The organism is Flavobacterium frigoris PS1, from assembly GCF_000252125.1.
In the GTDB taxonomy this organism is placed as follows: Bacteria; Bacteroidota; Bacteroidia; order Flavobacteriales; family Flavobacteriaceae; genus Flavobacterium; species Flavobacterium frigoris_A.
Genome location: NZ_AHKF01000022.1, coordinates 1 through 115,343, shown reverse-complemented (window position 1 = coordinate 115,343; position 115,343 = coordinate 1). Strand labels below are relative to the sequence as shown.

The 115,343-nt window shown below is 34.2% G+C and carries 99 protein-coding genes, 1 pseudogene and 1 riboswitch (1 of these 101 running past the window's edge); of the genes and pseudogenes, 45 read left to right on the top strand and 55 right to left on the bottom strand.

Translation table 11 applies throughout. From position 1 onward, the window contains the following. On the top strand, positions 1 to 104 hold the 3' end of the coding sequence (locus HJ01_RS14445) for an NAD(P)H-dependent oxidoreductase (protein WP_040474003.1). Its footprint begins 490 nt before the window's first position; only the last 104 of its 594 coding nucleotides appear in the window; its start codon lies beyond the left edge, outside the window; the stop codon is at positions 102 to 104. Positions 105 to 106: 2 nt separating this feature from the next. Further along, positions 107 to 397 (top strand): putative quinol monooxygenase, encoded by a 291-nt coding sequence (locus tag HJ01_RS14440; RefSeq protein WP_007139213.1) that lies wholly within the window; start codon positions 107 to 109, stop codon positions 395 to 397. A gap of 58 nt (positions 398 to 455) precedes the next feature. Here the strand turns inward: HJ01_RS14440 and HJ01_RS14435 are convergent, their stop codons facing one another. Beyond that, positions 456 to 2,000, bottom strand: coding sequence for a hypothetical protein (locus HJ01_RS14435; protein ID WP_007139212.1), 1,545 nt, complete (start codon positions 1,998 to 2,000; stop codon positions 456 to 458). Between the two features lie 154 nt (positions 2,001 to 2,154). Between HJ01_RS14435 and HJ01_RS14430 the strand changes: the two genes are divergently transcribed. The 15 genes from HJ01_RS14430 to HJ01_RS14360 all read left to right on the top strand — a co-directional run bounded on the left by HJ01_RS14430 (position 2,155) and on the right by HJ01_RS14360 (position 19,480). After that, positions 2,155 to 3,330: a 2-isopropylmalate synthase gene (locus HJ01_RS14430; RefSeq protein WP_007139211.1), complete on the top strand. Its 1,176-nt coding sequence runs from the start codon at positions 2,155 to 2,157 to the stop codon at positions 3,328 to 3,330. Positions 3,331 to 3,350: 20 nt separating this feature from the next. Further along, positions 3,351 to 4,469 carry a 3-isopropylmalate dehydrogenase gene (gene leuB / locus HJ01_RS14425; protein ID WP_007139210.1) on the top strand — a complete coding sequence of 373 codons (1,119 nt, stop codon included), beginning with the start codon at positions 3,351 to 3,353 and terminating at the stop codon, positions 4,467 to 4,469. Positions 4,470 to 4,526: 57 nt separating this feature from the next. Then, positions 4,527 to 6,200, top strand: a complete 1,674-nt coding sequence (gene ilvD, locus HJ01_RS14420; protein ID WP_007139209.1) for a dihydroxy-acid dehydratase — start codon at positions 4,527 to 4,529, stop codon at positions 6,198 to 6,200. A gap of 80 nt (positions 6,201 to 6,280) precedes the next feature. Continuing rightward, entirely contained in the window at positions 6,281 to 7,975 is a 1,695-nt protein-coding gene (ilvB, locus tag HJ01_RS14415) for a biosynthetic-type acetolactate synthase large subunit (protein ID WP_007139208.1), read from the top strand. Positions 7,976 to 7,980: 5 nt separating this feature from the next. Next, entirely contained in the window at positions 7,981 to 8,514 is a 534-nt protein-coding gene (gene ilvN, locus HJ01_RS14410; RefSeq protein WP_007139207.1) for an acetolactate synthase small subunit, read from the top strand. A 4-nt stretch (positions 8,515 to 8,518) separates the two neighbouring features. Next, positions 8,519 to 9,988: a ketol-acid reductoisomerase gene (ilvC, locus tag HJ01_RS14405; RefSeq protein WP_007139206.1), complete on the top strand. Its 1,470-nt coding sequence runs from the start codon at positions 8,519 to 8,521 to the stop codon at positions 9,986 to 9,988. Positions 9,989 to 10,487: 499 nt separating this feature from the next. Continuing rightward, entirely contained in the window at positions 10,488 to 12,395 is a 1,908-nt protein-coding gene (gene acs, locus HJ01_RS14400) for an acetate--CoA ligase (RefSeq protein ID WP_007139205.1), read from the top strand. A gap of 245 nt (positions 12,396 to 12,640) precedes the next feature. After that, the gene (locus tag HJ01_RS14395) at positions 12,641 to 13,915 is read left to right on the top strand and encodes a mechanosensitive ion channel family protein (RefSeq protein WP_007139204.1); all 1,275 of its coding nucleotides are present in this window, start codon (positions 12,641 to 12,643) and stop codon (positions 13,913 to 13,915) included. Between the two features lie 125 nt (positions 13,916 to 14,040). After that, positions 14,041 to 15,165: an NAD(P)/FAD-dependent oxidoreductase gene (locus HJ01_RS14390; protein ID WP_007139203.1), complete on the top strand. Its 1,125-nt coding sequence runs from the start codon at positions 14,041 to 14,043 to the stop codon at positions 15,163 to 15,165. Positions 15,166 to 15,171: 6 nt separating this feature from the next. Then, complete coding sequence (locus HJ01_RS14385; protein WP_007139202.1) at positions 15,172 to 15,885, top strand: methyltransferase domain-containing protein; 714 nt, start codon at positions 15,172 to 15,174, stop codon at positions 15,883 to 15,885. Beyond that, positions 15,882 to 16,934, top strand: a complete 1,053-nt coding sequence (locus tag HJ01_RS14380; RefSeq protein ID WP_040474018.1) for a type III polyketide synthase — start codon at positions 15,882 to 15,884, stop codon at positions 16,932 to 16,934. Before HJ01_RS14385 ends, HJ01_RS14380 begins: the two co-directional genes overlap by 4 nt. Positions 16,935 to 16,959: 25 nt before the next feature. Then, the gene (locus HJ01_RS14375; RefSeq protein ID WP_007139200.1) at positions 16,960 to 17,391 is read left to right on the top strand and encodes a 3-hydroxyacyl-ACP dehydratase FabZ family protein; all 432 of its coding nucleotides are present in this window, start codon (positions 16,960 to 16,962) and stop codon (positions 17,389 to 17,391) included. 54 nt (positions 17,392 to 17,445) lie between these two features. Then, positions 17,446 to 18,720: a beta-ketoacyl-[acyl-carrier-protein] synthase family protein gene (locus HJ01_RS14370; RefSeq protein ID WP_007139199.1), complete on the top strand. Its 1,275-nt coding sequence runs from the start codon at positions 17,446 to 17,448 to the stop codon at positions 18,718 to 18,720. Between the two features lie 20 nt (positions 18,721 to 18,740). Next, positions 18,741 to 18,995 carry an acyl carrier protein gene (locus HJ01_RS14365; RefSeq protein ID WP_007139198.1) on the top strand — a complete coding sequence of 85 codons (255 nt, stop codon included), beginning with the start codon at positions 18,741 to 18,743 and terminating at the stop codon, positions 18,993 to 18,995. Then, positions 18,992 to 19,480, top strand: a complete 489-nt coding sequence (locus HJ01_RS14360; RefSeq protein WP_007139197.1) for a 4'-phosphopantetheinyl transferase superfamily protein — start codon at positions 18,992 to 18,994, stop codon at positions 19,478 to 19,480. Before HJ01_RS14365 ends, HJ01_RS14360 begins: the two co-directional genes overlap by 4 nt. Before the next feature lie 7 nt (positions 19,481 to 19,487). Here the strand turns inward: HJ01_RS14360 and HJ01_RS14355 are convergent, their stop codons facing one another. Both HJ01_RS14355 and HJ01_RS14350 read right to left on the bottom strand, forming a co-directional pair. Then, complete coding sequence (locus tag HJ01_RS14355) at positions 19,488 to 20,084, bottom strand: PolC-type DNA polymerase III (RefSeq protein ID WP_007139196.1); 597 nt, start codon at positions 20,082 to 20,084, stop codon at positions 19,488 to 19,490. Positions 20,085 to 20,086: 2 nt separating this feature from the next. Further along, positions 20,087 to 22,003 (bottom strand): DUF294 nucleotidyltransferase-like domain-containing protein, encoded by a 1,917-nt coding sequence (locus HJ01_RS14350; protein ID WP_007139195.1) that lies wholly within the window; start codon positions 22,001 to 22,003, stop codon positions 20,087 to 20,089. A gap of 339 nt (positions 22,004 to 22,342) precedes the next feature. Between HJ01_RS14350 and HJ01_RS14345 the strand changes: the two genes are divergently transcribed. Further along, a complete protein-coding gene (locus tag HJ01_RS14345; RefSeq protein WP_007139194.1) occupies positions 22,343 to 22,705 on the top strand; it encodes a DUF2237 family protein in 363 nt (120 codons plus the stop codon). On the opposite strand, the gene HJ01_RS14340 is transcribed toward HJ01_RS14345, so the two are convergent. From HJ01_RS14340 to HJ01_RS14330, 3 genes are all read right to left on the bottom strand, one after another. Further along, positions 22,698 to 23,930 carry an FAD-dependent oxidoreductase gene (locus tag HJ01_RS14340; protein WP_007139193.1) on the bottom strand — a complete coding sequence of 411 codons (1,233 nt, stop codon included), beginning with the start codon at positions 23,928 to 23,930 and terminating at the stop codon, positions 22,698 to 22,700. The two genes, HJ01_RS14345 and HJ01_RS14340, sit on opposite strands and share 8 nt — an antisense overlap. A 303-nt stretch (positions 23,931 to 24,233) precedes the next feature. Then, positions 24,234 to 25,601: an NAD-dependent succinate-semialdehyde dehydrogenase gene (locus HJ01_RS14335; protein ID WP_007139192.1), complete on the bottom strand. Its 1,368-nt coding sequence runs from the start codon at positions 25,599 to 25,601 to the stop codon at positions 24,234 to 24,236. Positions 25,602 to 25,629: 28 nt separating this feature from the next. Beyond that, positions 25,630 to 25,914, bottom strand: a complete 285-nt coding sequence (locus HJ01_RS14330) for a hypothetical protein (RefSeq protein ID WP_040474002.1) — start codon at positions 25,912 to 25,914, stop codon at positions 25,630 to 25,632. Between the two features lie 308 nt (positions 25,915 to 26,222). Between HJ01_RS14330 and HJ01_RS14325 the strand changes: the two genes are divergently transcribed. Both HJ01_RS14325 and HJ01_RS14320 read left to right on the top strand, forming a co-directional pair. Beyond that, positions 26,223 to 27,053: an alpha/beta hydrolase family protein gene (locus HJ01_RS14325; RefSeq protein ID WP_007139190.1), complete on the top strand. Its 831-nt coding sequence runs from the start codon at positions 26,223 to 26,225 to the stop codon at positions 27,051 to 27,053. A gap of 424 nt (positions 27,054 to 27,477) precedes the next feature. Then, complete coding sequence (locus tag HJ01_RS14320; protein ID WP_007139189.1) at positions 27,478 to 27,924, top strand: peptidylprolyl isomerase; 447 nt, start codon at positions 27,478 to 27,480, stop codon at positions 27,922 to 27,924. A gap of 345 nt (positions 27,925 to 28,269) precedes the next feature. On the opposite strand, the gene HJ01_RS14315 is transcribed toward HJ01_RS14320, so the two are convergent. From HJ01_RS14315 to HJ01_RS14280, 8 genes are all read right to left on the bottom strand, one after another. Then, positions 28,270 to 28,455, bottom strand: coding sequence for a hypothetical protein (locus HJ01_RS14315; protein WP_007139188.1), 186 nt, complete (start codon positions 28,453 to 28,455; stop codon positions 28,270 to 28,272). A gap of 255 nt (positions 28,456 to 28,710) precedes the next feature. Then, on the bottom strand, positions 28,711 to 31,662 hold the full coding sequence (locus HJ01_RS17205; protein WP_050855240.1) for an ATP-binding protein: 2,952 nt from the start codon (positions 31,660 to 31,662) through the stop codon (positions 28,711 to 28,713). A 52-nt stretch (positions 31,663 to 31,714) separates the two neighbouring features. After that, positions 31,715 to 33,283: a chemotaxis protein CheB gene (locus HJ01_RS14305; RefSeq protein ID WP_007139186.1), complete on the bottom strand. Its 1,569-nt coding sequence runs from the start codon at positions 33,281 to 33,283 to the stop codon at positions 31,715 to 31,717. Positions 33,284 to 33,525: 242 nt separating this feature from the next. Then, the gene (locus tag HJ01_RS14300) at positions 33,526 to 35,262 is read right to left on the bottom strand and encodes a ubiquinone-dependent pyruvate dehydrogenase (protein ID WP_007139185.1); all 1,737 of its coding nucleotides are present in this window, start codon (positions 35,260 to 35,262) and stop codon (positions 33,526 to 33,528) included. Positions 35,263 to 35,892: 630 nt separating this feature from the next. Further along, positions 35,893 to 37,221 (bottom strand): L-fucose:H+ symporter permease, encoded by a 1,329-nt coding sequence (gene fucP, locus HJ01_RS14295; protein ID WP_007139184.1) that lies wholly within the window; start codon positions 37,219 to 37,221, stop codon positions 35,893 to 35,895. A gap of 25 nt (positions 37,222 to 37,246) precedes the next feature. Next, entirely contained in the window at positions 37,247 to 38,179 is a 933-nt protein-coding gene (locus HJ01_RS14290; protein WP_007139183.1) for a carbohydrate kinase family protein, read from the bottom strand. Between the two features lie 22 nt (positions 38,180 to 38,201). Further along, positions 38,202 to 39,062 carry a sugar phosphate isomerase/epimerase family protein gene (locus HJ01_RS14285; RefSeq protein WP_007139182.1) on the bottom strand — a complete coding sequence of 287 codons (861 nt, stop codon included), beginning with the start codon at positions 39,060 to 39,062 and terminating at the stop codon, positions 38,202 to 38,204. Positions 39,063 to 39,096: 34 nt separating this feature from the next. Then, positions 39,097 to 40,476, bottom strand: a complete 1,380-nt coding sequence (locus HJ01_RS14280; protein ID WP_007139181.1) for a carbohydrate porin — start codon at positions 40,474 to 40,476, stop codon at positions 39,097 to 39,099. Between the two features lie 388 nt (positions 40,477 to 40,864). Here HJ01_RS14280 and HJ01_RS14275 point away from each other — a divergent pair, with 388 nt between their 5' ends. Further along, positions 40,865 to 41,602, top strand: a complete 738-nt coding sequence (locus HJ01_RS14275; RefSeq protein WP_007139180.1) for an NUDIX hydrolase — start codon at positions 40,865 to 40,867, stop codon at positions 41,600 to 41,602. 212 nt (positions 41,603 to 41,814) lie between these two features. On the opposite strand, the gene HJ01_RS14270 is transcribed toward HJ01_RS14275, so the two are convergent. Both HJ01_RS14270 and HJ01_RS18075 read right to left on the bottom strand, forming a co-directional pair. After that, positions 41,815 to 42,705 (bottom strand): SDR family oxidoreductase, encoded by an 891-nt coding sequence (locus HJ01_RS14270; protein ID WP_007139179.1) that lies wholly within the window; start codon positions 42,703 to 42,705, stop codon positions 41,815 to 41,817. Between the two features lie 376 nt (positions 42,706 to 43,081). Further along, positions 43,082 to 43,900: pseudogene (locus tag HJ01_RS18075) on the bottom strand (helix-turn-helix domain-containing protein). A gap of 192 nt (positions 43,901 to 44,092) precedes the next feature. On the opposite strand from HJ01_RS18075, the gene HJ01_RS14260 reads away from it, so the two are divergent. Further along, complete coding sequence (locus tag HJ01_RS14260) at positions 44,093 to 45,286, top strand: multidrug effflux MFS transporter (RefSeq protein WP_007139176.1); 1,194 nt, start codon at positions 44,093 to 44,095, stop codon at positions 45,284 to 45,286. A 60-nt stretch (positions 45,287 to 45,346) separates the two neighbouring features. Here HJ01_RS14260 and HJ01_RS14255 read toward each other — a convergent pair whose 3' ends face one another. From HJ01_RS14255 to HJ01_RS14235, 5 genes are all read right to left on the bottom strand, one after another. Further along, entirely contained in the window at positions 45,347 to 46,603 is a 1,257-nt protein-coding gene (locus HJ01_RS14255) for an NAD(P)/FAD-dependent oxidoreductase (protein ID WP_007139175.1), read from the bottom strand. A 671-nt stretch (positions 46,604 to 47,274) separates the two neighbouring features. Further along, positions 47,275 to 47,889 carry a hypothetical protein gene (locus HJ01_RS14250; protein WP_007139174.1) on the bottom strand — a complete coding sequence of 205 codons (615 nt, stop codon included), beginning with the start codon at positions 47,887 to 47,889 and terminating at the stop codon, positions 47,275 to 47,277. Positions 47,890 to 48,328: 439 nt separating this feature from the next. Further along, on the bottom strand, positions 48,329 to 49,666 hold the full coding sequence (locus HJ01_RS14245; RefSeq protein ID WP_007139172.1) for a DEAD/DEAH box helicase: 1,338 nt from the start codon (positions 49,664 to 49,666) through the stop codon (positions 48,329 to 48,331). 138 nt (positions 49,667 to 49,804) lie between these two features. Further along, a complete protein-coding gene (locus HJ01_RS14240; protein ID WP_007139171.1) occupies positions 49,805 to 51,349 on the bottom strand; it encodes a DEAD/DEAH box helicase in 1,545 nt (514 codons plus the stop codon). Positions 51,350 to 51,454: 105 nt separating this feature from the next. Continuing rightward, on the bottom strand, positions 51,455 to 51,982 hold the full coding sequence (locus HJ01_RS14235) for a DUF6155 family protein (RefSeq protein WP_040474013.1): 528 nt from the start codon (positions 51,980 to 51,982) through the stop codon (positions 51,455 to 51,457). Positions 51,983 to 52,078: 96 nt separating this feature from the next. Here HJ01_RS14235 and HJ01_RS14230 point away from each other — a divergent pair, with 96 nt between their 5' ends. The 4 genes from HJ01_RS14230 (at position 52,079) to HJ01_RS17905 (ending at position 54,440) form a co-directional block, all read left to right on the top strand. Beyond that, positions 52,079 to 52,363: a DUF3817 domain-containing protein gene (locus HJ01_RS14230; RefSeq protein WP_007139169.1), complete on the top strand. Its 285-nt coding sequence runs from the start codon at positions 52,079 to 52,081 to the stop codon at positions 52,361 to 52,363. Continuing rightward, positions 52,356 to 53,612, top strand: a complete 1,257-nt coding sequence (locus tag HJ01_RS14225; protein WP_007139168.1) for a mechanosensitive ion channel family protein — start codon at positions 52,356 to 52,358, stop codon at positions 53,610 to 53,612. The genes HJ01_RS14230 and HJ01_RS14225 overlap by 8 nt, the downstream gene beginning before the upstream one ends. Positions 53,613 to 53,626: 14 nt before the next feature. Continuing rightward, positions 53,627 to 54,196: a GNAT family N-acetyltransferase gene (locus HJ01_RS14220; RefSeq protein ID WP_007139167.1), complete on the top strand. Its 570-nt coding sequence runs from the start codon at positions 53,627 to 53,629 to the stop codon at positions 54,194 to 54,196. A gap of 70 nt (positions 54,197 to 54,266) precedes the next feature. Beyond that, entirely contained in the window at positions 54,267 to 54,440 is a 174-nt protein-coding gene (locus HJ01_RS17905; protein ID WP_007139166.1) for an ACT domain-containing protein, read from the top strand. A 155-nt stretch (positions 54,441 to 54,595) separates the two neighbouring features. On the opposite strand, the gene HJ01_RS14210 is transcribed toward HJ01_RS17905, so the two are convergent. Further along, complete coding sequence (locus tag HJ01_RS14210) at positions 54,596 to 54,982, bottom strand: acyl-CoA thioesterase (protein ID WP_007139165.1); 387 nt, start codon at positions 54,980 to 54,982, stop codon at positions 54,596 to 54,598. A gap of 67 nt (positions 54,983 to 55,049) precedes the next feature. Between HJ01_RS14210 and HJ01_RS14205 the strand changes: the two genes are divergently transcribed. The 16 genes from HJ01_RS14205 (at position 55,050) to HJ01_RS14130 (ending at position 71,398) form a co-directional block, all read left to right on the top strand. Next, positions 55,050 to 55,454: a hypothetical protein gene (locus HJ01_RS14205; RefSeq protein ID WP_007139164.1), complete on the top strand. Its 405-nt coding sequence runs from the start codon at positions 55,050 to 55,052 to the stop codon at positions 55,452 to 55,454. Between the two features lie 132 nt (positions 55,455 to 55,586). After that, positions 55,587 to 56,300, top strand: a complete 714-nt coding sequence (locus tag HJ01_RS14200; RefSeq protein WP_007139163.1) for an esterase family protein — start codon at positions 55,587 to 55,589, stop codon at positions 56,298 to 56,300. 58 nt (positions 56,301 to 56,358) lie between these two features. Then, positions 56,359 to 57,306, top strand: coding sequence for a RimK family alpha-L-glutamate ligase (locus HJ01_RS14195; protein WP_007139162.1), 948 nt, complete (start codon positions 56,359 to 56,361; stop codon positions 57,304 to 57,306). 131 nt (positions 57,307 to 57,437) lie between these two features. After that, entirely contained in the window at positions 57,438 to 58,544 is a 1,107-nt protein-coding gene (locus HJ01_RS14190; RefSeq protein ID WP_007139161.1) for a carboxylate-amine ligase, read from the top strand. 44 nt (positions 58,545 to 58,588) lie between these two features. Next, complete coding sequence (locus HJ01_RS14185) at positions 58,589 to 59,419, top strand: type 1 glutamine amidotransferase (protein WP_007139160.1); 831 nt, start codon at positions 58,589 to 58,591, stop codon at positions 59,417 to 59,419. A 15-nt stretch (positions 59,420 to 59,434) separates the two neighbouring features. After that, complete coding sequence (locus tag HJ01_RS14180) at positions 59,435 to 60,625, top strand: hypothetical protein (RefSeq protein WP_007139159.1); 1,191 nt, start codon at positions 59,435 to 59,437, stop codon at positions 60,623 to 60,625. 484 nt (positions 60,626 to 61,109) lie between these two features. Next, positions 61,110 to 61,670 (top strand): gluconate 2-dehydrogenase subunit 3 family protein, encoded by a 561-nt coding sequence (locus HJ01_RS14175; RefSeq protein ID WP_007139158.1) that lies wholly within the window; start codon positions 61,110 to 61,112, stop codon positions 61,668 to 61,670. 52 nt (positions 61,671 to 61,722) lie between these two features. After that, the gene (locus HJ01_RS14170; protein WP_007139157.1) at positions 61,723 to 63,426 is read left to right on the top strand and encodes a GMC oxidoreductase; all 1,704 of its coding nucleotides are present in this window, start codon (positions 61,723 to 61,725) and stop codon (positions 63,424 to 63,426) included. Positions 63,427 to 63,439: 13 nt separating this feature from the next. Beyond that, positions 63,440 to 64,594 (top strand): Gfo/Idh/MocA family protein, encoded by a 1,155-nt coding sequence (locus tag HJ01_RS14165; RefSeq protein ID WP_238531095.1) that lies wholly within the window; start codon positions 63,440 to 63,442, stop codon positions 64,592 to 64,594. A 10-nt stretch (positions 64,595 to 64,604) separates the two neighbouring features. Next, positions 64,605 to 65,657: a sugar phosphate isomerase/epimerase family protein gene (locus HJ01_RS14160; RefSeq protein ID WP_007139155.1), complete on the top strand. Its 1,053-nt coding sequence runs from the start codon at positions 64,605 to 64,607 to the stop codon at positions 65,655 to 65,657. A 19-nt stretch (positions 65,658 to 65,676) separates the two neighbouring features. Next, positions 65,677 to 66,051 (top strand): c-type cytochrome, encoded by a 375-nt coding sequence (locus HJ01_RS14155; RefSeq protein ID WP_007139154.1) that lies wholly within the window; start codon positions 65,677 to 65,679, stop codon positions 66,049 to 66,051. Between the two features lie 83 nt (positions 66,052 to 66,134). Then, positions 66,135 to 67,595, top strand: a complete 1,461-nt coding sequence (locus tag HJ01_RS14150) for a Gfo/Idh/MocA family protein (RefSeq protein ID WP_007139153.1) — start codon at positions 66,135 to 66,137, stop codon at positions 67,593 to 67,595. 31 nt (positions 67,596 to 67,626) lie between these two features. Continuing rightward, positions 67,627 to 68,310, top strand: a complete 684-nt coding sequence (locus tag HJ01_RS14145; RefSeq protein WP_007139152.1) for a DUF1080 domain-containing protein — start codon at positions 67,627 to 67,629, stop codon at positions 68,308 to 68,310. A gap of 51 nt (positions 68,311 to 68,361) precedes the next feature. After that, positions 68,362 to 69,597 carry a nucleoside permease gene (locus HJ01_RS14140; RefSeq protein WP_040474001.1) on the top strand — a complete coding sequence of 412 codons (1,236 nt, stop codon included), beginning with the start codon at positions 68,362 to 68,364 and terminating at the stop codon, positions 69,595 to 69,597. A gap of 10 nt (positions 69,598 to 69,607) precedes the next feature. Beyond that, positions 69,608 to 70,501 (top strand): hydroxypyruvate isomerase family protein, encoded by an 894-nt coding sequence (locus tag HJ01_RS14135; RefSeq protein ID WP_007139150.1) that lies wholly within the window; start codon positions 69,608 to 69,610, stop codon positions 70,499 to 70,501. A 21-nt stretch (positions 70,502 to 70,522) separates the two neighbouring features. Then, positions 70,523 to 71,398, top strand: coding sequence for a sugar phosphate isomerase/epimerase family protein (locus HJ01_RS14130; RefSeq protein WP_007139149.1), 876 nt, complete (start codon positions 70,523 to 70,525; stop codon positions 71,396 to 71,398). A gap of 55 nt (positions 71,399 to 71,453) precedes the next feature. Here the strand turns inward: HJ01_RS14130 and HJ01_RS14125 are convergent, their stop codons facing one another. The 26 genes from HJ01_RS14125 to HJ01_RS14000 form a co-directional block, all read right to left on the bottom strand. After that, positions 71,454 to 72,149 carry a DUF4240 domain-containing protein gene (locus HJ01_RS14125; protein WP_081478719.1) on the bottom strand — a complete coding sequence of 232 codons (696 nt, stop codon included), beginning with the start codon at positions 72,147 to 72,149 and terminating at the stop codon, positions 71,454 to 71,456. Between the two features lie 58 nt (positions 72,150 to 72,207). Further along, positions 72,208 to 73,863 carry a M1 family metallopeptidase gene (locus HJ01_RS14120; protein WP_007139147.1) on the bottom strand — a complete coding sequence of 552 codons (1,656 nt, stop codon included), beginning with the start codon at positions 73,861 to 73,863 and terminating at the stop codon, positions 72,208 to 72,210. A 50-nt stretch (positions 73,864 to 73,913) separates the two neighbouring features. Continuing rightward, entirely contained in the window at positions 73,914 to 75,128 is a 1,215-nt protein-coding gene (locus HJ01_RS14115) for an acetyl-CoA carboxylase biotin carboxylase subunit family protein (RefSeq protein ID WP_007139146.1), read from the bottom strand. Positions 75,129 to 75,132: 4 nt separating this feature from the next. After that, positions 75,133 to 76,563 (bottom strand): leucyl aminopeptidase family protein, encoded by a 1,431-nt coding sequence (locus HJ01_RS14110; RefSeq protein ID WP_007139145.1) that lies wholly within the window; start codon positions 76,561 to 76,563, stop codon positions 75,133 to 75,135. Beyond that, the gene (locus HJ01_RS14105; protein ID WP_007139144.1) at positions 76,564 to 77,700 is read right to left on the bottom strand and encodes an alpha/beta hydrolase; all 1,137 of its coding nucleotides are present in this window, start codon (positions 77,698 to 77,700) and stop codon (positions 76,564 to 76,566) included. Between the two features lie 135 nt (positions 77,701 to 77,835). Beyond that, positions 77,836 to 78,435 carry a bifunctional phosphoribosyl-AMP cyclohydrolase/phosphoribosyl-ATP diphosphatase HisIE gene (hisIE, locus tag HJ01_RS14100; RefSeq protein WP_007139143.1) on the bottom strand — a complete coding sequence of 200 codons (600 nt, stop codon included), beginning with the start codon at positions 78,433 to 78,435 and terminating at the stop codon, positions 77,836 to 77,838. Positions 78,436 to 78,506: 71 nt separating this feature from the next. Then, the gene (hisF, locus tag HJ01_RS14095; RefSeq protein ID WP_007139142.1) at positions 78,507 to 79,262 is read right to left on the bottom strand and encodes an imidazole glycerol phosphate synthase subunit HisF; all 756 of its coding nucleotides are present in this window, start codon (positions 79,260 to 79,262) and stop codon (positions 78,507 to 78,509) included. 78 nt (positions 79,263 to 79,340) lie between these two features. Continuing rightward, positions 79,341 to 80,069 carry a 1-(5-phosphoribosyl)-5-[(5-phosphoribosylamino)methylideneamino]imidazole-4-carboxamide isomerase gene (gene hisA, locus HJ01_RS14090; RefSeq protein ID WP_007139141.1) on the bottom strand — a complete coding sequence of 243 codons (729 nt, stop codon included), beginning with the start codon at positions 80,067 to 80,069 and terminating at the stop codon, positions 79,341 to 79,343. Positions 80,070 to 80,083: 14 nt separating this feature from the next. Beyond that, positions 80,084 to 80,665 (bottom strand): imidazole glycerol phosphate synthase subunit HisH, encoded by a 582-nt coding sequence (gene hisH, locus HJ01_RS14085; protein WP_007139140.1) that lies wholly within the window; start codon positions 80,663 to 80,665, stop codon positions 80,084 to 80,086. A 66-nt stretch (positions 80,666 to 80,731) separates the two neighbouring features. After that, positions 80,732 to 81,868 carry a bifunctional histidinol-phosphatase/imidazoleglycerol-phosphate dehydratase HisB gene (gene hisB / locus HJ01_RS14080; protein WP_007139139.1) on the bottom strand — a complete coding sequence of 379 codons (1,137 nt, stop codon included), beginning with the start codon at positions 81,866 to 81,868 and terminating at the stop codon, positions 80,732 to 80,734. Positions 81,869 to 81,904: 36 nt separating this feature from the next. Beyond that, positions 81,905 to 82,312, bottom strand: a complete 408-nt coding sequence (locus HJ01_RS14075) for a DUF2846 domain-containing protein (RefSeq protein ID WP_157999923.1) — start codon at positions 82,310 to 82,312, stop codon at positions 81,905 to 81,907. A 42-nt stretch (positions 82,313 to 82,354) separates the two neighbouring features. Beyond that, a complete protein-coding gene (gene hisC / locus HJ01_RS14070) occupies positions 82,355 to 83,401 on the bottom strand; it encodes a histidinol-phosphate transaminase (RefSeq protein WP_007139137.1) in 1,047 nt (348 codons plus the stop codon). Between the two features lie 73 nt (positions 83,402 to 83,474). Further along, the gene (gene hisD / locus HJ01_RS14065; RefSeq protein ID WP_007139136.1) at positions 83,475 to 84,767 is read right to left on the bottom strand and encodes a histidinol dehydrogenase; all 1,293 of its coding nucleotides are present in this window, start codon (positions 84,765 to 84,767) and stop codon (positions 83,475 to 83,477) included. A gap of 77 nt (positions 84,768 to 84,844) precedes the next feature. Next, positions 84,845 to 85,702 (bottom strand): ATP phosphoribosyltransferase, encoded by an 858-nt coding sequence (hisG, locus tag HJ01_RS14060; protein WP_007139135.1) that lies wholly within the window; start codon positions 85,700 to 85,702, stop codon positions 84,845 to 84,847. Positions 85,703 to 85,992: 290 nt separating this feature from the next. Further along, positions 85,993 to 86,490 carry a DUF2231 domain-containing protein gene (locus HJ01_RS14055; protein ID WP_007139134.1) on the bottom strand — a complete coding sequence of 166 codons (498 nt, stop codon included), beginning with the start codon at positions 86,488 to 86,490 and terminating at the stop codon, positions 85,993 to 85,995. 64 nt (positions 86,491 to 86,554) lie between these two features. Next, the gene (locus HJ01_RS14050; RefSeq protein ID WP_007139133.1) at positions 86,555 to 87,673 is read right to left on the bottom strand and encodes a VIT1/CCC1 transporter family protein; all 1,119 of its coding nucleotides are present in this window, start codon (positions 87,671 to 87,673) and stop codon (positions 86,555 to 86,557) included. Positions 87,674 to 87,682: 9 nt separating this feature from the next. Then, positions 87,683 to 88,801: an efflux RND transporter periplasmic adaptor subunit gene (locus tag HJ01_RS14045; RefSeq protein ID WP_007139132.1), complete on the bottom strand. Its 1,119-nt coding sequence runs from the start codon at positions 88,799 to 88,801 to the stop codon at positions 87,683 to 87,685. Between the two features lie 11 nt (positions 88,802 to 88,812). Beyond that, the gene (locus HJ01_RS14040; protein WP_007139131.1) at positions 88,813 to 93,147 is read right to left on the bottom strand and encodes a CusA/CzcA family heavy metal efflux RND transporter; all 4,335 of its coding nucleotides are present in this window, start codon (positions 93,145 to 93,147) and stop codon (positions 88,813 to 88,815) included. A gap of 57 nt (positions 93,148 to 93,204) precedes the next feature. Next, positions 93,205 to 94,599 (bottom strand): sensor histidine kinase, encoded by a 1,395-nt coding sequence (locus HJ01_RS14035; RefSeq protein ID WP_007139130.1) that lies wholly within the window; start codon positions 94,597 to 94,599, stop codon positions 93,205 to 93,207. Positions 94,600 to 94,605: 6 nt separating this feature from the next. Beyond that, complete coding sequence (locus tag HJ01_RS14030; protein WP_007139129.1) at positions 94,606 to 95,268, bottom strand: response regulator transcription factor; 663 nt, start codon at positions 95,266 to 95,268, stop codon at positions 94,606 to 94,608. Positions 95,269 to 95,280: 12 nt separating this feature from the next. Then, entirely contained in the window at positions 95,281 to 96,732 is a 1,452-nt protein-coding gene (locus HJ01_RS14025) for a DUF3570 domain-containing protein (RefSeq protein ID WP_007139128.1), read from the bottom strand. An 8-nt stretch (positions 96,733 to 96,740) separates the two neighbouring features. Continuing rightward, complete coding sequence (locus HJ01_RS14020; RefSeq protein ID WP_007139127.1) at positions 96,741 to 96,950, bottom strand: DUF4266 domain-containing protein; 210 nt, start codon at positions 96,948 to 96,950, stop codon at positions 96,741 to 96,743. A 132-nt stretch (positions 96,951 to 97,082) separates the two neighbouring features. Further along, a complete protein-coding gene (locus tag HJ01_RS14015) occupies positions 97,083 to 98,528 on the bottom strand; it encodes a DUF3570 domain-containing protein (RefSeq protein WP_007139126.1) in 1,446 nt (481 codons plus the stop codon). A gap of 8 nt (positions 98,529 to 98,536) precedes the next feature. Then, complete coding sequence (locus HJ01_RS14010; protein ID WP_007139125.1) at positions 98,537 to 98,746, bottom strand: DUF4266 domain-containing protein; 210 nt, start codon at positions 98,744 to 98,746, stop codon at positions 98,537 to 98,539. Beyond that, positions 98,739 to 99,728 carry an FAD:protein FMN transferase gene (locus HJ01_RS14005; RefSeq protein ID WP_007139124.1) on the bottom strand — a complete coding sequence of 330 codons (990 nt, stop codon included), beginning with the start codon at positions 99,726 to 99,728 and terminating at the stop codon, positions 98,739 to 98,741. The genes HJ01_RS14010 and HJ01_RS14005 overlap by 8 nt, the downstream gene beginning before the upstream one ends. A 6-nt stretch (positions 99,729 to 99,734) precedes the next feature. Next, positions 99,735 to 100,169: a thioredoxin family protein gene (locus HJ01_RS14000; RefSeq protein ID WP_007139123.1), complete on the bottom strand. Its 435-nt coding sequence runs from the start codon at positions 100,167 to 100,169 to the stop codon at positions 99,735 to 99,737. 191 nt (positions 100,170 to 100,360) lie between these two features. On the opposite strand from HJ01_RS14000, the gene HJ01_RS13995 reads away from it, so the two are divergent. Continuing rightward, entirely contained in the window at positions 100,361 to 102,457 is a 2,097-nt protein-coding gene (locus tag HJ01_RS13995; protein WP_040474000.1) for an LTA synthase family protein, read from the top strand. A gap of 61 nt (positions 102,458 to 102,518) precedes the next feature. Here the strand turns inward: HJ01_RS13995 and HJ01_RS13990 are convergent, their stop codons facing one another. Then, positions 102,519 to 103,523, bottom strand: coding sequence for a zinc dependent phospholipase C family protein (locus tag HJ01_RS13990; RefSeq protein WP_007139120.1), 1,005 nt, complete (start codon positions 103,521 to 103,523; stop codon positions 102,519 to 102,521). Between the two features lie 96 nt (positions 103,524 to 103,619). Between HJ01_RS13990 and HJ01_RS13985 the strand changes: the two genes are divergently transcribed. Further along, on the top strand, positions 103,620 to 104,360 hold the full coding sequence (locus HJ01_RS13985) for a YoaK family protein (protein ID WP_007139119.1): 741 nt from the start codon (positions 103,620 to 103,622) through the stop codon (positions 104,358 to 104,360). Here HJ01_RS13985 and HJ01_RS13980 read toward each other — a convergent pair. From HJ01_RS13980 to HJ01_RS13955, 6 genes are all read right to left on the bottom strand, one after another. Continuing rightward, a complete protein-coding gene (locus HJ01_RS13980; RefSeq protein ID WP_007139118.1) occupies positions 104,353 to 105,330 on the bottom strand; it encodes a YeiH family protein in 978 nt (325 codons plus the stop codon). The genes HJ01_RS13985 and HJ01_RS13980 overlap by 8 nt on opposite strands. Positions 105,331 to 105,405: 75 nt before the next feature. Then, positions 105,406 to 106,302, bottom strand: coding sequence for a LysR family transcriptional regulator (locus tag HJ01_RS13975; protein WP_007139117.1), 897 nt, complete (start codon positions 106,300 to 106,302; stop codon positions 105,406 to 105,408). 31 nt (positions 106,303 to 106,333) lie between these two features. Further along, a complete protein-coding gene (locus tag HJ01_RS13970; RefSeq protein WP_007139116.1) occupies positions 106,334 to 108,361 on the bottom strand; it encodes a hypothetical protein in 2,028 nt (675 codons plus the stop codon). An 85-nt stretch (positions 108,362 to 108,446) separates the two neighbouring features. After that, a complete protein-coding gene (gene fabG / locus HJ01_RS13965) occupies positions 108,447 to 109,193 on the bottom strand; it encodes a 3-oxoacyl-[acyl-carrier-protein] reductase (RefSeq protein WP_007139115.1) in 747 nt (248 codons plus the stop codon). Between the two features lie 186 nt (positions 109,194 to 109,379). Further along, positions 109,380 to 110,702 (bottom strand): Na+/H+ antiporter NhaC family protein, encoded by a 1,323-nt coding sequence (locus HJ01_RS13960; RefSeq protein ID WP_007139114.1) that lies wholly within the window; start codon positions 110,700 to 110,702, stop codon positions 109,380 to 109,382. A gap of 58 nt (positions 110,703 to 110,760) precedes the next feature. Then, a riboswitch (SAM-I-IV-variant riboswitch) is annotated at positions 110,761 to 110,857 on the bottom strand. Positions 110,858 to 110,954: 97 nt separating this feature from the next. Beyond that, positions 110,955 to 113,420 carry a T9SS type A sorting domain-containing protein gene (locus HJ01_RS13955; protein WP_007139113.1) on the bottom strand — a complete coding sequence of 822 codons (2,466 nt, stop codon included), beginning with the start codon at positions 113,418 to 113,420 and terminating at the stop codon, positions 110,955 to 110,957. Between the two features lie 230 nt (positions 113,421 to 113,650). Between HJ01_RS13955 and HJ01_RS17200 the strand changes: the two genes are divergently transcribed. After that, the coding region (locus HJ01_RS17200; RefSeq protein ID WP_050855239.1) for a choice-of-anchor L domain-containing protein at positions 113,651 to 115,343 on the top strand (1,693 nt) is incomplete at its 3' end.

Genomic DNA, 115,343 nt, shown 5'->3' with positions numbered 1-115,343 from the left:
AGCCCTTAGAAAGCATCCATTTTCACGATATTGAAAAAAATGCTGATATAGAAAAAGACCTTGGTTTGTATCAAAAACATTTAACAAAACTATTTTTAAATTAATTATGAAAATACATTTGACAGTAATACTAAAAAGTAAGCTAGATAACATCGAACTCTTTTCAAGTAAATTAAAGGATTTAGTAGCTCAATCTACAAAAGAACTGGCTTGCTTGCAATATGATTTACATCAAGATAAAGAAGATTCTAGCATTTTTATTTTTCACGAAACATGGAAAGACAAAGCTGGTCTGGACAATCACAATCAACAAACTTACATCAAAGAATTCTTTGCAGCAGCAAAAACACTTTTAGAAGTAGAGCCTATAGTTTACAGCACTTCAAGAGTAGAATAAATATCTTTCAAAAATTAAAAAGCTCTTTCTTGCATTAGCTGAAGGAGCTTTTTTTATATTATCTATTATTCAAATTTGCTTTATCTCTTATGACATCACTTATTCTTCGGTTTTCGATTTTACTTTCGAGCCAAGAAATAATATCTAGATAAAGGAAAGCTCTTTTCTCATAGGTGTTTTTCTCTAGTTCGATAAAACGTTTCCTCATTTTTATAAATTCTTTTTTAATATCTCCAGGATATAAGGTATTTAAATTTTTCAAAAAGCGAATAATCTCTTTCTGTACCTCTTGTAAATCATTCATTTTTAATAGAAATTTATAAGTGCTTTTAAGTTGGGACTCCAAATTAAAATCTTTACCCATTTCATAATGTACAATTAAATAAAGAAGACGCGCAAAACACATTAGATCTTCACGCATGATAAGATTCTTATTGTTTATTATTTTTTCTAAATAATAGATCGACTCTGCGTACTTTTCTGTTCCAAAATAAATACAGGCAATTTTATAATAAAACATCATCTCATGATGCTCATCAAGGTGTTCGTTATGTATTTTTATTTTCTCTAAAATCTCTGGAATCAAATATTCACTTTCGTCAAATGAGCCGTCCAGAATATGATAGTTCAATTTATTATTGTACAAATAAAGAAAAGACAACGATGCAATATTGTCATTTACAGGAAAACGAGCGTCTGCAATGGTCTTCTCAAGCAGCAATAGGTATTTCTTAAATTTTGATTTGTATTTTAACATGAATAACGATTCTAATAAATAGTGATTCCCTTTTATGAAAAACACAGGGTTTAGAAAAATCATATTTGGATTGTCATAGAAAAGAGTCACCCATTTATAAGCGTATTTGTAACTCCCCAAAAAATCTTGTACTAGAAAACTGCGCCAAAGATTAGCGTTGTAAAACCAGTATTTTTCTCGGAAGCCAAACTTCTCCTCGTCAAATTTAGAAATGTGTTTGTTAAAATAGTCGTCAATATATTGATACTCTTCGTCGCTTTTTACATAACCTGTTTTTAACATGATTCCATACAACTGTAAGGATAAATTAGACAGTTTGCTCGAAATAGTGTTGCGGTAATTTAATTCTTTGGCTTGAATGACTAGTTCATCTGCACGACCCTGAATACTTCGGGTAATGTATTGTGATTCGATTAATTTCTCAAATTCAACAATTTCAAAAGCCATATACTTTTCGTCATTTTCTAACGCCAGTATCTTTGTCTTATCTAATATTTTCAGACTTTGTTTGTAAAGGCCTTTGTTGTACAAAATAGTTGCAAAATCAATTTGCTCTCTCAGCTGATAACGAATGTTTTGACTCGGAATATTCAGTCGAATACTTACTAGAATTTGCTTATACAAATAGTGTTTTAAATTAGATAATTGCACTTTTTTGATGATCCCACTTTTCAATATAAGTTTCTCATCATAGGCTTCTGATTTGTCTAAAATGTTGAATAATTCGATGAATTTTGTATTTGAACTAGTCTCAAGTCGGCTTGCAAAAATCTTAAACTGTCTTTTTTCAGATTTTGAAAGCGATTTTATTAATACAAATAAGAAATCTTTTTGATGGTTAGCCATTGTAGAATATAGAAGCTTAATTAGTTGTAAAACAAGTGTTTACAAAGTTTTTAGTTGTCTTATGAACAGTATATTTCTTTAAATTGGGTTTTATTTTAATCTAATGAAATATAAATTTGTTATTGAGACGTGAAATTACATTAAATAAATGAAAATGAATAGAGAGAAAGTCCAAATTTTTGACACCACTTTGAGAGATGGAGAACAGGTCCCAGGATGTAAGTTAGATACCAAACAAAAGCTCGTTATAGCAAATCGACTGGATGAAATGGGTGTTGATATCATTGAAGCAGGCTTTCCCGTATCTAGTCCAGGTGATTTTTTATCTGTTTCTGAAATAAGTAAAATTGTAAAGAATGCTACCGTTTGCGGATTAACAAGAGCTGTAAAAAATGATATTGATGTTGCTGCTGCAGCTTTGAAATACGCTAAAAAACCTCGTATTCATACAGGAATTGGTACTTCAAATTCACATATAATACACAAATTAAATACAACTAGAGAAGATATTATTGTTAGAGCAAAATTTGCTGTGGCACATGCTAAATCCTATGTTGAAGATGTTGAATTTTATGCAGAAGACGCTGGTAGAACTGATAATGATTTTTTAGCACGAGTCTGTGAGGAAGTAATAAAATCAGGTGCTACGGTATTAAATATTCCAGATACTACTGGATATTGCTTACCAGAAGAATACGGTGCAAAAATAAAATACTTAAGAGAGAATGTAAAAGGAATTGAAAATGTGATTCTTTCTTGCCATTGTCATAATGATTTAGGTATGGCAACTGCCAACTCTATATCAGGAGCTGTTAATGGAGCAAGACAAATAGAGTGTACTATAAATGGAATAGGAGAGAGAGCCGGAAACACAGCACTTGAAGAAGTGGTGATGATTTTCAAACAACATCCTTACTTAAATTTATATACTGATATTGATACAAAGCAATTAAACGAAATGAGTCGTTTGGTTTCTGAAAGCATGGGAATGATTGTTCAGCCAAATAAAGCTATAGTAGGAGCGAATGCTTTTGCACACAGTTCAGGAATTCATCAGGATGGTGTAATTAAAAACAGGGCTACTTATGAAATCATGGATCCTCTTGAAGTAGGAGTCAATGAATCTTCAATAGTGCTTACTGCCAGAAGTGGTAGAGCTGCTTTAGCATATAGAGCTAAAAAAGTGGGTTATGAACTTACAAAAGTGCAATTGGATATTGTATATGTAGAGTTTTTAAAATTTGCAGATATCAAGAAAGAAGTTGTAGATGATGATATTCATCAAATAATTGAAGTTTGTAAAATCGAAAGTGATTTAATTAGAAATTAACAGCCCTTACACGAAATTCTATGAAAAAATTAAAAATAGCCGTCTTAGCGGGTGATGGTATAGGTCCAGAGGTGATTTTACAAGCAAAAAAAGCGCTTGGTGCCATTGCATTAGTATTTGGTCATGAATTCACTTTTGAAGATGCTTTAATTGGAGCAGTTGCTATAGAAAGAACAGGAAAGCCCTTACCGGATCAAACTTTAAATTTGTGTAAAAATACCGATTCAATTTTATTTGGCGCTATTGGTGATCCAATCTATGATAACGATCCGGAGTCTAAAATTCGTCCAGAGCAAGGCTTACTTAAACTTAGAAAAGAATTGGGTTTATATGCTAACATTAGACCTATAAAAGCGTATCCAAAGTTAATGGACGCCTCTCCTATAAAAAAAGAAATACTGCAAGGTACTGACTTTGTAATTTATAGGGAATTGAATGGAGGAATGTATTTTGGTGAAAAACATTTAAACGAAGAAGGAACTTATGCTTCTGATCTTTGCGAATATAGCGAAGAGGAAATTTCCAAAATAACACACTTGGCTTTCACAGCTGCACAAAAGAGACGTAAAAAAGTGACATTGGTTGATAAGGCGAATGTATTAGAAACATCTCGTTTATGGAGAAAGGTAGTTCAAAAAATTGCTAAGGAATATCCAGAAGTCACTTTAGAGTTTTTATATGTAGACAATGCAGCAATGCAACTAATATTGAACCCTAGACAATTTGATGTTTTATTAACAGATAATCTGTTTGGTGATATATTATCAGACGAAGCTAGTGTTATTGCAGGTTCTAAAGGGTTGATGGCATCGGCATCTATAGGTGAAAAATATTCTCTTTTTGAGCCTATCCACGGAAGTTATAATGAAGTGAAAGATAAAAACTGTGCAAATCCAATTGCTTCAATTTTGTCAGCAGGAATGTTATTAGAACATTTCGGTCTGATAAAGGAAGCAGTAACAGTTTTTCAAGCAGTTGAAAAAGCTATAATTAATCACATTGTTACAATAGATTTAAAAGTAGATTCTAAGTTTGGAACAAATGAAGTAGGTGATTATATAGCAAACTATATATTAGAGAAAGGCGATTTGTATTTTAAAATGGATAATGTCAATTTAGGACAATCGACTATTGTTTAACCCTTCCTGAAGATTAGATAAAATTTAAAAAAAAATACTTACACAAATAGATACATAATGGAATTAAATAAATACAGCAAAACCATAACTCAAGACGAAACACAACCAGCAGCTCAAGCTATGTTGTACGGTATTGGTTTGACTGAAGAAGATTTAAAGAAAGCACAAGTTGGAATTGTTAGCATGGGCTACGAAGGAAATACCTGTAACATGCATTTAAATGATTTGGCAAAAGATGTAAAAGCAGGAGTATGGAAAGAGGATTTAGTTGGTTTAATTTTTAATACCATTGGTGTAAGTGATGGTATCTCAAACGGTACAGAAGGAATGCGCTTTTCTCTAGTTTCTAGAGACGTAATCGCGGATTCTATCGAAACTGTGATGGGTGCGCAATGGTACGATGGTTTAATTGCTATTCCTGGTTGTGATAAAAACATGCCAGGTTCAGTAATGGCTATGGGAAGAGTGAATCGTCCTGCTATTATGGTTTATGGAGGTTCTATTCATTCCGGTATATGGAAAGGAGAATCATTGAACATTGTGTCTGCTTTTGAAGCATTAGGAAAAAAATTCAGTAATACGATTGCTCCTGAAGATTTTAAAGGCGTGATTCAAAATGCTTGCCCTGGTGCAGGAGCTTGTGGCGGAATGTATACTGCTAATACAATGTCTTCAGCTATTGAAGCTTTAGGGATGAGCTTACCTTACAGCTCATCAAACCCAGCACTAAGTGCAGAGAAAAAACAAGAATGTGTTGACGCTGGAAAAGCAATCAGAATCTTGTTAGAAAAAGATATTAAGCCTAGAGATATCATGACACGTAAAGCATTTGAAAATGCGATTACGATGGTAGCTGTTTTAGGTGGTTCTACTAATGCAGTAATGCACTTGATTGCAATGGCGCATTCAGTTGATATCGAAATTACACTTAAAAATTTTCAAGATATCAGTGACAAAACGCCATTACTTGCTGATTTGAAACCAAGTGGTAAATACTTGATGGAAGATCTGCATGAAGCTGGTGGAGTTCCTGCGGTGATGAAATACTTATTAAAAGAAGGATTATTACACGGAGAATGTTTAACTGTTACCGGAAAAACATTAGCTGAAAATTTAGCTGCTGTTCCTAATTTAAATGATGGACAGGAAGTAATACACGAAATTCAAAAAGCATTAAAAGCCACTGGAAATATACAGATTCTTTATGGAAATCTTGCTGAAGAAGGATGTGTTGCAAAAATTAGTGGCAATGAAGGAGAGTATTTTGAAGGAGATGCTATTGTTTTCGAAAACGAATATGATGTAATAACTGGAGTTCGTAATGGTGATGTAAAACCTGGAAATGTAGTCGTCATCAGGTATTGTGGACCCAAAGGAGGGCCAGGAATGCCTGAAATGCTCAAACCTACTTCAGCCATTATGGGTGCAGGTTTAGGCAAGAGTGTAGCTTTAATTACAGACGGTAGATTTTCTGGTGGTTCACATGGTTTTGTTGTAGGACATGTTACACCTGAAGCTTTTGATGGTGGTGGAATTGCACTTGTGAAAAATGGAGATATTATTACCATTGATGCAGTCAAAAACACAATCAATCTGAAAATTTCTGATGAAGAGTTTGCAACAAGAAAAGCAAATTGGGTTCAACCCGAATCAAATATTAAAAAAGGAGTTTTACTAAAATATATCAGATCAGTTTCAAGTGCATCAACAGGCTGCGTAACTGATAAATAATTTACAAGAACTAAAAGAGTAGCTATTTAGATGGATCTTGGATTCCCTTTTGCTCTTTTAAAATAATATATATATAACCAATGGAAACAAATAAAATATCTGGTGCAGAAGCCGTTATTAGATGCTTATTAGAAGAAGGTGTAGATTTGGTTTATGGCTACCCTGGTGGGGCTATAATGCCTGTTTATGATGAATTATATAAATTTAAAGATCAATTACAGCATGTATTAGTGCGCCACGAACAAGGTGCAACGCATGCAGCTCAAGGATTTGCAAGAGCGACCGGAAAAGTGGGAGTTGCAATTGCTACATCAGGTCCAGGAGCAACTAACCTAGTCACAGGTATTGCTGATGCTCAAATCGATTCAACTCCCATGGTTTGTATTACAGGTCAGGTTGGAAAACATTTACTGGGTTCTGATGCATTTCAAGAAACAGATATTATTGGAATTTCGACTCCGGTAACCAAATGGAATTACCAGATTACAGAAGCTTCTGAGATTCCAGAAATCATGGCAAAAGCATTTTATATTGCAAGATCAGGTCGTCCAGGTCCAGTTTTAGTAGATATTACTAAAAATGCGCAGTTTGACGAATTAGAGTTCAGTTATAAAAAATGTACAGGAATCAGAAGTTATATTCCTAAACCAACGCTAAACCATGATAAAATTAAGGAAGCGGCAGAATTGATTAATAATGCTAAAAAACCATTTATAGTATTTGGTCAAGGAATCATTTTGGGTCAGGCAGAAGCAGAACTAAAAGCATTAGTTGAAAAATCAGGAATTCCTGCTGCTTGGACTATTTTAGGACTTTCAGCATTGCCTACAGATCATGAATTAAACGTAGGTATGTTAGGAATGCACGGGAACTACGGGCCAAATGTTTTGACTAACGAATGTGATGTGTTGATTGCACTTGGGATGCGTTTTGACGATCGTGTTACAGGTAATTTAGCTACTTATGCTAAACAGGCTAAGGTAATTCACTTTGAAATTGACTCAGCAGAAATTGACAAAAATGTAAAAACAACAGTAGCTGTTTTAGCCGATGTAAAAGAATCCCTAACAGCTTTGCTTCCGTTTATCGAAAGTAAATCACATGAATCTTGGCACAACGAATTCAAAGAATTATATCAAGTTGAATTGGATTCTGTTATTAATGATGAGTTAAAACCCAAGAAAGAAGGAATTTCTATGGGAGAAACTATTGAAATGATAAACAAACATTCAAAAGGAGATGCTATTATGGTATCTGATGTGGGACAACACCAAATGTTCACTTGTCGTTATGCCAAATTTAATTCTTCAAAAAGTAATGTTACTTCTGGAGGCTTAGGAACAATGGGATTTGCGTTACCAGCAGCTATAGGAGCTAAGATGGGAATGCCAGAAAGAGAAGTTGTCGCTATCATTGGTGATGGTGGATTCCAAATGACAATTCAGGAATTGGGTACTATTTTTCAAACAAAGGTTCCAGTAAAAATTGTGGTTCTAAACAACGAGTTCTTGGGGATGGTACGTCAATGGCAACAATTGTTTTTTGATAAACGATATGCATCGACGGAGATGACCAATCCAAATTTCTGTGCCATAGCAGAAGGTTATTATATTAAAGCTAAGAAAGTAATAAAAAGAGAAGATTTAGATGCTGCTGTTGCCGAAATGATGGCTTCAAAAGAATCCTATTTTCTGGAAGTTATGGTAGAGAAAGAAAACAATGTATTCCCAATGATTCCAACAGGAGCTTCAGTTTCTGACATCAGATTAAGTTAATATTTATGGAAAATCAAACATTCACTATTTCTGTTTACTCAGAAAACAACGTTGGCTTACTAAATAGAATATCAGGTATATTCTTAAAACGTCACATCAACATACTCAGTTTAAATGTTTCAGAATCAGAAATCGAAAACGTTTCTAGGTTTGTAATTGTAGTGCATACAACTGAAAAATGGGTACAAAATATTGTAGGTCAAATCGAGAAACAAATTGAAGTTATCAAAGCTTTTTATCATATAGATGACGAGACTATCTTCTTGGAAAATGCTTTATTTAAAATAGAATCAGGTTTGTTATTTGACGAAAAACAAATTCAAAACATAATTAAAGAAAGCAACTCCGAAATAGTTACTGTTTCCAGAGACTTTTTTGTTATTTCTAAATCCGGAAGGCGTTCGGAAATAGAAGAATTATATCAAAATTTAAAAACTTTCGGAATCATGCAGTTTGTCCGTTCCGGAAGAATATCAGTTTCCAAAGAAAAGATGGAAATTTCAGCATTATTAGAAGAATTAAAAAATAAACAAATATAACACGATGGCAAATTATTTCAATTCATTACCACTTAGATTACAATTAGAACAATTAGGCGTTTGCGAATTCATGGATCAAACAGAATTCACAAATGGAATAGCAGCTTTAAAAGGAAAAAAAGTAGTTATAGTAGGTTGTGGAGCGCAAGGACTTAACCAAGGTTTGAACATGAGAGATTCAGGTTTAGATATTTCATACGCATTGCGTGCAGAAGCAATTGCTCAAAAAAGAGCTTCTTTCATGAATGCTGCTGATAATGGTTTCAATGTGGGGACATATGAGGAATTAATCCCAACTGCTGATTTAGTTTGTAATCTTACTCCAGATAAACAACATACTGCTGTTGTAACTGCGATCATGCCACTAATGAAACAAGGTTCAACTTTAGCTTATTCTCATGGTTTTAATATCGTAGAGGAAGGAATGCAAATCCGTAAGGACATTACTGTTATTATGTGTGCTCCTAAATGTCCTGGATCAGAAGTTCGTGAGGAGTATAAAAGAGGTTTTGGTGTACCAACATTAATTGCTGTGCACCCAGAAAATGATCCAAATAACGAAGGATTCGAGCAAGCAAAAGCATACGCGGTTGCTACTGGAGGCCATAAAGCAGGAGTTTTAAATTCTTCTTTTGTTGCTGAAGTAAAATCGGATTTAATGGGAGAGCAAACTATTCTTTGCGGAATGTTGCAAACAGGATCTATTTTATGTTTTGACAAAATGGTTGAAAAAGGAATTGAACCTGCCTATGCTTCGAAATTAATTCAATATGGTTGGGAAACTATTACTGAAGCTTTGAAACATGGTGGAATTACAAATATGATGGATCGTTTGTCTAATCCTTCAAAAATTGAAGCGTATAGATTAGCTGATGAGCTTAAAGACATCATGCGTCCGTTGTTTCAAAAACATATGGATGACATTATCTCTGGAGAATTCTCTAGAAATATGATGATTGACTGGGCTAACGACGATTTTAATTTATTGACTTGGAGAGCAGCTACTGCAGAAACAAATTTCGAAAAAACAGCTCCAACAGAAGCAGCAATTTCAGAGCAAGAATATTTTGACAATGGAGTTTTAATGATCGCAATGGTAAAAGCGGGTGTAGAATTAGCTTTTGAAACTATGACAGAGTCTGGAATTATTGAAGAGTCTGCCTATTATGAATCATTACATGAATTGCCTCTAATTGCAAATACGGTAGCAAGAAAAAAATTGTATGAAATGAACAGAATCATTTCGGATACAGCTGAATATGGTTGTTACTTATTTGATCATGCTTGTAAACCATTATTAACGGATTTCATGAAATCAGTTGAAACTAACATTATTGGTAAACCATTTTCAACAGCAAATGGAGTTGACAATGCAGTACTTATTGCTGTTAATAAAACTATTCGTCAGCATCCAATTGAAGAGGTGGGGACTTGGTTAAGAGAGTCTATGACAGCAATGAAAAAAATAGGATAGATTAAATTTAGGAATTACCACACATGATAGTGTGTTGAGATTTGCGCTGTATCAATTGTTTTTCTACTATTTTGGATTAGTAAACAACATATTAAACTTGATAATCTATATGGTCGCATATTACATTCACTTAGCTTCATACGAGCATGAACGTTAAGTGAAGTAATTCCTTTAATAATAATGGAAGTATATTGTTGTGTTATTAATTACTAATCATAGAATGTTAATGACTTTAAAAGTATTTGCTGGTATAGTAGATATTCTACTACTATTTTATTAATTGTTATAATTATTGTTAATTTAAAAAGACGTGGGAGTTTATCTTCCCCGTCTTTTTTATTTTTATAGTACTATAGTTTTGTTTAAATTAGTTTGATAATGTGGAATAATTACAAATAAGCGTGATTTTGTGATAAATGTTTAATTTTTCATGCTAATTTATAAAACAAAACACTTTTGGAATCGAGAGAGATTTAATACATTTATAAAAAAAAATCGGATGAGTTACTATAAGATAGAAAATCTAGAGCAATACTTCAAACATTACAACAAATCTGTGCGTGAACCCCGAAAATTTTGGGGTAAGATTGCTGAAGAGAACTTTACTTGGTATCAACAGTGGGATAAAGTTGTAGATTTCAATATGGCTGATGCTGAGATAAAATGGTTTACTGAAGCAAAAGTAAATATGGCCAAAAACTGTATCGACAGGCATTTGAATAAAAGAGGGGAGAAAACTGCTATTATTTTCGAACCAAATGACCCAACTGAACAAGCATTACATATTACATATAATGATTTGCATCAACGCGTTTGCAAAATGGCCAATGTTTTACGTGAGCAAGGAATAGAAAAAGGAGATAGAGTTTGTATTTATTTACCTATGATTCCTGAACTTGCCGTTTCAATGTTAGCTTGTGCTAGAATTGGAGCAATCCATTCCGTGGTTTTTGCAGGCTTTTCTGCCTCAGCAGTAGCAACTCGAATTCTTGATAGCGACTGTAAAATGGTCATCACGTCTGATGGCGGATACCGTGGTAACAAGACGATAGAGCTAAAGTCAATCATTGATGAGGCATTGGAAAAATGTCCGTCAGTTAGTTCGGTTTTAGTTGTAAAAAGAACCAACACTGAAATAACCATGAAGCAAGATAGAGATATCTGGTTGCAACCTTTATTAGATGGAGCTTCAGATAATAGTGTAGCTGAAATAATGGATTCTGAAGATCCATTATTTATTCTTTATACTTCTGGTTCCACTGGAAAACCTAAGGGTATGGTACATACTACTGCAGGATATATGGTTTATTCTGCCTATACATTCAAAAATGTTTTCAATTACGAAGAAAATGACATTTTTTGGTGTACCGCTGATATTGGTTGGATAACAGGACATTCCTACATACTATATGGTCCATTATTAAATGGTGCGACTACTGTTATATTCGAGGGGGTTCCTTCTTATCCTGATTTTAGCCGCTTTTGGGAAATTATAGAAAAGCATAAGGTTAGCCAGTTTTATACCGCTCCAACCGCAATTCGTGCATTAGCCAAAGAAAACTTGGAATACATTCAAAAACACCATTTGAAAACATTAAAAGTTATAGGTTCTGTGGGTGAACCCATCAATGAAGAAGCTTGGCATTGGTACAATGATAATGTGGGTACAAAAAAATGCCCTATAGTTGATACTTGGTGGCAAACAGAAACAGGAGGTATCATGATTTCGCCCTTAGCATTTATCACTCCTACAAAACCGACCTATGCTACGTTGCCCTTGCCTGGAGTTCAACCCGTGTTGATGGATGATAAGGGTATTGAAATTGAAAGAAATCAAGAGGTAGGAAGTTTGTGTATTGCATTCCCATGGCCAGGAATAGCAAGAACTATTTGGGGCAATCACCAACGGTATAAAGACACCTACTTTTCAGCTTTTCCAGGAAAATTTTTTACTGGTGATGGTGCTTTACGTGATGAAGTAGGTTACTACAGAATTACAGGTCGTGTAGATGATGTCGTAATTGTATCAGGACATAATTTAGGTACTGCTCCAATCGAGGATGCAATTAATGAGCATCCTGCAGTTGCAGAAAGTGCCATTGTTGGTTTTCCTCATGATGTGAAAGGAAAGGCCTTGTATGGTTATGTTATTTTGAAAGAAACAGGCGAGATTAGAAATAAAGAAAACCTATTTAAAGAGATAAACCAACACATTTCAGATCACGTTGGTCCGATAGCTAAATTGGACAAAATACAATATGTTTCTGGCTTGCCAAAAACACGTTCTGGTAAAATCATGCGTCGCATACTTAGAAAAATTGCAGAAGGTGACTTTTCAAATTTTGGGGACACGTCCACTCTGTTAAACCCAGAGATCATAGAAGAAATAATTGCTGGTAAACATTAGAATACCATTTTATAACGAAAAGGGAGACTTGTAGTATCCCTTTTTAGTTCAAAACCCTTTCGAAAATTAAATTTCGAAAGGGTTTTTTAATTTAAAAACTTATTAATCAGACTGATATAAGTCATTTAAATCAAAAATAACACATATAGATAAATATTGTAGATGTTAATGTAAGCACAATAAGGACCTAGTCTTAGACTGCTTAGATTAGGAAACTTATATTTACAAATAAAGGTAAATTTCCTATGATTCAAATTGAAAAAAAATATAACATCGCGCTTTGGTTGGATAAATGGTTTATTGAAGATTTTGGTTTAGATCCAATGCTCGCTTTGTATTTAAAACTTTTGACACTTATTTTAGTATTATTTATAATTTGCCTTTTGTCTTATTATTTAACCAAAATAGTCATTGTTAACTTTGTTCATAAGATTTTTTTAAAGACAAAAGTAGTTTGGGACGATGTCTTAGTTGAGAAAAGAGTTTTTGAAAAAATGGCTTATTTGATACCTGCTTTCATAATTGTTTTAGTTGCTCCATATATCTTTGGAGATTTTCCAAAAGTTATTGAGTATGCTATTTTTCTATCCAATATTTTTATAATTATTGTGATAATTCGTTCTACTATTACTTTATTATCAGTCTTTGATGAAATTCTATCCCATATCGTAATATTAGCAGACAAACCTATTACCACTTACATCCAAGTACTTAAAATTGGAGTCTATTTTATTGGAGGGATTCTAGTTTTGTCTTTAATTTTAGGAAAAAGTCCTTTCTACTTTCTAGGTGCAATGGGAGCTATGACTGCTATTTTACTTTTAATTTTTAAAGATACCATTTTGGGCTTTGTCGCCAGCATTCAAATGTCCGTCTATGATATGGTGCGAGTAGGTGACTGGATTTCGATGCCAAAATATGATGCAGATGGAGATGTTATGTCAATCAATTTAAACACAGTAAAAGTTCAAAATTGGGATAAAACGATTACTACTATACCCACTTATGCCTTCATTACAGACTCTTTCAAAAACTGGCGTGGTATGAATGATTCTGGTGGAAGACGAATTAAGAGAGCTGTTTATTTAAAGGTAAGTAGTTTTAAGTTTTGTGATGAAAAAATGCTCTCACAATTCAAAAAATACAAACTAATTGAAGACTACATTATTGAAAAAGAAAATGATGTTCAGAAATTCAATTCTAAAATGTTTGATAATGAAATAGATTCTGTAAATAATCGAAGGATGACTAATATAGGTGTTTTTAGAATTTATGCCGAAAAATATATTATGGCTCATCCCAATATTAATGGAGAAATGACCTTAATGGTTAGGCAGTTAGAATCAACCTCGAAAGGATTACCACTAGAGATTTATTGTTTTAGTTCCGAAAGAGAATGGGTAAAATATGAGCGCATTGTTTCTGATATATTCGATCATCTATATACCATTACTTCTGAATTTGAACTTGAGGTGTTCGAAGAACCCACAGGAAATGACTTTAGAAGTTTGATTAGATAATTAGACTTATTGCGTTTACAGCAACAGATGCTCCAATCTTATTATTGGAAAATAAATACTTTACTTACATTTTTTATGAAGTGTTATAACCATAATGTCAAACTAATCCATAAATTTACTTCCATATGAGAGATAAAAAAGTAATAATTATTGGAGGAGGCTTAGCTGGATTGACTTCAGCTATACATTTATCTAAATTAGGACTTCAAGTGACGGTTATTGAAAAGAATAGTTATCCAAAACATAAAGTATGTGGAGAATACATCTCCAATGAGGTTTTGCCCTATTTTAAATGGTTAGATTTAAAAGTCTCTGAATTGGAGCCAACTGATATTAGCAAATTACAATTTTCAACCTTAAATGGAAAAGTAATTAATACTGATTTATCACTAGGAGGATTCGGAATAAGCCGCTATGCTTTGGATCTTTTTTTATATAAAAAAGCTATGGCTAATGGCTGCGCGATAGTGCAAGATACAGTCGAAAAGATAGTTTTTGACAATGATAGGTTTACCGTAACCACATCAAATAACACGATACTTGAATCCGAGATTGTTATAGGGGCTTTTGGGAAACGTTCTAACATAGATCAAAATTTAAGTAGAGACTTTATTCAAAAAAAATCGTCATGGTTGGCTGTAAAAGCACATTACAGCGGCGATTTTCCAAATGATTTGGTAGGCCTACACAATTTTAAAGGAGGATACTGCGGGGTTTCTAAAGTTGAGAATAATAAAATAAATATTTGTTATCTGGCAGACTACGATACCTTCAAGCAATATAAAAATATAGAGGAATATCAAGATAAGGTAGTTTCTATGAACCCTCATATGAAGACCGTTTTTGACAATTCCACTTTGCTTTTTGAAAAGCCGATTACGATAAGTCAAATTTCCTTCAGCAAAAAAGAAACTGTAGAAAATCATATCCTCATGATAGGAGATACCGCAGGATTAATTCACCCTTTGTGTGGAAATGGAATGGCGATGGCTATACATAGCGCTAAAATTGTTTCTGAATTGATTGGAGACTATTTTAATGGTTCAATTCAATCCAGAGAGGAACTAGAAAGAAGATACTTTAAGGAATGGAATCTGAACTTTAATAAAAGATTAAAAATGGGAAGGCTATTAGCAAAAATATTACACAAACAGAATTTATCTGGAGTGCTATTGCGTATATTAGTCCTATTCCCTTTTCTATTGCCTATCATTATAAAAAAGACGCACGGAAAACCCATTATACACTAACGCTAAATGTTTTTAAATACCAAATACAGAACGGATAAACCCGAAATCATGGATGATTTTGCCATGGAAGGCGAAATTTTACGTGAGGCATTGGATAAAATCGCCAAAATAAATCAGCTTTTGGGAGGAAACAAGCTAACTTTACTTGGAGTGAAAGCTTTGATAGCTGACGTTCCTAGTAACACTGAAATCACGATTGTTGATGTAGGTTGTGGTAATGGCGATATGTTAAGGAGTCTTGCAGATTACGGAGCGATAAATAACTTAAAGTTTAATTTAATCGGAATTGATGCCAATAATTTCACTAGTACGCATGCTAAAAAACTATCGGAGAATTATCCAAATATATCTTACAGATGTGAAGATATATTTGATAAACCTTTTAGAGAGTTGAAGTATGATATCGTATTATGCACCTTAACATTACATCATTTTAAGGAGACTGAAATTCTAGATATAATGAATGTATTTTACACAAACGCTTCTCGTGGGGTTGTTATTAACGATCTGCAAAGAAGCAGTTTAGCTTACCGATTATTTCAGTCATTATGTTTTGTTTTTCAACTAAACGCAATGTCCCGTGAAGATGGTTTAATCTCTATTTTAAGAGGGTTTAAAAAGGACGATTTAACTGATTTTTCAAAAAAATTAAATTTCAGCAACTATACCATTAAATGGAAATGGGCTTTCCGTTACCAATGGATAATTTCAAAAATATGAGTGTAAAAATACATACCGTAACAAAACAACTACCCAAATATTCAAGAACGACAGAGGAAATCATTCCGTTTTTGGATGCTTGGCTGGAAGGGCAGGACGAGCGATTTATCAGGAAAGTAAAAAAAATATTTGAAGGGGCAGCAGTTGACAAACGCTACTCCATTATGGATCCAATTGAAGTTTTTACAAAAACTTCATTTGAGGAAAGAAATGATATCTATATCCGTGAGGTTATTGATTTGGGCGAAAAAGTACTTCAAAAAGCATTGGTAAAATCAAAATGGAAACCAGAAGATTTAGATTACATTATTACCGTAAGCTGTACCGGAATAATGATTCCTTCGTTAGATGCCTATTTGATAAATAAATTAAAACTACGTCAGGATATTGTGCGACTTCCCGTTACTGAAATGGGTTGTGCGGCGGGAATTTCAGGTATAATTTATGCCAAGAACTTTCTGCAAGCCAATCCGGGTAAACGTGCCGCAATAATTGCCGTCGAAAGTCCCACTGCAACATTTCAGCTTAACGATTTCTCTATGGCTAATATAGTTAGTGCTGCCATTTTTGGTGATGGTGCCGCTTGTGTGCTGCTTTCGTCACATGAAGATGACGAAGGACCTGAAGTATTAGCCGAAGAAATGTATCATTTTTATGATAATGAACACATGATGGGTTTTAAACTCACAAATTCAGGTTTGCAAATGATTTTAGACATTGAGGTTCCAGACACGATAGCTTCTCATTTTCCGGCGATCATTCATCCTTTTTTGAAAAAGAATAACTTAACGATTGAAAATATTGATCATTTAATATTTCACCCAGGAGGAAAAAAAATAGTGCAAACAGTTGAAGCTTTATTCTCTGATTTAGGTAAAAATATCGATCATACAAAAGAAGTACTGCGTTTGTACGGAAACATGTCTAGTGCTACAGTGCTGTATGTTTTAGAACGATTTATGGACGATAAACCTGCCAAAGGAGAAAAAGCTTTAATGTTAAGTTTTGGACCCGGATTTTCGGCTCAAAGAGTTTTATTGCAGTTTTAGAAGCCAAAATTCAACTATCAACACGATGACACATCAGGAAATCATATCAAAATTACCATATTCCAAACCATTTTTGTTTGTTGATGAACTAACCGAAATTAATGAAAACGGCGTGAAGGGCAGTTTTACTTTCAATGAAAATTTAGATTTTTATACAGGACATTTTAAAGAGCATCCTGTGACACCTGGCGTTATTTTGACAGAAGTTATGGCCCAAATTGGTTTAGTATGCCTAGGGATTTATTTATTAGACAATACATTTAACAAAAACACTTCAATTGCCTTAACATCAACGTCTATTGAATTTATTAAAGCTGTTTTTCCAAATGAAAAAGTTACAGTTGTTTCAGAGAAAATATACTTTCGATTTGGGAAGTTAAAATGCAGTGTAAAGATGATCAATGAAAAAGATGATGTTGTTTGTATGGGAGAAATTGCGGGGATGATGATTAATTAAATAAAAGTAGTCACAACTAATTTTTAGGTTTCTTAATCTTTAAAAAGACAAAAAATGAATAGGAGAGTGGTAATCACAGGACTTGGCGTTGTCGCTCCAAATGGAGTAGGACTCGATGCGTTTACTATAGCCATAAGAAATGGAATTTCAGGAATCAAAAAAGATCCTGAATTGCAAAGATTACAGTTTTCCTGTCAGATTTCAGGAAAACCGGAAATTTCAAATGAAGACTCTTTAAAATATTTTACTGAGCTGGAACTTCGCAATTTTAATTCCTCTGGGATTTTATACGGTGTGGTTGCAGGAATGGACGCATGGAAAGACGCAGGCTTATCTGTAGGAATCACTGATGAACCAGATTGGGACAGTGGAACCATTTTTGGAACAGGTACTTCTGGAATTGATAAATTTCGCGAAAGCATCTATAAAATTGACGATTTACAAACCCGTAGATTAGGAAGTACCGCCGTAGCTCAAACTATGAATAGTGGAGTAAGCGCTTATATAGGAGGAAAATTAGGTTTGGGAAATCAAGTTACGACCAATTCCTCTGCCTGTACAACGGGTGCCGAAAGTATTCTAATGTCATACGAACGCATAAAATCAGGGCAGGCCAAACGGATGTTAGCAGGTAGCACTAGCGATAGTGGACCTTATATATGGGGAGGATTTGATGCGATGCGAGTGTGCACCTTTAAACACAATGATACGCCGGAACAAGCTTCAAGACCAATGAGTGTTAGTGCCTCTGGTTTTGTTCCAGGAAGCGGAGCAGGGGCTTTGGTACTGGAAGATCTGGAAACAGCTTTGGCTCGTGGAGCTCGAATCTATGCGGAAGTATTAGGAGGAAACATCAATTCGGGTGGACAACGTGGTTTAGGAACCATGACTGCGCCAAACCCAACTGCCGTTAAAAAATGTATTAAAAGCGCAGTAGAGAATGCTGGAATTGAAGCTAATGCTATTGATGCAATTAATGGGCATCTAACTGCCACATCAAAAGACAGCTTAGAAATCCAGAACTGGAGCGAAGCTTTGAGTAGAAAAGGAATTGATTTTCCCTATATAAACTCATTAAAATCAATGGTAGGTCATTGCCTATCTGCTGCTGGTAGTATTGAAACCGTAGCTGCAGTGCTACAATTGCATCAAGGGTTTGTATTTCCTAATATAAATTGTGAGGATTTGCATCCCGATATTAGCAGTGTAATTGATGCCTCAAAAATACCGAAGAAATTAATTGAAACAGAATTGAATATTATCGCAAAAGCCAGTTTTGGTTTTGGTGACGTCAATGGCTGTGTAATTTTAAAGAAATATACCTCCTAAATAAAAAAATAAAATAAAAAATGAACAGAGAAGAGACATTAGAGCAATTAAAAGAAATAATTAAGCCCTACACAAACAATGAGTTGGCCTTTGACAATTTCACGGCAGACACCGACTTTATTGCTGATTTGAATATTAATTCAGCCAATTTAGTAGACATCATTTTAGATGTAGAAGATGCTTTTAAAATTCATATCGATAATGAGTCGATGGAAAAAATGCTTGATGTAAAATCAACATTAGAAATTATTGAAACCAAACTTTCTGAAAAATGATCGGAAACGATATTGTCGATTTGGCTTTAGCAAAGAAAGAAAGCAATTGGAAACGAACTGGTTTTTTAGAGAAAATTTTCACCAGTAAAGAGCAAGTGCTAATTTCGAATTCAGAAAATCCGGAAATAATGGTCTGGAATCTCTGGAGTAGGAAGGAAGCTGCCTATAAAATCTACAATAGACAAACAGGAATCCGTGGCTATATACCCATACAATTAGAATGTAATTATGAGAATGCGGATTCTGGTTCTGTTCATTGTAATGGGAATATTTATTACACTAAAACAGAAATTACAAAAGAAAAAATATCTACAATTGCAGTTAGCCAAAAATCTGACCTTAAAGAAATAAAAGAACTTAAATCAACGGTGGAAATTCATAAAAAAAACGGCATTCCCTATATAAACGACATCAACAATGCTTCAAAGCCTGTTTCCATAAGTCATCACGGGCGTTTTATTTCTAGGGTAAGTATAATAGATTAAAGAATATTTAATTAATTCCCAATCTTGACTTTAATTTCAAGAATAACAAAGAAGCTTTGTAAGCATCTTCTGAAGCGGAAATCCTTTCACTTTTAGGAATTTTATAAATCTCAGATAGCTCATCTAAAGAAAATTTCTTATCAGTAATATCATGTAGTTTTCTATGCATGATATCAATATCCAAAGCCTCATTTTTAAGTCGACCACAATTCATTCTTTCTAATGCGGCATTAATCATCTCAACATGATCATCTATATGATGCCCTACTAATATTGCATTCCCAATAAATTCAACTAATTCAACAATAGCATCAGGTTCTCCTAATTTTTTCATTTTGCTCTCAATAATAAATGTATTGGAAAGCTTGTTGTCATGGAGGAATTTATATTGCAATAAAACGGTCTCAAAACTATCTCCAATAAGTATGCTGTCATCTAGTATGGCAAAAGCTCCTATAGAGTAAATAACATCTTTAGAGAAGTTTAAACCAGAATTTTGAGTAGATAAAATGACAAAGCGCTTCGATTTTTTATCGAATTTAGAAAGATAGTTTTTCCAGAATTCAGGAAACTCTTTATTGATGTGTTTTAACCAGTCTAGCATAACTATGAAAATTGAGTCAGTTGAAATTTGCTTTTTATTAATTCCTCCAATTCTTTCATTGGTAACAGCGCATTTTTTAGCTTTTCTTTATCGATTTTTGATAATTCTTCCAAATTTATGTACTGTCCTGAGTTCTCATTTTTGAGCCCCTCTAAGGTTCTAAATTTTGACAATGTCAAAAAGGCCTCTGCACAGTTCAGGTATATTTCAGAGTGTTTAGGATCAGAAATAGTTAATTGTTTGAATCGAACATAGGTATTGTTAATACCTTTTAGATCAAAATACAAAGTAAATAATCGAGCACCATCAACAAGTGGCATTATAGCACGGGTCTTAATATCAAACATATTTTTATAAAGCCCTTCTTCCTCTACATTGAAATTTTTGAAAAAAGTCAAAGGCGAATGTTTTCTTAAAGCATCGTTCCCTAAATAGTCAAAGAATAAAGTGTTATTTTTTACATTTTTAAAAACTACGGTACTAATCGCGTCTTCGAGTTTTTGGTCCCCAAAAATAAGTTCATAGTCAAAGAAAATACTACTTACATTATTATTCTTTTCACCTGGAGCTTTCATCCAACTGTCATATTGTTTAATCCAATCAGTCAATGATTTACACCAAATCATATTGCTTGCCATATGACCATTTGGACATAATTCATAACCTACTTTTTCAAGAGTCAAAGTCGTCCTTTTTCCTAAAGTAAGGAAATAGTCTTTAACATCCCTATATTTCTCATCTGCTACATCCTCAAATACTAAAATACTATCTTGATCTGTTAGTAATAACTGCTCTTTTCTTCCTTGACTTCCAATACTTAGCCAAGCAAATCGAGCAGGAGGTGAGCCCAAATCTAAAATTGATAATTCAATTGCACGTTTTAAAATGGCAAAATTGATTTCACTTGTTATATTACTGATATGGGTAAGAGGAATATTTTTTTGAATAGACGTTTGAACAAGATTTGTTAAACGTACTCGGATCTGTTTCAATTCACTTGCACTTTGGGAACGCTTTATTTCCTTGATCAAAACGCCTGGATTACTAGCTTGCGCAATGATCAAGTCATGTTCAGAAATTACCCCTTTTACCTCAGTTGTATCTGTACCGTCAATTGTGACACATAAATGGGTCACATTATTTTTCAACATCAAAAGTTGGGCTTCTGCTAAGGAAACATTTTCCAAAACCGTTATTACAGGCTTGGACATGATTTTATCGACAGAAACTGTAACAGGAAATCTCCCTGTAGCAATTTTAGATGACATATCAGTATCAGTGACAATTCCCAGCGGAATATTATTCTCACATACTATAGTGCTGTTAAATCGAGTTTCAGCCATCAATTGCGCCACATCTTTTACAATGCTGCCTGCATTAGTTATCAACGGATTGGTATTATATGATAGCGATTGGAAAAATTGCATTTCAGATTGTTGATCAGTATAGAATACCGAATCAGAAATTATATTTCCTCGTAAATTTTCACTGTCTTTAGAATTAGGTGTATTGTTTGCAAAATTCTCCAGCAAGAAGTTTAAAACCTCCGCATTATTAGCCAAAAAGGGTCTGAAAACTGCTATGGGAATAGCATAAACAATGCTTTCTTCCCGAGCTTTCGCTGTCATTCTGTAATTATTTTTTGCGAAAAAAGGGCGTAAACCAAAAAGAGCACCTACGTGACATTTGTTTAAAATAGTTTCTTCGGCATCAGCAATGATGGATAAATCGATAACTCCTGAAGCCACAACGTAAAAGCTATCATGCACTAGATCATTTATTTGAAATAAAGCTTTGTGCTTTTGCAAATTTACTACACGAATATTCACAGCAATTTCGGATAACTCTTGAATCGTCAAATGATCAAATGGTGAGTATTCTTTTAAAAAATCCGCAATATGCTCTGCAATTGAATTCATGTTTTCTTTGATAATATTTTCAGTAAAAATAATAAAATAAACATTTATAACAGAATCATATTTGTTGTAAAATTTCAGATTTGTGAAAAATGTAGTTTTGGAAGTATTTGATAAGCACAAAAGTAATTATGGGTTGGTAGCAATCGTTATTCGACGACAAATCAACAATGGTATATTTTGTATTTTAAGTATAATAAGGGATTTATGATAAATTCTATTTTACATAATATAAATTATAGTGCAAAATACGATGTATTACATTTTAGAGCTGAGTAGCCATTTTATCGCAATATTCCAATAATCAAGCTATCTTTGCTAAAAACTAAAATTCATAAAGTTATGAATGCTTCATTAGATGTTTACGGAAATCCCCTAGAAAACTGCTCCTGCGATCCAATGACTGGATATTTACGTGATGGATTTTGCAATACCATTTCAGCAGATTCTGGAACTCATGTTGTTTGTGCTATTGTGACAAATGAGTTTCTAGAGTATTCCTTAAAAAAAGGAAATGATCTAATCACTCCAAAACCACAATGGGATTTCCCTGGATTAAAAGCTGGCGATAAATGGTGTTTATGTATTTCTCGCTGGAAAGAAGCTGAAAAAGCTACTGTTGCTCCAAAAATAGATTTGAATGCAACTCATCAATTAGCACTGGAATATGTATCATTAGAATTGTTACAACAGTATTCTATTTAAAACGCTCAGCAATTAATTTAGCTACAGTTTCGCCGCTTGTCATAGCTGCATTTAAAGATCCATTTAGCTGTGTATCTCCGGCTAGATAAATATTATCCGAAAATTTAAATTTATCTAAACTACCATTGTAATCAACATGTTCTAAATCTGGTAAAGCTTTTTTTATAATGTAACGCTTTATAAAACGCTTCGCAACAATACCGCAATTGTTTTCCAACTCGGTTCTAACTTTATTTATTAAGTCCACTTCATCTAAATTATGATTCTTAACGATTGTTACCGAAAGTACTTCTGCTTTGGATGTGTTGCTATTCGCAATACTTGTTGTGTAAAAAATATTATTGCTTAACGCATCAGGGTCTGCTAGCAAACCTATAATTGGTTTTTTTAAGGTATTCTGCTCTACTTCGAAATAAAGATTATCACAGGATTTCCAAATAATAGGCTTTTTTAAATCTACTAATTTAGAAGAATCAGTGGCAATTATAATAATATCAGATGTAATAACGGAATCATCTTCTAAAACGATACGCTTATCTTCTACTATTTTTACTTTAGTATTAAATTTAAATATAGTTTTAGTTAGTCGCGCTTTTAACTGATTAGGAATGGCCTGAATACCATCTTTTGGAATAACTGCTAAACCTTCACCAAACATTTTGTATGTAAACTCAAACATAGCGCTTGAGGTACATAATTTAGTTTCTAAAAAGATACCGGTAAAGAAAGGTTTGAAAAAGTTTTCAATAATACGATCTGAAAAACCTTTGTTTTTTAAGTATTGTAGTGTGGTCAATTGTTCAGCAGAAAAAATAGCTTCTGTAGATTTGTTTTTAAGCTCTAAATTCAGCTTAAAAATAGCTAGTTTGTCCTTTATTGAACCAACATTAGCCAAAATTGTTGGCACCAAAAGTGAAAAATCTCGGAGCGGATCACCAATTAATGTTGTTTTTCCGTTTTTATAAATTACGGCTCCTGGCATTAATTTTTGGAGTTCTAACGTTTTATAATTTAGATATTTCTTCGCTTTTGGATAAGCTTCTAGTAGTACCTGAAATCCATGATCTAACTGAAATCCGTCAACAATATCTGTTTTAACACGACCACCAACACGATCACTAGCCTCAACAACTGTGGGATGAAAGCCTAATTTTTCTAGTTCTATAGCAGTTATTAATCCACTAATTCCTGCTCCAACTATTGTGATTTTCGTATTTATATCCATGTTTTTTGTCTTCAGTCTAAAGCAAAGATAACACCATTAATTTTATTTTAAAGCCTTTAAAACTTGTCGGTTTAAAATAATCCCAAAATAGGTTTTCACCGATTTTTACAAGGGATTATAGAAGAGTAAATAATATATGTTTTTTGTAAGTTACACCATGTATGTTGATAAAACAGAGAGAACCACGGGGAAATTTAACCACATAGAATCATAGAAAAAAAGACCAATTCTTGGTTAATCACAACTATGTCTCTATGTGGAAAAAAAAATCTTTTAAATTATGGGCATTATAAAAATCCCTGTTTACTTAATCCATATTGTTTTAGTATTCACAAATTCGCGGATTCCATAAACCGCTAATTCTCTTCCGTATCCACTATTTTTCACACCGCCAAAAGGCAATCTTGGATCAGAAACCACTAATTTATTTACAAAACTACTACCCGCTTCTAATTGTCGTGCCAGCCTTTCCCCTCTTTCATTGTTTCCTGTAAATACACCAGAACCCAAACCAAATTGAGAATTATTAGCTAATTCAATAGCGTGCGCATCATCCTTAGCCCGAATTACAGAGGCCACAGGACCGAATAACTCATTGTCAAAACCTTCCATTCCTGGTTCTAAATCAGCAAGAATAGTAGCTGGATAGTATGCCCCATTAGTATCGGGAATTTCCCCTCCTAAAACTAATCTTCCTCCTTGCGCAATCGTTTTTAGAACTTGCTCATGCAGTTCATCACGCAAATCTTTTCTTGCCATTGGTCCGTAATAGGAATCTTCAGCAGTAGGTTCGCCCATTTTTGCGGCTTTCATTTTCTTGGTAAATAAGGCTAAAAATTCAGCATAAATAGCATCAAGTACCACAAATCGTTTTGCTGCGATACAGGTTTGTCCATTGTTTTGCAATCTTCCAAATGTTGCCAAATCAGTGGCTTCTTCCATATCTACATCATCCAGAATAATATAGGCATCGCTCCCTCCTAGTTCCATTACGGTTTTCTTAAGATTCTGTCCTGCTATCGAAGCCACAGAACGACCTGCAGGATCGCTTCCTGTTAAGGTTACCGCAACTATATTCTTGTCTTCAATAACATCTTTTACCAGTTTGGAGTCAATATTCAAGTTGGTAAAAGCTCCTTCTGGAAATCCGGCTTTAGTAAAAGCTTCTTCTAGAGCAAAGGCACAACCTTGCACGTTAGAAGCATGTTTTAAAACGCCTGTATTTCCTACCATCAGAGCTGGAGCGGCAAACCGAATTGCCTGATAGAACGGAAAATTCCAAGGCATAACGGCTAAAACTACACCGATGGGCTGAAAAGTGACATAACTTTTTGTAGCCTCCGTTTTTACGATTTTGTCTGCCAATAAACCTTTGGAATTATCTGCATAGTACCGACATACCAATGCACATTTTTCAATTTCTTTACGGGATTGACCGATAGTTTTCCCCATTTCTCTAGTCGCTAGCTGCGCGTATTCTTCCTTATTCTCATCTAGAACATCCGCTAATTTGTGCATCAGTTGAGCTCGTTCCTCGTACGCCTTTTGTTTCCAGCTTTCGTACGCCTTTCTTGATTGAGCAATTTTATCTTTTACTTCATTTACCGAAAGACGATTGTATTCTGCTATTTTTTCTCCCGTTGCCGGATTTATAGTTGTAGTACTTGCCATTATTTTTATTTTTGAGTTCCATTGAACGTTACTTATTATAAAGCATAAAAATAAATAAACGCAGTTCAATAAAAGAATGCGTTATGATAATTAATTGCCAAATTTTATCATTTGTTATTAAATGATTCTCCTCATGCATCATATCTTTTGGTTTTAAAAAGAGATTGACATAATTCTTAGGGTGCTCCTTTTTTAGGAGCATAATAAGATGTTTTATAAGGGACGTTCCCTCCTGCTGTACGCTATATTCCCCATTAACAAAACTTCGGCTAGAAAAGCCTTGTTTTTCTAAATGGGGAGATGCCGCTGCCATCAGGGCTATTTATAATTAGTCCTTTTCAAAATAACGAGAGCAAAAGAAAAATCACTCCAAACGAGCAGCTTGTTTTTACTGAATATAAACTCATAGTAGTTGATTTACTATCTTTATGGCTTTAGACTGGTAATTTTTCGGACTATAGTATATTTTGGATAGGACTACCCTATTTTTGTAAACAGATGTATTTATTAAATGAGCATGACTATAAATTTGTCGGAAATACAAATGAAAATACGCGACCCGCGCTTGCGAATAGGCGAAGCAATTACATATTACCGTCAAAAAACAATAAATACCTACATATGAAACAGCAAGGGATATACACTGGCGCCGAAGGGAAACTAGCGAGCTATGACATTAACTATACAGCAAACCAAAAGCGACCTCTACTTGTATTTTGCCATGGATTTAACGGATTTAAGGATTGGGGTGCATTCAACTTGATGTCAGATTTCTTTGTACAAAATGGATTTCAGTTTATAAAACTCAATTTTTCTCACAACGGAACCTCTCCGGAACATCCTATGGATTTTGTAGATTTAGAAGCCTTTGGTAACAATAATTTCGAAAAAGAGCTCGAAGATATCGAGGCTTTGTTACTGAATCTCAAAAAGGAAAGTTTTGCAGACTGCTTAAATTTTGAGAAACTATTTTTTATTGGGCATTCTAAAGGTGGAGCAACAGCCCTAGCCTACACTTTGTCACATAGAGAAATTAGTGCTTGTGCTACTTTAGCAGCAGTTTTAGACCCAGTAGCTCGCTATGGAAAAGAGAACGATAAACTATGGAAAGAAAACGGAGTGAAATTTATCCTGAATGGTAGAACCAAACAAAAAATGCCGCTGTATCATCAATTGGTCGAAAATACAAAGAAAATAAAAGCTCAATTAGATCTCCGAAATTTACTGAAATCAGATAAACGAAAATTTCTTTTTATCCAAGGCGGAAAAGACGAAGCGGTTCCCGTTACAGAAGTAAACTTAGTGAAAAATCTCCCCAATTGTACCGTTTCTATTATCGAAGATGCCAATCATGTTTTTGGCGCATCACATCCTTATACAAATTCTGATTTACCAGATGATTTACAAAATGCATTGATCCAAATCTCAAATTTCTTTGAATCGGTCAAATAACTTAATTTATTTGATTTTTGATAGTACTTGTTTTCCTATTCAACAGTTCGAAGAGCTGGTATTGGTCAAATACGCTTTATCCATAAACATGTCAATACAAAAATCAAGGATTGCATCAGGTAGCGATAAACAAATTAGATTCAAGTAGCAAACGACCAATAGAATTCAATACTGTATCTTTATGCATGACAGAACTACCGTTTTAAGCTAAATGCTCTGAAAAAGCGCAAAAACCATGTTTTTTACTCGTTTTCAGTATATTTTAAGGTAAAATCTATACTTTTTTTGATGATTTAAAAGTTTTCTTTGTTGCTGGGACTCTTTGGCTTGGTTTTGGCGGTCAGTAGAGATATATGTTTAAACTAAAATATTTGCTGCGTAAAAATTATGCGAAGAATGTTTTTTAAAATTAAAAAATAAAACTATGAGTCAAGTTAAAGAGAATAACACGGTTAAAGTACACTACACTGGAAAATTATCTGATGGACAGGTTTTTGATAGTTCTGAAGGAAAAGAGCCGTTAGAATTTACTTTAGGACAAGGACGTTTAATTCCAGGTTTTGAAAAAGGCTTAATCGATATGAAATTGAATGAGAAAAAAACAATCACAATTGCTTCTGATGAAGCATATGGTGCTGTTAGAGAAGATTTGATACAAGAGGTTGCAAAAAGCGAACTTCCACAAGAAATCACTCCAGAAGTTGGAATGGGACTTGTTTCTAAAGCTCCTGATGGACAAGAAATGAATTTACTTGTTGCTGAAGTAAGAGAAGAAAGCATTGTATTAGATGGAAATCATCCTTTAGCAGGAAAAGATCTAACTTTTGACCTTGAAGTGGTTGAAATTAAAGATGCAGTGGTAATTGAATAATACCGTTTACCTAGCTTACATAATAAAAAACCTGACAGCTTTACTGTCAGGTTTTTTTGTGCAAAAAATGCCTACTTATTTTTTTAGACAGGTAGCACCGCTGTAAGCTAAATAGATTTTTAGACCCTTTTTTGCTATCTCCATATTTGTAGTATGAGGCTGCACATAATTTCCGCTAAATTCCAGTCGTATCGATCAAAATTAGTAGTATTCCTGTTCCCTTCATTAAACATTAAGCCATCGCTTTCACTTTATTTGTTGCTTTGTCATGCTATTGCAGGATTTAGAAGCCGCTATCGTTGTGTACAAAAAATTCCATATCCGAGCAATTAGACTAAATTAATCTCAATCTTGCGAATTCACTTTTCTTTCTGTACTTATTTGAGAAGATAATCCAGCTATTATAACCACAGCAGTAAGCAAAATAGTAGCTTTTCCATTTTTCTCATCGAATAAGATAATGCTTCCTACTACCCATAAACAAATAGAAAGTAATCCTATAATTTTCACAGTATTAGATGTTTTTTTCATTGTTTGTTTTTTTTTATATTATTTCAGCGCAATCCTTTTTTTTCGAGCTACAACAAATATAGAAACTAGAGTTTTAAATAACATTCGATGCAATATCATCCGACGATTTTTTCCCTAATTAATAGATAAATTCGCTACATAAACACTTATAAATATGATGCCTTGACAGCTCTTTTTTTTGTCTATCCTTAATTCAAAAAATTATAATGTTATCGCATTGGCATTTCTTTCCTGCTTCAATTTATATAGCGATACTTATTTTTTCCTTTTTACTAACTCCACTATTTTACTGTACAATAAGTTTTCGTTAATAGGTTTTGGAATATAATCGTCCAAACCAAATTCTTTACATTTGCTAACATCTGCTTTGGTTACATCTGCTGTTAAAGCAATTATTGGAATTTGAGATTTCATCGTTTTGCGTATGTATTCTGTTGCTTCAAACCCATTCATTTCAGGCATTTGTAAATCCATCAAGATAATATCATAGGTATTGGTTTTTAACTTCTCTACTGCCATTTTTCCATTTTCCACTATTTCATATAAAAATCCGAAATCGCTTAAAATAATTTTGATTAATAATTGATTCAATGGAACATCTTCGGCTACCAGAACGTTTATGTTTTTAATTTCGGAATCCTTATATAGTATTTCTGTTTCTTCTTCTGATTTAGCATTTGTTTTTCCAAAAGGTAGGATAAAACTAAATGTTGAACCTTCATTCATCTTACTCCTTACGCTGATACTTCCTCCTTGATTTTCTATTAATTGTTTAACTATAGCAAGCCCTAAACCTGTTCCGCCATAAGAATTTGCCGTACTGGATTCAGCCTGTTCAAAAACATTAAAAATTGAGTTTATTTTGTCAGCAGCAATACCAATTCCTGAATCAGTAATAGCAAATTGAATAGCCAGATTTTCTTTGTCTTCATTAATTAATTTGACGCTAAGTATAATTTTTCCTTTAGCAGTGAATTTTACCGCATTGCTTACCAGATTCAAAATAATCTGATTTAATCGCATTGAATCACCCAAAAGCATTGCTGGTATTTCGCTGTCGTAATCTTTTACAATTTCTAAATTCTTTTCTTTTATTTTCAGGTTGAAAGAATGTAGTATCGATGCTATAGATTGGCGTATCTCAAAGGGTTGCTTTTCAAATGTCATTCTACCTGCATCTACTTTTGCCAAATCAAGGATGTCGTTTATCAGTAGGTTTAAAGATTTACCACTTGTTTTTATAGCTTGTACAAATTCTTTCTGCTCAATCTCTAGTTCGGTTTTCAATAACACATTAGTAAATCCTAAAATAGAATTTAATGGCGTTCGAATTTCGTGGCTCATGTTAGATAAAAACTGTTGTTTTGATTTTGTAGCACTTTCTGCAGATTCCTTTGCTTCCATCAATTCATTTTCAAACAGTTTTTGTTCTGTTATATCGACGCTGACTCCGGTGAGCGTAATAGGTTCTCCGGTATCGCTATAGAAATATTGACCAGATGAGTTTATCCAGCGTATATCATCATTATCTGCCCGTTTTATGCGATAGCTGACCTCGTACAAAGTATTTGTTTTAAGAGCCTTTGCTACTGCATCAAATGCCAATTGTTTATCTTCTGAAAGAATCAGGTTGTGCCACTCTTCATAGGTAAGATTTGTTTCTAGATTCGTGTAACCCCACATTTTTTTATGCAAATCAGACCACTCCAATGTTTGTTTAGCAATATCCATAGACCATATACCTACTTCGGCTGCAGTAGTGGCTATCTCAAAATGTTCGGTAGTTTTTCGTAGTTGTTCTTCGCTTTCTTCCAACTTTTTGAAGTCAAGAACTTGTCTTGTTACATCATTTGCAAAAACAATTACACCAGAAACAGTTCCGTCATTTTCTTTATAGGGCTGGTAAACAAAATTGAAATAAACGGTTTCCTTTACTCCATTAGGACGCAAAAAATAAGCTGGTTCCTCATTACCATATTTTATCTCGCTACTGTGCAACACATCTAATAGCAAGCCCATAAACGGTTGGTTTTTCATTTCTGGCAATATTTCTAAAAACGGTTTACCAAGCGCTTCTTTTCCTATATTCCATATTTTATAGAGGGGTTCGTTCGCTAACTCCAACCTCATATCCTCCCCTTTAAAAATTAAGATAGGATAACTAGCCAGTTCCACTAAGTTGCGAAAACGCTGCTCACTTTCTTCTATTTTTCGTCTTGCATTTGCCTGTTCTGTAACATCTGAAATAGCGAGCAGAATTAATTCTTCTCCATGTCTTTTTTGAATAATGCGTCTTGCATTGAGCCTCATTGTTTTTTCGCCTATTTTCGGAAACTGGTGAGTGATTTCCAAATCGCGGAAGTCAGAGTTTTTTGGAAGGATGTCTTCAAGAGGTTTGCGCAGTCGAGGAATATCCCACTGTTTATTTCCTAAATCAAACAACAGCACTCCTGCAGTATCTTCTTCTTTAACATCAAATAATTTACAGAAAATTTTGTTAGCGGATTTAACCCGAAGATTTCCATCTAACACCAGCATTGGTTCATGTATAGTGTCCAAAACAGCCTCAGAATAATCGTAAGCTTCGTTTAGCAGGTCGTTGCGTGTTTGCAGTTCCTGATTGGTAGTAGTGAGCTCTTCGTTAGCAGATTCTATTTCTTCTTTTGAAGTTTCCAGCTCTTCATTCACAGTTTGCAATTCTTCATTGCTTGAAACTACTTCTTCATTGGCACTTTGCAATTCTTCGGCAAAAGCTTCCTGTTCCTGTGCAATTGCAAGCGCGTCAGCATGTGCTGCTGCCAATTCCAGTTCTAATTTTTTTATCCTTCGGTCTTTTGCAAGCGAATTATTTTTTCCATCTTGGGCATCGTGCGAAAAAATCTCTGTTGGCTCCTGCTCTGTAAAAAGAACTAAGAGTAGTGGTTCATCCCACCCAATAGTTATCGGGTCTATTTTAAGCGGAACAATTTCTAAACTTATAATTTTGACTTCGGAATTTACTTTCATTTCAATTCCGGTTTTGCGAATGCTTTGTTTTGATTTTATGACTTTTGAAATGGCACTTCGCAATTCAAAAGCAATTTCGGGTCGTGCCATTTTTAAAATATTAAAAGTGGCTTTGCCTTTTGGATGTGTGAGAAATAAATCGGTTGTGCCGCGAAACTGTACAATTTCCATTTGGTAATTGATGACGACGCTTGCAGGCATAAAATCAGAAATAAGCACGGCATCAATCGCGTTATCAAGTCTGTTTTGGTTGTCAGAAATAATTTGTTTTGTTTTTATTCATTAACGGAATATTGTTTTCGGAAAAAGATTGTTGCGCGTAACGCGGTAATAGAGCAGGCAACAAGCGTGTGCCCAAATTTATTTTGCGTGAAAATATTTTATAGTTTTTATTAAAGTCCGCAAAAAGATTTGCGGAGTGACTGATGCTTTCTGATTTACCTAACATTAAAAATCCATCTTCATTTAAAGCATAATGAAATGTATTGACCGCTTTTTTTTGTGCGGGGTTATCAAGATAAATAAAGAGATTGCAGCAACTCAGAAAATCGAGACGTGAAAAAGGTGGGTCGCGTAAAATATTATGGGTAGCAAATACGCACATATCCCGTAGTGCCTTGTTTACCTGCAAACCACGAGCTCCTTTGGTAAAGAAACGCTTTATGCGTTTTGGCGAAACGTTTTCTAAGTCTTGCTCGGTATAATTGCCAAGACGTGCCTTACTGATTGCCTGTTCGCTAAGATCTGTTGCGAAAATATGAACAGGTATATTAGTTCCTTTGCTTTCCTGAATTTCGAGCAAAATCATGGCCATGGAATACACTTCTTCCCCTGTGGCACAAGCGGGAATCCATATGCGAAGCGACTCTCCAGTATTTTTTCTTTTGAGAAGCTTTGGAAAAAGATTTTCTTTTAAATATTTGTATGTTTCAGGATCGCGAAAAAAACTAGTTACATTAATCAATAAATCTTGGTAAAGAATATCTATTTCTTCTTTTTTTTGCGAAAGCAGATTTGCATATTCATTGAGTTGCGTTATTTTATACAACAACATTCTGCGAATGATGCGCCTCTTGATGGTATTCATTTTATAGACGCTGAAATCAACACTAGTGGCTTTGTGTAATAGGTTTAGAATGATTTTTAAATCGGGATTGCTGTTTTCAATTAAATCTTCTTCACCGTTTTTTACTCCAATAGCTTTTATAAGAGGATGTTTACTTAGCCTCGATAATTCGAGTGCTATATCTTTTGGCGACAAAATAAAATCTGCCGTACCTGCCGCAATTGCTGAGTGAGGCATACTTGTGAATTTGGCACTATCGTCTTGCGCAAAAGTTAAGCCACCTTCGTGCTTGATAGCTTTCATACCTATTGTTCCATCACTTGCGCTACCGCTAAGAATAATTCCTATAACTCTTTCTTTTTGCGCTTCGGCAAGTGAGGAGAAAAGAATATCAATTGAAATTGCTGTACTGCTTTTTGAACGAGGAATTAATTTTATGTGACCGTCTGTAACTTCAATTCCTTTGTTGTATGGAATAACAAAGACATTATTGGGCTGTATTAAATCCATGTCATCAATCACCTGAACTGTCATTGTTGTTTTCTTGGACAAAATTTCAGTCAGCATGCTTTTGTGATCAGGGCTAAGGTGCTGTACATAAATAAAAGCCATGCCAGTGTCGGCTGGAAGATGTTTTAATAGCTCCATCATCGCTTCTAATCCACCTGCCGATGCACCAATAGCAACCACCGGAAAAGTATTTTCTTTAACTATTGCTTTTGCAGGTGATTTCGTTGTGGTTAAATTTGCTTTCATGTCAAATTAAGAATGATGAGATTATATGAAATTATTTTACGAAGTTAATAATGTACGCATTCAATAGCTATTAATAAAGCAATTAACTTCAATCAAAATTGGTGCTATACTGTTATCATTGCACGATCGATAACTTAAATATATTCGCGATTGAGTTATGATTTCTAAACAAACAAATACTATAATGCCGAATCTTAAAAAAACGTCTGTATTTCCTAGCTATTTCACCGTGTATTGCGTTACTACAATACTTCTTTCATATGCTTATAATTTGTTTTTACCATTTCTAGAACTTCATCCATTCTTCCGCCCAATATCATTTTACTCATTGATAAAGCATAGCCTTTCATTTGGTCAAATTCCATTTTTGGAGGCATGGCTAATGCTTGCGGATTGGTAAATACACTGACTAAAACAGGACCATCGTGAGCAAAGGCTTCTTCTAATGATTGTTTTACATTATCAGGATTTGTAACTGTAATTCCTCTAAATCCCATAGCCTGTGCAATCATTTCAAAATTAGGATTTACCATATCGGTTTCGTTATTAGGCAAGCCTTCTACTTGCATTTCTAATTGTACCATTCCCAAGGAACGGTTGTTAAAAACAACCAGTTTTATGGGAAGATTATATTGTTTGATCGTGGCCAAATCGCCCAATAGCATAGAAATACCTCCATCGCCACAAAATGCAATAACCTGCCTTTCAGGATAAGCTAACTGAGCTCCTACAGCCATAGGCATGGCATTAGCCATAGATCCATGATTAAAAGAACCTAACATAATACGCTTTCCAGTACCCTCAATGTATCTTGCTCCCCAAACGCAACACATCCCTGTATCTACTGCAAAAATGGCATCCTCATTTGCTAATTCATTGATAGTCGATGCGACAAACTCAGGACTAATGTGGTTTTCAGAACCTGTATCTTCTACATAGATATTTAAGTTTTCTTTTACTTTTTCGTAAAATTCCAGTTGAGCGTTTACGAAACTGTCGTCTTCCTTTTCCTTGATTAATGGCAATAAGGCTGCAATAGTATCCGTTATTTTACCGGTTAATCCCATTTCTAATTTTGCTCTTCTTCCTAATCGTTCGGGCTTTTCGTCAACCTGAATAATCTTATTTGTGACCGGCATAAAGTTTTCATAGGGAAAATCAGTACCTAATAAAATAACGACATCTGATTCGTGCATGGCATGAAAGGCTGACGGAACACCAAGCAAACCAGTCATGCCCACTTCATAAGGATTATTGTGCTGCATTCCCATTTTTCCACGAAAAGAATAACCGATGGGCGCTTTTAGTAAACCGGCCAGTTTTACAATATCATCGTGTGCTTCTCTTGCACCAATACCACAAAATATGGAGACTTTGGGATGCTTATTGACCAGATCGGCAAATTTTTGCATTTCAATATCCGATGGTCGTAAAACGGTTTCGCTATGATAGTTATACATCGATGTTACACTTTCTTCGGCAGGCATAGAAGATACATCACCAGCTAAACCAAATACGGCTACTCCTTTTTTATGAATAGCATTTTGAATGGCTGTTTGCAACATACGTGGTACTTGACTGGGCGTAGATGCAAGTTCGTTGTACACACTACAATCATCAAATAACTTATAGGTATTTGTTGCTTGAAAATAATCAACTCCCATTTGAGCTGTATTGATTGTTGAAGCAATGGCAATAACAGGAACTCCAGAGCGGTTAGCATCGTATAGACCATTTATTAAATGTACATGACCAGGACCACTACTTCCGGCACAACAGGCCAAGCCGTCCAACTCTGCTTCGGCAGCTGCGGCATAAGCGCCCACTTCCTCATGGCGAACATGAATCCATTTAATTTTTCCACTTCTTCTAACGGCATCATTTAGTTCGTTTAAGCTATCACCCGTTACAGCATAAATTCTTTTTACATTATTATTAACCAGCATCTCTACGATTTGGTCTGCTACTTTTTTTGACATGTTTACTGTTTTTTATTTTTAAAAATCGTCGTTAACGCTTTTTTGATTGTATTCTTGCTATTGCGTAATGAAACTAAGTTTTGATACGTTCTGTTTCTGTATTAGCCATATCATCCAATCACTTAAATAGTTTTGAAAGAATAATTGATCGTAACGACTACTTATTCTCTATATAATTACGGATTGATGATATAAAAAAAGCAACAATGTCAATTTAATGAAAATTTACCGTTTAGACGTTTTTTTAACGTTATCATTTTTATCAGAAATTACAGAGGTAATAAAAAAGCTTTAAGACATTATAATTAAAAGTATTCTTAAAAATTAGGTTCCAAAATCAGTTATTTTAGATGAATGTCTATATGATTTGTTTTTGCTGCCCATTCCAAATTGCCACATCTAATAATTTTTAATTTCTATAACTTGAATAATGACCTGCAGATAAGTATGAAAATCAACTGTTTTTTCAATAATTGATTGACTTTGGTAACAGCAATGCAGTGCCGAATAACAGACACGAATGGAACGCACAGAAAATGTAATCAGATCTCGTTAAATTACAAACAAAAAAACCGAAACAGACTGGGATGCCTGTTTCGGTTTTATATTTAGTTGCACTATTCTACTGAATTACACTGCGCTTTTTGACATTTTATAGGTGCTGTACCCGTATAGAGCTACAACAGCCAAGCAAATTAGAGGCAGGATGAAAGAGAAATTCACTTCCGGAATGTATCCAAAAAGTTTAATATCCGAAAATCCTGAACCGCCCATGTCTAATATGGATCCTTGCAGAACTGGCATTAATGCACCACCAACAATAGCCATAACCAATCCTGCGGAACCAATTTTAGCCTCGTCCCCCATGTTTTTTAAAGCTATTCCGTAAATGGTAGGGAACATAATTGACATGAATATAGAAACAGCAACTAGCGATAGTAATCCAGGAATTCCCGGTAATACAATAGCTCCTGCACAACAAATTACACCTCCCATTCCAAAAAGCATCAATAGCTTAGATGGATTAATTTTTAACATCAACGCAGTTCCAATCCATCTGCTAACCAGAAACGAAACCATAGCTCCAACATTGTAATAGGTCGCTGTTAAGTCTAAGCCTAAGCTTTCATTTATATAATCAACATATTGAAAAATATAAGTCCAACACATGATTTGTGCTCCCACATAAAAAGTTTGTGCGATTACTCCGTTTTTATAATTTTTATTTGAAAACAGTTTTTTAAACGATTCCGATAAAGACATTTTATCTGCTTCAGCCGTTTTAGGCATTTTAGTAAAAAGAATGACCACCATAATAAAAAGCACCAAAACTCCTAAACCAATGTAAGGAATACTGATAATGCTCAGGTCATTTTCCCTAATCGATGCCACTTCTGCAGATGACAAGGCGTTGTAGGCCGTTGTCGTAAAATCATCAGATCGCAAGGCACTCATTACAAAAGTTTGCGCCATTATCATTCCTGTAATCGAACCTATTGGGTTGAAGGCTTGCGCCAAATTTAATCTTTGCGTTGCCGTCCTTGGATCTCCTAATGACAAAATCAGCGGATTTGAAATTGTTTCTAAAAATGCTAGTCCACAGGTCAGAACCCATAAGGAAACTAGAAAGTAGTTGAATTGCTCGTATTCAGCAGCGGGATAAAATAAGAAAGCTCCTGTTGCGTATAAAAGTAATCCCAAGATAATTCCCGATTTGTAGCTGTATTTTCTAATAAATAAAGCAGCTGGCAATGCCATAAAGAAATAGCCAAAATAGAAGGCAAATTGTACTAAAGAAGCTTGAACATTTGAAAGTTCAGGCATTACTTTTTTAAATGCTGAAACCATTGGATTAGTCAAGTCATTAGCGATTCCCCATAAGGCAAATAGCGAGGTAATTATGATGAAAGGCAATAATAAATCCTTTCTCACTAATGGGATGCGTGTTGTTGTGCTCATTGGTTTTATAGTTGTTTTGGTTTGTTTATATAGAATTATAGTTAGCTACTTGCTTTTTCTTTGACTCAAAGCCAATTAAAAAAGAATCGATTTCCTGCTGTGTAATTACAGGGTTCGCACCTTCATTTTTAGCTACAATTGCACCAATAGCGCTGGCAAAATTAATCGCATGTTGGGGATCTTCACCACTAAGCAACTTAATTATTAAAGAGGCTAAAAAAGAATCCCCTGAACCTACAGTATCTACCACATTTACTCTAAAACCACAATTGTGGTAAAATTTATTGTTACAATACAACACAGCTCCGTGAGATCCTAAAGTCACGCAAATAGTCTTAGTATTCGTTTTTTCTGCAATGAATAATATATTTTGTTCTAATGATTTTTTGTCTGAATTTAAATCTTGGCAAATTTCATGTAATTCGTCATCATTAAATTTGATAAAATCAGCAACCTGCAATAATTCTAAAATATTAGATTTTGTATAATGTGGGACTCTTAAATTCACGTCAAAAATGCTATACTTGGCTACTTTCAACAGTTCTTTTAATGTATTATTTGAAACCAAGTCTCTAGAAGACAAACTTCCATAGACAAAAAAATCAGCGTCTTTAACCACTTGAGTACTTACTGGTGAAGCTTCGATTTTATCCCAAGCTGCTGGATAACTAATATCATAAGAAGCATTCCCTTTTTCGTTCAGAATTACGTTTACAACTCCAGTTCCGTAATTTTCTTTTATCTGGACCGTTTTAGTATTTATTCCTACAGTATTCAAATAATCTACTAATTTTTCTCCGTTGGCATCATTCCCTACAGCGCTGATCATCGAAATTTCTCCACCAAGTGAGTTTAGTCTTGAAGCTACGTTTAATGGGGCTCCCCCAATTTTTTTGTGTTCAAGAAAAACATCGAAAAGAATTTCACCGTAACATACCCCTTTTAGCATTTTTTTCATCTTATCTTTTTTTGTCTTTTTATTAAATCAGTTGACTATTATTGTACCACTTAGCCACCATTTCTTTCATGAAGAGCAGGCTGCCTTTTGCGAGTTCCTCAGAATTGTATTTTGAAGGTCTCCATAAAGATGTGGGGCCAACCAGAGCCGTAATTTCTGAAGAAAAATTCTCGAGAACTAATGGTCCTTGGTAATTGATTTCGCCCAAAGCCTTGAAAAAATCATCCCAATGTACATTTCCTTCTCCTGTCATTCCGCGGTCGCTTTCTGTGATATGAACGTGTTTCAGTTTCTCTCCGGAAGCAATAATAGGGTCGTAGAAATTTCTTTCTTCTATATTCATATGAAAAGTATCAAGATGCAAACCAATAGTATCGGTATTAATTTCTTCAATCATTTGCAACACTTCATTAGCAGCTGTAAAAACATAGCTTTCGTATCGGTTAATTGGTTCTATTCCCAGCGTTATCCCTTGTTTTTTGGCGTAAGCCGATAACTCAGTAAATACTTGCCGAACAATTATTCTTTCGTCAGCTGTACATTGCTTTCCAGTAAACGTCCCAATAGCAGAGTGCAAAACACCACCCAAAAAATCACCATTCATCTCCCCTACTTTATCAATCGCTTTAGTGATAAGTGCAATAGCATTCTCAGGATATAAAGGAATATGACAGCTTGTAGGTAAGTTTAAAGACAAACGCCCTTGAATTCCGTATTGATCCAATTGTCTTTTAGTTTCTTTGGCATCAAAATCTAATGTAGTAGGCAAGTTGATTTCGAGCATATCAAAACCATATTCAGCCGTTTTTTGTATGGCAAAACTTCCACCTTCTGCAGTCCATCTAGGAATGAATGATAAAATACTAGTTCCAAAAATTGGCATATTCGTACGTTTTAAGTTATTATTTCCCGATTGATTAAAACAACCACCATTCTGTTTTTACACCTATATATGAACCCCATTGTTTTTGGTTTGCCTGTAGGAAAGACGAGTAATTATTGTCTCTTGCAAAATCATTATATCTCGCAACGGTATAAACCAAACGAATGTGTGGACGACTCCAAGGATCACGTTTTCCTAAAGGCACGATTGTAGGCGCCAATGAAAATTTTACCATTCTCGCTTCTGGGTTATCACCATCTTTCCTAACGGCATAATGCAATTCCTGAAGAATGTGAAACCAATCAGTCACATAATAAAAGTTACGCATCCCCACTACAAAGTCGGTTTTTTGATTGTACAATTCTATTCCGTCAAAGTAAGTATCTTTATTAGTGCTACTAGATCCACCTTTACTTCTTGTAAATACTCCGTAACCGTTGATACTGATTTTTTTTGATACATTTAATAAAAAGTGCTCTACCATAGTAAAGGAGTATGCGCTATTGTACTTTCCTTGTTCATCTGGAGCACCATAAGTAGCCCAAGTAAAAGTATTACCGTTGTCACCACCGTTAGCAATTCCAGAACCATAACGAGCAGAAATTTGATTAAAAGATCCAGGCATAGCCGTTTTAAACGGACTATTATATTTGATTCCTGCCACCCATCCATTGTCAGCAGCGTATTTAATACTTGCTTCATCTGAACTGCTAGATACATGATGAAACTCTCCAAGAAGTTTAATTGTATTATTGTTTTTTAGCTTGAAACTGTGTTCTCCAATCCAAACCATTCTTTGACGAATAGCCGAGTTTGTAGCTCCTGCAACTGTAACTTCATAATTGTAAGGAAAAATAGATCCTGTGTTTGAAGATGCAGGCATTAACATCGTGAGTTCAGTATTTTTATGGCTTACACCAAAGCCTTGAGCAGAATGATCATCAAAATAAAAATAATCACTGATGTGTATATCGTCATAACGACGGAAACGAGAACCAGCCCAAGCAGACCATTTGCTTCCCATGATATTTGTAGCTTCAACATAAGCTTCAGGAAGGATAAAAGTTAGTCCGTTATCAGTACGTGAGCTTGCATTTCCTATAAACTGCCCATTATTTGAGTACATTCCCAAACGCATTTGAAACGTTATATTAGTACTGTCTTTATCCAATATCTTCGGTGAAAAATGAAAAGCGGGTAATATATCGATATAGTCCGTTTGTTCCATTCTACCTCCTAATGACCCTTGCCCAGAAAGGTTTAAAGGTCTCCATTGGTTCCCTTCTCCATTTGGCGAAAGCCCCACTCCAATTCTACCAGTAGTTCCCATAGAAAAATTAGAATTAGTTATAACCACCTGTGCGTTTGAAAACATAGCGGAGAATAATAATAAAATGGCAATTGCTTTTTTCATGGGTTTAGGCTTGTTAGTTTTTTAAGGTTAGAATAAATTCTAGATATGAGTCGGTTTTATGTATTTTGCTTTTACTTAATCGTAATAGTATTTCATTAATTAATAAACGTCAAATTGACTATTATTTTTCAAATGTATATTTAAATTATTATATATACTAAAAAAAGTAATTTATTTTTTACTATTACATAAAATAGAGGGAACTTACATCACAATATCACATCTTAAATTTAAAATTCAGTAAAAAATTAATAAACGTTATTTTGAATTTTAATCGCTTTTTTACAATTATGGCAAAACTGCTGTATTCATAATTAAATCATTAGATTTGCTTTTGGAAGTATTCTAACTTAGTAAAAAAACGTACAATCTTTTTATATTCTTGCTTATGCAACCCCAAATAATCTCCAATATATCTGTTGACTGTGTCATTTTTGGTTTTGATTTCGACACTAAAACATTGAACGTATTATTAATTGAACGCTTTTTAAAATCGGAAGAAAGTAGCGAGCCGCTTGTTAATGACTATGTATTAACGGGATATCACACTTATCAAAATGAAACTTTAGATGAAACTGCGTCAAGAGTATTGAAGGAGTTAACTGGCCTTGATAATCTTTATAAGAAACAGTTTAAAGTTTTTGGAGATCCAAACCGTTTAATGAATGATAGAGATATCATTTGGGCCAAAAATCAAAACTTCAACCAACGAACGATTACTATTGCTTATTACTTTTTATTGCAGACACATGAAGTTAATTTGGGAAAAACCGAGCACAAAGCGCAATGGTTTCCTGTAAATGAGTTGCCTGCACTTGGATTTGATCATAGGGCCATTATCAATGAAGCTTATGCTGATTTGAAGGAGAAATCAATGTACAAACCCATTGTTTTTGAGCTGCTCCCGGATAAATTTACAATCAAGGAATTGCAAGATGCTTATGAAGCAATATTAGGTACTGAGATTGACAACCGTAATTTTAGACGAAAACTAATCACAAAGAAATTCATCGTTAAGTTAGATGAGAAACAAGTGGGAATATCTAAAAAGCCGTCCCATCTCTTTATGTTCAGTAAGGATATTTATCAAAAGGCATACAAAGAGAATTACTTGATAAATATATAATTGGGTTTTAAACACCCGAAACATTTCACCCGCTTATTAAAGCAAAGGCAGGTATGACAACAAATGAGTTTTGTTCCTTGAATTATTTGCAGATAGACAAGTTAAATTATTTTAAGACAAATCAAAAGCTGGGTTTCATTTTTCGCTCACTACGGCAACAAAACCCAAGCTGTTAGATTTGTATTTATAAATTTCAATTCCGTTTTAGCACTTTAATAGTCTAATTCGGCTTTATGTTTTTCGATAAAATCAGCCCACTTTACAGGCTGTTTACCCGTAATTTGATAAAAAGTATCAAAGGTGTCGTCAGCTCCGGGGATAGTTCCTGCTGCATACCGCTTCCAATGGTCGTACACGCAGCCCATATAGGCCATCTCTGCCCCTGCTTCAATCATTGACTGCAGAAATATGTCGGGAGAGAGCGGTTCATAACGGAAAGGTTTCCCAACAATAGAAGTCATCAATGTGGCTATTTCGTTAAAATTCTTGGCATCATAACCAAGTCTATATGTTTTGCCCGCATGCACTTCCGGAAGCGCCAATGTTATTGCGGCCACTTCGGCTACATTATCAACATCTACCCAACTCATGCTGGCTTCAGAAACATAATGGTGCAGTATACCATTCTCAATTGCTTTTTTGCCACCATAGCCCAATAGGTTTTGCATGAAATCCTGGGGACGCAAGTGCGTATAAGAAAAGCCACACCACTCAATATAACGTTCTACAAACTGATGCCATGCCCAATGACCAATAGTCGTATCGTCTGGACCGCAAGCGCCAAGATGCACGATATGCTTTACACCAGCTTTTTTAGCATTATCCAGCAACGCTTTGCTTTGACGCAACATGTCTACTGTATACGCAGTGACAATAAAGACACGGTCAATGTTTTTGAAAGCGTCTATATGCGTGCTTTCATCATCAAAATCAAGGATAACCGTTTCTATTCCTTTCTCTGTAAATGGAATTGCTTTCTCTTGCGTACGCACAGCGGCAACAATTTCTATAGATGTATATGACGAAAGAAAATCGATCGTTTTACCACCTACCTGACCGGTGGCTCCAGTGATAAGTATTCTGGGTTTTACTATGTTTGACATATATAATTGAGGTTTTTAATTTATAAACTGAAATTATCTGAAACACAAAGGTACCAATCATTAAATTCTGCACCCTTGATCTAAGACAAGAAAATGAATTGATTCAACAAATTTTCCTCCAATAAAATTACCATATCTTTCTTTAAAAACTAGTTTTATAACATTACTCATATTTATTTAAATTAAACAATTGTAATCTGACCGCTATTTAAACGGTACAAACTGCCTGGCAAAGATAATTTAAGTATAAAGAGAGCTTGTTACGGAAAGCGTTCAAAAAGTTATGAAAAAAGGCCAAGCTTTATTTAAGCAAAAATTAATATTGCTAAAACCATTGGCATCAAAGATCTAAAAATAAATAACGCAGCTAATTAATTTATTTTGGACTTTTTCCGAATTTGTTTTTGAAGGCGGTACTAAAGTTAGGAAGGTTATTATATCCTAAATCTAAATAAATATCTGAAGGTCTTAATTTTCCTTCTTCCAAGGTTTCTTTAGCTTTTTGCAAGCGTTTGTCTTGCATCCATTTTCCAAGACTTGTATTGCATTCGCTTATGAAATTGCGTTTAAAAGTAGATATACTCATGTTGCATAAAAATGCAATTTCTTCTAATTTTAAATTCGAATGAATATTACTTACTAAAATTTTTTTGAATCGGGATGCTTCTTTTGCAATTAGAGAATGCAAATATAATTCAAACAGCTCACCATATTTATTAAAAAGATAAAGCATTATTTCTCCAAACTTTACCGATAGAAAATTTTCGGTAAAAGGAGTTAAGATTGAGCTAATGGCAGATAAAGAGATTGAAATATAAGCATCATTTTCAATAACAAAATACGGGATTTCATCTTTGTTATAAGCGTTAGTTTTTGAGTGTTTATTTAAAAATTCTTATAGTTTGCTTTCAGAGAAAAATAAGAGTTTACAGTAATAATCGTTTTCTATATCTAAGAGTTCAGTCCAAAGGCTGTTTCCTTTTTTGATAAGCAGCGATTGCTCTTTGCTTACGGCAATAGAAGTGTCTGCAAAATGGACTTGCTTTTTACCTACTTGCAAAAAGCTAAACATTTTCATGCTTAAATTCACCTTCGTTTTTACAGCATCATTATTCATTTTTAAATCATAGACAAATAAGTTAGGAGCTGAATTACTATTCCCTGTGCAAATTTGGGGTATGTTTTCTCTCGACATTTTTAAAATCTTAAAGTATATAAATAGTGTGTATATAAATGTTCTTACAATTTTAGAAAGAATAGCATTAACATAAATCTTGTTTTGTCCTCGCTATTCCAAAATGATTTATATAATCTTTAGTTATCTGGCTTCCGATTGCTATTCTAAATTTTTACATTTGCAAAAAATTTAAAAAATCCTTCAACAGTAATGACTAAAGCCAGATATTTCAAATTAATTCTTATTTTAGGTTCTCTAACGGCACTTGGTCCTTTTTCTATAGATATGTATTTACCTGGTTTTGCAGGAATTGCGAAGGACTTGAATACTACTGTTGCCAATGTTGCCATGACCTTATCTAGTTACTTCATCGGAATTTCAGCAGGGCAATTGCTTTACGGTCCTTTATTAGACCGTTATGGAAGAAAAAAACCGCTGTTTATTGGTTTGCTCGTCTATATAGCAGCTTCTTTGGGCTGTGTTTTTGTAAAAGACATCGATACTTTTATTGGTTTGCGCTTTATTCAGGCTGTAGGAAGTTGTGCTGCTACAGTGGCCTCGGTATCTATGGTTCGTGATTTATTTCCTGTACGTGATATCCCCAAAGTATTTTCCTTATTGATGCTGGTAGTAGGAATATCACCAATGTTAGCTCCTACTGTAGGTGGTTACGTTACAGATGCCTATGGATGGCATATGGTTTTCTTTATTTTGATGTGTATTGGAATTGTAATTCTATTAGCAGCACAATTTGGATTACCCAATAGCTATACTCCTGACACTTCTATTTCATTAAAACCGAAACCTATCCTGTTGAATTTTGCCACTGTTTTAAAAGAACCACAATTTTATACTTATGCCTTTACCGGTTCCATAGCCTTTTCAGGATTGTTTACGTATGTAGCAGCTTCCCCTATTCTATTTATGGACATCTTTAAAGTAGACGCCAAAACATACGGTTGGATCTTTGCTTTTATGTCACTCAGTTTTATCTTAGCGAGTCAGCTCAACTCAGTTTTGTTAAAATGGTTTTCTAGTGAAAATATGATTTTCGGTGCTTTAGTAACACAAACCATTGTTGTGACTACTTTTTTAATTTGCTCTATATATGGTCTTTTGGGAATGTATGAAACAATTGCAATGTTGTTTTTATTCTTGGCTTGTTTGGGTATTTCCAATCCAAATACTGCTGGACTTACACTTGCTCCATTTACAAGAAATGCAGGAAGTGCCTCCGCTTTGATGGGTGCAATTCAACTAGGTTTAGGTGCTTTTGCCTCGTTTGCCGTCGGTGTTTTCGTAAAAGATTCTATGGTGCCTATGGTTGTGATTATGACTGTTTCAACTATAACGGCATTAGTGGTTTTAATCATTGGAAAAAGAACCATTAAAATCAAGTATTAAAAAAAAGCCTCAAGAACTTAATTACAGTACTTGAGGCGTAAATTTATCTAATTAGCTTCTTTAGTTTTTATTGGGTCTAATGATCATTCGTAAAGATTGGTCTTTCGAAAAATAAGCAATTGTCCAATTAAAGAAGGTAGTGATTCTATTGCGATAAGTTATCAACGAAATTAGGTGTACAAACAACCAAATTAACCAGGCGATAAATCCATTAAAGTGCCATTTAGGATTTGGTAAATCTACCACAGCCTTATTCTTACCTATGATTGCCATCGAACCTTTGTCATTGTATTTAAATGGTAATAATGGTTTGTTTTTATGCATCAGTTTAAAGTTGGCCGCCAAATTCAATCCTTGTTGAATAGCTACTTGCGCCACCTGGGGATGTCCTTGCGGAAAATTCTCATCGGTAAGCTGAATACAAGTATCACCAATAGCATATATGTTTTCGAAACCACTTACCTTATTAAACGCATCAGTTGACATTCGTTTTCCACGACCATAACTTTCTGTTGGAATTCCCTCAAATGTTTTTGCCGAAACTCCTGCAGCCCAAATAAGGTTTTTGGTTTCCAATGACTTTCCGTTCGAGAAGAAGACAGTGTCATCTTTATAATCAATTACACGAGTATCTAATTTTATAACAACTCCCAAATCTGATAGCGCTTTGTAAGTATCTTCTTGTGAAGCTTTGCTCATGGGTGCCAATAAAACATCTCCTCCATCAATCAAATAGATATTACTTGCTGATGTAGCCAACTCTGGGTATTCTTTCCCAATGATGTTTTTTCTCATTTCGGCAAACATACCAGAGACTTCTACTCCAGTAGGCCCACCGCCAGCAACAACGATAGTCAATAGCTTTCTACGTTTGCGCATGTCTTTGCAAATAGCGGCTTTCTCAAGATTTTTTAGTATTGTATTTCGCATCTCAATGGCATCATTGAGTGTTTTCATTGGAATCGCATTTTTCTTAACATTTTCCATTCCAAAATAACTGGTTTCAGCCCCAGTTGCAAAAATCAATTGGTCGTAATGCAATTCTCCGTTATGCAGAATGATTTTGTTTTCTTCAGGAATAACCTTTTGCAAATCCCCAAGCCTAAATTGAAGGTTCTTTTTACCTGCAAAAAATTTCCGAAAGGGATAACTTATACTTGAAGGTTCCAGGAATGCCGTGGCTACCTGATATATTAGCGGTGGGAAGAAATTATAGTTGTTTTTATCTACAAGCGTTACATTAATTTCTTTTTGGTCTAGTAGTTCTTTAGCCAAATTTAGTCCGGCGAATCCTCCTCCTATTATTACAATTTCCATATATTAGTTTCCTTATTTATTAAAAAAAAATATCAATGATAAATATACAATAATTATGGGAGGCTATTAAATTTCCAGATAGTAAAAAACTATAATGTGATTATTTTAAAATTGCTTACCTATTTTATTCAACGCATCGCGTTGTAAAAATTATAACCTTGTTGCACTTGTAAAAATTTTATCTGCAATCACAATAATTGATCTGTACTTTACTATTTACTTGTATTTAAGATGATTAACTTTTAAAATGAAATTTAGTTTAGTCCATACTTTTAATACAATAGCCTGAGAAGTTGCATATTGGTTAGTGGGCATTAAAATCATTTGAAGATTGAAAAATACTCAGGTGCTGAAAATCAAGTTTTTCCAATTCGGCTTGTTTGTCTCTTTTCAGAAACTATTCTCTACCTATTTTTGAAGGTTAGTCCACACCTACTGTCAATTTTATTGCTATACCCAAATGATCTGGTTTGCTTTAGACGGTAGTTCACTTTATAAGGATTTGGAAACTTGTATGGCCTTTAGCATTCGGTTTGTAAAACTAAATTTCTAGGATGCCAGAATATTACACACTGGCAGCATTAAAAAAAGGACCGTCGATGCGTTTTCAACAGTCCTTTTCTAAATTATTAGTGTTTGATCAAAATCTAAGGTTTTCAGACCTTCCTCTTTTATGCACGAGGCAGAGTCGCAGAGAATTCCTTTTTCCTTTTATTCAATTCATCCTGTAGCCTTCGCATAGCTTTCTGTTCGCGTTCCAAAGCTTTTTCTTTATATATTTCAAACTCCTTTTCGGACTCTTTTAATGCCAGCTTGCTTTCTATGGTTATGGCATTGCTTTTTTTAAACTGGAAGATAAAAAATAGTAGCGTAGCAATCAATGCAAGTACAATAAGGAAAAACAATGTTTTAAAAAACGTTTTTTTTAATTGAATGCCAAAAAGTGAAATACTTTCTTTTTCAGATCTTAAATTGGAAACAACCGTTTTTGAGGCAGTTGATTTGCTTTGTAAACTGTCAATAAGTCGTTTTTGTGAATTCCTAAAATCTGCATTGGCTAAAATCTTTTGTTTTGAAACGGAAAGAGAGTCGAGGACATTTGATTGTAATTTAAGTAACGAAGTTGCTTTAATCACTTTATAACCCTGAAAATCATTTGATTTATCAATAAGGTTATCAAACTGATATTTTATAGAGGCAGAATCAATACGTTTATTTGTTGTTTGACTAAAAATGTTTGATGTAATAAAGAATAGGGCAATTGTTGCAATTGTCATTTTTTTCATGAGGCAAAATGCTTTGAATTCATAACTAAGTAAAAAACTAGTTATTGTTAGAGTAAATAACGAAGTATAAAACAAGTTATTGCTCTTAAAACAGATTTATAGCTCATTTAACTAAAATTATTTTTAGTTTTCATTCAATAAAGAATATTCAAAAGAATTTTCAGCCCGATCCAAAATCTACTTTGTTTGTGTCCGGAATATAAGATGCTAATCCATGTTGCAAACTGGAGCTTTGTCGAGCAGGGTTGCGCTTTTGTACTTGCTTAAGTATAGCTTTGCCAAGCTTTTTTATTTAGCATATTCTTGTACTTTTAAATGTATTCCCGAACCTTCATTTAGCATTCCTTTTTCATTTTTAAATAAATAAAAGGCAAAAAAAAACCATTGCAGCGCTTTATCAAGCATTGCAATGGTTTTTCATGAATAAATAGAAAAAATACTATTTCATTTTTTGTCTTTTAACCGGTTTTTCGGCCGGTTCATTTTTATTTTGCAACAAATAATTAGCTAGTAGTTTTTCGATCAATTCGTCTTTCGTCAAATGATGAAATACCGTTTTTATTTTTGTTTTTAATTCCGCATCCACTTCATGGTTGGGTTTGGTTTTAAATATTTGTTTTGCCCATAAAAGGGTATTATTTTCTTCAATACTTAAGGCGCTTGGTTTTTTAAACTCAGAAAATTTGATTCCAAGCTCTTTTTCAAAATCAGCAATTTCAGCAACTTCTTCAGGCTGTAAAACAGTCAAGGAAAGCCCATTTGCTCCTGCTCTGGCTGTTCTTCCGCTACGGTGCACATAAGCCTCGTATACGTCAGGTAAATGATAATTGACCACATAGGATATTTCCTTTACGTCAATTCCTCTAGCTGCTAAATCAGTAGCCACTAATATGTTAATATGCCCTTCACGGAATTGCTCCATGATACGGTCTCTAATCCCTTGCGATAAGCTGCCGTGTAATGCTCCCGATGAAAAACGATTGATTGCTAAGTTTTTGGCTAGTTTATTCACGGCCGCTTTTGTTTTACAAAAGATAATTCCACGTTCGCCTTCCTTAGAATTTAGGAAATGCATCAAAACATCCAGTTTCTCGATTGGATCAACCACAATGTATTCATGATCAATTCCTTGGTTGCCTATCGTTTCCATGCTAGCACTAACTTGCACCACATTTTTGTTTAGGTAATTCTGAACCAATTGTTTTATTGCTCCTGGCATGGTTGCTGAAAACAAAAAGGTTCTGTGTTCCTTAGGTAATTCAGCAACGATTTCGTCTAAACTTTCTTTTAGGATAGTCACCATTTCATCGGCTTCGTCAAGGACAAGAAATTTAGTTTCTTTAAGATTTATCGCTTTGCGTTGAATCAAATCTATCAAACGTCCTGGCGTAGCCACAACAATATGTGTTGGCGAAACTAATCGTTCCATTTGTGGTTTGATTGGGATTCCACCGCAAGTGGCCGCTATAGAAACTTCGGGAAGGTGTTTTGCAAAATCTTCCAAGTTTCTAAAAATCTGATGTCCCAGTTCACGTGTTGGAACCAGAATTACAGCTTGTACAGTAGCTATTTGTGTGTCTGTTAATTGTAAAAGTGGCAATCCAAAAGCAGCTGTTTTTCCAGTACCTGTCTTTGCAAGACCTACTAAATCAGTGGTATTTGCTAAAAGTAACGGAATCGTCTTTTGTTGAATTTCTGTTGGCACAACAATTTTCAATTCGGTAATCGCTTTTAATATTGGTGCTGAAATTCCTAAATCAGAGAATTGTTTTGGCATTTTTTTGGATTTGTTATTTTATAAAAAATAGTTGTTTTGTATTCTGCTTTTTAGCCCCGATGGTAACGATATCCTGTTGTGGTGGGGTTCACCACAACAGATAAAGTGTACAGCGGGATTAGCTCCTTATTTTATATCTTATTCTTCATCAGGTTCGTTCATGATTTTCTCACGATACTTTTTCCCAATTAATAAGGTCATTTTCAGTTTGTAATCATCAACAAGCCATTCGCGGTAGTTTTTACTACATTGACTTAGACATTTAGAATAGCGTTTTATACGGCACTCGATATCTTCGTCTAATTCTTTTGACAGTGATTTTGCTTCTTGCAACGTTTCTGTATTGTCTACACACATGGCTGCGTGTTGCTCTAATGATTTTTCCAAAACCACTTTTGAACGTAAGTTTTGAGCGATAATCAGTTTATGCTCTTCATCAACATCAAAAGACACTTCTGCCGTTTTGCTGAATTTGGCTCGCAATTCTGGCGACATTGTGTATTTAAAATACAATTCTATCTCCGTATCATCACGTAAATTTTCCAGGTAGAACTCCGGTGATTTGAAAATATGTTGCCAGTTAACCGGCTCACTCCACAGTCCGAAACGAGCTGCATTATTTCCCAAATCGATAACGGTAAACATATCTTTATTTGGTAATTTTCTTGAACCACGACCAATCATTTGGTAATATAACGTCAATGATTTTGTAGCTCTGTTAAGAATTATGGTATCAACAGTAGGTTCATCAAAACCCGTTGTCAAGATACCAACTGATGTCAAAATGGCATCAGGTGTTTTCTTAAACCATTGCAAAATATCCTTTCGTTCTTCAGTGCTGCTCGTATTGTCAAGATGACGAATTGGGTAGCCTGCCTCTCTAAATGTCTCGTAAACATATAAGGAAGTGTTGATTCCGTTATTGAAAATTAAGGTCTTTTTACCTAATGATTTCTCTGTATAGGCATGTAGTAATTTCTCCTGCATGGCCATATTAGTATACAGATCATCAGAAGATTTAACGGTGTAATCACCATTAATTCCTACTTTTAACGAAGTCAAACCTACGTCATAACTATATGTAATCGCTTTAGCCAAAAAGCCATTTTCGATCAATGAATTGATGGTGTCACCAACAATTAATTCGTCGTAGCTTTCGTGCATAGGTAACTTAATATTCGAACTCAAAGGAGTTGCTGTAACTCCTAAAATAAATGCATTGGTGAATGAACTAAGCAATTTTCTAAATGAATTGTAGTGCGCTTCATCAATAATCACCAAACCTACATTATCAAGATGCAGTTTCTCATCATTAATACGGTTTTTCAAAGTTTCTACCATGGCAACAAAACAAGAATACTCGTTTTGATCTGGAAGTTCTTTTACTTTACTGTTGATGATTTTATTTTTAACATCAAACCCCTTCAACATTTTGGAAGTTTGCTTACACAACTCAATTCTATGTGTCAATACAACTACTTTCTTCTCATTTTTTGACAGATATCGACGTACGATTTCAGAGAATACAACTGTTTTTCCGCCACCCGTAGGTAGTTGATAAAGCAAGTGGTGTTGTCTTGGCGCATTGTCTATGCGTTCAAATATGGCATCGATATCCCCTTTTTGATACGCGTAAAGTTCTTTTTTGTCTTCTTTTTCTATTTCTATAGTATTTTCAAACATTGTTTTTGTTGGGTTTTTGCAAAAATACACCTAAAAAACAGTAATTCTGTTATATTTAATTGAAAATATAGGACTAGATTTAAATAATTTGGATTAAGCGACCTATTAATACTCAAATCGCTCAATTATCGCATCAAATTCGGATTCGTTTTTCCATTTTTGGGAAATTGTCTCCTTATGAATGGCCACTATCCTTGCTTTAAACTCCTGTAAAATGCCATTTGCAATCATAAAAACCACAGCTTGCTCGAAGGAATTGAACATACTTTTATAAAACAACTCTTGTTTTATGGGATGCCCTGAGGAGAAGGTTTGTGCAATTTCAATATTATAAAGCATAACATCTGCAATTACAAAAGGGTCTACGCCCAAAACAATAAAGTGCTTAATGTACTTTTGAGCAACACTACGTCGCATTTTTGGTTTTTTGCCCCTTCCCGTGGTTTTTATCGGAAAATATTCATGCGAGATTTTAATTTTACATTCCTGCAAAAGAGTATCTTCCTTAGGATTGAAAACAAAATTATAGTAGACCTTGACAGTACTGAACTTTTCGTACAGTTCGATGATTTGCTCCTCGAGTTGTTCTTTATTTAGTTCGTTTAGGTATTTTTTTAAATCACGTTTACTCATTATAACTGTTTCAGATTTACAAAAGTAAATTACTTTGGGATTGAATACTTCAATCATAATACTTAATTTTGTAAATTATTACTTAAAAAAAATTAAATGCTCAAGATTTTTAAGATTACAGCAGTCCTAGAGGGAATTTCATATTTGGTATTATTTTCAAATATGCTTTTTATCAAGCCATCAAATTTCGAACTGTACCATACTTTATTATACCCTATTGGGATGAGCCATGGAGTCTTATTTATTGCCTACGTTTTATTGGCAATTCTTGTGAAAAAATCGCAAAAATGGTCACTAAAAACTTTAGCTATTATTCTAGCTGCTTCTTTAATTCCTTTTGGCGCTTTTTACGTTGAAAAGAAATACTTGAAAAATGTATAAATTCATCGAAAAAACATTTGGTTTCCTCTACCCTATTTTTCGAAAATGGGGAATGAGTTACAACTTTGCGTCCTATATAAGTTTGATTTTCAACATAGCTATTCTATGCTTATTGTCCTACGTTATGTATGTAGTGTTTCGTCTTATTTTGGTAACGGTTATGGTATTTATAGCCCAGAAAACCAAAACAAAATTCGATGATTTATTGGTCACCAATAAAACCGCTAAATACATCGCGCATCTTATTCCACTTTTATTTATTTATAAATCAGTTCCTATAATTCTGGCTAAATACGAATATTGGGAAGGTGTTTTTGGTAAGCTGGTAAGTATATATATCGTTGTTTTGGTTTTATGGATTATCAGAACTATATTTAATGCATTACGGGATTATTTAAAACTAAAGGCACGCTACAGCGACAAGCCCATTGATAGTTTCATTCAGGTTATCATGATTGTGCTTTGGATGGTGGGAATTACTGTAATCATCTCCCGACTTTTTGAGATCAACCATACAGAAATCCTAACTACTTTCGGAGCCGTATCTGCATTAATAATATTAATTTTCAGAGACATTATTCTTGGTTTTGTAGCCAGTGTACAGGTTTCGGTAAATGATATGATTCGAATAGGCGATTGGGTAACAATGGACAAATTTGGCGCTGATGGAGACGTAATCGAAATCAATTTAACCACTGTTAAAGTTCGAAATTTTGACAATACCACCACAACTATCCCAACGTATAGTTTGAGTTCTGATTCTTTCCAAAACTGGAGAGGAATGCTTAATTCTGATGGACGCCGAATTAAGAGACATATCCTTATTAAAACAAGCAGTATCCGTTTTCTTGAAGAAGAGGAGTTGTCGAAATTAAAGAACATAACCCTGATCAGTGATTATATTGATACCCAAAAAAAAGATATTGACACATTCAACATAAATAACTCTATTAATAAGGCACTTCCTATCAATGGTAGAAACCTTACTAATCTTGGTTTGTTTAGAAAATATATCACACAATACTTGCGCAGTCATCCGGCATTAAATCAAGAAATGATTATGATGTGCCGCCAATTACAGTCTACATCACATGGTGTTCCTATAGAAATTTACGCTTTTTCAAGTGATAAAAGATGGGAAAATTATGAGTACGTGATGTCAGATGTTTTTGACCATATTTTTTCATCGGTAAAGTACTTTGATCTAGAAGTATTTGAATTGCCATCAGAAAAAGAATATCTAAAATAAAAATTTGTATTACCATGAAGACGATAGAGTTGTTTAGCGAAAGATTAAAACTAAGGTTAATAGAGTCTTCTGATTTGAATGCTATCCATGCCTTACATTCCCTACTGGAAACCGATAAATATAATACACTGGGAATTCCAGATGATATTAAGGCTACTAAAAAAATTATTACTCCACAAATTACAGCTAATCAACAGCAGGATATTGTAAACTATACTTTTGCTATTGAAGAATTAAATACAGGAACATTTATAGGTTTACTTGGGTTCAACTTAGGTTCCAAAAAGTACAATAACGCAGAGGTTTATTACAAGCTGAATATAGATTATTGGGGAAAAGGATATGCAACCGAAGCCTTAAATTTAATTTTAGATTTTGGTTTTTATAACTTAAAACTACACCGTATTGCAGCAGGCTGTGCAATAGAAAACATAGGATCTATAAAAGTGCTTGAAAAAGTAGGCATGACACGAGAAGGCCATGCAAGACAAACGCTTCCTCTAAAATCAGGATGGTCTGATAATTATGAATACGCCATTTTAGAAACGGACGAGAGAAAAACAAGTAAACTGAAAGCTAATTAAACATTTTGAAATATAGCAACAGAAGAAAATTTGGAAACTTTATTAAAAACCATGAAACCCCAACATAATATTGGGGTTTCATGGTTTTTGTAGTATTCGTGACTTAAGGGATATTAAGCATGAGCAAGTAATTTTAGTTTTCGAGGAAAAAGAAGGAACCACTGTTGTCATCAAAAAAGAATTGGCAGATAATTTAAAATTAGACTATTCATTAATTTCTGCCTGGATTACTTTGACCGTCTAATCTTCCTTACAAGCAGTTGGGCTAACGGCGGATTTTTCTAATGTACTTGCTAAAAATGGCATTAGCTGTAATGTGATTGCAGCGTTTTTATCATGACCATATCTTTGTTGATCACAACGTCATCAATAAAGGAATGCAAATATTAGAGTAATTTTCTAATTAATTCGGTCTTTAACGAATTCAATCTGTGTTTTTCCATGAGCTTTTGGTTTTCCATCAGCTCCTAGGTTGACCATTGTAGTGCTGTCGATAGTAATAATCGTTTCACGAGTCATCATGTTTCGAACTTCACATTTAAGCGTTAGGGATGTTTTTCCAAACTTAGCAACAGCAATACCAATTTCGATAATGTCGCCCTGTTTTGCTGAACTTGTAAAATTAATTTCGGACATGTGCTTAGTAACCACTCTTGAATTTTCTAATTGGATAATGCTATATAAAGCCAATTCTTCGTCTATCCAAGCTAATAACTGACCGCCAAATAAAGTTCCGTTTGGATTCAAGTCTTCGGGTTTTACCCATTTTCTGGTGTGAAATCGCATATTTTTTATTTTAGTAATGCGAAAATAACACATCTCAGCTAATTTTTTTTTAATTTTAAAGAAAAAAATGACACAAAGAGATGTATTTTTAAAAGAATTCCGTGGAGAAACAATAGGTTCAGTAAGCATCCAATCCTCCTCTGATGAAAGCTTCCAAAATGAGGTGCTTCGTCCTATCCTCAAACTTCAAAATGATCTGTTCATTGCCTCTTTCAGGAACTATATAACCAAATATAAGAGTGATTTTTATTCCCAATCAACAGAGAAAAAATTAGCTGCAATAGAAAATTCAATCCAGAAAGATATTAAATATCGAAATGCTTTAAAGGGGATGATCATTGGATTATTTACTGCCGAAGAATACTCAGTATATATAAGAAACTCTTCCAGTCTTAACAAAAGAATGATGACCATGCTCATCGAAAGATTGCGAAGTCAAATACAATTGTTTGAAAGTAGCAGCGCTAAATAGTCTATTCCCATTATTATAGATGTTTACTAACTATTCCATAATTCTTTTGTTTAATAAGCTTAAAAACGGAATGTACTCGCTTTTTTATTACATTTATTAAATATTTTTTATTATAATTGTTAAAAATATATTATGAAAGAAGAGTATTTCAAATGGTATTCTCCTAACCTAAATAGAGAGATCGAAATGTTAGTTTTTGGACATTCCGGATACCCAGTGATTCTATTTCCCACTTCAATGGGAAGTTTCCATGAGAATAAGGATATGGGGTTGATAGATGCAGCTAAATGGTACGTAGAACAAGGGTTAATACAAATCTATTGTCCTGATAGTATCGACAAAGATAGTTTCTACAACAAGAACATTTACCCAATCCATCGTATAGAAAATCATGTGCGATACGATAAGATGATCTGCCATGAAATTGTAGAAAAGGTAAAAAACAATACCCCTGCTGGAAAGGTCATAGTTGCCGGAGCAAGTTTTGGAGGATATCATGCTGCCAATTTTGCTTTTAGACATCCTGGATATGTAAGTCATATGTTCTCGATGAGTGGTGCATTCAGTATAAAAAGTTTTATGGATGGTTTTCATAATGACGACGTATATTACAATAGTCCGGAGGATTATTTATACGGACTAAATGATTCCGAATTATGGAAAATGGATATTGTATTAGGAACTTCTAATTGGGACGTTTGTCTTGATTATAACTTGAAGCTCAGTAAAGTGTTAAACGATAGAAACATTCACAATTGGCTAGATATTCGCCAAGATAAAAAGCACGATTGGCCCGTTTGGAAAGAAATGTTTCCACATTACCTGTCAAGAGTCAAGTTTTTTTAGTCTTAGTCGCCAAGATCAAAAAATAAATAAAAGTATACATTAAGATAAAAATTTAAGAATGAAAAAAATTGGAATTTTATTTGGAATGGAAGACACCTTCCCGCAAGCATTTATAGATCGCGTAAATTCAAAAAACCCGAAAGGAATTATCGCAGAAGCGGTTTCAATTGACAAAGTGGTTCAAAATAAAGATGGTGAATACGCCGTCATCATTGACCGTATTTCCCAAGATGTCCCGTTTTATCGTGCTTACCTTAAAAATGCAGCTTTAACTGGAACCAATGTAATAAACAACCCTTTCTGGTGGAGTGCTGACGATAAATTTTTTAATAATTCATTGGCTGACACCTTAGGCGTACCGTTACCAAATACGGTATTGTTACCTTCTGCACAACACCCAACAGATACATCAGAAAAATCATTTAGAAACCTTACGTTTCCTATGGATTGGGAAGGGATTTTTGACTACATAAAATTCCCTGCATACATGAAGCCTTACGCTGGCGGTGGTTGGAAAAATGTCTACCGCCTTGAAAATAAAGAAGAGTTTTGGGAAAAGCATCAGGAAACAGGACAACTTGTAATGATGCTTCAAGAAGAGATCGTTTTTACGGAGTATTTCAGAGTTTATTGTTTAGGTCGTAAAGCGGTTCGAATTATGCAGTACGAGCCGAGAAATCAACCTCATTTGCGCTATGTATTAGATGGACCACCAACTGATAAGAAATTATTAGCTACGGTTAAAGACTATACATTGAAACTTTGCGAAGGTTTAGGTTATGACTTTAATACCGTAGAATTTGCTGTTCGTGATGGTATTCCGTATGCCATTGATTTTGGAAATCCTGCTCCAGATGCAGAGTTGACTTCTGTAGGTGCTGAAAATTTTGAATGGGTAGTTGAAGAATCAGCTAAAATGGCTATCGCTGCAGCAAAAAAACACAAACCTGGCAAAATGAATTTGACTTGGGGAACTTTTATGAAAGATGCAGTGGCGGGTAAATAAAATAACTAAGAGGAATCAGTGAGCCATAGCCCTGTTTGAAGTTCAAATGCCGCTTTTTACGCCGATTGAAACAGAAAAAAGGGTTCGAGCGTCACAAGCTGATGAAGTAAAAAGCTCCTAAAAAATTTAAAATGAAAAAACTACCTGCTTTCACACTTGGTGTTGAAGAAGAATATCAAATTATAGATCCTGAAACAAGAGACCTTCGCTCCCATTTGTCAAAGATTGTTGACGGAGCCAAAATAATATTGAATGAACAGGTGAAATCAGAAATGCATCAATCTGTTGTTGAAGTGGGCACAAACATTTGTAAAAATGTTGCTGAAGCCGAAAAGGAAATTAAGTTTTTAAGAACCAAAATTGTTGAATTAGCTGATAAGCAAAATTTAATCGTAGGTGGAGCTGGAACGCATCCATTTTCCAAATGGCAAGACCAACCGATAACTGATGATCCGCGTTACCATAATATCGTAAATGAATTACAAGATGCCGCGCGTTCCAATTTAATTTTTGGAATGCATTGCCATGTGGGAATTGAAAATCGCGAAATTGGTCTGCAATTGATGAATCAAGCCTGCTATTTTTTGCCACATATTTTTGCGCTATCCACTAACTCTCCTTTTTGGGAAGGGAGGCAAACAGGTTACAAATCTTTTAGAACTAAGGTTTTTGACAAATTTCCAAGAACTGGACTGCCAGAATATTTTGACTCGCTTGCCTCTTACGATAATTTCTTGGACACCTTAGTAAAAACGAATTGCATTGACAACCCTAAAAAAATATGGTGGGATTTACGTTTGCACCCCTTTTATGACACCATTGAATTTCGTATTTGCGACATGAGTTTAACGGTGGAGGAGACTATGTGTATTGTATCTGTAATACAAGCAGTTGTAGCTAAGTTATACAAACTAAATTTAAACAATATGAGCTTCAATATCTATCGATTAGCTCTTATAAAAGAAAATAAATTTCGCGCTGCCCGTTATGGAATCGAAGGACATATGATTGATTTTGGACTACAAAAAGAAGTAGAAACAAGAATGTTAATATTAGAACTATTGGATTTCGTAGACGATGTAGTCGACGAATTGGGAAGTCGAGAACATATTAATTATGTGCACCAAATCTTGAAAAATGGAACAGGAGCAGCCAAACAACTGTCTGTTTTTAAAGAAACAAATGACCTCACAAAGGTCGTAGATTTCATAACTGACGAATTTACCAAAGGGTTATGATATATTAGATTATATTTGCAATCCACTTTTATTAGAGAATATCCATGAATAACAAGACCTTAACAATCGCTATTTTAGACATGTACGACGGTGTGCCGAATCAAGGAATGCGCTGTATTATTGACATCGTAAACAGGTTTAATCCTTTTGTGAGCCTCAAAATATTTGATGTCAGAGGGAAGTGTGAATTGCCAGAAATTAACAAATTTGACATCTATATATCTACAGGAGGTCCCGGAAATCCATTAATTGGCGATGGTGATTGGGATATAAAATATTACGAATTTATTGATGCATTGAGCAAATGGAACATTGAAAATCCGGTGAAAAAGCATGTTCTATTTATTTGCCACTCTTTTCAAATGGCTTGTAAACACTTTGGTCTAGCTGAAATTACTAAAAGGAATGATACTTCATTTGGGGTTATGACAATGCACAAAACCAAAGAAGGACTTACAGATCCTCTTTTTGCAAGATTAGATGATCCTTTTTATGCAATAGATTCTAGAGATTATCAGGTAGTTCAGCCCAAATTAAGTGTTTTTAAAAAGAAAGGCGCAAAAATAATTTCTTTAGAAAAAATCAGGGACCACGTTCAATATGAACGTGCTATAATGGCGGTACGTTTTACAGACTATTTTGTAGGAACTCAATTTCACCCTGAAGCAGACCCTGTAAGTTTTATTTCCCATCTAAGAAATAAAGAAGTCAAAGAAAAAATAAGAGATATGAAGGGGAAAAGAAAGTTTCGCAATATGCTTGAGGACCTACTCGATGACGACAAAATATACCGTACTAACGAAACTTTAATTCCTAATTTTCTTCGCTCGGCAATAAATGACTTGCTGCAGACTAAGAAAACAATGTCCAATTAACAATTCTTTTTTTCTATGATTCCAAAATATCGAAAATTATTCAATGCCCAATTTACAGAAAAGAAATATCAGGAACTCAAAGATGATATTGCTTCCGATTTTGGTTACGAACCCACTTTTCGATTGGCGGAAACACCTTTTTTCATCTCTAATGCGTTAAAGTCACAGCTTATTGAAGGTTGTAATGAGGTTATAGCTTTAATTCAGAAAGACGATTTTAAATCACTTACTGACAAATCATTAGAATTAAATCATAAAGTACCTAATGAAGACGATCACAGTACTTTTCTAGCTATAGATTTTGGAATATGTGAAGAAGATGGTGGTATTATTCCAAAGTTAATCGAAGTACAAGGATTCCCTTCCTTGTTTAATTACCAGATGAATTTGTTCGAAAAATTCAAAAAACAATATCCCATTCTGGACGAGTTGACACCATTCATAAATGGGATTAGCCCAGAAGAATATCTCCACATTCTTGAAGATGTAATCTGTAACAAACACCCTAAAGAAAATGTCATTCTCCTTGAGATTGAACCCGAAAAGCAAAACACTAAAATTGATTTCTATTACTGCAAACGAGATTTGGGGATTCCTACGGTTTGCGTCACCGAACTAATCAAAAAAGGAAAACAACTTTTTTATACAGATAAAAACGGTACTGATATTCTTGTAAAGAGGATATACAATCGGGTCATTTTCGATGAACTAGATTTACGGAAAGATTTGAAACTAAACTTCCATTTCTCAGACGAACTTGAGGTGGAATGGGCAGGACATCCAAATTGGTTTTTTAGGATTAGTAAATTCATATTGCCTTTTTTGAAGGGGAAATATTTCATTGAAACCACCTTATTGAGCGAATTAACGGAAATTCCTGAAGATTTAGAAAACTACGTTTTGAAGCCCTTGTTTTCTTTTTCGGGAACAGGTGTGATTTTCCATGTTAGAAAGGAAGACATCGATGCAGTTGTTGAAAAAGAACTCTACATCCTTCAGAAAAAGGTAAAATATATTCCTATTGTACAATCACCTGAAGGGAAAGTAAAGGCAGAAGTCCGCGTCCTTTGCGTCTGGAAAAAAAATGATCCCGCACCTACTCTACTTTGCAACCTAGTTCGATTGAGTAGAGGCGAAATGATAGGCGTTAAATTCAATAAAGATAAAAATTGGGTTGGCGGTACTATAGGATTGTTTGAAAGATAGGCGCCAGTTTGTTTGTATGTGGATTTTCTTTTGCTTACTAGTACAATATTTTTCTTTTTTTAAACTATTTTCCTTCTGATTTAGTAGCTTTCTTTTAGACTATTTTCTGAGATCTTTTTTTTGCACTCCTTTTCAAGATTTCATATTCCTTATTGTTTCTTTTTTAAGCAATGAGATCCAGATGTCGCTTTTATTAAAAATTTTAACAAGGTAAATCTTAAATATATTGTACTTGTAGTGTGTGTTTTTGACGACAAAAGCAGTCATAAAATATTTTCCCGTTGAATAAATGATAATTTTAAACAATCTCACTTCAAAAAGAATAGAAATATGCATGTAAAACGTAATTATTTGTAATAATTTGATATTTATTTTAGATATTAACGTACAAAGCTAAGATTACAATACTAATTTTAGTAATATTGAAAGAATGTATGAATTACATATTTACTAAAAAAAAAACACATTTTTAATAATTTAGCAAATGGATAGAAGAAAAGCACTAAAAAACGTGGCATTTTTACTCGGAACTGCCCTCTCCTCCTCTACAATTGGAGTTTTATTCGAAAGTTTTACACTACCCGAGGATGAAAAAAATCAAGTGTTTTTTTCAGGTACTGATGAAGAGATTTTAGCCGAATTTGCTGATATTATTATTCCAACTACTAAACTCTCCCCGGGAGCTAAGGCAGCTGGTGTTGGGACTTTTATTCCAATGATGATAAGAGAATGTTATCCTCCAGTAATGCAGCTTGCATTCTCTTCAGGTTTAAAAGAAATGGAGTCAAAAGCTTTGAAAGACTACAATCAGAACTTTCTGTCCCTTGGTATCGATCAAAGACAAAAGTTAGTTGGAGATTTAAGAACAGAAACAATTGAAAAAAAAGAACCTTATTCTTTCTTTACTATAGCAAGAGATTTAACTCTTTTGGGGTATTTCTCTTCTGAGATTGGTTGTACTCAAGCACGTGAATATTTACCAATTCCTGGGAAATATGATGGAAATGCTGAGTATAAGCCTGGGCAAAAAGCTTGGGCCACATAATTCCTATTTCGACAAATAGAAAATCTACATATCAATTAAAAAAATAAGGAAAGTGAATATAAATACTAATTTAAAAGAACAAAATACCTACGATGCTATTGTAATTGGATCTGGGATTAGTGGCGGTTGGGCTGCAAAAGAACTAACTGAAAAAGGTTTAAATGTATTGATGCTCGAACGAGGCATGAATGTAGAACATATAAAAGATTACGACTCAGCAATGAAAGCTCCTTGGGAGTTTGAACACGCAGGGAAGTTAACTGAAGAGCAAAAAAGGACCCATCCGGTACAAACTAGAGATTATCCGTATCAGGAAGCTAATGAGAAATGGTGGGTAAATGATTTAGAATGCCCTTATACTGAGGACAAACGTTTTGACTGGTATAGAGGTTTTCAGGTAGGTGGAAAATCTTTAACATGGGGTAGACAAAGTTACCGCTTTAGCGACCACAATTTTGAAGATAATAAAAAAGATGGTCATGGAAATGACTGGCCAATACGCTATAAAGACCTTACTAAATGGTATGATTATGTAGAACAATTTGCAGGTATAAGTGGTCAGGCCGAAAACTGGCCATTACTTCCAGATGGTAAATTTTTGCCACCAATGGATCTGAATTGTGTTGAAAAATCAGTAAAAGAACGTATTGAAAAGCATTACAACAAAAGCCGTATCCTAACTATTGGACGTACTGCTAATTTAACTGTGCCTCACAAAGGTCGAGGAAGCTGTCAGTATCGCAATCTTTGTAGCCGCGGATGCCCATTTGGTGCTTACTTCAGTACACAATCTTCGACTTTGCCAGCAGCAATGGCTACCAAGAGACTAACTGTTAGACCCTATTCTATTGTTAATCACATCATCTACGACAAAGACACTAAAAAGGCAAAAGGGGTTATGGTTATTGATGCGGAAACTAATGAAAGTATCGAGTTTTATGCCAAAATCGTTTTTGTAAATGGTTCTACTCTAGGATCAACCTTCATTTTATTGAATTCAACTTCAGATGCTCACCCTAATGGATTAGGAAATGCCAGTGGTCAGTTAGGTCATAATTTAATGGATCACCATTTTCGTTGTGGCGCTTCAGGAAGTGCTGAAGGTTTTGAAGATAAATACACTTATGGTCGAAGAGCAAACGGAATCTATGTTCCAAGATATCAAAATGTAGGAAACGATAAAAGAGATTATTTAAGAGGATTTGGTTACCAAGGAGGTGCCAGTAGAGGTTCTTGGCATGAAGAAGTAGCTGAATTAGAGTTTGGTGGTGATTTTAAAGACAAACTGAGTTTTCCTGCTGACACTTGGAGTATGGGACTAGGTGGTTTTGGAGAAATGTTACCCTACTATGAAAATAAAGTATACATCGACCATTCTAAAAAAGACAAATGGGGTCAGTCTGTGTTAGCCATTGATTGCGAATACAAAGAAAACGAGAAAAAAATGCGAATTGATATGATGAACGATGCCGCAGAAATGCTGGAAGCATCTGGAATCAAAAATGTAAAAACCTTTGATAATGAATGTTATCCAGGTATGGCTATTCACGAAATGGGAACAGCCAGAATGGGTAATGATCCTAAAGACTCTGTTCTAAACAAATGGAATCAAATGCACGAAGTTAGTAACGTATTTGTTACAGATGGTTCTTGCATGCCTTCTATTGCTTGTCAAAATCCTTCTTTAACTTTTATGGCTTTGACTGCGCGCGCGGCAGATTATGCGGTAAGAGAATTAAAAAAAGGAAATATCTAGGAATTACAGGCTTATGAGAAAATTAAAAATGGGAATGATTGGCGGTGGAAAAAATGCTTTTATTGGTGCTATTCACCGTATCGCTGCTAACATGGATGGATTAATTGAACTTCATTGCGGTGCTTTTAGTTCTAATCCAGAAACATCTATAGAATCGGGAAGAGATTTATTTCTTCCTGAATTAAAATGTTATGGCTCATATCAAGAAATGTTAGTTACTGAAAGTAAGCTTCCATTAGGGGAAAGAATGGATTTTGTATCTATTGTTACGCCAAATTTTGCCCACTTTGCACCTGCTATGATGGCTTTAGCACATGGTTTTGATGTTATGATTGACAAGCCAATGACTTTAAGTCTTGATGAAGCCAAGCAAATACAACAAAGAGTAAAAGAAACAGGGCTTAGTTTGTGCCTTAGCCACACCTACTCAGGTTACCCGATGGTTAAACAAGCAAGAAAAATGGTTGCTGAAAATCAGCTTGGAAAAATCCGTAAAGTAATGGTCGAATACCCACAAGGATGGTTAAGTACTTTGACTGAAAAAGACGGAAATAAACAGGCAGCTTGGAGAACTGACCCTGAAAAAAGCGGCATTAGTGGTTGTATGGGAGATATTGGAACACACGCAGCACAACTGGCTGAATACATTTCTGGTTTGAAAATCACTCAATTATGCGCTGATATTAACATTGTTGTCGAAGGTAGAAAACTAGATGATGATGGAAATGTATTACTGAAATTTGACAACGGTGCCAACGGTATTCTGGTAGCCTCACAAATTGCTAGTGGAGAAGAAAATAGTTTAAAAATTAAGATTTATGGAGAAAAGGGTGGTTTAGAATGGCATCAAATGGAACCCAATACACTATTGGTAAAATGGCCCGATGCACCTGCTCAAATTTATAGAGCTGGTAACGGTTATTTATCTAATAATGCACAGTTCAATTCGCGCACTCCTAGTGGACATCCAGAAGGGTATTTAGAAGCATTCGCTAATTTATATAAGAATTTTGCTTTGACATTATCAGCAAAATTAAAAGGAAAAGAACCAACGGAAGAAATGCTCGATTTCCCTAATGTTGAAGATGGTGTACGTGGAATGGCTTTTATTGAAAATGTAATAGCCTCAGGTAAATCAGACCAAAAATGGTTTGAGTTTAAAATTTAAAATAAAAGAAATGACAACAATACAAGGACCAGCTGTATTTTTAGCACAATTCATTAGCGATGAAGCCCCTTTTAACTCTTTAGATGGAATTTGTAAATGGGCTGCTGATTTAGGATTTAAAGGGATACAGATGCCAACACTAGATTCTCGTTTTATTGATTTACAAAAGGCAGCAGAGAGCATGACTTATGCCGATGAATTAAAAGGAAAAATCGCATCTTATGGTCTAGAAATAACGGAATTATCAACTCACTTACAAGGTCAATTAGTTGCCGTTCATCCTGCCTATGATGACCTATTTGATGCTTTTGCTCCTGCAAATGTGCATGGAAAACCAAAAGCTAGGCAAGAATGGGCCGTACAACAATTGAAATATGCTGCCAAAGCCTCTAATAATTTAGGGTTAAATGCACATGCTACTTTTAGCGGATCTTTACTTTGGCAATATTTCCATCCTTGGCCACAACGACCAGCAGGTTTAGTAGAAGAAGGATTTGCTGAATTAGCCAAACGTTGGATGCCTATATTGAATGAATTTGATCAAAATGGTGTTGATTTATGTTACGAAATACACCCAGGTGAAGATCTATTTGATGGAGAAACCTATGAAATGTTTTTAAAAGCGGTTAATAATCATTCTCGTGCTTGTATTTTATATGATCCCTCCCATTTTGTGCTACAACAATTAGACTACATTCAATACATCGACTTTTATCATGAACGTATCAAAGCGTTTCATGTTAAGGATGCCGAATTCAATCCTACCGGAAAGCAAGGAACTTTTGGCGGTTACCAAAGTTGGTCAAACAGAGCCGGACGTTATCGTTCTCCTGGTGATGGCCAAGTTGATTTTAAGACAATCTTCAGTAAACTATCACAATATGATTTTAAAGGTTGGGCCGTAATGGAATGGGAATGCTGCATCAAAAATCAAGAAGATGGTGCTCGCGAAGGAGCTGAATTTATAAAAAATCACATTATAAAAGTAACCGATAAAGCTTTTGATGACTTTGCGTCGGTTAATAGTAGTCAGGCTTTTAATAGAAAAATTTTAGGATTGTAGAATTTAAAATAGAAACAAAATGAAAATAAAACATTTGTTATTAGCTCTTGCCATGATTGGTCTAACCTCATTCTCTAATGAAAAATTAGAAGAAACTTATATTAAGCCTTCAAAAACAAATAGTTTTAAAATTCAAATTTCAGATGGTGAGAAATTAATAGCTAAATCGGACTGTATGGGTTGCCACAATAAAGATAAAAAAGTGGTAGGTCCCTCCTATGTCGATATCGCCAATAAGTATGCAGCAAACGATAAGAATATCAATTATTTATCTGGAAAAATCATAAAAGGAGGTTCAGGTGTATGGGGAAGTTTACCAATGGGAGCTCATGCTTCTTTAACCAAAGAGGATGCTAAATCAATGGTAAAATACATCTTAACTTTAAAAAAATAAAACTAAGAATTGATTCATTTGATTTCAATTCCTTCATTATCGCATACATGTTTTTATATTATTAATTCTCTTAAGTAGCAAACATGAAAGAAGAACAAGAAAAAAAAACTAAAGTCATTCAAAATAGACGTGATTTTATAAAAACGGGCGCTATGGCGGCCGCAGCATTTATGATTGTTCCTCGTCACGTATTGGGAAGAGGTTTTGTGGCTCCCAGTGATCGGCTATTGATTGCTAGTATCGGTGTTGGAGGCAAAGGACAGTCAGATATTGCTATGTTTGATAAAAGTGGAAAGGCAAATATTTCTTTTCTATGCGATGTCGATGACAGAAGAGCTGCTAAAAGTGTAAACGTTTTTCCAAAAGCAAAATATTATAAGGACTGGCGCGAAATGTTTGATAAAGAACATAAAAATTTTGATGCTGTTTCTGTAGCAACACCAGATCATAATCATGCCATTCAAACTTTGGCTGCAATGCAATTAGGTAAACATGTTTATGTTCAAAAGCCACTGACTCATGATATTTATGAAGCACGCATTTTAACTGAGGCTGCCAAAAAATATAAGGTGGTTACTCAAATGGGAAACCAAGGTGCTTCAAATGATGGCACACGAATAATGAAAGAATGGTATGAAGCAGGACTAATCGGTGATGTACATACGGTAAATGCTTGGACTGATAGGCCTGTTTGGCCTCAAGGAATTCCTTGGCCCGGAACTAAAAGCAATGTTCCTGCAGCACTAGATTGGGACTTATGGTTAGGAACTGCTCCTTATAAAGAATATGTAGACAAATTAGTACCTTTTAACTGGCGTGGTTGGTGGGATTATGGTACAGGAGCTCTAGGTGATATGGGCTGTCATTTAATTGAAGCTCCGTTTAGTGTACTAAATTTAAAATATGCTAAAGATGTACAATGCAGTGTAGGATCAGTATATGTCGATGAATTTAAAAGAGGATATTTTCCAGAAAGTTGTCCACCTTCAAGCCATGTCACATTAACATTCCCAAAAACGGATAAAACCAATAGTGATGTTAGCTTGCATTGGATGGATGGTGGAATCCAACCGGAGAGACCATTAGAATTAGAGCCTAATGAAATCTTTGGTGATGGAGGTAACGGAACTTTATTTATTGGTACAAAAGGCAAAATGATGTGTGATACTTATGGACTTAACCCACGTTTACTGCCTCTTAGTAAAAATGAAAATCTAAAAATAGCTTCCAAATATAACAGAGTTCAAGATGGGGCAAATGGACATTACAAACAATGGATTGAAGCTTCTATTGCTGGCTATGGAAAACAAGAACTAAGTTCTCCATTTGAAATTGCTGGCCCACTAACAGAAGCTTTATTGATGGCCAATTTAGCCATAAGAGGTTATGATATTCAAAAAGAAGTGAATGGCAAAATTAAATATCCAGGTAGATCTGTAAAGTTATTGTGGGATAATGAAAACATGAAAATTACCAATTTTGATGATGTAAATCAATTTGTAAAAAGAGATTATCGTCAAGGCTGGAAAAATCTTGTACTTTAAAAAATCACTGTTAAATTTTAAAATAAATAAAATGAAACAATTAAATATTACCATAATCCTTCTTCTACTTATGATACCAATTGCCAATGCACAAAGTGAATTCAATAGTCTTTTTGATGGTAAATCCACTAGCGGTTGGCATACGTATGGAAAATCAACAGTAGGAGATGCATGGAAAGTTGAAAATGGTACTTTACATTTTGATCCAACAGCAAAAGAAAACAATCAAGGGGGAGATTTAGTAACCGATAAAGAGTATTCTAATTTTCATCTAAAATTGGATTGGAAAGTAGCAGAAAAATCAAATAGTGGAATAATTTTTTACATCAATGAAGATCCTATCAAATATAGAAATACTTATGAAACAGGTTTGGAAATGCAAGTTTTAGATAATGATGGTCATCCTGATGGGAAAATAGATAAGCATCGCGCAGGAAACTTGTATGATTTAATAAAAGGTGATGTAGAGCCTGTTAAAGCTGTTGGTGAATGGAACACTGCTGAAATCATTAGTAATAAAGGACAGCTAACTTTTATTTTAAATGGAATTGTAGTTGTAAAAACGACTCTTTGGGACAATGACTGGAAAGATTTAGTAGCAGGAAGTAAGTTTACTGCTTGGAAAGATTTTGGCACTTTTAAGAAAGGAAAAATTGCCTTGCAAGATCATGGAGATAATGTTTGGTATAGAAACATATCCATCAAGGAATTATAATCAAATTAAAGCAAATTATTAAAATGAATACATTAACTAACCAAAACAACAATGAATAGCAGCGTCCGTATTAAATTATCTATAATGATGTTCCTAGAATTCTTTATCTGGGGAGCATGGTTTGTTACTCTGGGAACTTATTTATCAATAAATTTAAAAGCTTCAGGTTCAGAAACAGCAGCTGTTTTCTCAACTCAGTCGTGGGGTGCTATAATTGCTCCATTTATAATTGGATTAATAGCCGACCGATATTTTAATGCTGAAAAAATATTAGGCATTCTACATATAGCAGGAGCTTTATTGATGTATCAAATGTATCATTCTCAGGAAGTAGGTATGTTTTACACCTATGTTTTAGGCTATATGATTTTATACATGCCTACTTTGGCATTGGTAAATTCGGTAGCTTTTAATCAAATGAAAGATCCTGAAAAAGAATTTCCAAATATCAGAGTTTGGGGAACTATTGGTTGGATATTAGCAGGACTATCTATCAGTTATCTTTTCAATTGGGACTCTTCAGAAGGAGTTACCCAAGGACTATTAAAAAATACTTTTCTATTATCAGGAATTGCGGCATTAATACTAGGAATTTTTAGTTTTATTTTACCAAAAACACCACCCAAAATAGTTTCAAATGAAAAAATTAGAGTTGGTGATTTACTAGGGCTTGATGCTTTAAAATTATTAAAGGATAAAAACTTTGCGATATTTTTTATCTCATCAATTCTTATTTGTATCCCCCTAGCCTTCTATTATCAAAATGCACATCCCTTTCTAACAAGTGCTGGAATTGAAAATCCAACTGGTAAAATGGCTATTGGACAAATTTCGGAAGCTTTATTCTTACTACTAATCCCTGTATTTTTTGTTCGTTACGGATTCAAAAAAACAATTTTAGTAGGTATGTTGGCATGGGCAATTCGTTATGCTTTGTTCGCCTATGGAAATGGTGGGGATTTAAGCTTTATGCTTATAATTGGTATTGCATTACACGGAATTTGTTATGATTTCTTTTTTGTTTCAGGACAAATATATACTAACTCAAAAGCGGGTGAAAAATATAAAAGTGCTGCTCAAGGCCTAATTACATTAGCTACTTACGGTGTTGGGATGTTAATTGGTTTTGCTGTCGCAGGCTGGATTACGGATAATTATAAAATGCTTGACGGTACTATTAACTGGCAAATGGTTTGGATTATTCCGGCAGGGATAGCATTCGCAGTGTTTTTATTATTTGCATTATTATTTGATTCGAAAAAAGAAAAAGAAATTCAAGCTATTTAAAACCACAACTATGAGTTTAAACTTAAGCAGAAGGTCCGTTTTGAAAGGGATACTAGCAGGGACAGTAACAATGGGAATCCCCATGCGTTTCTCTGATTTTGCATCGACTGTAAACGAAGAGGAATCAGCTTTAGATATTTTAAAAGGCAATATTAATCACTCTGTTGCGCGCTGGTGTTTCAATGATATAGACTTGGATACTCTTTGCAAAGAAGCTCAAAAAATCGGAATCAAGGGAATTGATTTGGTTGGGCCTAAAGAATGGCCTATCCTAAAAAAATATGGCTTAGACTCCCCCATGTGCAATGGAGCTGAAATTAATTTGGTTGACGGCTTTAATGATATTCAATTTCATGATACATTAATTAAAAACTATACTGAAATGATTCCTATGGTCGCTAATGCAGGTTTTAAAAACCTTATTTGCTTTAGCGGAAATAAAAGAAATAAAACAGACGAAGAAGGTCTACACAATTGTGTTATTAGCTTACAAAAATTGATTCCTCTTGCAGAAAAGCATGGAGTCATTTTAGTCATGGAATTATTGAATAGTAAAATAAACCACCCTGATTATCAATGTGATACTACTGCTTGGGGAGTAAAATTAGCAAAACGATTGAATTCAGAACATTTTAAACTATTGTATGATATTTACCACATGCAAATTGATGAAGGTGATGTAATTAGAACTATTAGAGACAATCATAATTATATAGGGCATTACCATACAGCAGGTGTTCCAGGGAGAAATGAAATTGATGATACACAAGAATTAAATTACAGTGCTATAATGAAAGTTATTCATGAAACTGGATTCAAAGGCTATGTTGCCCAAGAGTTTATTCCTACAAATTTGAACAAGCTTGAATCCTTGAAAAAGGCTATCGCAATTTGTGATATTTAACGATTATAAAAAATAGAACTCATGATAAAAAGAAGAGACTTTTTAATAAGTACCGGATTAGCTCTAGGTGCATTGGCCATTGCTCCTTCCTTTGCATTTGCTGCAAAAAAGAAATCCATTGGAATTCAATTATGGACATTGAGAGACACTTTACCAAAAGATGTCAAAGGTGTATTAGAACTTGTGCGAAAAGCAGGTTTCAATGAAGTAGAAACTTTTGGCTATTCAGTAGATAAAGGTTTCTTTGGCACTTCGGTAACTGATTTTAAATCAATCCTAGATGATAATGGATTAAAAGCCACAAGTAATCATTTTGATTTTAATTTGATGATTAAAAACGGTTCTACGGATCTTGTACAAAACTATATAGAAACTGCAAATCAGTTAGGAAGTAACTATATAACAGTGCCTTATATCGTTTCAGAATTACGTGGTACGACTGCTGATGATTATAAAAAGTTAGCGTTACATATAAATAAAGTGGGTGAGCTTTGTAAAGCTGGAGGTTTAAAATTAGCTTATCACAATCATGATTTTGAATTCACAAAATTTGGATCTACCAATGGGTATGAAATTTTATTAAATGAAACAGATAAAAATTTAGTTGATTTTGAAATGGATTTATACTGGGTAGTTCGTGCAGGGCATGATCCATTGGAATTATTCAAAGAACATCCAGGACGTTTTAAAATGTGGCATGTTAAAGACATGGATAAAGTAAATCCTGATTTTAATGCCCAAATTGGAACTGGCACAATAGACTTTAAAGCTATTTTTGCACAAGCTGAACTTTCAGGAATGAAACGCTTCTTTTTAGAACATGAAAGCAACTACATTCCTAATCCAATTGAATCCGCAGCTGCAAGTTATAATTACATTAAGAACAACTTAATATAATATTTATAAAAAAAAGGGGATACTTATTAAGTATCCCCTTTTTTTTATAAATGTTTTATTTCCAAAGATTTTTAAATAAATTCGGGCATATTTTCTCCATAGTTTGTGGCTCATCTACATTCCAATTGAATTTTAGTAACGGATAATTCTCATCATTAGTCACAAATTTGTCGTAATCAATAAAAGAGTACAAATCTTCGCCAGTAGTATTCTTGAATGCATTCATCGCCACATACCAAAAACCTTCAAACTCATATGATTCTTTACCTTCAACAACTTGGTTAATTAAACTATCAGGTTTAGCTTTTACATTATAGAACAGTTCTTTTCCTTGTGAGATTAACCAACATCTAAAATATTCAAATCCACCATCTGAACAGCCACCACTAACAATATAAGCCGCACACCATAATTCAGGATTATAGGAGTCAAAAAGAAGTTTATCTGTTCTTAAACGAAATCCAATCATTTCTGCTGGAGTAAGCTTTTCAATTTCAGCAATTAAAAAGAGTTCTTGATCTTCCTGATTGTCCGCTCCCATTATTGACTTCTCAATTATAGACCAATACATCTCTTCGTCTAGCATTTCGCTCGATTTTGAGAACATCAATGAATCAAATGTAGCTGCCGTGCTGTCTTCAGGTATTTCATTAGTATTTGTCCACTCTCCAGTATTTGAAGTGTTATTTTGACCAAAAGTAACTATACTTAAAAACAAAAAAGAAAACAGAAAAGTGTATTTATTTCTCATAAAACTGATGGAATACAATTCTTCATTATTTAATATTCCATTGTAAAATTAGCAAATTTTATTCTGTAATATCGAATCCGGCTACATAAAAATTCTTGTCAATTTCTAATTGAGGATTTTCGACAGAGATTATCTGCTGCTCCCAATTAGTTTTTGGTTTTAGCCACATTTCCTTACCGTTGATAGCAACTTTTAACGGCATATTGAAGCCGTATACACTATTAGTCCAACGAAAACCTAAAGTGTTACCTTTAAAATAATACTCTAATGTTGGAATCCTAGTGTCTCTTAAATACTGATTAAAAACTGTTGACAAATCGATACCAACTTCTGTAGTCAAATAGTCCTCTATTTGCTTCGTAGTTACGGTTTGATGGTAAAAAGTACTGTTTAACCCTCTTAAAATACTTCTCCATTTTTCATCATCATTTAGAATTTGGCGAATCGTATGCAGCATATTGGCACCTTTGTAGTACATATCACTGGATCCTTCATTATTAACATCATACTGTCCAATAATGGGTTTGTCATTCTGAATATTTTTTCGAATTCCTCTAACATATTCGCTACCGGCTTCTTTTCCGTAGTAATATTCTACAAAAAGACTTTCGGAATAATTGGTAAAGCTTTCATGGATCCACATGTCAGCAATATCTTTATGGGTGATATTGTTAGCAAACCATTCGTGTCCTGATTCATGGATAATTATAAAGTCAAATTTTAGTCCCCAACCTGTGCCACTCAAATCACGACCACGGTATCCGTTCTTGAAACCATTACCATAAGTCACGGAGCTTTGGTGTTCCATCCCTAAATAAGGAGCTTCGACGAGCTTGAAACTATCTTCGTAAAAAGGATAAGGACCAAACCAGTGTTCAAATGCTTTCAACATTCTAGGCACGTCTTTGAATTGTTCTTTGGCTTTCGCCAAATTGTCTTTCAATACATAATAAATACAATCCAAATTCCCTTTTTCGCCTTCGTATTTTTCCGAGAAGGAAACATAGTCACCAATGTTTATATTTATACCGTAATTGTTAATCGGATTAGAGACATACCAATTATAGGTTTTTGTTCCATCCTTTAACTTCTTTACACTTTGCAAACGGCCATTGGATACATCCGTCAAATTCCCGGGTACATTTACGCTAATAAGCATACTTTTGACCTCGTCATACATATGGTCTTTGTTTGGCCACCAAACACTTGCGCCCAGTCCTTGACAAGAAGAAGCTATAAATAGTTTACCATTACCGTCTTTTTTCCAAGTAATCCCTCCATCCCAAGGCGGATTAACAGCTACTTTGGGTTTTCCTCCGTAAAAAACAATCAACTCCTTCGTCTTACCCACTGTTTGTGGAGCAAGCAACTCAATAAAAAAGGCATTGCCTTCTCTTGTAAATTTTAAAGCTTTCCCATCCTGAATTACTTTATAAATATCCATGGGTTTTTGCAAATCAATTTGCATGCGATTGTATTCTTGCAGTACTTGATATTTAATAGTGTTAGATCCTGTAATCGTACTATCTGAAGGATTAACTTTTATATCCAAATGATAGTATTTTACATCCCACCAAGCTCTTTCTTTGGTTATACTTCCCCGTAAACTGTCCTGTCTGCTAAAATGTTCAGTATTGCCTTTTAGTAGACCTTGAGCTTTTGTGCTATTTAAAATAAATAATGATATAAAAATAAAACCTAATAATTTCTTCATGAATTTGTAACCTTAAATAATAAATTAATTCTCTAATATAAAACGTTCTACTAATGTAGCTTTGACACCTTCTCTTGCTCCACCACTACCGAATAATCAGCAACTAAACGGTCAACATAATCATTCAGTAACTCTAATATTCTGTCGTTTTTATCTGATTTTACGATTAAGCCCGCATGATATTCCAAAGGAACCGTAAAGCAAACTTCAGGATCTGAAAAAGAGGATAAGTCTGGGTGTTGATATTTAGATAGTGTCAACACTATGCCGGCGTAGCCTTTTTTTACTTTTGGCAAACTGTATTTTTTTCCTTTTACCAAAGCGTCTTCGATCGCTGCCCATTCCTTCCAAAGATTAATATTGGATGCTGCCTCTACCATTTCTGCCAAATGAGCACCACCAACTCGAGACGAAGTTTCCAAAAAGTAAATTTCGCCGTCTTCACTGTTTTTGATAAATTCAGTATGTGCAGCACCGTATTTCAATCCAAAGCCTTTCAACACCTGTTCATTTACCTTTCTTATTGCCTTGTCATCTTCTGAATTATACGGAATACTGGAACTGCGAAACACGCCGCCCGCTTGAGAAATTTCCATCGGCGTAGCCATATATTTTGAAGTCAGGCTAAATATAATTTTGCGATCCAAAATCAAACTGTCACAGTGATAAACATCTCCGGGCTTGAATTGTTCCAGCAAATATTTGAAACGGTTATTTCCCATTTCGTTTATATGCATCCACAAGCTTTCTTTGTCAAATACTTTTATAATTCCCGCGGCCGAAGCTTCAGATCTTGGCTTTAATACCCATGGAGCCGAAACAGTATCAGCAAAAGTATTAATATCATGGTCATTGAATAAAGAACAAAAAGAAGGACTGTTAATACCACAACTTTTAGCTCTCATTCGCATCGCTAATTTATCTCTGAAATAACGACCCGTAGTTTGTCCCATACCGTCAATTCTAAGATTTTCCCTTAGATAAGTGGCTTTTTCCACATCATAATCATCTAATGCTACAATCGCATCGACTTGATTTGATTTCATCAAATTACCGACTCCCAGTAATAAATGCTCCAAATTCCAATCGATATCCTGACCTTGCATGTAAAATATTTCGTCGATAGAATCATGTGGCCATGGCTTATCGCGCAATTTTTCGCTTGTTATAAGGTACACTTTGTTGCCTAAGTTTTTTAAATGAATTAAAAAGTCGGCACCCTTAAAATAATTTGAAATACAAATGAAGGTCTTAGCATTTTTCATAAGCTTATAAGTTTTCGATGAATTTGGTTAATAAATGGACTCCGTATGCTGTGGCATGTTTACTTTTGGCAAATTCATCATCTCCAAAAGCTACTCCTGCAATATCAAGATGTGCCCAGGCTGGGTGTTCTTGAGTAAAGTATTCCAAAAATTTTGCTGCACTTATCGCACCAGCGACAGGTTTTCCGCTATAATTCTTAACGTCCGCAATATCACTTTCAATATCCTGTTTATAAACATCCCAAAGAGGTAATTGCCATAAACGTTCTCCAATGGAGTTGCCCACTTCTTGCAATTTCTTTGACATTGATTCATTATTGGTAAACAAAGCACCGGCTTCATATCCTAAAGTTCCCACACTACTTCCTGTTAACGTGGCAATATCAACTATATATTCTGGTTCGAAGTTCTTAATAAGATACGATAATCCGTCAGCCAAAATAAGACGACCTTCAGCATCAGTATCAATAATCTCAATTGAATTTCCACTGTAACTTTTAATCACATCACTTGGTAGAAACGATTTACTATCTACCGAATTTTCGGCACAGGGAACAATCGCAGTTACTCTTACAGGTAATTGTAAATCAGCTATCAGCTGCATAGCGCCAAATACAGCAGCACCTCCAGCCATATCACATTTCATATGAACCATTCCTGCAGTTTTTATATTTAAACCTCCAGTATCAAAGGTAATTCCCTTTCCTACCAGTCCAATATGTTTTAAAGAAGCAACATCCTCTTTTGGACTATACTTCATAATTACGAATTGTGGTTCATTTTCGCTGCCTTTTCCAACGGCTAGAAAAGCGCCTAAATCTTCTATTTTACATGCCGCCAAGTCCAAAACTTCGACATCGAATCCATATTTATCACCTCTATCCAAAGCCCATTTTGCCATATATTTTGGGGTAACCCTGTTTGGTGGCAAATCAACAAGAGACAAGGTTTCCAGTTGTGCACGTGCAATCTTTATCGCTTTATTTATAGAAGTGCTATGATCTTTCTCCGATAAGATATCCAACTCAAAATTAGCATTCAAAAATGGATGATCTTCTTGTTTTTTAAAATGGCCTAAATTGTAGGTGCCTAAGAGCAATCCGGATATGGCGGCTTCCACTTCCTCAGGACTAAATTCTGAAGGCAGAGACAAAGCCACGCTTTTTGCAAACGTTTCTTTTTCCTTTGATGCTATCCTGCGGAATATCGTTTTTAACGTTTTATAATCTATTGACTTTCCTAAACCTATAAAAATAAAGGTATTGTCATTTTTTTCGACTAGATAATGAGTATCTTTTTTTCCATAAAAAACTTTCGCAGAAACCTCCACATCATCATATTTTATAGGAATCAAATTCTTAGCGCTCGTTTCAAAAACCGGAATTAAAACAGTTCCCGAAAATTCTTTTAAGTTGTCAATTTTTCTTGTTTTCATTTAATTGTTTTTATTGTTAAAAAACAGCCATTCAATTGCTTTAGGGAATTCATCACCCCAATAGGTTTCGTTGTGTTTTCCCTGTTTATTGATGCTTAAATTAATTTTCATTTTATCTTTCACAAATTCACTTGAAAGCATTCGGTTTTTAAAACTTTTCACATGCTCGATCATCGTTTCACTTTCATCACCGCCCGCATACAAATAAATTTTAGTGTCGTCAATACTTTCATCTGCGATTTTAATTTTCAGATCTGGCTTTACCCAAAGTGATGGGGAGAAAATCATTAATTTTCCAAATACGGCTGGGTATCGCAATCCACTAAAAATACTGATTAAGCCTCCCATAGAGCTACCGCCTATTCCTGTATTTTCTCTGTCTTTTTTTGTACGAAAATTGCTGTCAACAAAGGGTTTTAAAGTTTCCGTGACAAAACGGATGTATTTCTTTCCTTGTCCTTTGCCTAAAACTGTTTTACCTACATTATATTCTTTCAAACGATCCTCTTCGGCATGTTCTATTGCAATGACAATGATTTTACCTATTTTGTATTCTGACATTACAGCCAACTTCTTGTCAATTTCCCAATTGCCATATTCAGCACTTTCATTAAATAAATTTTGGGCATCCTGCAAATACATCACAGGATAACGTTCATCAGAGCTATCATAATCATGCGGAAGCAAAGCCCATATTTTGCGCGTTTTATTGAGTTGCGGAATTTCAAAAGCATCAGATATAAGCATCAGCTGCGGCAAAAAACTTTGCCTGAACGGCAACCAGTTTTTTCTCCATCTTGCTACATGTTCTTTCTGAACCCCGGTGTGTTTCATTGTTGATCTGTTTTCAGTACGATTTCCCGCACGGTCAATTTCTACTTCACTCCAATCTCCCTTGGTGAATTTATATAAAAGGTTTTCTGGATAATCAAAATCGTGGGTGAATTTATAGTGATACAAACCCATTCCAACTTTCTCCATCATAAACTCTTTATCCTGAGTAAGCCATTGGTTAAAATTACCAGAAAGATATACTGGACGTGCATCATCTTCATCAGTGGTTAATATGAAATGGAGTCCTGTTTTTATAATAGTATGATTTAAATCTTTAGCAAGCATGTCATTATCAAAATTCATAACCCAATTGTGGTATTTTTTTATATTAATAGTAAATATAAGGGATTGTCTTTTGATAAAAAAGAAAAAAGAAACCCCAACAGCAAATCAATTCACTATTGGGGTTTCCGTAATACGATTAATAACTAAATTTTTCTACTTCTGACGACTTTTTAGTACTTCAACAACATCATCAATTTTGAATCCTTTGGCTTGAAGCAAAATAAGGTAATGAAACAGCAAATCGGCACTTTCACTTAAAAACAAATCATCGTTGTCATCTTTGGCTTCTATAACTACTTCAACAGCTTCCTCACCTACCTTTTGAGCAATTTTGTTCATTCCCAATTTGAAAAGTGAAGCCACATAGCTTTTTTCAGAATCGGCGTTGTTTTTTCGAAGTTCAATAGTATCTTCCAATGCTGAAATAAATCCATAATCTGATTTATTTGACGTTTGCCAGCAAGTGTCCGCACCAGTATGACAAGTAGGTCCCACAGGTTTTGCCTGAATTAACAAGGTATCACCATCACAATCATTTTTAATATCAACCAAGTTCAGAAAATTCCCACTCTCTTCTCCTTTTGTCCAAAGTCTTTGTTTTGAGCGACTGAAAAAAGTTACTTTTTGAGTTTCAATTGTTTTTTGGTACGCTTCCGCATTCATGTAACCCAACATCAAAACTACTTTAGTTTCACTGTCTTGTATAATTGCTGGAATTAATCCGTGTGCGCTTTTTGAAAAATCTATATTCATTTTTTATTATTTTTTGTTTGAAAAATTAAAAGATTATCAGACCTGACTTCTTTTCTCTTTTTTTCTGTATTCTATAATCTCACCTCGATCTTATTGATCTTCAATTCTTGTTTTAAAGCCTTAATTTCAATTTCTTTAAAATGAAATACGCTTGCTGCTAGTGCTGCATCTGCTTTTCCTTCAATAAAACTATCTACAAAATGCTGCATATTTCCCGCACCGCCAGATGCTATTATCGGGATGTTTACTAATGTCGATAATTTAGCCAAAGCGGCATTGGCAAAACCGTTTTTAGTACCGTCATTATCCATCGATGTAAACAAGATTTCTCCTGCCCCTCTCTCAGCTACTTCCACAGCCCAGTCAAAAAGATTTAATTCAGTAGGAACTTTTCCACCTACTAAATGTACCACCCATTCGCCTGCAATCTGTTTTGCATCAATAGCAACAACTACACATTGGCTTCCGAATTTTTGTGCCAAATCATTAATCAACTGCGGATTTTTCACCGCCGATGAGTTGATAGAAACCTTATCAGCACCGTTTTGTAATAAAACAGCAACGTCTTCAACCGATGAAATCCCACCACCAACGGTAAAAGGAATATTTATAGTTGACGCTACTTTCCGAACCAAATCAATCAAGGTTTTCCTTTGCTCTTCAGTAGCTGAAATATCCAAAAACACCAATTCATCAGCGCCTTCATCTGAATATATTTTAGCTAGTTCTACCGGATCACCTGCATCCCGTAAATCTACAAAATTAACACCTTTTACGGTACGACCGTTTTTTATGTCAAGGCAGGGAATTATTCTTTTTGTCAGCATAATTTCTAATTTCAAAATTTGGAAATGGTAGCAATTTGAAAATTAATTATCTCCTCTTCAAATTGTCACATTTTCAAATTATTTACTTTGTAAAATATAATTTTCTAATTGTTTCAAAGATATTCGTCCTTCATAAATTGCTTTTCCAATGATTGTTCCTTCACAACCCAATTCGGCTAATTTAGGCAATTCATCAAAAGTAGAGATTCCACCTGAAGCTACTAATTTAATTCCTTTGGCTTCCGCCAAAATCTTAGCATATAAATCAAAAGAGGGGCCTTCTAGCATTCCGTCTTTTGCAATATCAGTACAAATAACGTACTGAATCCCTTTGGCCTGATAATCTTGAATGAAAGGAACTAAATCCTCTTTAGACTCTTCTAACCAACCAGAGACAGCTACCTTTTCATTATTCGCATCTGCACCAAGGATAATTTTATCAGCACCATACTCAACAATCCATTTTTCGAAAATCGACCTGTTTTTTACAGCAATACTTCCGCCTGTGATTTGATTAGCACCACTTTCAAAAGCAATCTTCAAATCGGCATCAGATTTCAAACCGCCACCAAAATCAATTTTCAAACTCGTTTGGGTCGCAATTTGTTCTAGTATTTTATAGTTAACGATTTGGCTTGATTTGGCCCCGTCTAAATCGACCAAATGTAAATATTCAATTCCGTGTGCTTCAAATGATTTAGCCACTTCTAGTGGGTTTTCATTGTATATAATCTTAGTGTTGTAATCCCCTTTTGATAAACGGACACATTTTCCGTCAATAATATCTATGGCTGGTATAATTCGCATAATTTGTTTCAGGTTTAAAGTTTTAGAAAATTCCCTAGAATCTTCTCTCCCACATCACCACTTTTTTCAGGGTGAAATTGGGTTCCGTAAAAATTGTCTTTTTGTAATGCTGAAGCATATTCTACTTCGTAATTTGTCGTTGCAATGGATTGAGCACAATCTGGAGCATAAAAACTGTGTACCAAATACATATATTCATTTTCAGAAACACCTTTAAATAAATCTGATTTAAGGTTGTAAATATTATTCCAACCCATTTGCGGTACTTTTACTTTTGATGAAAATTTGAGTACATCTACATCAAAAATCCCCAATCCTTTCGTATCTCCTTCTTGAGTGTGATTGCACATTAATTGCATACCCAGACAAATTCCCAAAACAGGTTGTTCTAAGGTTGGAATCAAAGTGTCGAGTCCACTTTCTAAAAGCATCTCCATCGCTGAACTAGCTTCACCTACACCCGGAAAGATCACTTTATCCGCTGCTTTTATCTCGGCTGGATTGTTACTCAAAACCGCTTTATATCCTAATCTTTCGATGGCAAACATAATGCTTTGAATATTTCCTGCTCCGTAATTTATGATTACTATTTTCATTATTTTTTGTTTCAAGTTTAAAGTTTAAAGTTGTTTTGCAGCAATCTGAAACTTTAAACAACTTTTTTAAAGCACCCCTTTAGTACTAGGCAAAATCATCTTTTCGGTATCGCGTTTTACAGCAACCTTGATTGCTTTGGCGAAAGCCTTAAAAATCGCTTCAATTTTATGATGCTCGTTTTGTCCTTCTGCTTTAATATTAATGTTGGCTTTAGCTCCATCAGAAAATGATTTAAAGAAGTGCAAAAACATTTCTGTTGGCATTTTACCTACCATTTCTCGTTTGAATTCGGTTTCCCATACTAACCAATTTCTTCCTCCAAAATCAATGGCTACTTGCGCTAAGCAATCATCCATTGGTAAACAAAAACCATATCGCTCAATCCCTAACTTATTTCCTAATGCTTTCGCAAAAACCTCACCCAAAGCAATAGCAGTATCCTCAATAGTGTGGTGCTCATCTACTTCTAAATCTCCTTTGACAATAATTTCTAAGTCCATTTGTCCGTGACGCGCAATTTGATCTAACATATGGTCAAAAAAAGCAATTCCAGTTTCGATTTTACTTTTTCCTGTTCCGTCGAGATTCAAATTGATATAAATGTCGGTTTCATTTGTCTTTCTTGAAATAGTTGCTGAACGTGCTTCGAGTTTAAGAAACTCATAAATTACTTTCCAATCTGTACTTTGAAGAGTAATTACTGAATCTAATTCTTCTCTTTTAGCTGAAATTTCAGTACTTCCCGCACCGTCAGTAGTATTCATAAAAATTGCTTGTGCCCCTAGGTTTTTGGCAAGCTCCACATCTGTCAAACGGTCTCCTAAAACAAAGGAGTTCGCCAAATCATAAGCTGGATTATTGATGTACTTTGTTAACATTCCGGTTCTAGGTTTGCGTGTAGGTGCATTGTCTTCAGGGAAAGAACGGTCTACAAAAATATCATCAAATAAAACACCTTCGTTTTCAAAAGCTCTTAAAATGAAATTTTGTGTTGGCCAAAACGTATCTTCAGGAAAACTTGCTGTTCCCAAACCATCTTGATTGGTTACCATTACCAATTCATAATCCAATTCATTGGCAATTTTAGCTAAATATTGAAATGATTTTGGGTAAAATTCTAATTTGTCTAGGCTGTCTAATTGGTATCCTTCTGGTTCTAAAACGATCGTTCCGTCACGGTCGATAAAAAGTACTTTTTTCATTTTATATCTATTTATTAAAAATGCTTTTTTATAATATTATAAACATTTTGTATCCTCTTCCATTTTTGCAATCTTTTGTGTGGCGGTATTTTCAGTTACTTCCTCACAGTAAATATTATTAACAAATACCCCCGTTTCAAACACAAGTTGTACATAAGTAATTTTTCCTGATTCTACTTGAACTTCAAATTTTTCTGCTTTTTCTTTTGATACTTTTCCTCCAAATTGTACAGAACACTCATGTTTACCTACAGGAACTTCATGAACAGAATATTTCTTATTATTCAATTTACAAACAAATTCTCCGTCTATAAATGTTTTAAATGCTGCTGCAGATCCAGCAAAACCTGTGGAACGTAGAAAATAAATTTTTCCAGTCTCCGTATTTTCCTTGTCTTGTGCTTTCACTAAAGAATTAAAACTTAATGAAATTAAAAGTGTCATGATCAATTTTCTATACATCTTTCTTTTAGTTAAAATTTATAATTAGCTAATTGCTAATAATGCCTCCATTAATTTTTTATTTTCTTCCGCTGTTCCAATAGTCAATCGCAAGGTATTTTCGCACAATGCTTGCGTAGTCCTGTTTCTAATAACAATTCCTTTAGCAATTAATTCATTGTATCTTTTGCTAGCATCATCCACTTTTATCAGCACAAAATTAGCTTCAGTGGGATAAATTATGGACACAAATTTAACTTCTTGTAAAACTTTAAGTAAATCCTCTCTTTGTGTTATAATTGAGTCAATTTCGAGTTGGATATTTTCTTTGTCTGCTAATCTTTCCAAAGCCCTTTTTTGAGTCAGTTCATTAACGTTATAAGGTGGCTTTATTTTATTCAAAACACCAATTACCGCAGCAGATGCATAACAAATCCCTAAACGAATTCCTGCCAAGCCATAGGCTTTTGACAAGGTTTGTGTAATTATCAAATTAGGATATTCGTCAAGTTCATTTAACCAACTTTGCTTCTGCGAAAAATCGATATAAGCTTCATCAATAACTATCAATCCCTTAAAATTTTGCAATAAAGTTACCACACTTTCATCCGAAAAAGTGTTCCCGGTAGGGTTGTTTGGCGAACATAAAAAGATCATTTTAGTATTGTCATCGACAGCATCCAAAATAGCATCAATTTCCGGTTGAAAATCTGTAGAAAGCAGCACCTCTCTATTCGCTACTGCATTAATATTTGCCAAAACTCCGTACATCCCATAAGTGGGTGGCAAAGTGATTACATTATCCACATTTGGTTCGCAAAAAGCTCTGAACAATAGATCTAGTACTTCATCACTACCGTTTCCAAGCAAGATTTGATTAGTTTGCAGGTTTCTTTGTTTTGACAAAACTGCCTTCACGCTGCTTTGCTGTGGATCTGGATAACGATTTACCCCACTTTGATACGGGTTTTCATTGGCATCCAAAAAAATCATTTGAGCCACATCAAAATCCTTAAATTCATCTCGTGCCGATGAATACGGCTTCATGGTTTTGACGTTCTCACGAACTAAATTATTTAAATCGAAATTCATCTTTTTTTATTTTAAATTTTGAATGATAAATTTTAAATGATAGTTATGATTTAAAATTTATTACTCCAATTTTTTAATTTTCAATCTTTAAATCCTTCAATCTCAGAGTCACTGCATTCTTATGTGCTTGCAATCCTTCAGCTTCTGCCATAACTTCAATCGCTTTGCCAATATTCTGAATTCCGATTTCAGATATTTTTTGAAAAGTCATTGATTTAGTGAAGCTATCTAGATTTACACCACTATAATTCTTTGCATAACCGTTTGTGGGTAATGTATGATTTGTCCCTGAAGCATAATCTCCAGCGCTCTCTGGCGTATAATTTCCAATAAAAACAGAACCTGCATTTTCGATTCCGTCAATATAAAAATCATCGTTGGCAGTACAAACAATAAAGTGCTCTGGTCCGTATTCATTGATTAATTCTAAAGCTATCGCATCGTTTTCTACATAAATCAACTTTGAATTAGCTATTGCTTTTTCGGCAATTTCTTTTCGAGGCAATTGCTCTAATTGAATCTGAATTTCCTCTTCAACGGCATCAATCAGTTTTTTAGAAGTCGATACCAAAATCACCTGACTATCCGTTCCGTGTTCTGCTTGCGACAATAGATCTGAAGCTACAAATGCGGGAACAGAAGTATCATCAGCTACAACAAGTAATTCAGAAGGACCAGCTGGCATATCGATAGCTACTCCAAATTGAGTGGCTAATTGCTTTGCAACCGTAACGAATTGATTTCCGGGTCCAAAAATTTTATATACTTTCGGAATAGTTTCTGTTCCAAAGGTCATTCCAGCAATCGCTTGTATTCCTCCTACTTTTAAAATGGTAGTAACGCCACACAAATTAGCGGCATAAAGAATAGCTGGATTTATATTTCCATTCTTGTCTGGAGGTGAACATAAAACAATCTCTTTGCACCCAGCAATATTTGCAGGAACTGCTAACATTAAAACTGTAGAAAATAGAGGCGCTGTTCCACCGGGAATGTACAATCCAATTTTTTGAATTGGTCTTTTTTCTTGCCAGCATCGCACTCCTTCTACTGTTTCTACTTCTACTTTAGCCGTCTTTTGAGCCGAATGGAATTTTTCGATATTGCTTTTAGCCAATTGAATTGCTTCTTTCAACTCAGCTGGCACAGCAGCAACAGCAGTTTCAATTTCATGCTTAGAAACTTCTAGATTTTCAAAATTGACACCATCAAAAATCGAAGTGTATTTTGCAACAGCTTCATTACCTTTTTTCTGAACTTCTTTAAAAATTTCTTTTACAGTAAGTTCGATATCGTCAACCGTTTTAGTTGGTCGCTCTAAAATGGCAGACCAGCTACTGGGTTTTGGTTCGTATATTTTATTCATTTAATTTGATTTAAAGATTCAAAAATTAAAAGATTGAAAAATAGTTCAATAGCTAATTTAAGATAAATAATTAGACGTTATAGCACCATTTTTTCAATAGGGCAAATCAAAATTCCTTCAGCACCTACATCTTTCAATTGGTCTATTACATCCCAAAAAGTATCTTTATCGATTACTGAGTGTACGCTGCTCCATCCTTCTTGTGCCAAAGGTAATACGGTTAAACTACGCAATACAGGAAGGATTTTCCCTACGGCATCAATTTTATCATTAGGCACGTTCATCAAAATGTATTTTGATTTACGAGCTCTTAATACTGATTCTATTCTGAATTTTAAAGTGTCAATCAGTTTTTGAACTTCAGGAGTTACTTTTGGAGAAACAGCTAAAACTGCTTCACTTTTGTAAATGATTTCAACTTCCTTTAAATTGTTTTTAAACAAAGTGCTTCCGCTTGATACGATATCAACAATAGCATCCGCAAGACCTATATTTGGAGCAATCTCAACTGAACCTGAAATTTGGTGAATATCAACATTTACTCCAAAAGAATTGAAATATTCAATAACTGTATTAGGATAAGAAGTCGCAATACGCAATCCATCTAAATCCTGAATCGAATTATACTCAAATGTTTTAGGAACAGCAACGGAAACTTTGCACTTAGAAAAACCTAGTTTTTGAACCACTTGAATTCCCTTCCCTTTTTCGACTAATAAATTATCTCCAACAATAGCGATATCAACCACACCATCAATCAAATATTGAGGAATATCTGAATTTCTTAGATATAAAACTTCCAGTGGAAAATTAGAAGCTTCGGCTTTTAATTGATCAATTCCGTTGTTGATAGAGATTCCGCAGTCTTTTAGAATTTGGATACTGTCTTCGTTTAAACGTCCTGATTTTTGAATTGCAATTTTTAATGTACTCATTTTTTTGTTTTTTAATTTATTATGATTTTGTTTGAGTACAAAGGATTTATAATAAAAAAACCCGTTTGATGTACTCAAACGGGTTTTTAAATATGATGATTTACATGCATACCACTAACACTTCGCTTGAGAGCAATAATGAAAATGATGATGATGTAATTGAATTGATAACATATTTTGTAATTTTAACCTTTTGTTTTCTGAAGCAAATATACTCGATAATTTGATTACAAACCAATTTTAAATTTAACTTAACATATGTTTATTGTTAAATAATTGATTTGCTATAATTACTCGTCTTTTTCTCTTGATTCCGAATTTTCAAGTGTGGGCGTAGAATTTGTGCTATTATCTCTAATTTCTGTATGACGAATTTCACCTCCAGAGGTACCTACTTTTACCACCATAAACAGACTAACAAATGCTAATCCAAGAATAAAAAAAGACACTAATTTTTCTTTTGAATTCTTTTTGAAATTTAAAAACAAAGCTACGAGAGAAGATCCTGCCAAAACGTAAAGCATTATAGCTAATTTTTCTGCATATTCTTCATGTTCGTGGATAATTTGTTTGCCTACAGAAGGCATGTCTTCTACCAATTCTTCAGCCCCTTCTCCTGTACTCATGCTAAACAGAGCGAAAACAGCTGCAACAATAAATAACACATAAGCTGTGTTTTTTACCGATTGATTCTTTAAAAACAAACCAGCTATCAAAATCCCGAGTCCTAAAATAGTTCCTATAATTGGAAAATGGTTTACAACCATATGTAAGTGAGCATCATTCATAATTTTTGATTTTTATTTAAATAAATTTAATCCTATCTGTTTTTAACCTTGGTCTTAACTTTTTTTATCCCGCTAATGAAACCCCAATTAGAGAACCAATTCCATAGGTTACTGCGGCAGCACCTAAACCGAAAAGCACTTGTCTAAAACCCGAAAACAAAACACTTTTTCCGGTAAGTAAAGTAATAGCAGCACCAATACCAAAAAGCCCGATTACGCTGCTTCCAATACTCAATAATATAGCATTTTTTCCGTCTAAAAACATAAATGGATAAAGCGGGATAATAGCGCCTATTGAAAAAAGTATAAAAGAAGCGATTGCCGCTTCCCAGGCCGACCCACCTAATTCTTCTTTATCAATTCCAAGTTCTTCTTTTATAATAGCGTCTATTGCCGTTTCTGGATTTTCGAATGCTTTGTCTGCCAATTTCTTAGCCTCTTCTATGCTCATTCCTTTTGCCTGATACAATAAAACCAGCTCTTTTTTCTCCTCTTCCGGGGAAGCTTCTAATTCTTCGGTCTCTAAATCAATTTGGCGTTGATTTAGCTCCCTTGAACTCTGTACTGATAGCCATTCCCCCAACGCCATCGAAATAGCACCAGCCATTAATCCTGCAATTCCAGTCAATAATATAGTGTTGTTTGAGACTGCAGCTCCTGCAACTCCCATTACTAAACTCATATTAGAAACTAATCCATCATTCGAACCTAAAACTGCGGCACGTAATGCGTTACCGCCAACAGATTTATGTCGGCTTTCAAATTTCGATAAAAACCCTCCTGAAACATTTAAAGCTGCATTATCATTAACCGCTTCAATTATTTTGAGATGATTGTGCTCAAATCCTGTTGGCTTTTCACCACTTTGTAATTTATTTTTTATGGCATTGACTGCAAATTCCTTTTCGATATTAGACAAACTACTAATTATGGATCCGTAACCGAATATCTTCCCTAACTTCAACTGAAGCTTTGCCCTTGACGATGGCGATGGCATTTTGCAATTAGGATCTACCGTTTTTACTTTCTCCAGCATGTGCTTGGCATGCCCATTTTCAATTTCACCTAAACTCTGCAATACACGGACCAAATTATCATCAGTCTGTATGGCAGCAATACTTTTATACAAAAAAGCAGTATCCACTTCTGTTTGTAACTGTCCTTTTAGTTTGTTTAAGTCCATATTTTTATATTAATTAACTAAGTCAAAAACACCTTTAACCAAAATTTTAGATGAAGAATTAATTTGATTCCCTGAAAGAATTTCAACAAATTGCTCTAACCGCTCACCAACTTTCACTGGCACTTTTTTAAAGGAGTAATTGTTATTTTTATCTTCTTTCAATAAAAGTACGAAGTTTTTATTGTTTTCGGTTATCAATGCTTCTGTAGGAATTGCCATTGCCTTTTTTGAATCAACGACAATCGCCGCTTCAACAAACATTCCTGTTATTAATTTTTGTTTCATGTTTTCGTCTAAATGACCGTGAACATTGATAGTTCTATCATTCCCTTCAATAGATTTACCCACCAAGTGTACCTTGGCATGAAATATTTCATCTGTAGCTTCTGGAACCTTAAAATTAATATCTTGATCCACTTTTATCTTTAAAATATCTTTTTCAAAAACATTCAACTCTAGGTGCAAGTGCTCAGTCTGAATAATTTCAAGCATAACATCTGACGGGGCTACATACATACCTACATTTGCATTCATGACTACAATATCACCTGATATTGGGGAGAAAATTGTAATAACTGATGTTAATTCACCTTGCTCTACATTAGCAGGATTAATATTCAGCATCTTTAGTTTGGCCTTAAGACTTTGATACATCGCCTTAGCTCGTCGATAGTCGCTCTCGGCTTTCAGGTAGTTTTTTTGAGACGTTATTTTTTCATCAAATAAGGTTTTCTGGCGCTCATATTCTGATTTCAGGTACTTGATTTGTTCGGCCACCTCAAGATACTCTTTCTGAATATCCAAAAACTCTGTGTTTTCTAAGGTCAACAATGGTTGCCCTTTAGTTACTTTATCCCCAACTAATAATTTTGTTGATTTGACATTACCTCCAACAAAAGTGGTTACTTTGGCTCTGTTTTGCGGCGGTACATCAATTTTACCTGAAGTCTTTACTGTTATTTCAAAATCATGTTCTGTAGGGCTGGCAATTTCCATTGCTGCTGATTTAAATTGATCGCTGGTAACTGTAATCAAATTATCAACTTCAATTGGAGCTTCTTCTGTTTTAGTTTCCTTGCAGGAAAATAAAACAATTGACAACACTAGTAAGTATATCGATTTATTCATTTTATATTTTTTTAGAAATTAAGGTATTGTGAATCCAGTTGGGTTTTATTGAATTGTAGAACATTGTCAAGATACTCTGCTTGAATGGCAGTGGCGTTTTCTAAGCTTTGGATGTATTGAAAAAAATCAATTTCTCCGTGTTTATAACTCAAATTTCCTACCTTAATGATTTCATCAGATAACTTTTTCCCGTATTGATTGTAGTAATTTATTGCTTCTTGATATTTGGCTAATTCGTTCTTTTTTTGGTTAACAAACTGCTCCCTTTTTTGTTCTTCATTCTGTTTTTGCTGTTCCCAACTCTGTAACTCGAGTTGTGCCACTTTTGATTTTGAAATATTTCCGGAGAATAAAAGTGGAACTCCGATTCCGATCTGAAAACCATTTAATGATTGTGACAAGCCTTTATTTGATCCCCTAAAATATTCCAAATGCAAATCAGGTAACCAATGTTGTTTTTCAAGTTTAATTTGGCTTTTATAATTATTCGTAACACTCTCTAAATATTTGTTATGAATACTTTTACTTAATTCTTCAGTTGAATTAAATAACGGGCTAATCGAATTGTTTTTTATGACTATTCTCTCATCCGTTTGAATTAAAGAATACAACAAATCATACTGAGCTTTTTTATCATTTTCAATTTGAGAAAGGCTGGTTTTTATTTGTCTAAATTTGGCTTGTGCCGTGATTTTTTCGAGATAATTGGTTTCACCTAATTCAAAACGTCTGTCGCTTGCTTTTGAAAAATTTTGATATAAACTATCCAAATAGAAATATAATTTTTCCTGGTTTTGTAAATACACAATGTGATAATATACTTTAGAAATTTCTAACGAAAGTTTGTTTTTTTGAATTTCAAAGCTGGCTTTTTCCTTTTCATATTCCGCTTCATTTACTCTTTTTTGTGCTCCGTACACCGTTGGAAAAGAAAAGCGTTGCTGCGCTCCAAAAATCTTTAAAGGTTCATTATTGGAAGCCAAATTATTTTGATCATAATTATAGTAAATATTCGTTTTTTCAAAGGTATAGGCACTTTTTATATTAGCCTGATATTTATCGACCTGCAATTGAAGAGCTTTTAAACCTTTATTATTATTGACACCCTTTACTATCAGACTATCTAATTCTGAATTTGAGTTTTGTGAAAAAGCAAATGAAGTACTCAATAGTAATAAAATTATATAAGTTGTGCTACGATGTTTTTTGAATTTGGGTTTTTTGAATTCTTTTCCATCAAAATATTTATAAAGAATTGGTAAAACAACCATCGTTAAAATAGTTGCGGTAAACAAGCCGCCTATTACAACAGTTGCCAGAGGTCGCTGCACCTCTGCACCTGCTGAAGATGAAATTGCCATAGGTAAAAATCCTAAAGCTGCTGCAGCTGCCGTCAATAGTACGGGACGTAATCTATCGGTCGTTCCTTTTAAAATAAGCTCATCAATATTCTTCATTCCCTGATGTTTTAATTCTTTAAAATGCTCAATCAATACTATTCCGTTTAGAACCGCAATACCAAACAAGGCTATAAATCCTACTCCTGCCGAAATACTGAATGGTAATCCTCTCATCCATAAAAATAATACTCCTCCAACGGCTGACAGTGGTATAGCTGAATAAACCATTAAGGCTTCTTTTATGGAGCCAAAGGCAAAATACAACAAGATAAAAATCAAAAATAAGGCTAGAGGCACCGCAATCATCAATCTGGCTTTTGCGCTTTGTAAATTCTCAAATTGCCCACCATATTGAACATAATATCCCGAAGGTAGCTTAATTTCGGTTTCAACAATCTTCTGAATATCCGTTACTACACTTTGTAAATCTCTGTTTCTCACATTTATTCCTACTACAATTCTTCGATTGGTATTGTCTCTAGATATTTTGGCAGGTCCTTCAGTGTATTCAATGTTTGCTAATTCTTGCAAAGGAATTTGTTCTCCTGACGGAGTAGAAACATAAAGATTTTTTAAGTCATTTATATCTGTACGATTGGTTTTATCCAAACGAATAACCATATCAAAACGTTTTTCACCTTCAAACACATTACCTACAGTTTTTCCTGCAAATCCAAGGGTTATCATATCGTTTAAATCAGAAACATTCAAACCATATCTTGCAATTTTAGAACGGTCATATTTAACCATCATTTGAGGCAAACCTTCTGTCTTTTCAACAATAATATCAGACGCTCCTTCCACTTTTGCAATCGCCTTTTTAATTTCTTGCGCTTTTCTAGCCAAAACATTTAGGTCTTCACCAAATACTTTTACGGCTACATCTGAACGCGTACCTGAAATTAATTCATTGAAACGCATTTCTATAGGTTGTGTAAACTCGATTTCCATATTTGGAATTTCCTTCTCGATAGATGCTTTTATTTTATCAGCTAATTCATCTTTGCTTGATGCAGAAACCCATTCCGATTTTGGTTTTAGCTTCACAATTACATCACTTTCTTCCATGCTCATTGGATCAGTAGGAACTTCGGCAGCACCTATCCTACTGACAACCTGCTCAACTTCTGGAAAATTTTTAAGAATAATTTGCTCTATTTTAGTAGTCGTAGCAATCGTTTTTGTCAATGTTGTACCCGTTTTTAGAACAGGCTGAATAACAAAGTCCCCTTCATCTAGTGTAGGAATAAACTCTCCACCCATACTAGTAAATAAACCTACTGCCATCAAGAGTAATCCTACAGCACCGTACATTACCTTTTTAGTATTACTTAAAGCCCAAGTGATAACAGGCAGATACCAAGAATTTAATTTGTTGATTAATTTACTTGACAAAGAATTTGGATTTTCTTCTTTTGGTTTCAAAAACAAAGAAGAAGCTACCGGAACATAGGTAAAGCAAAAAATCATTGCACCCACCAAGGCAAAACTAAAAGTCATTGCCATGGGTTTAAACATTTTTCCTTCAATCCCAGAAAGAGAAAGAATAGGAATAAAAACAATTAGAATAATCAATTGACCAAAAATAGCCGAATTCATCATTTTTGAAGCACTCTTATACGTTATCTGATCAATTTCTAGTTGACGGTCTTCCTTTGAAAGCGGACCTAATTGTGAGGCTTTACTGGCTATTTGGAATGCAATAAATTCCACTATAATAACAGCTCCGTCTATTATTATTCCAAAGTCAATAGCTCCTAAACTCATTAGATTTGCATCGATGCCAAAAATATTCATTAATGAGATTGCAAAAAGTAAACATAATGGAATCACCGACGCCACAACCAATCCGGAGCGCCAGTTGCCTAATAATAAAACCACTACGAAAATTACGATCAAGCAACCCAAAATAAGGTTCTCGGCTACTGTAAAAGTTGTTTTAGCAACTAGCTCACTACGTTCTAAAAACCCATTAATGTAGACACCTTCAGGTAGCGATTTTTGAATCAAGGCAATTCTGTCCTTTACATCATTAATAACTTGTTTAGAATTAGCGCCTTTAAGCATCATCACTTGACCAAGTACTTTTTCACCTTCTCCGTTACCCGTTATGGCACCAAAACGATTAGCGGTTCCAAAACGGACATCAGCGACATTTTTTACATAAATAGGCAATCCATTAGCGGTCGTAACGACAATGTTTTCAATGTCCTGAAGTGATTTAACTTTTCCTTCAGCGCGAATAAAATAACTTTGATTTACTTTTTCGATATAAGCACCACCAGCAATACTGTTATTTTTTTCAAGTGCAGTAAAAACATCTGTTGTAGATATATTCATTGCTTTTAAACGCGATGGGTTTATTGCAATTTCATATTGTTTTAAATATCCTCCCCAAGTATTAATCTCTACAACTCCATTTACTCCAGAAAGTTGGCGCTTAATTACCCAATCCTGTATCGTTCTTAAATCAGTAACTGAATACTGTTTTTTAAATTCAGGTTTTACTTCTAAAGTGTATTGATAAATCTCACCAAGTCCTGTAGTAATGGGACCCATCTCTGGAGTTCCAAATCCAGGAGGAATTTTCTCTGAAGCTGATTTAATTTTTTCAGCAATTAATTGTCTAGGTAGATAAGTCCCCAAATCGTCATCAAAAACGATCGTTACCACTGACAATCCAAATTTTGAAATGGAACGGATTTCCTGAACACCTGGCAGGTTGGCCATTTCAATTTCTACGGGATACGTGATGTATTGCTCGATGTCTTGGGTAGAAAGATTTCGTGAAGTTGTTATCACCTGGACCTGATTATTGGTCACATCTGGAACTGCACCAATTGATATTTGAAATACGGAATAGACTCCAAATCCAAAAATACCTAGGGTAAACAGTAAAACAATGAGTTTGTTTTTAAGACTAAAAGCAATTATTTTTTCGAGCATTTTAACTTTATTTTATTCTTCAAAAATACAGCGAAAACAAAAAAGTTGTCTTAAGAACTACTTAAGTTCTTCTTCATGGAAGCTTAAAATAACTGAAGTCCCGATACTCTTTTGGCTGGAAATATGAATTTCAATTGCAAGCAATGCACATAATTTTTTAACGATTGACAATCCTAGACCTGTGCCTTTTATTTCAGGATGTTCAGTAGAGTCAGATCTAAAGAAAGAATTAAAAATTTTATCAACATCTTTTGAATCAATCCCAATTCCAGAATCAACTATACTACATTCTATTGAATTGATACCTTTTGATATCGTTATAGCTAATTTAGTACTTTTATCCGAATATTTTAAAGCATTAGAAACCAAATTATTAATTATTATTGAGAATAGATAATAATCCGTTTTAACATAGAAATCTTCTGAGAATTCAGTAAGTATTTGTATGTCTTTAGCCTGAATTGCACTTGAGTATCTTGAAAGGGTATCCAGAATTGCCCCATTTAGGTATAGGCGCTCCATTTTCAAGCTTTGTTTTTGGTTTTCAAAGCGAGCCAATAATAATAGCTGGTCAACTAAGTGATTTAAGCGGTCAACTTCGGATACACAAAAGTTTATTTTCTCCTCATACTCAGCAGGGTTCCTAGGCTTTCTTACTAACACTTCTAGTGTTCCTTTAATTACTGTTAATGGTGTCCTTAGCTCATGTGAAGCATCTGATGTGAATTGTTTTTCCCTTTCTATTGTATTTTCTATTCGATTTAAAAGATTGTTTATGGTTTTTGATAAAGTATATAATTCATCTTTTTTTTGCGGTAACGGAATTCGTGATTTAAGATTGTCTTTAGTAATAATATTAGAAGTTTCAATTATCGCGCTAATTGGTTTTATACTTCGTCCTGCTATAAATCTAGCAATAAGGAAAAGTATAATTAAAATTAATGGGTAAGCTATAACTAGAATTTCTGAAAGATTTTCTAGGACAACTGACGCACCTTCTAGAGACATGGCAATCACTAAATACCCCACTTTTTTATTTGGTGAAATAATAGGAACTTGAATTTGGCGAATCTTACTTCCTAGTAGTTTGGTATCAAACAGGGCATTATCTTCTATTTGGGCGTTAAAAAGTAATGTTTGTTTTTTTAGATTAGGCGATTTTTCTAAAAGTTTCCCATCTTGATCTAAAAATTGGATGAAAACTGGGTTTACATCAACAGTATTATGCTCTCTTTCTTTCCATTCATCTTCGTGGGTCAGGTGAAAGGAATTGTCTGCAATGTCTATTTCTTTCAAATGATGTGCTACTTCAATAGAAATATCACTATTGATGTGACTATAGACACTTAATTGCACAATGAAATAAATCACGGAAAATACTACAAAAATCAATAAAGCTGTAGTAATGATATAATTAAAAGCGATTCTATTTTTAAATGAAAATTGTTGCATTATTGATTAGTCATTTGCGATATATCCCACTCCTCGCACTGTTTTTATATAGTCTTCTTCGATTCTCAAGTTTAGTTTTTTCCGAATAGCGTTAATAAACACATCGATAACACCGGTATCATATTCGAAATGAATATCCCAAACATCTTCGATAATTTGGTTTCTAGTACATACTTTTCCTTTATTTTTTACTAAATAGCAAAGCAATTCAAACTCCCTTTGTGTTAACGAAACTTCATTTTTATTAACTAAAACTGTGTGTCTTGCCAAATCGATCACTATAGCTCCAAGACTGAGAATCTCTACCTCTTTCTGAGCTCTAAAATGAATTTTTATGCGTTCTACCAATTCTTCAAAACTAAAAGGTTTTTTGATATAATCATTGGCACCAGCTTTTAAGCCTTCTATCGTTTCTTGAATAGTGTCTTTGGCAGTCAAAAAAATAATTGGAATATTGATATCTTTTATTCTGATGGCCTTGCATAAATCCAAACCACTCATTTTTGGCAGCATCCAATCTAGTAAAATAAGATCGAAATTATTCTTTTGAACTAATTCAAAACCTTTAAGTCCATCTAAAGCTGTAGTGACTTCATACCCTTCTTCTTCTAGACCTTGCCTTAGGAATTGTACTATACCCACTTCATCCTCTACTATTAAAATATGCATTTTTATATATATTTATTCGACCACAAATTTAAAGCCTAATGTTGCAATATTTGCTGATAATCCATCGCTCCTTTCGTAATGATTCAACCGTAAATCTATTGCTTTCAATCCTAAAACAAAAATTTTTGCTTGAGCAAATATATCCGTATAAGTTACGCCAGCTCCGTATTGATTACTGTCAAATTTTGATAGATCATAGTCAGAGGTATAATATTTTTCGGTCGATAGATGCTTTTCATAGGGTGCAAAATAATCAGATGCTGTTTGTGTATAATAGCGATAGATAGGATATGCCGTGAATTTTGCACTGATTTTTACAGGCAATTCTATAGATGCAGTATGGGCTTGAATTCCCCAGTTATCCTGATAATACCTATAATAAGTTCTGGCTACCACATATTCATTAATGTAAAAATTAAGCCTTGCTCCTATGGGCACTTTAAATCGACTACTTGGCAATCGTTCCTTATCATCAGCTAATTGATAAACTCCAATATTAGCAGCAGTTTCGTAAACAGGAATATATTGTGCCTGACCTATATAGTAGTTTTCCTTATCGGCAAAATACACCCTTTGGTATGGCGTTCCTAATAATCCTTCTTGCTTTAAAACATCCATAAAAAGAGACAGTTGAATCTTCTTTGTCAAGATTTGTGAAAACGAAATGGATGCTGAGTAGGAGTTTCTATTCGAACTTGTGTAAGCTGTAAATGCTGATGGTAAATATGCTGTTGATGCAGTTCCATTTTGATCTAAAATAGATACACCAGAGAAGAATCCATTATTTTGAAAATTGTTACCGTAAGTTCCAAATTCATGTAATTCTGTTGGGTAAATAGGTCTCCATTGATCCAGATACGCATTTACTTTCAAGCTTATCTCTGTGTTTTTCTCATTGAAAAGTTTAGTAAAACCGCCACCAAAGCCTATGGATGTGTAGTCATATTCATTAGAAAATGAAACATCAGCATTCCACATTGTATTCCTACTATCTGAACTATGACTGTAATTTGCGGAAACGGAAGCGAGTTGATCACTGGCCGAAGCTCCAGAAGACGCCAGCCATGGTGTACCGTAAGGACTAGTAGCTGCTGTAGCTTTTCCGTTGACCTTTTTATCATCATTTTCATATCCGCCACCGCCAGATGCCCCAGTAGCATTAAAAGGATTTATATTACTTGAAGATGCAGATGTATAAGTCGATATCCCAACATCAAAAGTCAAAACATCATCATCATTAAGTGGAACTGCTATAACAATATTTGACGCAATGTCAGTTAATTTTTCAGAACCAATACCACCGCTAACTGGTGAATGCGTCCCTTCTTGCTTATAGTAACTTAGTAAAAAGTCTACTTCAGTATTTTCTAAAACCCTTTTTGTAAAAGTTTTTGAATTATTATCCTCTTGCGAAAAAGCAGTTAAATTGATCATTAGAACTACTACAATTAATATTTTTTTCATCTTTCTAATTAATTACATCCACAACCACCCCCTGTTTTTCCTCCGTTTGCTCCTGCAGCCGCTTCACGATATACTTGAAATGTAGTTTCGTATTTTTCTGCAGATTTTGCGGCTAATTTCATATCAGGATCATTTATATATAATTTATCATATTCCTTTACAACTACGCAGGATTGCATAACAAGCATCAAAACTAAAAAAAGGAACCATTTTTTCATTTTATAATTTTTGAAATAAATATTTTTTCATGAGAATAATATTCCCTAAAGACCTACAAATTCCTACTCCATTTCGAGCAATGATATACTAGCTATTCAATTTTTAACTATTAAAGCATATCTATTTTTCTTCTATTGAGCTAAAAATTTAAAACCAAGTGAAGCAATATTAGCTGATAACCCATCACTCCTTTGATAATGATTCAATCGTAAATCTATAGATTTTAATCCTAACACAAAAATCTTGGCACTAGTAAAAATATCAGTGTAAGTAAAACCTAATCCGTACTGATTACTATCAAATTTTGATAAATCATAATCTGAAGTATAATACTTTTCAGTGGAAAGATGTTTTTCATAGGGCGCAAAATAATCAGATGCTGTTTGCGCGTAGTAGCGATACATAGGATAAGCAGTGAAATTTGAATTTATTTTTACTGGCAATTCTATAGATGCTGTGTGTGCTTGAACTCCCCAATTATCTTGATAGTACCTATAGTAAGTTCTAGCTACAACATATTGATTTATATACAAATTAAGCCTTGCTCCTATTGGCACTTTGAAACGAGTATTTGGCAATCGCTCTTTATCGTCTGCTAACTGATAAACACCTATGTTTGCAGGAGTCTCATAAACAGGAATATATTGTGATTGTCCTATGTAATAGTTTGCTTTATCAGCAAAATAAACCCTTTGATATGGCGTTCCTAATAATCCTTCTTGTTTCAAAACATCCATAAACAAAGACATTTGAATCTTTTTTGTTAAAATTTGTGAAAAGGAAATAGAAGCGGAATAGGAATTTCTGTTCGAATTCGTGTATTCAGTAAATGCCGATGGTAAATAATTTGTTGATTTATTACCGTACCTATCCATAATTGTCACTCCTGATAGATAACCCTGATTCTGAAAATTAGCTCCGTAAGTTCCGTACTCATGTAATTCTGTTGGATAAATAGGTCGCCATTGATCCAAATAAGCATTGGCTTTCAAACTGATTTCCGTATTTTTCTCATTGAATAATTTAGTAAAACCGCCTCCAAAACCTACGGATGTATAATCATATTCATTAGAAAAGGAAACATCAGCATTCCACAAGGTATTCCTACTATCAGAGCTATGGCTATAATTTGCAGAAACGGACGCTAGTTCATCGCTAGCCGAAGCACCCGAAGAGGCCAGCCAAGGGGTACCGTAAGGAGCTGAAGTTACTGTCGTAGAAGTACTTTTTCCAGAAGCTCCAGAGTATGCTGAAGTTGATGTTTTACTAGAGTTAAACGGGTTAATATTACTAGACGATGCTGATGTATAAGTAGATATCCCAACGTCAAAGGTTAAAACATCATCATCATTTAATGGCACCGCCACAACGATATTTGAAGCAATGTCAGTTAGTTTTTCAGATCCAATACCTCCGCCAACAGGAGAATGCGTCCCCTCTTGCTTGTAGTAACTTAATAAAAAATCGACCTCAGTATTTTCTAAAACTCTTTTTTTAAAAGTGGTGATTGAATCATTATCCTGCGCAACGGCAGCTATACTTATCAATAAAGAAAATACAAATATTATTTTTTTCATCTTTTTAATTAATTACATCCACAACCACCACCTGTTTTTCCTCCATTTGCTCCCGCAGCAGCCTCTCGATATACTTGAAATGTAGTCTCGTACTTTTCAGCAGATTTTGCTGCTAATTTCATGTCAGGGTCATTGATGTATAATTTATCATATTCTTTTACGGCTACGCACGATTGCATAGCAACTAATAAAACTAAAAAAAAGGGCCATTTATTCATTTTTATATTTTTTTAAATCTATATTTTTTGATGCCGATATTTTACCGTTGTCCTCAACATATATACAGCCAATACCCGGAAGTTGATTGACTAAGTCGAGTCCTACATCAACTCCAAGAACAAAAATTCCCGTTGCCAATGCATCTGCCAGTTCCGTTGATTTTGCAAACACAGAAACACTAATTATACCTGCTGCAGGATAACCAGTGCGAGTATCTATGATATGTGAGTATCTTTTACCATTAAACGTGACATATTTCTCATAACTTCCAGAAGTTTCAACAGAGCTGTCTTCTAGGGGGAAAGTGGCAAAAATTTTATCCCTATTTAAAGGATTCTTGATCCCTACCTTCCATTGACTTCCATCTAATTGCTTGCCCCAAGTATTGATGTCTCCTGAAATATTTACGATTCCAGCTACAACACCTTTTTCCACAAGCATGGCTTTAATTTTATCGGCAATAAAACCTTGCCCAATTCCTCCTAAACCCAGTTTCATTCCCTCATTCTTGAGAAAAACAGTATTGTTTTTTGAATTTAGGATAATGTTTTGATAACCAACTTTTGAAACAGAATTTTTAATTTCTTCTGCTGTTGGCATATGAGTCATGCTTCCGTCAAACTTCCATATTTTATCCATTGAAGCATAACTGATATCAAATGCTCCCGAAGTTAATTCGGATATTTTAATGGCTCTTTGCACCAGATCAAAGACCTCTTGAGGAACTTTTATAGGCTTGATTCCTGCATTTTTATTTACCTCCGATATGGGTGTAGTTGGAATCCAATCGGATATTAAGTTTTCCAGTCGGGAGGTTTCGGCTACAGCCATATCAATATAACTATCCGCTTGTGGAATGTCTTTGGCAACAACCGTCATTTCGAAAGGACTTCCCAACATTGACAGCGTTCTTCTATGTGTAATTTGCGCTGAGGCAAACACAGAAATTAAAAAACAAATTAATAAAGCTGATTTTCGCATCAAAATTTATTTTAGAAAAGAATTTAATGTCTCGATATATTCATTAGGAGTCACATTTTTATAGCTCGTTTTCCCCAAAACTTTTCCTTTTCCGTCTATAACAACAACCAAAGGAAAAATTCCTTCTTTATTGTATTTTTCCGCTAAACTTTCATTTTGCTTTTTTATTTCCTCTGCCAATTGGTTTTGTTTCTTTTTAGGGAAATCAGCTCTTTCAAGAATATAATTTGTTGCTGCATAACTTTTAAATGCTTCAGATTGCCAAATGGATTTGTCTAATTTAATACAAGGAGCGCACCAATCAGAACCTGAAAACACCAATATAATTGGTTTATTTTGTTCTATGGCCGCGGTTGTAGCGTGAGTAAAATCAGTGTTCCAATTTTGAGAATATCCCATTGTCGCCATGAACAATAATAAGAAAGCCATTTTATTTTTCATTCACTTTTTTTTTAATATTATTACAAAATATCTTTTACTAATTTAACACCCTAATCTTCAACAAATTTAACTCTATTCAATGCAACTTATTGTTAAAAACAATTGTTCTTAAGCGAAAATTAAGAATACATCCAAGAGTAAGTTAGTAGGTCATCCTAACAAATTACTTAATTTTGCCACAAAAAAAACATATGTCAGTTTTAAAAAAACTATCCCCTTTCTATAATCTTATTATTTTCTACGTTATAGTCAGTTTTATTTTAAGAATTGTATTACTCTTTCATCCTATTACGCAAGCATCATTCTCTTTTATTGACTCCTTAAAAATTTTTACGTTTGGAATTGTTTCTGATTTCTTTGTATTCATTATCGCAAGTAGTTTTCTTTGGCTATACTTGATTTTCATATCAAATTCAAAATACCTAAAACCTTATGGCTACTTGATTTTTGGGCTTTTTGTGGCTCTATTTCTTTACATAGGTTCAGGAAAATCAATTCTTAATGAATACGGAGGTGCTTTACCTAGAATTGGTTTAATCTTCGTTGGGATCAAAACACTATTGTTTGGCTTACTCTTATTTCTGCCAAAATACCGTAACAAAATTAGGTTTTGGTTGTTCAGCTTTGTAGTGTTTTTGTTTGTCGTTTTGATCTTACAAAATGCAATTAGTGAATACTTCTTCTGGAATGAATTTGGAGTAAAATATAACTTTATAGCAGTAAATTATTTGGTTTACACCAATGAAGTAATAGGAAACATCATGGAGTCTTATCCTGTAGTTCCTTTATTTACAGGATTATTTATTATAGCTGGTATTGTTAGCTATTTTATTGTTGGGAGATCAAAATCGTACATTGACAGCATACCTACCTTTGTTGAAAAAGTCAAAATTTCAGGTTTGTATCTTGTGTTGTTTGGACTTTCTCTTTTGGCTATTCCTTCATTGGCAACCAATGAAAATTCCCAAAATATATTTTCAAATGAGCTGCAGGCAAATGGAGTTTATAAATTCTATTTGGCCTTTATGAATAGTGAGTTGGATTATTTCAAGTTTTACAAAACACTTCCCCAAAAAGAAGCTTACGCCTTGTTAGGCAAACAAATAAAATCACCGTTAACAGAATCTACTTTAAGGGATATTAAAAGTGCCGCGGCTGAAAATCATAAAAATGTGGTTTTAATTACTATTGAAAGTTATAGTGCTGATTTTATGAAGATCTATGGGAACGACAAAAATCTCACTCCATTTTTAGATAATTTGGCTTCAGAAAGTCTATTGTTTACTAATCTTTACGCCTCTGGAAACAGAACCGTACGTGGTCTGGAAGCTGTAACCTTATGCTTGCCACCTACGGCGGGCGAAAGTGTTGTAAAGAGGGAAGATAATAAAGATAAATTCTCAACAGGAAGTGTATTCAAACAAAAGGGATACAATGTAAAATACCTCTATGGAGGTGATTCTTTTTTTGATAATATGAAAGATTTCTTTTCTGGTAATGGCTATGACATTGTGGACAAAAAAACGTTCTCCCCTGACGAAATCACTTTTGATAATATTTGGGGTGTATGTGACGGAGACATGTATAATAAAGCTATCAAAATAATGAATGAAGAGGCTAAGGAAAACAAGCCGTTTTTTAATCATATAATGACGGTTAGTAATCATAGACCATTTACCTACCCAAATAATAAAATTGATATTCCTGGAGATGCAAAATCCAGAGATGGTGGTGTAAAATATACGGACTATGCCATGAAAAAATTCTTTGAAATGGCCAAAAAGCAACCTTGGTTTGCCAATACCGTTTTTGTTATTTTGGCGGATCATTGTGCATCTAGTGCGGGTAAAACGGAACTCCCTGTTGACAAATACAGAATTCCAGCTATGATTTATAGCCCCGGCTTTATACAACCACAACGCTATACAAATCTTGTTTCCCAAATTGACATTATGCCAACCGTTTTTGGACTGTTGAACTTCAATTACCAAAGCAAATTTTTTGGACAAGATGTACTAAAAGAAGAATATAAGCCTAGAGCTTTAATTGCTACTTATCAAGATTTAGGGATGATTAGAGATAATATATTGACCATTATTTCGCCTAAACAACAGGTAAAACAATTTCAGTTAACCTTATTGCCTAGAGAAGGAATTGAAGATGATTTCCAATTGTATTATGATCAAAAACCGTTAGCCACAGAAAGAACCGATTTAATAAACGAAACGATTTCTTTTTATCAAACGGCATCTGATATGTTGAAGAAAAAGAAATACCAAAAAAATTAAATAAATAAAAAAGCCTCTGAAATTCTATTCAGAGGCTTTTTTAATTTAAATCGTAGATCAATTATTCAGCGTCTTTATCGCTTTCGATTCCAAACAAATCTCCTTTTTTGAAAAGTTTAATATCCTTTTTTAAGGCTTTGCTATTGCGTTTTGTAAGTTCTTTTGCATCCAAGTTACTCAAATCAGGTTTTCCTGCATTTACCCAAGCAGTATACCAAAAACTTGCCGTTGCTGTAACCGCTTTTTTCATTTGGCTTTCCACCATTCCATTTAGTGCTTTGTGAAATTGTCCAGCATATTCATCTGTATATTTCACTCCGTTGTATTTGTTTTTTACAATTGCGCCAGCTGCGTCAGTAACAAAGATTTGATTTGTAGCCAAAGAAGTTCTCAGTCCTTTGTCTGCAGCCAATAATGCAGGTACTAAACTATGTGTATCATTGATCATATCCCAAGTCGCCTGATCAACATTCTCATAATACTGTGCTGGAGCTACGGTGAATTTATAATTCTTTACAAACAACTCAGGTAATCTGCTTTCCCACAAAGAATGAATCCCTTTTTGCTCTGTCAGTTGACCATCATGATTGTCTGAAGTATGCAAAGGCATATGCGCATCCGCTATGTAATGACCTAAATCAGCAGCGATAAACAAGATTTCTGATTTGCGCTTCTCTTTAAATGCTATAGTCAATTTAGCCATCATGTCCTGGATATGCCAAGGCAAGGTTCCATTTTTAGACAAGAACTTATCGTCGTATTTCTTTTTGGCTTCAGCCATAGTTTTTGGAAAACTATCCACAGACCCAAAATTCTCCATGTCGAAGTAATGACGTGGATTCTCTGCCTTATCTTGTAAGATATATTTCCTTAAGTCTGGAACGGTAGACTCTTGAGTAATAAAATCGATATGGTTATAAAAGAAAGTTTGCAGTGGCTTTGGTAGTGCCATAACTGCCGCTTTGTTGATTCTTTCATGTCCAACAATTCCCCAAGATATGGTAAGGAACGAAATGGCTACTGCAGTTAACAACAATAACGTAGGCTTAAACTTGATATTTTTCATTACATTTATTTTTATGTGGTACAAATGTATTTTTTTTTTAAACAATTAAAAAATTATGTGTTTAAGATTACAGTAATTTAAAAAATATTTATATCTATGTTTCGGCATCAAGGAAAAAACAGAACTTTCATTCACAATTTACGTTTGGCTACTTTACTTTCATTTGTTGCAGGAATCGTAAATATCACCGGAGTTTTAGCCGTAAACACCTTGACAACAAATGTCACGGGCCACTTTGCTTTTTTTGCAGAGGAAGTTATCAAACACAATTATACTGCTGCAATTGCCTTTTTTGTTTTCACTATTTTCTTCTTATTGGGCGCTTTTACATCTAATTTTTTAGCCGAATTCGTTGCTATCAGAAAGCCAGAACTGCTACATGTAATTCCAATTTCACTAGAGATTGCGATTTTAAGCTCGGTTGGATTTTTTGGTATGCAAACCGACTTGTCTACATTTGAAGGGAAATGGATAGCCTTTTCGATGCTATTTGCTATGGGAATTCAGAATTCATTGGTGACAAAAATATCAAAATCTATTGTAAGGACTACTCACCTAACGGGGCTATTTACTGATTTAGGAATCGAACTATCTCAGTTGTTTTTCTACAAAAAACAAAACGAAAGAAAAAGCCTAAACGCCAGTATCTACTTGCGATTATCAATAATCGTCTTCTTTTTTCTGGGTTGTATTTTAGGAGGATTTCTATACACTTTCCTAGAAATAAAAACACTTTTCGTTGGTGCCTTTTTTCTTTTGGTTGCCCTCGTGTATGATTACATTCGTTTGCAGTTCTTCGTAATTAGAAGGAAAAAATTCACTCATAACATTAATTAAAGTAAATAATTGTGCCCAAGCTGGCTACTGCAATAAACACCCAAAGTGCAACACCTTGAAGTAACGGTTTTATACCTACGGATTGCAGCACACTTCTACTAAGTCCAGCTCCAATTAAAAACAAAGTTACCGTAAGTCCAATTTTAGCCACAGAAACTAAATAAGGTGATATCGTTGCTGTTTGAGGAACATAAGTGTTCATTATCATTGCTAAAATAAACAAGCCTATAAAGTACGGAATTTTGATTTTACTTGATTTATTCTTAAACAAGATCGAAGTGATTAAAGCTACTGGAATTATCCATAGTGCTCTGGCGAGTTTTACCGTGGTGGCAATCTGCAAAGCTTCTGCTCCGTAATTATTGGCCGCTCCAACTACTGAACTTGTATCGTGAATGGCAATAGCGCACCAAAGTCCGAATTCTTGCTGTGATAATTCCAACCAATGTCCCACAGCAGGAAATAAAAACAAGGCAATCGAATTCAGAATAAAAATCACCCCTAATGCAACAGAGGTTTGTTTTTCATCAGCTTTTATTACCGGAGAAATAGCAGCAATAGCACTTCCCCCACAAATTGCAGTTCCACAAGATATAAGATGTGATGTTTTGTTTTCGATATCAAACCATTTACCAAGTAAACTTCCTAAAACTAAAGTGCTAACGATAGATCCAATTGTAAATAAAAACCCTTCTTTTCCTGCAGATAAAGCACTATTCACATTCATACCAAAACCTAAGCCAACTACAGCTACTTGCAGTAGGATGTTTATTGTTTTGGCATTCAGATGCAAAAAAGGATGCCCTGATACATTAGCCACAATCAAACCTAGCAATAAAGCGACAGGAGGAGAAATAAATCCGCTCAAACATACTAAAACCAACAAACCAAAAATGGTTTGCTGATAAAATTTAGTTACTTCCAAAAAAGGCAATGATTTTTTTTCGACCCTTTGTGCATTATTTTCCAAAATACAATATTTGAATGATTACTGTACAAAGGTGCATTTATTCAAGAGGATTAACCAATTGTAAATAACAATCTGTTATAACTTTAAATTATGATGATCTAGTATATTGTTAATAAATAATTCAGACAATGCTTCAGTTTTACCTTGCAATGATATAACATAGAAATATCGCTCAATGACCATATTATTGACGTCAAGAACGACCAATTCATTGTTTTTTAATTCTTTTTCAATCCCGTGAATTGATATAAAAGCCACACAATCAGAATTCATTAAATAGGATTTAATACTTTCAGTACTTCCCAATTGCATTTCAACACTAAGCTGCGAAATTTTAATCTCAAAAGGTTTCAAGGCATGTTCAATAACTTCAAGTGTTCCTGAACCCTGCTCCCGCATTACAAATTGCATGCTTTTAAGATCTTCCCTTGTAATCTCTTGCTTGCTTACCAAAGGATTCTTACTGTTGCAAACTAGTACTAGTTCGTCCTTCAAAAAAGGAGTGTATTTAATTGATTTGTTTTTCGACTGTCCTTCGACAATTCCAATTTCAATTTCTTTATTAAGCAATGCATTTTCAATTTGTTCTGTGTTACCATTGAGCAAATTCACTTTTATACCTTTCATTTTCTGATGGAAACGAGCTAAAAGCGGCGGTATAATATATTGTGAAATAGTGGTACTGGCGCCTAATCTTAATGCTCCCTGTTGCTGATTGATAAGTGTTCCCATATCAAAATGTATTTCACGATAGATTTCAAATATATTTTTCACATGTTTAAGCAATAATTGACCGCCTGCTGTAAGTGATATTTTGCCTCCATTTCGATCAAAAAGTTTAATCTTATACTCCTCCTCGAGTTCTTGTATGTGTTTAGAAACAGCAGGCTGGCTTATGAATAATTCAGTTGCTGCCTTTGTAAAGCTCAATCTGTTTGCCACCGTAAAGAATACCTTTAATCTAAAATCCATAATTCCATAAATTTGTTATCTCGAAGGATATTTAAAGTAAGCCACTGTACTTTCTGGCAAACCATTCTGCAGCAAGTGTCATAACAATACCTAAACACAACCAATACCAATCAATCAAAGGAGTTCTTTTTGCATTATTCTTCAGTATCGCTTTATAAGTATCATCTTCAAGAAGCCTTTTTATCAAAGAATCTACTTGATTTGGGAAATAAGTTTTTCCCTGTGTCTGAGCTGCTAACTGGTTTAATTTTTGAAGATCTGGATTCACAAATTGCTTTTCTATATCGAAATCTAAAATTTCGAACCGACCAGAATAGCTTGTTTTTGAATTGAGTTCGGTTACCTTAAAATTATAATTTCCCGCGGCTAGTCCGTCAAGGTTGACTTTGTAGGAGTTATCACTTTTCAATAAATCATAGTTCTTTGCTTGTTTAGTATCCGAGTTAATTACAGAAATAGTCAAGCGAGCCTTTTCGTCGAACTCGTAGTTTTTATTGAAATATTGTGCACTGATTTCTATTGCTTCTCCTGAATTGTAAAAACTTTCATGATTGACAACCAATGATTTTTTAGAATTGTTAGACGCTAAAAACTGAATTGTTTTATCGATGAAAACATCAAATTTATCAAAGGATTGATTTTCTACGTGACTTTGCAATCTCCATTTCCATATATTTTCACCTAAAAGAAAAGCAGACCTCCTGCCTTGGTTTTCTGCAAAAGCCAGTAAAGGCGAATTCGTATCTAAGTTTCTTATTTTTGAATAAAGCAAAACAGAAACAGCTCCATTAACAGTTATTGTTCCATAATTATTTTCTAAAGGCGGAAAATTTTCAAAGCCAATATTATCGAGTGCAAATAGATTAAACTGCGGGTTAAATCCTGCCAAATAATCTTCTTTCTGACTGCTCATCTTAAACCCTAAGCTATTTTGTTGCTGATTTAAAAAGGAAAAATCAGTATTAGTTCCAGTAATTATAAAGGTATTAATCCCTGTAGATTTGTTCTCTTCAAAAACCGATTTAAATTCAGCCGTTGGTTGATATACAATTAAAACATTATAATCATTTAACTGTTTTATTTCTTGCGGTTTAATAACTGTTACTTTACGCTGTGCATTAGACTCAATTGCTCTCTTTATTGCACCTATATCAGGATGATTTATCGCCGAAACAATAGCAATATTTGTCTTTTGATCCATCACCTCGACGGCAAAGTTCTTAGTATTATTATAGGTGTTTAACTCTTTTTCATTCGAAGAAATTTGAGCTTTAAAAACTTGTGAGCCCACTTTATTTGCAGGCAAAAGCACATTCACAACTGCTGTTTTCTTAGACGATGAAAATGAAATATTTTCCTTGGCCAAAACTGAATATCCTTGAGATATGGTAAAATTGGCCGTTAAGCTTTTGTCTCCTGAATACTGCAAAAATACTTCCACAGGAAATTTATTTTTGTAAAATGCATACTTGTTGACATTCAGCTGATTTATTTTTAAGTCCAATACCTTTGTAGTATCTCCCAAAACGATGGGGAAAACTTTATTGGAAACATCAAAACTATACACATAATCATTTCCCAAAGTTTGGTTTCCGTCAGTAATGATAATGGTTGGGAATGTTTTATTTCTATTGTCATTTTTGAGATTGCTCGCGATCAGGTCTAAGTTAGTTTGCGTGCCTTTAAAATCAAACTTCTCTGATTGCTGAAATTCGCTGTCAAACTGATAGGATTGAACATCAAATTTCTCGTTCAGACTTTTATCAGCAACTAATGCGGTATATACTTCAACAGCGGTTTCATCCCCATTCAAAGCCCTAATAGAGCTTGAATTGTCAACTGCAATTGACAAAGTAGGCTTGATTATTTCTTCAGAATTTGTACTGATTACTGGATTAATTAATAATAACAGTAGTCCAAAAACAGATAGAAAACGCAAAAAAGCCAAAAACGAAATCAGGTTTGATTTGTTTTTGGCCTTGTAATAATACTGAAAAAATGACAAACCGCCCGCAATTACTATGGAAAGTAGAATTAGTAGGATCGTGTTTGTTGTCATTCTTTCTTATTTGATTGAAAATTGAAAGATTGAAAGATTGAAAAATTCTGAAATCTTTAATCTTTAAATCATTAATTTTTAAATACTAGGTAAGCATTCCTCCGCAAACATTCATAACCTGACCAGTTACGTATAAACTCATGTCAGATGCAAAGAAAAGACAAGCATTAGCAACGTCATCAGCAGTTCCTCCACGTTTCAACGGAATTCCGTCTCTCCATCCTTGAACCACTTCAGGACTTAATTTTGCAGTCATTTCAGTTTCAATGAATCCTGGAGCAATCGCATTACATCGAATGTTACGCGAACCTAATTCAAGAGCAACTGATTTTGTAAAACCAATAACTCCAGCCTTAGAAGCTGCATAATTTGTTTGCCCAGCATTTCCTTTCACACCCACTACACTACTCATATTGATGATAGATCCAGAACGTTGTTTCAAAAATGTTCTTTGAATCGCTTTAGTCATATTAAAAACCGATTTCAAGTTAACATCAATAACTTTGTCAAAATCTTCTTCAGACATACGCATTAGCAAGTTGTCTTTAGTGATTCCGGCATTATTGATCAAAATATCAACAGTTCCAAATTCAGCAATTACAGCATCAACCATAGCTTGTGCTTCATTAAAATCAGCTGCATTTGATTGATATCCTTTTGCTTTTATTCCTAAAGCGTTTAATTCGTTTTCTAATGCTAAAGCTGATTCCACAGATGAACTGTACGTAAAAGCAACATTTGCTCCATGTTTTGCAAAAACCTCCGCAATTCCTTTTCCAATTCCGCGACTTGCTCCTGTTATGATGGCCACTTTTCCTTCTAGTAATTTCATATTCAAAAATTAGTTTAATTTTTATTTGTAGCTATTCCTGCTATCCGCTTCAATCTTTTATGACCGCTAGCGCTTACATAAAAGGATTTCCACTACTATCAGGGCTATCTTACAGTTGTCAAATATAGAATAATTCCTTTTTTAAAAAAAATTTCAATTTCATTTACATTCTAAATCGAACCTATTTTAAAGATCCAGAAATCGTTTTACCATTTTATCCCAAAAAGAACTATAAATCGCAACCAAAGTAAAAATAAACAAAAACAAATGATACCAAGCATTAGTAATTAAATCCATAAAATCAAGTTTGCCATTTGCAAAACTTAAAATCAGTAATACTTGAGCCCCATAAGGCAAAACGCCTTGCACTACACAAGAAAATATATCAAGAATTGCTGCTGTTTTCTTGGGACTCAAATCGTATTCATCACTAATTTCCTTAGCAATTCCGCCTGTTATCACAATGGAAACTGTATTATTGGCAATAGCCACATTGGTAAAACCCACCAAAGCGCCAATTCCAGCCTGTGCTGATTTTTTACTTTTAATGCGCTTCTTGATTTGATATAATAAGTAATCAATTCCTCCTGCTTTATCAACCATTGCTGCTAAACCACCAGTAAGCATAGAAAGTAAAAATATTTCAGTCATACTAGTGAAACCCTCGTATATTTTTTGAGCGAATTCCATCAACGTAAAATGATTTCCAAAATACCCAATCAGCCCAGCCAATAAAGTTCCAATAATCAATGTCGAAAAGACGTTTACGCCAACTAATGCAAGTACAATTACTAAAACGTAAGGCACAATAGTTATCCATTCAAAATTGGTCTTAGGAATCGCCACGGCAGTAATGTCAGAGTTCAATCCTAAGTAAAAGAAGACTAAAATGGTTATAATAGCAGCAGGAAAAGCAATGAATAAATTTATTTTGAATTTATCTTTCAGTTTACATCCTAATGACTGCGTTGCCGCAATTGTAGTATCTGAAATCATCGAAAGATTATCTCCAAGCATCGAACCACCTAACAAAGCGCCAGCAATCAATGGCAATGAAGCTCCACTTGAATTAGCTAGATTAACAGCGATAGGACCTATAGCAACTATAGCACCTACCGAAGTTCCTGTAGCTGTTGATAAAAAGGCAGCGATTAAAAAGATCCCTAGCGGAAAGTAAGCAACATCAATCGTATTAATCCCTAGGCTTACAACTGCATCCACTCCTCCCGTTGCTTTACTAACAACTGCAAATGCTCCCGCCAAAAGATAAATCAAACACATGGTCATAATTTTACTCTCGCCACAACCAGCAATCAAAGTCGTTACTTTCTCATCTGACGAACTCTTGAATAGTAAAAAAGCAGATATAATCCCGATCACAACTGCAATTGGTGCAGGTAAAGCATAAAAATCATCAAGCCATATTCCAGCTCCTAAAAAAATAAAAATAAAAATCAATAAGGGAATTAAAGCAAAGGCATTTCCCTTTTTTTTCAATAAATTAGTCATAAATCAGTTTTATAATGATATAAATATGACGAAAAACGATAGCTAAAAAATGGGAATGTAAAACAACATTTTTTCCAAAGGATTTGGCTTATCGTTTTAGCACCTTGCTCGTTGTTGCAGGTTGCTATCTCTTTTTGAGATTCGTGATAACGGCTGCAAAAGTAATTATTATTTTTTGAAATAATCTTCTTCGACCATGAAAATTATTTCAAAAAAAAAGCCTTACCGAAGTAAAGCTTTATTACAACTAATTTATTTTTTTATAAATTTCATATTAGAACTTCCTTTTTCTGTATTCATTTTCAAGAAGTACTTTCCAGTAGCCAGTTTAGAAACATCAATCTTTGAAACTGAATTTGCATTAGGCACTACAATAACCATTTGCCCCAAAATATCATAAATTGCTATTGACTGTACCTCTATCGAATGTTTAGAATTAATATTTAAAATCTCATTTACAGGATTTGGATAAATATTAAAGTAAGTTGAAAAATTAAAATCTGAAGTTCCTAAGGTTTTAAAAGTCGAAGTTGCTTTATTAGTCAGAATTGGAAAATTATAATCAAAATAAATATTGGCTTCATTTTGGAATGTGTCTCCTACTACTAATGTTGGTAATGTTTTAATTTTAAAAGCAATATAACCATCATTATTCGCGTCATTAAAAGGCAAATTGATGTTTTCGAATATAAATTCTACTTTGTTCCCATCTGAAATTTTGGTTACAAATTCATGACTCCCTTTAGTTGGAACCAAGCTTGAAATATCAAATTTGGTTAAATCTATTAGATCTTTTACTACAATATTTTGAGCGGGATAGGTTCCTGTGTTTTCAAACCGAATTAAGTAGTGTACATATTCCCCAATCAAACTTGGAGTAATGACATCTCCTTCTAAGCAAGTTTTATCATTTGGGTCATAGGAACCAACGACACTTTGGCGTAAAGCAAACGAATTATCAACAGGTTTTTCGTCTCCTGATACAGGATTAATTAGTGCATTAAAACTCAAACGGTCTCCAATATTTACAGCAGGAGTTTCCATTGGTGAATTCACATTAAAAGTAACTACAATCTCACGAGTTTCAAAAGGCTGTAAATTACTATAATCCCAACTAAGTTTGTCTGTCACTTGACTATTTACCGTTGGAATTGCAGTTATATAATCTAAAACCGCATCATTAAAACTTAAATTTACTAAACCCGATTGTACATTAGTTCCTTTATTTTTATAAATGATTTTATAAGTGGCGTCAAATCCTGGCCTAGCGGGAATTATTGGTAATAAAGTTACTTCCAAATCGGGATGAGCACCGTTTGGAGTTATACAAAAATCTTGAGTGAATGGACTAGCTTGTGTTGGAAAAGTAACATTAAAAGAAGTAGGTGAAACATTAAAATAATTTTTATTCTCTAGAATCGGAGTAATGGTATGAGTTCCTTCTCCAACTGCGATGCTATAATTACCTGAGCTATTAGAAATTAAATTTCCTTTGGTTGTCCCATTACTTATAGAAAAATTTAAATTTGAATAACCTAAATCAGATGCGTCACAACCGTCACTATTACTGTCTAAAATAGTTTTCCCTTGAATAGTATAGAAAACTCCCCCAGGTTCAAATGTGCAATAGGAATTTAATGATATATTCGTATAATTATAATATTTAAGATACCATTCTACTACTGAATTTTTAATATCATCATTACATATGTATTTTAATTTTGGACATCCCTCAAAAGAAATACCTTCATTTCTACCATTTTTCGCAAAAATCATAGTAAGCTCACTATTATTGCTACATTCAACATCGTTAATTTGAATGAAAGGAGATAAGTCTATTGTTGTGAAATTATTATTTGATAATCTTATAAATTTGATATTGCTATAACCATCTACTTTTACCGATGATAAATTATTGTTTCCAAAGCTAGCATTTCCAATATCTTTTGGCACTGTTAAGTCAATAGTTACTAGTTTATTATCATCAGCCCACAAGTCCTTTAATTTAGTACATTTTGAAAAATCGATACTGGTTAATTCATTTTGTTGCACCCACATTCGAGTAATTTCGGGACAATCTGCCAGATTAGTAAAGTTTGTAATCTTATTGTCATTACAAATTAAGTCTTCTAATTTGGATATTCCAGACAAGTCTAATTTAGTAAGTCTATTGTAACCACAATCAATATATTTTAAACTTACTAATCCTGATAAATTTAGATCTTCTAATGCATTGCCATCTAAATGTAAATGATGAAGTTTATCCAGTCCTGTAAGATTTATTGAAGTAAGATACCCTTGTGTGCAAACTAAAGTTTCCAGGTTTTTAAGTGAGCTGACATCTAAAGTTTTTATTGAATTCCAAGCACAGTCTAAATATTTCAACTCTTTTAATGCACTTATGTTCAATGTAGATATTTTAGTGTTCCAACAATTTAACCTTTTTAAATTTGTAAAAAATTCTATACCAGAAATATCTTCAATAGGAGTAGATTTTAAATCAAGAGCACCTATTTTTAAGGCTTCCTCTAGTTGTATTTCGTTATCATTATTTACATCTATTTTACAAAAATCACCATTTAAGTCTTTTGCAATGTCATTATCAGTATTAGCAATTAATAACCTTGCCTTAAAAGTTGCACTCTTAAACTCAATAATTTGAGCATTAGCTCCTGTAATTAAAAATAATGCAAATAGCAAAAAGTAGAATTTTTTCATAAATAATTTTTAAAGCAAGTAAATATAACAAAATTTGTACTACAAAAAATAATGTCGAAAATGAATAATTAAATACAAATTCCTTCAAAAAAAAGAACATACTTATTTTAACATTTTGTAAAAAAGAGAAAAGGATTACATACTTCTTAAGTATATTTGTAAGTAGTCAATTTATCACTATCCCTATATTTAAAATAAGAAAGAGAAAAATCAATTTCCCAGATTTGTAAATGAAAAAAATAGCTTTCTTATTTTATATTCTTTTTAGTATAGTTGCTAATGCGCAATTAGTGGTCGATAATACGTCTCAAACCCCCAAACAATTAGTACAAAACGTAGTTGTGGGACAAGGAATTAACGTTTCGAATATTAAATTTAATGGTACTGCCGCCAATGCAGATGTAATAAGTGATCAAGTAGGCCTGTTCTCTAATGGACTCACAACCAACATCGGCTTAAGCACCGGAATTATTTTAAGTACGGGAAATGCTATAATTGCAAAAGGACCAAATGACAATCCATCAGGAACTTTAGAAACTACAACCCCATTTATAGGAGATGCTGACTTATCTATTTTATCCAATAACCAAACAATTCAGAATGTAGCCATTCTTGAATTTGACTTTATACCTACAGGAAATAAATTGAGTTTCAATTTTGTTTTTGCCTCAGAGGAGTATCCTGAATTTGTAAATGATACCTATAACGATAATTTTGGTTTTTTCTTAAGCGGACCAGAGATTACAGGCCCTTTTACGGGAGGAGCGCAAAATATTGCATTAATCCCTACTACAACTCTGCCGGTTTCTATCAATAACTTAAACAATGGGACTTCAAATTCGGGACCCTGCGACAATTGTCAATACTATGTTAATAATGAAGGAGGTACTTCTATTCAATATGATGGATTCACTAAAGTTTTATCTGCAAATGCTAATGTTGTTTGCGGCCAAACCTATCATATTAAGTTAGCGATTGGTAATGCTGGTAATGATAATTATTATGATTCGGCTGTATTTATAGAAGGAGCCAGTTTTAGTTCTCCATCGATTAATTTAGGACCAGACATGAAGATATGCAGTGCTTCAAACCAAGTCTTAAATTCGGGATTAAGTGCTACTGAAATTCATGAATGGCGTTATAATGGAACCTTAATTCCAGGAGAGCTTGGGCCAAAAATCACCGTAAATCAATCAGGCTTATATTCCGTTCAAGCCTTTCCTTTTGGGGCGGCTTGTCCAGTTAGTGATGAGATAGATATTCAATTTAGTACCCTTGCAGCTCCCTATCTTTATTGTGGAACAAAAACTTCTAATTCTATCACTTTTGATTGGCTGGCTTTAGGAGAAGCGGAATTTTCTGTTGCCTATAAAATAGGAACAAATACAGCTGTTAACGTTGGATTCGTTGGCAAAGTTTATTCGTATACTGTTCAAAATGTTCTCCCGGGTGAAACTGTCGTAATAACAGTAACTCCAATAGGAACGCCAAGTGAATGTTTTGGTCCCAATTCAATATCCTGTGCACTTGACAGTTGCTTAATTAGTCCAACATTAAATCTCACTCAAGGTGCCAGTTCACAACAAACTTGTGAAGACGAAGCTGTTTCGAATGTTATTTATTCAATTGGTGGCAGTGCAACTACCGCAGCTATAACTTCTGGAAGTTTGCCTAATGGCGTAGCGACAAGTTTAGTTGGAACTCAATTTAAAATTGAAGGTACCCCAACCGTTTCGGGAACATTTAATTATACCATAACAACATCAGGAGGATGTTCTCCAAATGCAACTTTAAATGGAACCATTACTGTAAACCCAGCAACAACTCCAATATTTACAGCTGTTGCTCCTATTTGTGAAGGAGAAACGCTTTCTACACTTCCATTACAATCAATTAACAATATCATTGGAACTTGGTCACCTT

Excerpts from the sequence above, each read along its gene's own strand:
- HJ01_RS14440 (WP_007139213.1), top strand. The coding sequence starts at position 107 with ATGAAAATACATTTGACAGTAATACTAAAAAGTAAGCTAGATAACATC.
- HJ01_RS14435 (WP_007139212.1), bottom strand. The coding sequence starts at position 2,000 with ATGGCTAACCATCAAAAAGATTTCTTATTTGTATTAATAAAATCGCTT.
- HJ01_RS14430 (WP_007139211.1), top strand. The coding sequence starts at position 2,155 with ATGAATAGAGAGAAAGTCCAAATTTTTGACACCACTTTGAGAGATGGA.
- leuB (WP_007139210.1), top strand. The coding sequence starts at position 3,351 with ATGAAAAAATTAAAAATAGCCGTCTTAGCGGGTGATGGTATAGGTCCA.
- ilvD (WP_007139209.1), top strand. The coding sequence starts at position 4,527 with ATGGAATTAAATAAATACAGCAAAACCATAACTCAAGACGAAACACAA.
- ilvB (WP_007139208.1), top strand. The coding sequence starts at position 6,281 with ATGGAAACAAATAAAATATCTGGTGCAGAAGCCGTTATTAGATGCTTA.
- ilvN (WP_007139207.1), top strand. The coding sequence starts at position 7,981 with ATGGAAAATCAAACATTCACTATTTCTGTTTACTCAGAAAACAACGTT.
- ilvC (WP_007139206.1), top strand. The coding sequence starts at position 8,519 with ATGGCAAATTATTTCAATTCATTACCACTTAGATTACAATTAGAACAA.
- acs (WP_007139205.1), top strand. The coding sequence starts at position 10,488 with ATGAGTTACTATAAGATAGAAAATCTAGAGCAATACTTCAAACATTAC.
- HJ01_RS14395 (WP_007139204.1), top strand. The coding sequence starts at position 12,641 with ATGATTCAAATTGAAAAAAAATATAACATCGCGCTTTGGTTGGATAAA.
- HJ01_RS14390 (WP_007139203.1), top strand. The coding sequence starts at position 14,041 with ATGAGAGATAAAAAAGTAATAATTATTGGAGGAGGCTTAGCTGGATTG.
- HJ01_RS14385 (WP_007139202.1), top strand. The coding sequence starts at position 15,172 with ATGTTTTTAAATACCAAATACAGAACGGATAAACCCGAAATCATGGAT.
- HJ01_RS14380 (WP_040474018.1), top strand. The coding sequence starts at position 15,882 with ATGAGTGTAAAAATACATACCGTAACAAAACAACTACCCAAATATTCA.
- HJ01_RS14375 (WP_007139200.1), top strand. The coding sequence starts at position 16,960 with ATGACACATCAGGAAATCATATCAAAATTACCATATTCCAAACCATTT.
- HJ01_RS14370 (WP_007139199.1), top strand. The coding sequence starts at position 17,446 with ATGAATAGGAGAGTGGTAATCACAGGACTTGGCGTTGTCGCTCCAAAT.
- HJ01_RS14365 (WP_007139198.1), top strand. The coding sequence starts at position 18,741 with ATGAACAGAGAAGAGACATTAGAGCAATTAAAAGAAATAATTAAGCCC.
- HJ01_RS14360 (WP_007139197.1), top strand. The coding sequence starts at position 18,992 with ATGATCGGAAACGATATTGTCGATTTGGCTTTAGCAAAGAAAGAAAGC.
- HJ01_RS14355 (WP_007139196.1), bottom strand. The coding sequence starts at position 20,084 with ATGCTAGACTGGTTAAAACACATCAATAAAGAGTTTCCTGAATTCTGG.
- HJ01_RS14350 (WP_007139195.1), bottom strand. The coding sequence starts at position 22,003 with ATGAATTCAATTGCAGAGCATATTGCGGATTTTTTAAAAGAATACTCA.
- HJ01_RS14345 (WP_007139194.1), top strand. The coding sequence starts at position 22,343 with ATGAATGCTTCATTAGATGTTTACGGAAATCCCCTAGAAAACTGCTCC.
- HJ01_RS14340 (WP_007139193.1), bottom strand. The coding sequence starts at position 23,930 with ATGGATATAAATACGAAAATCACAATAGTTGGAGCAGGAATTAGTGGA.
- HJ01_RS14335 (WP_007139192.1), bottom strand. The coding sequence starts at position 25,601 with ATGGCAAGTACTACAACTATAAATCCGGCAACGGGAGAAAAAATAGCA.
- HJ01_RS14330 (WP_040474002.1), bottom strand. The coding sequence starts at position 25,914 with ATGGCAGCGGCATCTCCCCATTTAGAAAAACAAGGCTTTTCTAGCCGA.
- HJ01_RS14325 (WP_007139190.1), top strand. The coding sequence starts at position 26,223 with ATGAAACAGCAAGGGATATACACTGGCGCCGAAGGGAAACTAGCGAGC.
- HJ01_RS14320 (WP_007139189.1), top strand. The coding sequence starts at position 27,478 with ATGAGTCAAGTTAAAGAGAATAACACGGTTAAAGTACACTACACTGGA.
- HJ01_RS14315 (WP_007139188.1), bottom strand. The coding sequence starts at position 28,455 with ATGAAAAAAACATCTAATACTGTGAAAATTATAGGATTACTTTCTATT.
- HJ01_RS17205 (WP_050855240.1), bottom strand. The coding sequence starts at position 31,662 with ATGCCTGCAAGCGTCGTCATCAATTACCAAATGGAAATTGTACAGTTT.
- HJ01_RS14305 (WP_007139186.1), bottom strand. The coding sequence starts at position 33,283 with ATGAAAGCAAATTTAACCACAACGAAATCACCTGCAAAAGCAATAGTT.
- HJ01_RS14300 (WP_007139185.1), bottom strand. The coding sequence starts at position 35,262 with ATGTCAAAAAAAGTAGCAGACCAAATCGTAGAGATGCTGGTTAATAAT.
- fucP (WP_007139184.1), bottom strand. The coding sequence starts at position 37,221 with ATGAGCACAACAACACGCATCCCATTAGTGAGAAAGGATTTATTATTG.
- HJ01_RS14290 (WP_007139183.1), bottom strand. The coding sequence starts at position 38,179 with ATGAAAAAAATGCTAAAAGGGGTATGTTACGGTGAAATTCTTTTCGAT.
- HJ01_RS14285 (WP_007139182.1), bottom strand. The coding sequence starts at position 39,062 with ATGCCAATTTTTGGAACTAGTATTTTATCATTCATTCCTAGATGGACT.
- HJ01_RS14280 (WP_007139181.1), bottom strand. The coding sequence starts at position 40,476 with ATGAAAAAAGCAATTGCCATTTTATTATTATTCTCCGCTATGTTTTCA.
- HJ01_RS14275 (WP_007139180.1), top strand. The coding sequence starts at position 40,865 with ATGCAACCCCAAATAATCTCCAATATATCTGTTGACTGTGTCATTTTT.
- HJ01_RS14270 (WP_007139179.1), bottom strand. The coding sequence starts at position 42,705 with ATGTCAAACATAGTAAAACCCAGAATACTTATCACTGGAGCCACCGGT.
- HJ01_RS14260 (WP_007139176.1), top strand. The coding sequence starts at position 44,093 with ATGACTAAAGCCAGATATTTCAAATTAATTCTTATTTTAGGTTCTCTA.
- HJ01_RS14255 (WP_007139175.1), bottom strand. The coding sequence starts at position 46,603 with ATGGAAATTGTAATAATAGGAGGAGGATTCGCCGGACTAAATTTGGCT.
- HJ01_RS14250 (WP_007139174.1), bottom strand. The coding sequence starts at position 47,889 with ATGAAAAAAATGACAATTGCAACAATTGCCCTATTCTTTATTACATCA.
- HJ01_RS14245 (WP_007139172.1), bottom strand. The coding sequence starts at position 49,666 with ATGCCAAAACAATTCTCTGATTTAGGAATTTCAGCACCAATATTAAAA.
- HJ01_RS14240 (WP_007139171.1), bottom strand. The coding sequence starts at position 51,349 with ATGTTTGAAAATACTATAGAAATAGAAAAAGAAGACAAAAAAGAACTT.
- HJ01_RS14235 (WP_040474013.1), bottom strand. The coding sequence starts at position 51,982 with ATGAGTAAACGTGATTTAAAAAAATACCTAAACGAACTAAATAAAGAA.
- HJ01_RS14230 (WP_007139169.1), top strand. The coding sequence starts at position 52,079 with ATGCTCAAGATTTTTAAGATTACAGCAGTCCTAGAGGGAATTTCATAT.
- HJ01_RS14225 (WP_007139168.1), top strand. The coding sequence starts at position 52,356 with ATGTATAAATTCATCGAAAAAACATTTGGTTTCCTCTACCCTATTTTT.
- HJ01_RS14220 (WP_007139167.1), top strand. The coding sequence starts at position 53,627 with ATGAAGACGATAGAGTTGTTTAGCGAAAGATTAAAACTAAGGTTAATA.
- HJ01_RS14210 (WP_007139165.1), bottom strand. The coding sequence starts at position 54,982 with ATGCGATTTCACACCAGAAAATGGGTAAAACCCGAAGACTTGAATCCA.
- HJ01_RS14205 (WP_007139164.1), top strand. The coding sequence starts at position 55,050 with ATGACACAAAGAGATGTATTTTTAAAAGAATTCCGTGGAGAAACAATA.
- HJ01_RS14200 (WP_007139163.1), top strand. The coding sequence starts at position 55,587 with ATGAAAGAAGAGTATTTCAAATGGTATTCTCCTAACCTAAATAGAGAG.
- HJ01_RS14195 (WP_007139162.1), top strand. The coding sequence starts at position 56,359 with ATGAAAAAAATTGGAATTTTATTTGGAATGGAAGACACCTTCCCGCAA.
- HJ01_RS14190 (WP_007139161.1), top strand. The coding sequence starts at position 57,438 with ATGAAAAAACTACCTGCTTTCACACTTGGTGTTGAAGAAGAATATCAA.
- HJ01_RS14185 (WP_007139160.1), top strand. The coding sequence starts at position 58,589 with ATGAATAACAAGACCTTAACAATCGCTATTTTAGACATGTACGACGGT.
- HJ01_RS14180 (WP_007139159.1), top strand. The coding sequence starts at position 59,435 with ATGATTCCAAAATATCGAAAATTATTCAATGCCCAATTTACAGAAAAG.
- HJ01_RS14175 (WP_007139158.1), top strand. The coding sequence starts at position 61,110 with ATGGATAGAAGAAAAGCACTAAAAAACGTGGCATTTTTACTCGGAACT.
- HJ01_RS14165 (WP_238531095.1), top strand. The coding sequence starts at position 63,440 with ATGAGAAAATTAAAAATGGGAATGATTGGCGGTGGAAAAAATGCTTTT.
- HJ01_RS14160 (WP_007139155.1), top strand. The coding sequence starts at position 64,605 with ATGACAACAATACAAGGACCAGCTGTATTTTTAGCACAATTCATTAGC.
- HJ01_RS14155 (WP_007139154.1), top strand. The coding sequence starts at position 65,677 with ATGAAAATAAAACATTTGTTATTAGCTCTTGCCATGATTGGTCTAACC.
- HJ01_RS14150 (WP_007139153.1), top strand. The coding sequence starts at position 66,135 with ATGAAAGAAGAACAAGAAAAAAAAACTAAAGTCATTCAAAATAGACGT.
- HJ01_RS14145 (WP_007139152.1), top strand. The coding sequence starts at position 67,627 with ATGAAACAATTAAATATTACCATAATCCTTCTTCTACTTATGATACCA.
- HJ01_RS14140 (WP_040474001.1), top strand. The coding sequence starts at position 68,362 with ATGAATAGCAGCGTCCGTATTAAATTATCTATAATGATGTTCCTAGAA.
- HJ01_RS14135 (WP_007139150.1), top strand. The coding sequence starts at position 69,608 with ATGAGTTTAAACTTAAGCAGAAGGTCCGTTTTGAAAGGGATACTAGCA.
- HJ01_RS14130 (WP_007139149.1), top strand. The coding sequence starts at position 70,523 with ATGATAAAAAGAAGAGACTTTTTAATAAGTACCGGATTAGCTCTAGGT.
- HJ01_RS14125 (WP_081478719.1), bottom strand. The coding sequence starts at position 72,149 with ATGAGAAATAAATACACTTTTCTGTTTTCTTTTTTGTTTTTAAGTATA.
- HJ01_RS14120 (WP_007139147.1), bottom strand. The coding sequence starts at position 73,863 with ATGAAGAAATTATTAGGTTTTATTTTTATATCATTATTTATTTTAAAT.
- HJ01_RS14115 (WP_007139146.1), bottom strand. The coding sequence starts at position 75,128 with ATGAAAAATGCTAAGACCTTCATTTGTATTTCAAATTATTTTAAGGGT.
- HJ01_RS14110 (WP_007139145.1), bottom strand. The coding sequence starts at position 76,563 with ATGAAAACAAGAAAAATTGACAACTTAAAAGAATTTTCGGGAACTGTT.
- HJ01_RS14105 (WP_007139144.1), bottom strand. The coding sequence starts at position 77,700 with ATGAATTTTGATAATGACATGCTTGCTAAAGATTTAAATCATACTATT.
- hisIE (WP_007139143.1), bottom strand. The coding sequence starts at position 78,435 with ATGAATATAGATTTTTCAAAAAGCGCACACGGATTAATTCCAGCAATT.
- hisF (WP_007139142.1), bottom strand. The coding sequence starts at position 79,262 with ATGCTGACAAAAAGAATAATTCCCTGCCTTGACATAAAAAACGGTCGT.
- hisA (WP_007139141.1), bottom strand. The coding sequence starts at position 80,069 with ATGCGAATTATACCAGCCATAGATATTATTGACGGAAAATGTGTCCGT.
- hisH (WP_007139140.1), bottom strand. The coding sequence starts at position 80,665 with ATGAAAATAGTAATCATAAATTACGGAGCAGGAAATATTCAAAGCATT.
- hisB (WP_007139139.1), bottom strand. The coding sequence starts at position 81,868 with ATGAAAAAAGTACTTTTTATCGACCGTGACGGAACGATCGTTTTAGAA.
- HJ01_RS14075 (WP_157999923.1), bottom strand. The coding sequence starts at position 82,312 with ATGACACTTTTAATTTCATTAAGTTTTAATTCTTTAGTGAAAGCACAA.
- hisC (WP_007139137.1), bottom strand. The coding sequence starts at position 83,401 with ATGAATTTCGATTTAAATAATTTAGTTCGTGAGAACGTCAAAACCATG.
- hisD (WP_007139136.1), bottom strand. The coding sequence starts at position 84,767 with ATGAATAAAATATACGAACCAAAACCCAGTAGCTGGTCTGCCATTTTA.
- hisG (WP_007139135.1), bottom strand. The coding sequence starts at position 85,702 with ATGAGTACATTAAAAATTGCAATTCAAAAATCAGGACGTTTAAACGAA.
- HJ01_RS14055 (WP_007139134.1), bottom strand. The coding sequence starts at position 86,490 with ATGAATGATGCTCACTTACATATGGTTGTAAACCATTTTCCAATTATA.
- HJ01_RS14050 (WP_007139133.1), bottom strand. The coding sequence starts at position 87,673 with ATGGACTTAAACAAACTAAAAGGACAGTTACAAACAGAAGTGGATACT.
- HJ01_RS14045 (WP_007139132.1), bottom strand. The coding sequence starts at position 88,801 with ATGAATAAATCGATATACTTACTAGTGTTGTCAATTGTTTTATTTTCC.
- HJ01_RS14040 (WP_007139131.1), bottom strand. The coding sequence starts at position 93,147 with ATGCTCGAAAAAATAATTGCTTTTAGTCTTAAAAACAAACTCATTGTT.
- HJ01_RS14035 (WP_007139130.1), bottom strand. The coding sequence starts at position 94,599 with ATGCAACAATTTTCATTTAAAAATAGAATCGCTTTTAATTATATCATT.
- HJ01_RS14030 (WP_007139129.1), bottom strand. The coding sequence starts at position 95,268 with ATGCATATTTTAATAGTAGAGGATGAAGTGGGTATAGTACAATTCCTA.
- HJ01_RS14025 (WP_007139128.1), bottom strand. The coding sequence starts at position 96,732 with ATGAAAAAAATATTAATTGTAGTAGTTCTAATGATCAATTTAACTGCT.
- HJ01_RS14020 (WP_007139127.1), bottom strand. The coding sequence starts at position 96,950 with ATGAAAAAATGGTTCCTTTTTTTAGTTTTGATGCTTGTTATGCAATCC.
- HJ01_RS14015 (WP_007139126.1), bottom strand. The coding sequence starts at position 98,528 with ATGAAAAAAATAATATTTGTATTTTCTTTATTGATAAGTATAGCTGCC.
- HJ01_RS14010 (WP_007139125.1), bottom strand. The coding sequence starts at position 98,746 with ATGAATAAATGGCCCTTTTTTTTAGTTTTATTAGTTGCTATGCAATCG.
- HJ01_RS14005 (WP_007139124.1), bottom strand. The coding sequence starts at position 99,728 with ATGCGAAAATCAGCTTTATTAATTTGTTTTTTAATTTCTGTGTTTGCC.
- HJ01_RS14000 (WP_007139123.1), bottom strand. The coding sequence starts at position 100,169 with ATGAAAAATAAAATGGCTTTCTTATTATTGTTCATGGCGACAATGGGA.
- HJ01_RS13995 (WP_040474000.1), top strand. The coding sequence starts at position 100,361 with ATGTCAGTTTTAAAAAAACTATCCCCTTTCTATAATCTTATTATTTTC.
- HJ01_RS13990 (WP_007139120.1), bottom strand. The coding sequence starts at position 103,523 with ATGAAAAATATCAAGTTTAAGCCTACGTTATTGTTGTTAACTGCAGTA.
- HJ01_RS13985 (WP_007139119.1), top strand. The coding sequence starts at position 103,620 with ATGTTTCGGCATCAAGGAAAAAACAGAACTTTCATTCACAATTTACGT.
- HJ01_RS13975 (WP_007139117.1), bottom strand. The coding sequence starts at position 106,302 with ATGGATTTTAGATTAAAGGTATTCTTTACGGTGGCAAACAGATTGAGC.
- HJ01_RS13970 (WP_007139116.1), bottom strand. The coding sequence starts at position 108,361 with ATGACAACAAACACGATCCTACTAATTCTACTTTCCATAGTAATTGCG.
- fabG (WP_007139115.1), bottom strand. The coding sequence starts at position 109,193 with ATGAAATTACTAGAAGGAAAAGTGGCCATCATAACAGGAGCAAGTCGC.
- HJ01_RS13960 (WP_007139114.1), bottom strand. The coding sequence starts at position 110,702 with ATGACTAATTTATTGAAAAAAAAGGGAAATGCCTTTGCTTTAATTCCC.
- HJ01_RS13955 (WP_007139113.1), bottom strand. The coding sequence starts at position 113,420 with ATGAAAAAATTCTACTTTTTGCTATTTGCATTATTTTTAATTACAGGA.